The organism is Loktanella salsilacus (assembly GCF_024206795.1).
GTDB classification, from domain to species: domain Bacteria; phylum Pseudomonadota; class Alphaproteobacteria; order Rhodobacterales; family Rhodobacteraceae; genus Loktanella; species Loktanella salsilacus.
In genome coordinates this window covers 3,092,064-3,205,212 of record NZ_CP072994.1, presented here as the reverse complement: position 1 = coordinate 3,205,212, position 113,149 = coordinate 3,092,064, and the positions used below count along the sequence as shown (strand labels likewise).

The following is a 113,149-nucleotide window of genomic DNA, read 5'->3' as shown; positions in this document are numbered from 1 at the left end:
TGGCAGCTATAAGCGGGCGCGCTTTGGTGTTGATTGGCTAAACTGGTTGCAGCGAAAATATGCGGATGGTCATTGGACTCTGGTTGTCGATCCAGACGAGCTGCTGGTCTATCCGTTCTGCGACACGCGGCCTCTGCGGGCATTGACTGACTGGCTTGATGCGTCCTCGATTAAATCATTTGGCGCGATGCTGCTGGATATGTATCCCAAGGGACGCATTAACGATGTGCCCTATCGCCGGGGTGCCGACCCGCTTCAGGTCGTCGAATGGTTCGATAGTGGCAATTATAACATCAAACGCAATCCTAAATTTGGCAATTTGTGGATCCAAGGCGGCCCGCGCGCGCGCACCTTTTTCCCAGCAGAGCCAACCCGCGCACCTGCGTTGAACAAGATCCCATTGGTCAAATGGGACAAGAAATACGCTTATGTCAGCAGCACGCACATGCTGCTGCCGCGCGGCCTGAACCTTGTCTATGATGAATGGGGCGGGGAAAAAGCCAGTGGCGTGTTGCTGCACACCAAATTCCTGCCCAACTTTACCGAAAAGGCAAAGGAAGAGATGGAGCGTGGTCAGCACTATGCCAACAGCCACGAATATCGCGCTTATGCCGCGTCTGGCGACGCAAACCCGGACCTGTGGTGCAAGTGGAGCGAGCGCTATATCAACTGGCGCCAGTTAGAGATTTTGGGGATTATGTCCAAGGGGAACTGGGCATGACCGTTGGCGTCGTCATGCTGGTGCACACCGCCTTTGACCGGGCTGAACAGATCGCCCGGCACTGGGTCGAGGGTGGCTGCCCTGTTGTGATCCACGTCGATAAAACTGTGCCGGACGACAAGTTTGAAACCTTTAAAACGGCGCTTGGCGATTTGGAGAAGGTTAAATTCAGCCGTCGCCATCGCTGCGAATGGGGCACTTGGGGGATCGTCGCGGGCACGCAGTCCGCGTCAGAGCTTATGCTGCGGTCCTTTCCGAATGTGCGCCATGTTTTCCTGGCATCTGGGTCTTGCATGCCGCTGCGCCCGGTGCGCGAATTGCGCAGGTATCTGGACAGCCGTCCGCGTACTGATTTTATCGAAAGCGCGACGACCTCTGACGTGCCTTGGACGGTGGGTGGGCTTGACCGCGAACGCTTTACGCTGCGGTTTCCGTTTTCATGGCGCAAGAACCGCTATTTGTTCGACCGCTACGTCGCCTTGCAACGCCGTTTCCGGTTTCGGCGCAAGATCCCCGAAGGCATCGTGCCACATATGGGATCGCAGTGGTGGTGCCTGACCCGGCAGACCCTATCGGCGATCCTGCAGGACCCGGATCGGCCGCTTTATGATAAGTATTTCGCCAAGGTCTGGATCCCGGACGAAAGCTATTTTCAGACCCTTGCGCGCCTGTATGCGGTTAATATCGAAAGCCGGTCTTTGACGCTGTCAAAGTTCGATTTTCAGGGCAAGCCGCACATCTTTTACGACGACCACCTACAGCTACTGCGGCGGTCTGACTGCTTTGTTGCGCGCAAAATCTGGCCGCGCGCTGATCTGCTATATCAGGCATTTTTGGTTGAAGACGCCGCTACCATGAAAGGGGCAGAGCCAAGCCCCGGCAAGATTGACCGCATCTTTTCAAAGGCCGTTGATCGCCGCACAAAGGGGCGTCCGGGGCTTTATATGCAAAGCCGTTGGCCGAATCAGGATTGGGAGAACGGCATCACGTCGTCGCCCTATTCTGTGTTTAGCGGCTTTGGTGAGCTGTTTGAAAACTTTGAACCTTGGCTGGCTCGTATCACGGGGTCGCGGGTGCACGGGCACCTTTATGCGCGCGATCGCGTGCAGTTTGATGGTCGGCAAAAGTTTTTTAACGGTGCGTTGTCCGATGCGCCGGCCTTGCGGGATCACAATCCGCAGATGTTCCTAACCAATCTGATTTGGAACACGCGGGGCGAACGGCAGGCGTTTCAGTTTGGACCGTCCGATGCGCAAAAGATTAGCTGGACGCTGGCCAAAGATCCGAACGCACAAATCAGCGTTATTTCAGGCAGCTGGGCTGTACCGCTGTTTCAGTCTAACCGCGATTTTGCCGATCTGCGGCACGAGGCTGCGTTGCTACAGCGCGTCGAAAACGAACATCTGGCCGCCTTGCGCTCGACCTGGGCCAAGGCCCGCATTCGCATCTGGACGATGGCCGATTTCATCGAGTCCCCAATGGAGGCGATTCAGCTTGTGATCGACGAAATGACGGGGGAAAAGACGCGCCGCATTGCCGAAGCGCCGCGGATGCATGACCTGACCGGTTTTGGCCAGTTTCTGCAAAACCTGAAAAATCAGGGGATGCACCCGTATTTGATGGGCGATTTCCCAGTCGCTTCCGCCCCGCTTAATCAAGCGCCCACGGCGCGCAAACCTTATTTGGTCAAATAACGTGTCAAAATTCGATTACTTCGTAGTTTTTGCTGAAATGCGCACGGGCTCTAACTTTTTAGAAGCCAACCTGAACATGTTTGACGGCGTCGCCTGTTTGGGCGAAGCATTTAACCCGCATTTTATCGGTTTTCCAAATACCCCCGACCTTCTTGGGATGACCCAAGCTGACAGAGAGTCCGACCCGCAGGCGCTGATTGATCGGGTGAAACAGGCCGAGGGACTTAACGGTTTCCGGTTCTTCAATGATCACGATTCGCGCGTTTTGGACATCGCGCTGACTGACCCACGCTGCGCTAAGATTGTGCTGACGCGCAATCCTGTCGACAGCTTTGTCAGTTGGAAAATCGCCAGCGCGACGGGGCAGTGGAAGCTGACGAATGTCACCCACGCCAAAACGCAGCAGGTTAATTTCGACGGGGTAGAGTTTGAAACCCATCTTGCCGCGCTGCAAGCGTTTCAAACGCGCATCTTGAATACCCTGCAGCGCAGCGGGCAGACGGCGTTCTACGTCGCTTACGAGGATTTACAGGACGTTGAGGTCATGAATGGCTTGGTGCGCTGGCTTGGGGTCGACAGCCACATCACATCCTTGAACAAAACGCTGAAAAAGCAAAATCCCGATCCGATGGCGGATAAGGTTGCGAACTTTGCCCAGATGGAAACCGCGCTTGCGCGCATGGACCGGTTTAATCTGACACGGACGCCAAATTTTGAACCCCGCCGTGGGCCGATGATTCCGACGTATATCGCCGCGCCGCACAGCCCGCTGCTTTATATGCCGCTAAAATCCGGGCCGAATGCCGTCGTACAAGACTGGCTGGCTGCGGTGGACGAAGCGACAGTGCAGGATTTGAAAACCGGCTTTAGCCAGAAAAGCCTGCGGGACTGGCTGCGGGCCCATCCCGGTCATCGCAAATTCTCTGTCGTGCGCCATCCGGTCATTTGGGCGCATACTGCGTTTTGCGAACGGATCGTGGCAAACGGGCCGGGTAGCTTTGCCGAAATTCGGGCGACCCTGCGCAAAGTCCACGGGGTAGACGTGCCAGATGGCGGCGCGGTGCCAGAAACGGACGTGGTCTATAACATGCAGGCCCATCGCAAGGCGTTTCTGGCATTCCTAAAATTCCTCCGCAACAACCTGTCGGCTCAAACGGCAATACGAACCGATGCAGCGTGGGCGTCGCAGCAGTCACTGTTGCAGGGCATGGCCGACTTCGGCGTCGCGGACCTTATCGCCCGCGAGGATAGTCTGCGGGCCGACATGGCGCGGCTGGCTGGGCAGATTGGCCGCACCAGCATGCCAGACCTGCCAGAGCAGACCGACCCCTATGCCGCGCGGTTGGCTGCGATCTATGATGATGTGGTGGAGGCAGCAGCGCGCGATGCCTATGGCCGCGATTACGAGGCGTTCGGCTTCGGCGCTTTACGTTAGGCGGCCTGCGTCGCCTGATTTTCGGTCAGAATAGTGTAAAGCGTAGCAGGGTCGCTATTCGCCCGCAGCTTGGCGCAGATATCTGGGTTACGCATGGTGCGCGACACCAACGCTAGCGCGCGTAGGTGTTCTACGCCGGCTTCCTCTGGTGCCAGCAAGGCAAAGACCAGATCAACGGGCTGGCGATCAACGGAATCAAAATTAAGCGGCTTTTCCAAACGCAGGAACAGCCCGCGCACGCGGTCGACATCGGCCAGGCGCGCGTGTGGCAGGGCAATACCATGCCCCACCCCGGTCGGGCCAAGGCCTTCGCGTTCGATCAAAGCGTCGATCACGTCGGCGGACGGCATATGGTAGGATTGTTCTGCCATCGCGCCGAGATCGTGAAAGAGACGTTTTTTGCTGGTGCAACCGCCCAACATTTTGACGGCACCTTGTTGCAGGATGTCGGCCAGTTGCATCAATTCGTCCCTTGGTGCGGATCCGGCCGTTCAGCCCGCGTTGTGCGGATCGATCCAGCCGATGTTCCCATCTTCGCGCTTGTAGACCACATTGATGCGGCCCTGCTTTTCGTTTCGAAAGACCATCACGTTCGCATGGGACAGTTCCATCTGCATCACAGCTTCACCAACAGAGATTGAGGGGATCTTCGCCTCTGTTTCTGCCACGATAACCGGTGCGTCGCTGGACTGCTCATCCTCGTCGCTATCATCACTCGTTGCGGCGAGGATATACGACCCGCCGCCCGAAACTTCAACAGGGTCGGGGCGATCGCGGTGATGATCCTTGAGCCGGCGCTTATACCTGCGCAACTGTTTGTCCATTTTTTCCGCGCAGGCATCAAAAGCAGAATAGATTTCCGAATCCTTGCCAGACGCCTGAACTGTTAGGCCGGTGGACAAATGAACCACGGCTTCTGCCACATATTCGTGTCCGGTCTTGGAGAAGACGACATAAGCTTCGGTCGGGCGACCGGCATATTTCGCCAGCGTTTCGCCCAGTTCAGTTTCAACGTGGGTCTGCAGGGCCGCGCCAATGTCGATCTGTTTTCCGCTGATCTGATACCGCATGATCTCTCCTGTTCTGCTGGTATTAACGCACAAAGGACCAAGGCCGCAGGCGGCCCAAAGTTCCATTCATATGCGCTTGATAGGATGATGCAGTAGGTGTTTCCAAAGGCTTAAAGGATCCACCCAGCGCAGGCGCTACGGCGGAAAGGCGATGGAAAATCTCTTGCATCATCCCAGACATTCAGCGCCACAACAGGCCGTGTGTCAATGGCAGCTCAATTTACGCGGAAACCGGAGCCCAAATAAACGCGCTGCACGTTCTCGTCGCGCACGACCTCTTCGGTCGTTCCGCTCATCAGAACTTTGCCGTCGTGCAGGATATAGGCGCGGTCCACAATTTGCAGCGTTTCCTGCACGTTATGGTCGGTAATCAGTACACCGATGCCGCGATTTTTCAGGTCTGCGACAAGGCCACGAATTTCGGCAACTGCAATCGGATCGACCCCGGCAAAGGGTTCATCCAGCAGGACATACTTTGGCCCCGCTGCTAGACAGCGCGCGATTTCAGCGCGTCGCCGCTCACCGCCAGATAAGGCAACGGCGGGGGCTCGCCGCAGGTGTTCGATGGAAAATTCGGACAATAGCTTTTCCAGCTTTTCGCGGCGGCGCTTCTTGTCAGGCTCAGCGATTTCCAGAACGGCCTTGATGTTGTCTTCGACCGTCAGGCCGCGGAAAATGGACATTTCCTGCGGCAGATAACCGATGCCAACGTTCGCGCGGCGATACATTGGCAGGGTGGTCACGTCCTCGCCGTCGACGCTGACTTGCCCGCCCTCAAGCGTGATAAGACCTGCAATGAGGTAAAAACAGGTGGTCTTGCCCGACCCGTTTGGCCCAAGCAGCGCGACGACTTCGCCCTTGCCAAGATGCAAGCTGACGTCGCGGATAACAGGGCGCTTGCGGTAGCTTTTGCGCAGGTTGGTGACGCGTAGGCCGTCGCCAGCAGGGGGGGGCACGTCGCGGGGCATCAGTTGTTGCCGTCTTGCTGAAACACGGTCCGCACGCGGCCATTCATTTGCGCGGTGCCAGCGTTCAGGTCCAGCACCATGCTGTCTGCGGACAGGGCGCTTTGGCCTTGGGTCAGCAGCACATCGCCGTTCAAGGTCAGCAAGCCGCTGGCGAGATTATAGTCGGCGCTTTGCGCCTCTGCCGCTTCGGTCGCGGTGGCAAAAGTGACCCCGCCTGTGGCCTGCAGCCGTGTGATATCGCCCGAATCAGCCGCATAAGTGACCTGAACAGACGGCGCTGACAGGCGCAGATCGCCCTGACCAATCACGACATTCCCGCTAAACACGGCAGAGCCGGTGTCTTGATCAACGTTCAAATTATCGGCTGTGACTTCAACCGGCGCAGATGGATCGGCGGCAATCCCGCCAAGGTTGATATTCGTCTGGGCCGTTGCGGGTACAGCAAACACCAAAGCAATCAGGGCGGCAAAAAATCGGTTCACGTCAATCGTCCTTTGGTGCGGCGGTTGGCGGTGTATACACCAGCTTTACGCCTTTGGTAAAATTCATCTGCTGGCCGGTCCCTTCGCTGCCGGTTTGGATCGTCACCTGACCCGCGTTCAATTGGCCAAAGGGGGCTTGGACCTCTAGCGCGCCATCGGACGTCACGGTGCCAGTGGTCAGATCAGCCTGTAGGCCAGCGGTTTCCATGACATAGCCCGACGATGTCTCTAGCCGGGCAAGGCCACCCAAGTGCGCAGTCTTTGCGGCGGTATCGACGAGGCCGGTGCCTGCGCTGATCCGCAAGGTTGTGCCATCCGTCGCGTCCAGCGAAAGGCGCGGCTTGTCGATTGTCACCTCTGTCCCGCCGTTGGCATCGGGGCGTGCGGCCTCTGCGCTGATCGCAAGGGTGTCGCCCGTGTTCGTGAGTCCGGAAAAACGCGGCGCTGCGATGCGCTGTTCGGCAGCGGCAGCGTCGATTTCGGCAAAAGGAATCTCAGTCGGGGTGCCAGTATTGCGGGCGAACAGGAACAGCGTCGACAACAGCATCAGCGCGGCCAGCGGCAGCAGGATCTTTAGCCAGCCAACCAGTTGGGAATGAAAGTTTGTGGCCGCCGCCATGGCCTAGACCACGCCAGCGCGCAGGCAGTCGTGGATATGCAAGATGCCAGCAACTTTGCCTGCGTCATCGACGGCAAAAAGGCAGGTAATCTTGCGCTCGTTCATGATCGCGACAGCGCGTTCCGCAAGCGCACCGCTTTTCACGGTGGTGGGGTTGCGGGTCATGACTTCGCCAGCGGTATGGTCCAGCAAGCCCTGCATGTGGCGCCGAAGGTCGCCGTCAGTGATCACACCCGTCAGCGTGCCGTCATCCGCCACGATGCCTGCCACGCCAAAGCCGCGCTGGGAAATCGCGAGCAGCACATCACCCATGGGTGTGTCGGCGGCAACAATCGGCAATTCAGCGCCGGTGTGCATCAGGTTTGCAACGGTGGATAGGCGCGCGCCCAGCTTGCCACCGGGATGCACGTCGCGAAAGTTTTCAGGCGTGAACTTGCGGTGTTCCATCAGCGCGATGGCCAGCGCGTCACCCAAAGCCAACGTCATCGTGGTTGATATCGTCGGCACAACGCCGGTGCCGCACGCCTCGCCCAGTTGGGGCAGGACAAGGGCGATATCGGACTGGGTCAAAAGCGTACTGTTCGGCCGGCTGGCGACGCCGATCAGCGAGATGCCAAAGCGGCGGGTATAGGCGACAAGGTCCGCCAGCTCAGGCGTTTCGCCGGAATTGGACAGAACGATCACCACGTCGCCGGGCGTCAGCATGCCAAGATCGCCGTGGCTTGCCTCGGCGGGGTGGACGAAGTGCGCGGGGGTGCCGGTGCTGGCAAAGGTGGCAGCGATCTTGCGCGCGATATGGCCAGACTTGCCCATGCCCGACAGGATCACCCGGCCGCGCACGTCCAGAAGCATTTGCACGGCGGCGGCAAAGCTATCGTCAAGGGACTGGCCAAGTGCCACAAGTGCGGCGGCTTCAGCCTCGATCACGCGGCGACCAGCGTCGCAAAAGATTTTATTCTGTTCCATCAGTGTGCAAACACGTCTGGGTCGGCCCATCCGGCCAGATCAAGCTGGGCGCGGGTGGGAAGGAAATCAAAGCAGGATTGCGCGAGCGCGGTGCGCCCTTCGCGGGCAAGGCGGCCTTCAAGTTCTGCTTTTAACTTATGTAGATATAGAACGTCGGAAGCGGCATAATCCAGTTGTGCGGCGGTTAGGGTCGGTGCGCCCCAATCGCTTTGCTGCTGGTGCTTAGAGATGTCAGTGCCAACCATTTCGCGCAAAAGCTCCTTTAAGCCGTGACGTTCCGTAAAGGTGCGCACCAGTTTGGATGCGATTTTCGTGCACCAGACAGGCTGGCACAGCACGCCGTAAGCATTGAACAATGCGGCAATGTCGAAGCGGCCATAGTGAAACAGCTTGGTCACATTGGGATCGGCCAGCATGCGGCACAGATTTGGCGCGGGTGCGATATCAAGGGACACCTGCACCAGATGGCAGTCGCCGTCGCCGCTGGACATCTGGATCAGGCACAGCCGATCGCGGCGCGGGATCAGACCCATGGTTTCGCAGTCGATCGCGACAACTGGACCAAGGTCCAGCCCATCGGGCAGATCGCCGTGATAAAGATGATTGGCCATGTGTGGTCCGCCTGTCCGAGGTTGCCATCAGATAGGGTCCTAGGGCCACCCGCTCAAGCCCTAACCGGGATTTAGCCAGTCCCCGCACGGGCCTCAAGGGTCGCTATGGCGCGCGGCGCACTGCGATCTTGGCGCTAAGCGGTAAATGGTCTGACGCCATGCGGCTTAGGTTCGTGTCGATCATGTCCAGATCATCCATTTCAAAATGGTCCGACATGCCGATCCGGTCCAGCGGGGCCAGACGCCAGCGGGCGTGATACGAGTGTCCGGGAGAGCGTAGACCAAACTTGCGCGTTAATGGCCCCAATCCGCGCCGCGCGGACCATTCGTTCAGATCACCGGCGATGATCGTAGGGTGGTCGTCTTGATCCGCCATCCAGTCCAACACCGCATGCTGTTGGCCGAGCCGGGACCTGCGCAATAGGCCCAGATGCAAACCGACAATCCGCAAGGGGCCAAAGGGCGAATCGACGACCGCGGCGACGGCACCGCGCGGCTCTAGCCCCGGTAGAACGATCCGGTCGATCGACATCACCGGCCAATCAGGCCGGATCAGGATCGCATTGCCATGCCACCCTAGACTGACGGTATTTTCCGCCAGCGCAGCAGGAACGAACCCGGCGTCTTCGATGGCGTCGCGGGGCAGGGCCGCCGGGCGTTGACCAAGGCGCAGGTCAGCCTCTTGCAGGATTGCAATGTCAGGGGCGGCTTCGCGCAGGATCGTCAGGATGCGATGCGGATCGCGGCGGCGGTCGGTCCCCATCGCCTTGCGAATATTATAGCTGACGACGTGCAGCAGATCGGCGTGATTGCTCATAGAATAGGCGCTCCGACGCGGAACAAGCCTTCGCCGATGCGGCGCAGCGTGCTGGCTTGCGCGATCCCAACGTCGCAATCGGGCGCGAGGTTTAGAAACCAGTCTGCCAAAGCCTGCACACTGTCCGCGTCGTGCACAAAAAGTGCGTCTTCAAAGTTCAGCAACATGCTGCGCACATCCAAGTTGTTTGACCCGACAAATGCAGAGTCATCAATGATTCCAGCCTTTGCGTGCATCATGCTGGGATTAAACAAAAGGACTTGGCAGCCCGCCGCCTGCAAATCGCGCAGATATGCACCGCGTGCGAAATCGGCGATCTTTTGGTTCGACGTGCGCGGGATCAGAATGCGGATATCGACACCGCGTCGTCCGGCAACGCAAAGCGCTTCGCTTAGGCTGTCAGTGGGCAGAAAATAAGGGGTCGCGATCCAAACGCGGGTATTGGCGCGGTGAATGGCGTTTAGCAGCGCATCGTGCAGCGCGTCATGGCGCAGGTCCGGGCCAGAGGGGACCAGCTGCACAACGGCATCGCCGCTGACTTGCGGCGTGGGGCTAGTAATCGCCTCCTCCGTGCCGCCTGCGGCGCGCCAATCCGACGCGAAAAGCTGGGTAAAGGACGCAACGGCAGGCCCGCGCAGGGTAAAGGCTAGGTCGGCCCAAGTCTGATCGCCGCTGGTCAGGTATTCTTTACCAATATTCATGCCACCACCAAAGGCAGCCTTTTGATCGACGACCATCAGCTTGCGGTGATTGCGCAAATTCAGATGCCCCCGCATCAACCCCTGCGTCAGCGGAGAGAAGAACCGGACTTGGCCGCCCGCAGCTTTCAGCTTTTTCAATGCGGCAGTGGGGGCATTCAGGGTGCCAAGCCGGTCAATGACCAGTCGCACACGCACGCCTTGCTGCGCTTTTGCGGTCAGCGCAGCCAGAAAATCATGACCGATGTGATCGTTCGCAACGATATAGAACAGGGCGTCGATCTGCTCCTGTGCCTCATTGATCAGGTCAAACAATGCCTCTCGGGCTGCATCGGGTTGGTTCAGCAGCCTAAAGTCGTGCCCGCCTGACGCGCCCGGCAGATGATAGCTGCGCAGCATCGTATCGACGGCAGACGCGGGCAGCACCTGTTGACCAATTTGTTCTAGATGCAGGGCATCCGTCCCCGGCGGCCGCTTTCGCACCCCAAGCGCCACGAAAATCGGCACGGCGATGTAGGGGGCGAAAATCAGGAACAACAGCCAAGCGGCTGTCGACTGCGGTGATCTGCGCTGTTGCAGCAAAAAGGCCGCAGCGAACAGGACGAGCGCGCTGAGTAGGACAATTTCGGCATGGGTGATCAACCAGTTGAACGGCACGGTGTCCTCCTGCGATCAGGGCTAAGTTATGCCTGTCTGCAGGTCAATCTGTGTTGGGGATGGTAGTGAAAGTCGGTGGCTGATTTGCTTTACAAATCAATGCCATCCGACTGGTGCCCAGGAGAGGACTCGAACCTCCACGTCCTTGCGAACACTAGCACCTGAAGCTAGCGCGTCTACCATTCCGCCACCTGGGCAGGTGTCGTGAGGGGGATTTAGAAGGAGGGCGGGGGAGTGTCAACGCGAATTTCACACCAAATCGATAATTCCTCATAAGCAGCCAAGCGGCGTTTCGGCTTGTCTGATGAAGGGTGCGGGTTTAAACCGCGTTTAGCAGCGAAAGAGGCTTTAAATGACCAAGCTTGTCACCATTTTCGGCGGTTCCGGTTTCGTCGGACGATATATCGCCCGCCGTCTGGCCAAGGACGGCTGGCGCATCCGCGTCGCATGTCGCACCCCGAACGAGGCTATGTTCGTGCGCACCTATGGTGCCGTCGGTCAGGTAGAGCCTGTCTTTTGCAATATTCGCGACGACGATAGTGTGCGCGCGGTCACTAAAGGGGCCAATGCTGTTGTGAACTGCGTTGGCGTTCTGGCTGAAAGCGGCAAAAACACCTTCAAGGCCGTTCAGGCCGAGGCGCCGGGCCGTATCGCACGGATCGCCAGCGAAGAGGGTGTTGCGCAGATGCTCCATATCTCTGCCATTGGCGCGGATGCGGAAGCAGACAGCGACTACGCCCGCACCAAGGCGACGGGCGAAGCAGCAGTGCTAGAGTATATGCCAAACGCTGTGATCCTGCGTCCGTCGATCGTGTTCGGGCCAGAGGATGACTTTTTCAACCGCTTTGCTGGCATGTCCCGCATGGGGCCAGTGCTGCCGGTCGTTGGTGCGGATACGAAATTCCAGCCGGTGTTCGTCGATGATGTCGCTGCGGCTGTCGTCACCTCGCTGGGCGATTCGTCCGCGCGCGGTGTGTATGAGCTGGGCGGGCCCGATGTCGCCACCTTCCGCGAGTTAATGCAGACGATGCTGACTGTTGTGCAGCGCAACCGGATTGTCGCGAACATCCCGTTCTTTGTGGCGCGCGCCATGGCTGCAGGCTTCGGTCTGGCGAAGACTTTGTCGCTGGGCCTGTTCACTCCGCCGCTGACGACAGATCAAGTCCGCAACCTTGCGGTTGATAATGTCGTCGCGGACGATGCGCGCGGCTTTGCCGATCTGGGTCTGACGCCGCGGTCGATGGTGTCAGTGCTTCCGGACTATCTGTGGCGCTTTCGTCCCTCTGGCCAATACGCTGAGATTAAGAACAGCGCGAAAAACCTAAAGTAGTCATAAATCATGGAAACGCATACCGCCCTCATCGCCGCATTTTTAGGTTTGATTGAGGGGCTGACAGAGTTCATTCCCGTGTCGTCGACCGGGCATTTGCTACTGGCTGGGCACTTCTTGGGTTTTGAAAGCGCAGGAAAAACCTTTGAGGTCGTCATTCAGCTAGGTGCCGTTCTGGCCTTGCTGACGATCTACTTCGGAAAGCTGTGGCAAGTGTTCCGGGATGCGCCGCGCGATCCTGCGGCGCGGCGGTTTATTCTGTCAGTGCTGGTTGCGTTTCTGCCCGCTGTTTTCATTGGCGTGCTGGCGCATGACTTCATCAAAAACGTACTGTTTGAAACCCCGCGTCTGATTGCCGTGATGCTGGTGCTTGGCGGCGTTGTGTTGCTGTTTGTGGATAAGATCGCGCCAGAACCACGCCACGATGACGCCACTGCGTTCCCCGTCAAAATGTCGCTGATTATTGGCTTTGTGCAGTGTCTGGCGATGATCCCAGGCGTATCCCGGTCCGGCGCGTCCATCGTTGGCGCCTTGATGCTGGGTGCCAGTAAGCGGGCCGCCGCTGAATTCAGCTTCTTTCTGTCCCTGCCGACAATGGCTGGTGCCTTTGCCTATGACATCTACAAAAACCGCGACCTTCTAGACGCCGGAGCGGTGAATGAGATCGTGGTTGGTTTGATCTGCGCATTCATCAGTGCCGTTTTGGTCGTAAAGTGGCTGCTTGGGTTTGTCAGTCGCCACGGCTACGCCCTGTTCGGCTGGTGGCGAATCATCGTCGGGTCCGTTGCGTTTGTCGCGCTCTCTATGGGCTTCTAGGCCATTATGTAACTATTACTGACCTATATAGGCAAATAAAGTGCGTTGTTTGGGCGAAAGCCTGTCATTTTCTGCAATATAGGTCAGCAAGGCTGCCTTTTCTTTCTTTTGCGCGCGTCATAGAACGTCTTCAACGCGAGGATGGAGAAGACTATGGCCGGCCAAAAGATGCTCAAGTTCACGACCGTCAGCCGGGATATGCCGGAAAAGCGGTCTGCTGATGACCGCACCGAAGATTTCGGCGAGATCTATCGGGAGTATGCGGCCGCCAAAGCGGAAGAGCAGGCAAGTCGTTGCAGCCAATGCGGCGTGCCCTATTGCCAGTCCCACTGCCCACTGCAGAACAACATTCCCGATTGGCTGCGCCTGACAGCAGAAGGCCGCCTGCAGGAAGCCTATGAAATTAGCCAGGCGACGAACACATTCCCGGAAATCTGCGGTCGCATTTGCCCGCAGGACCGCCTGTGCGAAGGCAACTGTGTCATCGAACAATCCGGCCACGGTACCGTTACCATTGGCGCGGTCGAGAAATACATCACGGATACTGCTTTTGACGAAGGTTGGGTCAAGCCGATCCGCCCGCACTCAGAGCGGACCGAATCCGTTGGCATCATCGGCGCTGGCCCCGGCGGCCTTGCCGCGGCGGATATGCTGCGCCGTCAGGGGATTCAGGTCACGGTTTATGACCGTTACGACCGCGGGGGCGGCCTGCTGACCTACGGCATCCCCGGCTTTAAGTTGGAAAAAGACGTCGTGATGAAGCGTATGGCGCAGTTGGAAGACGGCGGCGTGGAATTCGTGCTGAACTGCAACGTGGGCGAAGACCTGTCGTTCGACGCAATCCGTGGCAAGCATGACGCTGTGCTGATCGCGACGGGTGTTTATAAAACCCGCGATCTGGACAACCCCGGTGCCGAGGCCGACGGCATCGTGCGCGCTATCGACTATTTGACGGCGTCCAACCGCGTCAGCTTTGGCGACGAAGTGCCTGAATACAACTCTGGCGAGCTGAACGCGAACGGCAAAAAGGTTGTCGTGATCGGCGGCGGTGACACGGCGATGGACTGTGTCCGCACCGCAATCCGTCAGGGGGCGACCTCTGTTAAGTGCCTGTATCGCCGCGACCGCAACAACATGCCTGGCTCTCAGCGGGAAGTGCAGAACGCCGAAGAAGAAGGCGTCGAGTTTGTCTGGCTGTCCGCGCCCAAGATGTTCGTGGACGATGCGGCAAACCTGAACGACGGCCGTGCCATCAGCGGCCCGTTACGCGGTGTTGTTGTCGACAAAATGCGCCTTGGCCAGCCGGACGCGACGGGCCGTCAAAGCCCGGAACTGATCGACGGCGCGCATTACGTCGAAGAGGCGGACCTTGTCGTCAAAGCGCTGGGCTTCGAGCCTGAAGACCTGCCTGCGCTATGGGGCGTCGACGGCTTGGAAGTCACACGCTGGGGTACGGTCAAAGCTGATTTTACCACCGGTAAAACGTCCCTTGATGGCGTTTATGCGGCCGGTGACATCGTGCGCGGCGCAAGCCTTGTGGTCTGGGCGATCAAGGATGGCCGCGACTGCGCCGCTGCGATCATGGACTACCTGTCGCAAGCCGGTGCGGTGGCTGCCGAATGATGCGCGGGGCGCTGTCCCCATCGGTCGCCCTTGCGATCCTGACCTGCGGCCCCGCCTTGGCCGCAGAAACATTTGCCCTGCCGCAGGGCTGCAATGCCTTTGTGACGATCCAAAGCCATAGCTGCGCGGTCGAGCACTACTTTACCTGCGAAAGTGATCCGGAGGGCATCAAGCGCCGCGTTAGCTTGGGCGAAGACGGCCTAAACTTTGTCGGTAGCACCGACCGCGATGCGCAATGGCTGACGAGTTTCTATCCCTTTACCGACCACCGTGAAGAGTTAGAGTCCTCTCCTGCTGACCCAGCGTCGCTGTCAGAGCTGCTAGCCAAGGGTGTCGATACCTACGATTTCCAGACAAACTCTGACGAAATCGGCCTGACCCGCTACGTGGGCGAGGATCGCCTGACCGGCCGGACCGTCGTCATCGACGACGTCGTCCTGCAGCAGACAGACTACAATATCACCGCTTATGGCCCCGACGGGACAGAGCTGTGGTCGTCCGCTGGCAATGAATTCGTCAACGCCGAATGGCGCAGTTTTATCGGCGGAACCACCACGGTGACCTCTCCGGACGATTCCTTCGACAAGGATGACCGCCCGGTGCAGTTCATCTTTCCGGGGGAACCCGGTTTTCTATCCGCCAACCCGAAATTCGATTGCGGCGCGGTCCTGTCGTCCGCCCCCGCCCTGACACCCAAGGAGATTTCCAATGACCACCTATGATGAAAATTGGGTTGCCGCGACCGAAGCCAAGCGCAAGTGGATGGCTGAAAACAGCCTCTACCGCGAAGAAGACGAGCATAGCTCTTGCGGCGTTGGTCTTGTCGTGTCGATCAAGGGCGAAGCATCCCGCGACGTCGTCGAAAAGGCAATTAACGCGCTGAAAGCGATCTGGCACCGCGGTGCTGTCGACGCAGATGGCAAAACTGGCGACGGCGCTGGTATCCACGTTCAAATCCCGCAGGCGTTCTTTCACGACCAGATCCGCCGCACCGGGCACGAACACGCCGAAGGCGAGCGGATTGCCGTTGGTCAGATCTTCTTGCCGCGCACCGATTTCGCTGCGCAGGAACGCTGCCGCACAATCGTAGAGGCCGAAGTGCTGCGGATGGGTCACTGGATCTATGGCTGGCGCCATGTGCCCGTGAACAACGAAGTGCTTGGCGAAAAGGCCAACGCGACGCGGCCAGAGATCGAGCAGATCCTGATCCGCTGCACGGGCGATATTGACGAAGAGCAGTTCGAGCGCGAGCTCTACATTATCCGTCGCCGCATCGAAAAAGCCGTGACCGCCGCTGGCGTTGCGGGCTTCTACATCTGTTCGCTGTCGACCCGTTCGATCATCTACAAGGGTATGATGCTGGCCGAACAGGTTGCTGTCTTCTACCCCGACCTGATGGATCAGCGGTTTGAATCCGCCTTTGCGATCTATCACCAGCGCTATTCCACCAACACCTTCCCGCAGTGGTCGCTGGCGCAGCCCTTCCGCATGCTGGCCCATAACGGCGAGATCAACACGCTTAAGGGCAACGTAAATTGGATGCGCAGCCACGAGATCCGCATGGCGTCCTCTGCCTTTGGCGAGGCGGCTGGCGATATCAAGCCGATCATCCCGTCGGGCGCGTCCGACTCTGCTGCGCTGGATTCCGTGTTCGAGGTGCTGGTGCGCGCTGGGCGAAACGCGCCGATGGCCAAGACGATGATGGTGCCAGAGGCATGGTCCAAGCAGCAGGCCGAAATGCCGCAAAGCTGGCAGGACATGTACGGCTATTGCAACGCTGTGATGGAGCCGTGGGACGGCCCCGCCGCGCTGGCGATGACCGATGGCCGCTGGGTCTGCGGCGGTCTTGACCGTAACGGCCTGCGCCCGATGCGCTATGTCGTGACGGGTGACGGCCTGCTGGTTGCAGGTTCCGAAGTCGGCATGGTCCCCGTGGACGAAGCAACGGTCGTCGAAAAAGGCGCGCTTGGCCCCGGCCAGATGATCGCCGTCGATATGGCCGAAGGCCGTTTGTACCACGACACAGAGCTGAAAAATAAGCTCGCCGTCGCCCAGCCGTTTGGGGCTTGGGTCGAAAAGGTCGTCGAACTGTCTGATCTGCTAAAGAACGTGCCTGAAAAGGCGATGTTTGACGGTGAAGTCCTGCGCCGTCGTCAGCGCGCCGCTGGCTACACGATTGAAGAGCTAGAGCAGGTTCTTGCGCCGATGGCCGAGGACGGCAAGGAAATGATCGCGTCTATGGGCGACGATACGCCTTCTGCCGTGCTGTCGACGACCTTCCGCCCGCTGTCGCATTTCTTCCGGCAGAACTTCTCTCAGGTCACGAACCCGCCGATCGACAGCTTGCGTGAAAGCCGCGTCATGTCGCTTAAGACGCGGTTTGGTAACCTGAAGAACGTGTTGGATGAAGACAGCAGCCAGACAGAGATTCTGGTGCTGGAAAGCCCATTTGTCGCCAACGCTGAATTCGACGAGATGATGAAGCATTTCGGCGAAACCGTTTCGATCATCGATTGTACCTTCGAGCCCGGCGATCATGCGCTGGCCCATGCGCTAGAGCGTATCCGGTCAGAGGCAGAGGATGCGGTCCGTTCCGGTGCCGGTCACTTGGTTCTGACGGATCAGCACCAGTCCGAAACCCGCGTTGCTATGCCGATGATCCTTGCGACCAGCGCCGTGCATTCGGGTCTGACGCGCAATGGTCTGCGGACATTCTGTTCCGTTAACGTGCGCTCTGCTGAATGTATCGACCCACATTACTTTGCTGTCCTGATCGGCTGCGGTGCGACAACAGTGAACGCTTACCTTGCGCAGGACAGCATTGCCGACCGTGTGAACCGCGGTTTGGTTGATGGCACCCTGACCGAAGCTGTTGGCCGCTACCGCGCTGCCATCGACGCCGGTCTGCTGAAGATCATGTCGAAAATGGGCATCTCGGTCCTGTCGTCCTATCGCGGCGGTCTGAACTTCGAGGCTGTGGGCCTGTCCCGCGCTATGGTCGCTGAGTATTTCCCCGGCATGCAGTCGCGCATTTCCGGCATCGGCATCAACGGTATTCAGTCCAAGCTAGAAGCCGTGCACGCCCATGGTTGGCGCCAGACTGACCAGGTTCTGCCCATCGGTGGTTTTTACAAGTCCCGCCGGTCCGGTGAAAAGCACGCTTGGGAAGCGCAGACCATGCACATGTTGCAGGCGGCTTGTGCCAAGTCGTCCTATGCGATGTGGCAGCAATTCAGCAAAGCGATGCAGTCGAACCCGCCGATCCACCTGCGCGATTTGCTGGCGATCAAGCCACTGGGCAAGGCGATCCCGATCGAGGAAGTCGAAAGCATCACCGCGATCCGCAAGCGGTTCGTGACGCCCGGCATGTCCCTTGGCGCGCTGTCGCCAGAGGCGCACAAGACTCTGAACGTTGCGATGAACCGCATCGGCGCAAAATCTGACTCCGGCGAGGGCGGCGAAGATCCCGCACACTTCTTGCCAGAGGCGAACGGCGACAACCCGTCCGCCAAGATCAAGCAGGTCGCCTCGGGCCGTTTCGGTGTGACTGCCGAATACCTGAACGCCTGTGAAGAGCTTGAGATCAAAGTCGCGCAGGGTGCGAAGCCCGGCGAGGGTGGCCAGCTGCCCGGTATGAAGGTCACGGACCTGATCGCCCGTCTGCGCCATTCGACCAAAGGCGTCACGCTGATTTCCCCGCCGCCGCACCACGACATCTATTCCATCGAAGACCTCGCGCAGCTGATCTACGACCTGAAGCAGATCAACCCGCGCGCCAAGGTGACGGTCAAGTTGGTGGCGTCGTCCGGCGTCGGCACGATTGCGGCTGGTGTGGCTAAGGCCAAGGCTGACGTGATCCTGATTTCGGGCCACAACGGCGGCACGGGCGCATCCCCTGCAACCAGTATCAAATACGCTGGTCTGCCGTGGGAAATGGGTCTGACCGAGGCGCATCAGGTGCTGGCGATGAACAACCTGCGCGAGCGGATCACGCTGCGCACGGATGGCGGCCTGCGCACAGGCCGTGACATCGTCATGGCTGCGATGATGGGGGCCGAGGAATATGGTATCGGCACCGCCGCCCTGATCGCGATGGGCTGCATCATGGTCCGCCAGTGTCAGTCGAACACCTGCCCGGTGGGCGTGTGTACCCAAGACCCGGCGCTGCGTGAAAAGTTTGTGGGCAATGCCGACAAGGTTGTGAACCTGATCACCTTCTATGCGACGGAAGTGCGGGAAATCCTCGCGTCCATCGGTGCACGCTCGATCCAAGAGGTGATTGGCCGGGCGGACCTGCTGACGCAGGTTTCGCGTGGCTCTGCCCACCTTGACGATCTGGACCTGAACCCGCTGCTGATTACCGTCGATGGCGCGTCCAAGATCAAGTACGACCGCGCGCAGCCGCGCAACGTTGTGCTGGATACGCTGGACGTCGACATCGTGAAGGATGCTGAACGCTTCCTGAAAGATGGTGAAAAGATGCAGCTGGAATATGCAGTGCAAAACACACTGCGGACGATCGGCACGCGCACGTCGAGCCATATCGTTCAGCGGTTCGGCATGAACAACGACCTGCAGGATGATCACCTGACAGTAAAACTGCGCGGAAGTGCAGGGCAGTCGCTGGGTGCTTTTGCGGTGCATGGCCTGAAGCTGGAAGTCAGCGGCGACGCCAATGACTACGTCGGTAAGGGTCTGTCGGGTGGTACCATCGTGGTGCGTCCGCAGATGCAAAGCCCGCTGGTCGCGTCCGAAAATACCATCATCGGCAACACGGTGCTGTACGGCGCAACCAAGGGCTATCTGTTCGCGGCAGGCCGCGCGGGTGAGCGCTTTGCCGTGCGAAATTCTGGCGCGCATGTCGTGATCGAGGGCTGCGGCACCAACGGCTGTGAATACATGACCGGCGGTGTGGCGGTGATCCTTGGGTCCATCGGTGCGAATTTTGGCGCCGGTATGACAGGCGGTATGGCTTATCTGTACGATCCCGAAGGCACCTCTGCCGAGTTGATTAACCCTGAAACGCTGGTGACCTGCTCGGTCACGGTGGATCACTGGGAATCGCAGCTTAAGTCGCTGATCGAACGGCATGCCGCCGAGACAGGCAGCCGCAAAGCCAGCGAGATCCTGCAGCACTGGGATAGCGAAAAAGGCAACTTCTTGCAGGTTTGCCCCAAGGAAATGCTGGTGCATCTGAAGGCACCGCTGAGCCATGAAGAGCAGGCGATCCCAGCTGAGTAAATCGGCCTTCGTTTGAAAAGACACCCCGCCACGCACATCGCGCGGCGGGGTGTTTTCGTTTTGGCAATCTTGACCCGGGGGCGGTCGCCGTGACTTATGGGCGTCATGGCAAAAACCCGTAAAACGCGAAAATCAAAAGACGCTCCTGCGCCCAAGCGGCGCTTGCACCTGCGCGTGCGGCGCTGGGTGTTTCGGATCTGCCTTGGGGTCATCGCAGCAGTGGTTTTATTGACTCTGCTGTACAAAGTCGTGAACCCGCCAACGACGCCTTACATGTTCGCAGAAGGCCGCAGGCTGGGCGGTGTGGCGCAGGTTTGGGCCCCGATCGGCGATATTGCGCCCGTTATGGTCCGGTCTGTCGTCGCGGCAGAGGACGCGAATTTTTGCCTGCACTGGGGGCTGGATGTGGCGGCCATTCGGGCAGCCTTGGCAGCGGGGAGCGACCGGGGCGCGTCAACGATTTCGCAGCAAGTCGTGAAGAATGTCTATCTATGGCAGGGCCGGAATTGGACCCGTAAGGCGCTAGAGGCTGTCTGGACGCCATTGACCGAGGCGCTGTGGAGCAAGCGGCGAATCCTTGAGCTGTATTTGAATGTGGCAGAGTTCGGCACAGGCGTCTTTGGCGTGCAGGCCGCAGCGCAGCATTATTTTGGCGTCGATGCCGCTGATTTGTCTGCTGTGCAGGCCGCACGGCTGGCGATGATCTTGCCTGATCCCAAGGGCCGGGATGCCGCAAATCCCACGTCTGCGCAGCGTAGGCGGTCGGCGAGTATCCTTGATGGCGCTGCAACGATCAGGGCCGACGGGCGGGCTGCCTGTTTCCAGAGTTGAATGCGCGGCCAAGGTGCGGCATTGAGGGGGCATTCCTGTCCCCGAGAGCACCATGAACCGTCTTTATCATTTCCCGCTATCGCCGTTTTCACGCAAGGTCCGACTGAGCCTGGCCGAGAAACGGATCGAGGTTGAATTGGTCGAGGAGCGTTACTGGGAGCAGGATAGTGATTTCCTGCGCCGGAACCCCGCGGGCAAGGTCCCTGTCTTGCGGCTGGGCAACAAGTTGCTGAGCGAGAGCGCCGCAATTTGCGAGTATCTGGAAGAGACGCACCCAAACCCGCCACTGATGCCCCGCGATGCCGATTCGCGGTTCGAGGTGCGACGTCTGGTCGGGTGGTTCGACGACAAGTTTTATACCGAGTGTACCCAGAAACTGCTGGGTGAACGGGTCTTTCGCAAGGTGATGGGTACGGGATACCCCGACAGCACCAACGTGAAAGCGGGCAGCCGGGCGATGCGGTTACATCTGGATTATATGACGCATCTGTTAGAGCACCGCCGCTGGCTGGCCGGGAATGAAATGAGCCTTGCTGATTTTGCAGCGGCGGCGCAGTTGTCCTGTCTGGATTATATCAGTGATGTTGATTGGAACCGGTCCGAGGTGTTGAAGGACTGGTACGCCAAGATCAAATCGCGGCCTGCGTTTCGGTCGCTGCTGGCTGATCAAGTGCCGGGCTTCTTGCCGCCGTCGCATTATGCGAACCTTGATTTTTAAGACCCGGGAGGGTGGGCCCGCCCACCCTCCCGTTTTTGGGGGGTCTGCCCCCGTCGCTGGCGCGACTCCCCCGACATATTTTCGTTCAGGTGAAAGATGGGGCTGAAGGCTGATCTATGCGCCTTTGCACTGGAGGCTGGGTTCGCCAAGGTAGGGGTATGCCGTCCGGGGGTGGTGCCTGAGACAGCTGAGCGGCTTGCCGCCTTTGTGGATGCGGGGCGTCATGGGCAGATGGGCTGGATGGCCGAGCGCATGGCCTGGCGCGGCGATCCAACGGCGCTATGGCCGCAGGCGCGATCCGTTATCATGCTGGCGGAAAACTATGCACCGGATGTCGATCCGCTGGCCGTGCTGGCGCACCGGGATCGCGCAGCGATCTCTGTTTATGCGCAGGGGCGGGATTACCATGATGTGGTTAAGAAGCGGCTGAAGGTCGTCGGTCGCTGGCTGATCGATCAGGTCCCTGGGGCGGAGATCAAGGTTTTCGTTGATACGGCACCTGTGATGGAGAAGCCCCTAGCGCAGGCTGCTGGTTTGGGATGGCAGGGGAAGCATACCAATCTTTTGGCGCGCGATCTGGGGAACTGGGTTTTTCTGGGCGCAATTTTTACGACTGTCGATCTAGAACCTGATGAGGCCGAAGTCGGCCATTGTGGCAGTTGCACGGCCTGCCTTGATGTTTGTCCAACGCAGGCATTTCCTGCGCCTTACCAGCTGGATGCGCGGCGGTGCATTTCCTATCTGACGATTGAGCATAGTGGTCCGGTGGACCCTAATCTGCGCGCGAAGATGGGGAACCGGATTTACGGGTGCGACGATTGTCTGGCGGTCTGTCCTTGGAACAAGTTCGCGGTGCAGGGGCGTGACGCGCGATTGGCGGCGCGGGATGATCTGCGGGCACCGCCCTTGGCGGAATTGGCGGCGCTGGATGATGCGGCTTTCCGGCTTCGGTTTTCGGGTAGCCCGATCAAGCGCATTGGTCGCAACCGATTTGTGCGAAATGTCTGCTACGCTATCGGGAATAGCGGGAACGCCGCCTTGGCACAGGTGTTGACCCCGCTGATGACCGACGCCGATGCCACTGTGGCTGATGCCGCATCCTGGGCCTTGGCACAGCTAGGACTGGAGCCACCATGCGACTTGCCGCCCTTATCGCCCTCATCCCAACAATAGCCGCTGCGCAGGTCGCGCAGGGTGACCGCAACGCCTCTTTCGAGCCTGCGTTCGAGAACCAGACGCGGGCACCGGCGTTTGATGTGACGCCTGTGACGGTTGAACCCTTTGCAGAGGGATTGGCGAACCCTTGGGGCATTGCAGAGTTGCCGGATGGGACGTTTCTGGTGACAGAACGGCCGGGTACGCTGCGCCGGGTTGCGGCCGATGGCACGCTGTCAGGTCCGATTGAGGGGGTGCCACAGGTCGATGCGCGGCAGCAGGGCGGGCTGCTTGATGTGGCGATCGCCCCGGATTTTGCGCAAAGCGGCGTGATCTTTCTGACGTATGCAAAGGATGTGCCAGGTGGCACTGTGACGGCGGCTGCGCGGGCTGTGTTGCAGGGCACGACGCTGACCGATGTGCGGGATATCTTTGTGCAAGGGCCGCCGTCGGATACCTCTGCGCACTATGGTAGCCGGATCGTACCGACGGCGGACGGCAAGGTATATATCACCACGGGTGAGCATTTTACCCAAGCGAACCGGCAGCTCGCGCAGGATCTGGACACGACCTATGGCAAAGTGATCCGGTTGAATGCGGACGGATCGGTGCCGCAGGATAATCCATTCGCAGGGCAGGACGCGGATGAGAGTATCTGGTCGTATGGCCATCGCAACGTGCAAGGCGCAACATTGGGGCCGGACGGTAATCTGTGGACCATGGAGCATGGCCCTGCCGGCGGTGACGAATTGAACCAGCCGCAACCGGGCGCGAACTATGGCTGGCCGGTTATTTCCTATGGTGTGAATTACAATGGCAGCCCGATTGGCTCTGGTCAGGCTGTGATGGAGGGGATGGAGCAGCCCGTCTATTATTGGGATCCGGTGATCGCGCCGGGCGGTATGGGTTTCTATGACGGCAGCTATGCGCCTTGGCAGGGTGATTTGCTGATCGCGGGGTTGAACCCCGGATCGCTGACGCGGCTGCGGCTGCAAAATGGCCGTGTGGTGGGCGAAGAACTTCTGTTGCAGGACGTCGGCCGTGTGCGCGACGTCGAGGTGCTGGATAATGGCGATCTGCTGGTATTGATCGATGCCGATCCGGGACAAATTTTGCGGGTGACGCCGGGACGCTAAGCGCGATCCGCGTGGCCCGATAAAATCTTTCCAAGGGCGATGTCGTGGGGTTTTATCCGCGCGCTGGCAGGCATAGGGTCGCGGCGAAAGGGGTCCTTTCTATGCAGCCCTTGCGCGGAATTAGCTACAAAATTGTCTCGGTCATGGTGTTCGTCGGGATGGCATCGCTGATCAAAGCGGCCTCGACTGATATTCCGCCTGGGCAGGCGGTGTTTTTCCGTAGCCTGTTTGCACTGCCGATTATTATCGGCTGGTTGGCGATGCGGCATGAATTGCGCCACGGTTGGAAGACAAAGCAGCCGATGGGCCATGTTTGGCGCGGATTGGTTGGTACGCTTGCGATGGGGTTCGGTTTTGCAGGTCTGGGTCTGCTGCCACTGCCAGAGGTGACGGCGATTGGCTATGCTGCGCCGCTTCTGGTGGTCATCTTTGCGGCAATGTTTCTGAACGAAGAAGTGCGCGCCTTTCGGCTATCAGCGGTTGCGCTGGGCCTGATTGGCGTCCTGATCGTGCTAAGCCCGCGGTTTTCCATGGGCGCGTCGGTCAATCACGCGCAGACATTGGGTGCGATGTTGGTGCTGATGGGCGCAGTTTGCGCCGCGCTCGCGCAGGTGTTTGTGCGCAAACTGGTGTTTACCGAAGATACCGCTGCTATCGTTTTCTGGTTTTCTGTGACAGCGACCTGCCTGTCGCTGCTGACATTGCCGTGGGGCTGGGCATGGCCAAGTGCATCCCAGTGGGTGATGTTGATCATGGCCGGGTTGCTGGGCGGGATTGGGCAGATTTTCCTGACTTCGTCCTATCGCTTTGCCGATGCGTCTTTGGTGGCCCCGTTCGATTATACCTCAATGCTACTCGCATTGATTGTGGGCTATTTCATCTTTGACGAAGTGCCGACCGTCACAATGATGATCGGCGCTGCAATCGTGATTTCGGCAGGCTTGATGATCATTCTACGCGAACGTCATTTGGGGCTAAAGCGGGCCCGGCAACGCAAGGTTACCGGGACCGTGGGGCATCATTAACGCGACTTGGTGCTATTATTGCTGGCATCGCGCACTTCTTCGCGGACTTGGCCCCAGGTGATCAGGCCAAAGACCAAGGTGCCCCCGACGACGTTGCCAAGAAAGACAGGGATAAAGAAGCCAAAGATACCGGCGAAAAGTCCCAACTCTCCGGTCAGGATCAAGAAACCCATTTCCACCGAGCCTGCGATGATATGGGTAAAGCCGCCTGCGGCGATCAGCCATGTCATCAGGATGATGATAAAGAAGTTTTCTTGCTCTCCTGCTGCCAGCATCCAGACAAGGGCGGCGATTAGCAGGCCAGCGGGCACTGCCTTGGCAAACCCTATCCATGCGCTGTTTTCGGTCGCGTGTTTGCTGATCTCGGTGATGCTGGCCAGCATTTCAGGCTCGAACGTGGGCATATAGGCGATAAAGGCGGCGGCGATAAAACAACCGATCACGTTTGCCCCGAGCACGATGCCCCACAGCCGCGCAACGCACCACAGATTGTAAAAGCTGGGACGCGCGAACAGCGGCAGCACTGTCGTCAATGTGTTTTCGGTGAATAGCTGCATGCGCCCGATGATCACGATCAAGAAGCCGAAGGTGTAACCAAGGCTTTCAAGCAGCGGCAGCCAGGTCGTTTCCGGCAGGTAGGTCTTGAACAGACCTTCGCCGATGACGGAAAAACTGATGCAGACACCGGCCGCGATGCCGGACCAGAAAAGCGAGGAATTGGGCCGGCGCAGCTCTTCGTCGCCTTCGCGGCGCACGACTTGATAGACCAGCTTGGCCGACAGGTGCGATGCTTCGCGGACGGCTTCCTCTTCGTCGGGCAGGTTTGCTTCCTGTTCGACGCGATCGGATACGGCCTTCTGGCGGTGGGCTTCGTTTTCGCTGACAGCGCGGCGAAGTTCCGGTTCAATCTCGTTATTCATGCGCATCCTCACTCTTGTCAGCAGGAAATGGCGCAGATCTGGAGTGCGTCAAGCAGCGCGATTTCGAGAATGGGGCGTTTTAGTGTATACAGGGGGCAGGAGGATACGATTATGGCACGACATCCACTGGATCACATCGAAACAAAGGACGGCAGCCAGCGGCTAGAACGGTTCCTGCGTCTGGCGCGCCGCGATCATCGCAATGCCGCGGCAGAGGCCCTGCTGCGGCGGCCAAGGTCCCGCAACCGGCCGGGTGGCCTGATTGCGGGATGGGTTAAGGCGCGCACGCCTGAACAGGTTTAGGCCCTTAAGCCCGCACCAGCTTTTCGTAGTCGGCAGCGATGTCTAGCGTCAGCTTGCCGACTTCGAAGTTGTAGTCGCCAATCTGGCCGACGGGGGTGACTTCGGCAGCCGTTCCGGTCAGCCAGCATTGCTGAAAGCTTTCCAGCTCTTCTGGCATGATGTGACGTTCGTGAACGGTGACGCCCTTGTTGCGCAGCATGCCAACGACGGTCTGACGGGTCAGGCCGTTGAGGAAGCAATCGGGCTTGGGCGTGTGCACTTCACCGTCTTTGACAAAGAAGATGTTCGCGCCCGTCGCCTCGGCCACGTAGCCGCGATAGTCGAACATCATGGCGTCGGAACAGCCCTTCGCTTCTGCGGCGTGCTTGGACATGGTGCAGATCATGTACAGACCGGCCGCTTTCGCCTGATGCGGGATCGTTTCGGGGCTGGGACGCTTCCATTTTGCGATGTCCAGTTTCGCACCTTTGGTTTTGGCATCGCCATAGTAATTACCCCATGACCACACCGCGATCGCCGTGCGCACCGGGTTGCGCGCGGATGCGACGCCCATGTCGGGGCCAGCGCCGCGCCATGCGAAGGCGCGCACATAGGCGTCCGTCAGGCCGTTCGCCTGCAGCGTTTCAGCCTTGGCAGCGATCAGCTCGTCGACGGTATATGGGATTTGAAAGTCGAGGCAGTTGGCCGAAAAGTGCAGACGCTCTGCATGTTCGCGGTCTTTAAAGATCTTTCCGTTGTAGCAGCGCTCGCCTTCGAAAACAGAGGACGCGTAGTGCAGGGCGTGGGTCAGAACGTGGACTTTTGCATCGCGCCAATCAAGCAGTTGGCCGTCCATCCAGATTTTACCGTCGCGGTCGTCATAGGCGCCATCCATGGCCAAACTCCTTCCTATTTTGCATTTGTATCGCGTTTATGTCCGTTTCGGACATAAAGTTGCGCAATTTGTGTCGCTTCGCTACCAGTTGAGTCTAGTCATGTCAACAAGGCTGACGTATTGTACTGCCGGAACTCACCGAGGGCGCGCATATGAACCAGACACCGCAAGGCACCTCGGGGCAGACATTGCTGTTCCTGACGGATGAACAGCTGCGCAAGGGGATCGAGGCGATGTTCTTTGCCTATCGCGGGTTCACTGCCGACCCAGACCGGATCCTGTCGGATTTGGCGTACGGGCGGGCGCATCACCGGGCGATCCATTTTATACATCGTAGCCCCGGAACCACGGTCAATAATTTATTGGCGATCCTTGGTGTTACGAAACAATCCCTTAATCGTGTGTTGCGTAGCCTTATCGCGGACGGTCTTGTATCGTCTACTGTAGGGAAAAGGGACAAGAGAGAACGGCATCTGCATCTGACGGACAAAGGCGCTGCGTTAGAGCGTAGCTTGTCGGATGCGCAGCGGGACCGGATGCGCAGCGCTTATCGCGCTGCGGGCCCGGCGGCTGTCGCCGGCTTTCGACAAGTCTTGGAGGCGATGATGGACGACGAAATGCGGCACCACTATCTGGCATTGGTGGATAAACCTGATGGGCGTTGATGAACCCCATCTGTTGATTGTTGACGACGATGAACGCATTCGCGGCTTGCTACGCAAGTTTCTGGTGCGGTCCGGGTTTTTAGTGACGGTAGCGCGCGACGCCGCCAATGCGCGGCGCATTCTGGGTGGGCTTGCCTTTGATCTGATCGTCCTGGACGTGATGATGCCCGGCGAGGACGGCATCAGCTTTTGCCGCGACCTGCGGCACCGTACCGGCACCCCCGTCATGCTGCTGACCGCGAGGGGAGAGACAGAGGACCGGATTGCTGGGCTAGAGGCCGGGGCTGACGATTACCTCGCCAAACCCTTTGAACCCAAAGAGCTGTTGTTGCGGATCAATGCGATCCTGCGCCGCGCCCCGCAGGCAGAGGCGCAGCCAATTGCCCAGACCGTCCTGCAGCTTGGGCCGGCGCGGTATGACATCACCAAGGGTGAAATGCGGCGCGATGACGGTTTGGTGCGGCTGACGGCAACGGAAAGCCAGCTGATGCGCATCTTCTCTGCCCGCCCGCACGAGCCTGTGACGCGGTTAGAGTTGGTGGAAGAGCTGAGCCGGTCTGGTGGACAAACGCAGGAACGCGCTGTCGACGTGCAGATTACGCGTCTGCGACGCAAGATTGAGACGGATCCAAAGCAACCTCGGTATCTGCAAACGGTGCGCGGGTCGGGGTATATGTTGGCACCTGATTAGCGACAATTCGGCCTTTAGGTTAGGCGGCGCGTGAAAATTGCAGACTTAGTAGGGTTGATGACCGAACATTTGGACACAAACATTTGATCGGAGAGAAACATGTTTAAGTCAATGATGACGGTGCTCACCCTTGCTTTGCTATCGGCGGGTGCAGCGCATGCCCAAGATTTAGAAAACTGGGGTACGGCCGGGGGCTGGGACGTGATGTGGGACCCATCGCTGGGCGATGGTTGTTTGATCCAGTCCGAATTCACTGACGGGTCCGTCGTCCGCATCGGCTTTGATAACAACGCTGGCATGGGCTATTTGACCGCCTTCAACATGGCATGGGGCGACATTGAAGAAGGCGCGACCTATCCCGTGACCTTCGCCTTGGATGGCGAACCATACGAGGGTGAAGCCACGGGCATGTACCTGAATGGTGTGCCGGGTGCTGATATCTATTTCGACAGCGAAGATTTCCTGTTCGACATTGCTGCCCGTCAGACGATGGATCTCGCGAATAGCTCCGGTTCGGTCATGACAATCGACCTGACCGGCACGATGGCCGCGCTGGAAGAGGCGTTGATCTGTCAGGAAGCCGAATAAGCGGTCGAACGGCTCGCCGGAGGCGAGGCGCCTCCGGCGGGAGTTTGTTTGGCCAGATGAAGTGACTTGTCCTTGGGCTGTGGTTTCGCTTTGGTAGAGGTATGAAAACAGCACTGATTACCCACACCGATTGCCTTGATCACGTCACGCCGCCCGGCCACCCGGAACAGGTGGCCCGCATGGACGCTGTCCTTGGCGCGCTGCAAGGCATGGATCTGCACCGAGTGTCCGCGCCGATGGCCGCCGAAGATGACGTCTTGCGGGCACATCCGAAGTCACACCTTGCTTCAATCCGCCGCGCGGCACCTACCGAAGGTTGGGTGTCGCTGGATGCGGATACACATATGTCGCAGGGCACTTTGGCCGCTGTGTGGCGCAGCGCTGGCGGTGCTGTGCGGGCCGTTGATTTGGTGCTGGGCGGCGATGTCGCGAATGCCTTTGTCGCGATGCGCCCGCCGGGGCATCACGCAGAGCGCACGACCGCGATGGGGTTTTGCTTTTTCGGCAATGTGGCGATTGCGGCCACACATGCGCTGGATCACCACGGGTTGCGGCGGGTCGCGATTGTCGATTTCGACGTGCACCACGGCAACGGTACGCAGGATCTGGTCGAAGACGATCCGCGTATTTTGTTCTGTTCGACCCATCAAAGCCCACTTTATCCTGGCACGGGGGCGGCGGATGAGACTGGCGTTGATGACAACGTGGTCAACGTTCCGCTGGATGAGGGGACCAATGGTCGCGGATTTCGCGCCGCGATGGAGCGCCGTGTGCTGCCGCGGGTTGATGCATTCAAGCCTGATTTGATCATCATCTCGGCTGGGTTTGACGCGCATCGTGACGATCCGCTGGCGGGGCTTGCATTGGTCGAGGATGATTTTACGTGGATCACGCAAGCACTTTGTGATCTGGCGGACAAACACTGCGCCGGGCGGGTGGTGTCGTGCCTAGAGGGCGGTTATGACCTGACGGCGCTGGGGGCTTGTGCCGCCGCGCATGTCAACGTGTTGAGGGAGCGGAGCGATGGCAGAAACGCCGGTTGAAGAAATGACGTTCGAGGATGCGATCCGCGAGCTAGAGCAGGTCGTCGGTAAGCTAGAGCGCGGCGATGTCGCGCTGGATGACAGTATTGCGCTGTATGAACGCGGTGCCGCATTGAAAAAGCGTTGCGAGACGAAACTGAGCGAGGCCGAGGAAAAGGTCGCCAAGATTACTGTTGGTCCTGATGGTCAGGCGGCTGGCACGGCTCCGCTGGATCCGTGATGTTTACTAATCAGCTGGCGTTGGACGCCACGACGGCGCAGCGGCTGATTGAACTTGCGCTGACGCCAGTGCCTGACGTGCCGTTGCGCGATGCCATGCTGTATGCGGTGCGCGGCGGTAAGGGGCTGCGGGCGTTTTTGGTGCTGGAAAGCGCGCGCCTGTATGATGTTGGCGACCGCGCCGGTCATGCGGCCGCAGCGATCGAGGCGCTACATGCCTATTCGCTGGTGCACGACGACCTGCCCGCGATGGACGACGACGATCTGCGCCGCGGCCAGCCCACAGTGCACCGCAAATGGGACGAAGCGACAGCGATTCTTGTCGGCGATGCCCTGCAGGCGCTCGCCTTCGAGATGGTTTGCGCGCCGGGGGCTGGTGTGACGGGCGAAGCCCGGGCAGAGCTTGCCTTAACTTTGGCGCAGGCTGCAGGTGCTGGCGGTATGGTGCTGGGGCAGGCGCTGGATATTGCCGCCGAAACAGGCCCCGCTTTGACTTTGGACCAGATTACAACGCTGCAGGCGGGTAAAACCGGCGCGCTAATGACTTGGGCTTGCTGCGCCGGACCGCGGATCGCGCAGGCGGATATTACGCCACTTAAGGCTTACGGGGATGCGCTGGGCCTTGCGTTTCAGATCGCGGACGACATCTTGGATGAAACCGGGTCTGTGGATGCGGTCGGCAAGGCGGTGGGCAAAGATGCCGCTGCTGGCAAAGCAACCTTTGTCTCTTTGCTGGGACTGGACGGCGCAAAGCGGCGTGCGGTGGATTTAGTGGACACTGCCTGCGACGCACTAGGTTCTTTTGGGACACGTGCAGATGCGCTAAAGGATGCTGCCCGCTTTGTCATCGCGCGCGACAAGTAAGGACACGATCATGACCGACCGCCCAAAAACGCCGATCCTTGACCGTGTGCATGTGCCTGCGGATATGAAGGGGCTGTCTGACGCGCAATTGCGCCGCCTTGCGGACGAACTGCGGGCCGAGACGATTGCGACGGTTGCTGCCACGGGCGGCCACCTTGGGGCGGGTCTGGGCGTGGTGGAAATCACCGTGGCGCTGCATGCAGTGTTCGATACGCCGCGCGATAAGATCATCTGGGACGTGTCGCACCAGTGTTATCCGCACAAGATCCTGACCGGGCGGCGCGACCGCATCCGGACCCTGCGGATGAAGGATGGCTTGTCTGGCTTTACCAAGCGCAGCGAAAGCCCGTTTGACCCCTTTGGCGCGGCGCATTCCAGCACCTCGATCAGTGCGGCGCTGGGCTTTGCCGCCGCACGCGATCTGGGCGGCGATCCCGGCGATGCAATTGCGGTGATTGGCGACGGCGCGCTGTCTGCTGGCATGGCTTATGAAGCGATGAACAACGCGGGTCATTTGGGCAAGCGGTTGATCGTGATCCTGAACGATAACGAGATGTCGATCGCCCCGCCTGTCGGTGCGATGTCGTCCTATCTGTCGCGTCTATATGCGGAAGGCCCGTTTCAGGATTTGAAGGCCGCTGCCAAGGGGGCCGTATCCTTTCTGCCGCCGCCGTTCCGCGAAGGGGCCAAGCGCGCCAAGGATATGTTCAAGCATATGACCGTCGGCGGCACCCTGTTCGAAGAACTGGGATTTTCCTATGTCGGTCCCATCGACGGGCATGATATTGACCAGCTGTTGTCTGTTCTGCGCACCGTCAAGGACCGCGCAACCGGGCCGATCCTGATCCACGCTATCACGAAAAAAGGCAAAGGGTTTGCACCCGCCGAAGGTGCCGCAGACCGGGGCCATGCGCGCGGCAAGTTTGACGTCATCACCGGAGAGCAGCAAAAGGCGAAAAGCAATGCGCCGTCCTATACTTCGGTCTTTGCCGATACGCTGATTGATCTGGCGTCGAAGGATGACAAGATCGTTGCTGTCACCGCTGCGATGCCAGATGGCACGGGCCTAGATAAATTCATGAACCGCTACGCCAGCAGGTGCTTCGACGTAGGCATTGCTGAGCAGCACGCCGTCACGTTTTGCGCCGGTCTTGCCGCGGGCGGGATGAAGCCGTTTTGCGCGCTTTATTCCACTTTCTTGCAACGAGGCTACGATCAGATCGTCCACGACGTGGCGATTCAGCGTTTGCCGGTGCGTTTTGCCATCGACCGAGCGGGTCTGGTTGGGGCCGACGGCGCGACGCATGCGGGGTCCTTCGATGTAGCCTTCCTTGCGAACCTGCCAGGCATGGTCGTGATGGCGGCCGCGGACGAGGCTGAATTGGTGCGCATGGTTGTCACCGCAGCCGCGCATAACGACGGCCCCATCGCGTTCCGCTTTCCCCGCGGTGAAGGTGTCGGCGTTGAGATCCCCGTGGATGCCAAGCCGCTGGAAATCGGCAAAGGCCGCATGATCCGCGAAGGCAAACAGGTTGCGATCTTGTCCTTTGGCACCCGGCTGCAAGAGGTTGAACAAGCCTGCGAAGCCTTGGGCGCTAAGGGCATTACGCCGACCATCGCTGATGCCCGCTTTGCTAAGCCGCTGGACCGGGACATGATCCTGAAACTGGCAGCCGACCATGACGCGCTGATCACGATCGAAGAAGGTGCCGTTGGCGGCTTTGGCAGCCATGTCGCGCAGTTGCTGGCGGATGAGGCAGTGTTTGATACCGGGTTAAAGTTCCGGTCCATGGTGCTACCTGATACTTTTATCGACCAGTCCAGCCCTGCGGACATGTATGCCATGGCGGGCCTGAACGCGTCAGATATCGAGGCGAAGGTGCTAGAGGTGTTGGGCGTCGGTGTGATTGGGAAGCGGGCCTGATCAAGGCGGAAAAATCTGCGCCTGAAGCCAAAAAAGCGATGGGTAGGACGCGGCCCAAAACCAGACGAACCGGTTCAGCCCGAACAAGCAGGCGTTTGCCACGTGAAAAGCGAATGCGATCGCAAGGGTGATCTTCAGCAGCGCTGGGCGCACAAACCCCATGGGGAACGCGAGCTCGAACAGCATAACGGCCCATGCGCCGGTATGTAGCAGCCGGGGCCGATCTGCTAAAAGACGCAGGGATTCGGACACGGGGTAGGCCGAGAATGCGAAGACATCCTGCAAGGCTTGGCCGCTGCGCCAGTCAGGGTTCGTGATTTTGACCAGACCAGACATAAAATAGGACATCACGACCTGTATCGCGAGGTGTCCAAAGGCCATCTGCGCCGAAAAGCCCGCCGGCAGCCAATGCGCAAGCGTGAGGCAGTACAAAACGAGCAGCCCCATTCGGTCACTGCCGCCGTTATAGGGCCCCTGATAGTGATGCAGCACAATTGCCGAATGCAGGGACAGCAGCAGCAATGCTACGTCAGTTTGAAACCCCACCAGCACCAATAGGCTGCCAATCGCACGCGGTAGAAATAGCAGCCTGACGGTGCCAGAAGGGATGATATGCTCGGCTGACTGCTGAAAAAAAGCCAGCGCCAGTAGGATTTCCGTCGCTCTTATCGCGGCGTCGAAGGTCATACTTTGGCAGATCCGTCAGCCGGTATAGGCGTGGATTGAAACACGATATCTTCTGACCAGCCATTTATACTGCGGCTGACAAAAACGAGCCGAAACCGCAGCATCAGCTCCTTTGTTTCTATATTTCGATCCCTCAAGTCGTTGCAAATACGTGCGTTAATTGCGTCAATGCTATGTACTGTGTACCTCAGCGCGATACGTTCGGCGCAACTGACGACGAAGAGTGCCTCGTTGCGGGCGGGGTTCCAGAAAAGACGCGTCAGCATCTGCCCAAGGGTGACATGCGCTGGGCGCGGCCAGAATTCTTGCCAGACAGCCGTTTGAGTTGGCTTATCTAGCGCCCACTGTACCCTTGGCGACGGTTCTACGGATTGAAAAAACCGCCATGACGGGACGAGGACAGGCAAGATCAGGGACAAGATGTGCAGCATGCCCTGTAGCTAGGGCCGCAATGGTAAATATCCGTTTAAGCGTCTTTTGAATGCTTCCGCTCATCCAGCCGCTGTTCAATCGCATTTAGCTTTGCCATCACCTCGTCCCGGTAGGATTCGGTGGCGGCGTTGCCTTCTTCGGCGTGGGCGTCCTGCATTGAGTTTACGATCAGGCCGACCAGCAGGTTTACTACCGCGAAGGTGGTCACAAGGATGAAGGGGATGAAGAAGGCCCAAGCGTAGGGGAACACCTCCATCACGGGGCGGACGATGCCCATGGACCAGCTTTCCAGCGTCATGATTTGGAACAGGGAATAGGCCGAATGGCCAAGGCTGCCGAACCAGTCAGGGAAGGCTGCGCCGAACAGTTGCGTCGCCATGACGGCCGCGATGTAAAAGATGATACCCATCAGTACAAAGACCGACGCCATGCCGGGCAGGGCGCTGACAAAGCCTTCGACCACGCGGCGCAGCGTCGGCGCGACCGAAATGACGCGCAGCGCCCGCAGGACCCGCAAGGCGCGAAGCACGGCTAGGCCATGTCCGACCGGGACAAGGGCGATGCCAACGACGATAAAGTCAAAGATATTCCAGCCGTTCCGAAAGAAAGAGGCGCGTTGCACGAACAGCTTTGCCAAAATCTCTGCCACAAAGATCGCAAGGCAGATCACGTCGAGCAGCAAGATAAGCGGGCCAACCGTTGCCATAATGGTGGTCGACGTCTCAAGCCCCAGCAACACGGCGTTAAAGATGATGACCCCTGTGATAAAGCGGGTGACGGCGGGGCGATCAAGCAGTGTCGCGAGGCTTTGGCTCAGGGACATGGTGGCTTTCATTTTTGGTGCTTTGGACAGATGTGCTTTGGGCGGCCTGCGCGCAAGGCGTATTGGCCCGACAACGGTACCGCTGGTGAAATAGTGGCGGTTTGTCTTGGCCTGCGGCGTTACGTGTCGCCTTGATCCAAAAGCGACTGCAACCCGCTGCGATAGTCGGGAAACAGCAGCTTTACCCCAAGATCGTCCTTGATCCTGTCGTTCCGTACCTTTTTGCTTTCGGCGTAAAAGCTGCGGGCCATGGGGGTCAACTCGGCGTCCTCGAATGGCACGGCCTCTGGCACTGGCAGGCCTAGTAGCTGGGCGGCATAGGCGATGACGTCTTGTGGCGGGGCAGGGTCGTCGTCGCAGACGTTGTAAATCGCGCCGGGATTGGGCCGGGCGATGGACGCGGCCAGCACCTGCGCGATGTCGTCGACATGGGTGCGGCTAAAGACCTGACCGTCCTTGATAATCCGCCGCGCCGTGCCGTTGCGCACCTTGGCAAAGGGGCCGCGGCCGGGGCCATAGATGCCCGCAAGGCGAAAGATATGCAGCGGTAGGGCGGGGATAGCCTGCCATGCCGCCTCTGCCACAACACGGGCTTGGCCGCGCCGGGTGGCTGGGGTCAGGGGGGCGGTTTCATCCACCCAGTCGCCGCCATGATCGCCGTAAACGCCGGTAGTAGACAGGTAGCCGGCCCATTCAAACTGATCCGCGAGGGCGGTGATCTGATCTTGAAGCGCGGCCAAGACAGGGTCGCTTCCATCATCGGGGCTGGCGGACATCAGCAGATGAGAGGCAGCAGTCAGCGCGTCGGTGACGTCTGCGCCGGGCCAGATCAGCGCCTCAATACCGCGCGTGCGCATGGCTTCGGCCTTTGCCTCTGACCTTGTGGTGCCGATGATACGCCAACCCTGCGGCAGCAGCAGACGCTCAAGGGCCTGCGCGGAATAGCCGTGGCCAAAAGAAAGTAATGTGCGGGTCACAGGCGTTTATCCGAACAGATCGTCAGCCGGGGGCGCGCGCAGAATGCGCTGTGATTTCGTGCAGCGCTGACCGCCGAACATCTCGTCCAGAACAGCGGCAAAGATGGGGGTGGTTGGGGCGGCTGCCTCGAATAAGGTCGCGCAGGCACGCAGTTTATAGGCGTCGGTGTCGCCCATGATGGCGACGGGATCGGTGCCCTTATGCTCTCGGATCAGGCGCATACATTCCAGCAGCCGTTCACCCAGCAGGGGATGCGCCAGATAGGCCTGCGCCTCTGCTGTGTCGCGCAGCGAATAAAACATGGCCATGGGGGATTCCCCGATGCCGGTCAGCACAGGAAAGATGAACCACATCCAGTGGGTTTGCTTTTTACCTGCGGTCAGCTCTGCGACGACGGTGTCGTAAACCGTGTCTTGCGCCGCAACGAAGTGATCGAATTCATCTTCGTCGTCTTCAAAATCATCATCGTCAAAATCTGCGGAGTCATTCATGAGGCGTAATCCGACCCTTCACGGTCAAGCAGAGCTTTCAGCTCTGACAGGTGGCGCAGGTCTTGCTCTGGATAGGCTTCGATCTGCTGAGCGGTTTTTTCGGCAATGTCGTGGGGCAACACGCGCAAAGGCTGGCCCGTTTGCAGGGCGCGGATGTAAGTCTCTGCGGCGCGTTCAAAGTAGTACATGCGGTTAAAGGTCTCGGCGATGGTGTCGCCGATGACCAGCACGCCGTGATTGCCCATCACCATGACCTTTTTCTTGGGGTCGGTGAACAGGGCGGCGCAGCGGGCGCCTTCATCCTCGAACGCCAGACCGCCATAGCCGTCGTCGATGACGACGCGGTCGTAGAAAGTGCAGCAGTTTTGATCAATGGGCGGCAGTGTGCTGTCGGCAAGGGACGCTAGCACCGTCGCGTGGATCGAATGGACGTGCATGGCGCAACGGGCATGCGGCACCAGACGGTGCAGCCCGCCATGCAGGCCCCAAGCCGTTGGGTCCGGCGCGTTCGGCCCTTCCATCGTTTTGGGATCGTTTGCGTCGATCAGCAGCATGTCACTGGCGCGGATGCGGGCAAAGTGCATCTGGTTCGGGTTCATCAGGAATTGGCTGCCGTCATCATTCACAGCAAGGCTGAAGTGATTCGAAACCGCCTCGTGCATGTTCAGGCGGGCGGTCCAGCGAAAGGCGGCGGCAAGGTCGACCCGCTCCGCCCAATGAGAGATGTTGTGGTGTATGGTCATATCGGCCCCCGTCACAATTCCCGGTCTTTGCCTGATGTTGCAGGAAGCTAGGCGATAAGGCCACCGCAAAAGCACTTGGCCCGGGCTACCTTAAAAGAGTTTGGATTTTCATTGCTATTTAACTGGCGCAGGACTAGATCCTGCGGCGGGACACCCTTCCCCAACGAAGGGCGATTATCTGTGAGGATACCAGAAATGGTCACGACGACTCCGGCCACGCGGCCGGCAAATCCGCGTTTTTCTTCCGGCCCTTGTGCCAAGCCCCCCGTATGGACACTCGACGCGCTCGCTGACGCCCCTTTGGGTCGGTCGCACCGCGCTGCCGTTGGTAAGTCCAAACTGGCCGAGGCAATTGACCTTACCCGCGAAATTCTTGGCGTGCCTGCCGACTATCGCATTGGCATCGTGCCTGCGTCCGACACCGGCGCGTTTGAAATGGCTATGTGGACCATGCTGGGCGAACGCCCTGCTGAAATGGTCGCATGGGAATCTTTCGGCGCTGGCTGGGTCACCGATGTGGTCAAGCAGCTGAAAATCGAAGCCACTGTGCACGAGGCTGGCTACGGCGAGATCGTCGATATGGCGGCCCTGAACTATGACAACGACGTATGTTTCACATGGAACGGCACGACATCCGGCGTGCGGATGCCGCACGGCGACATGATCCCAGCAGATCGCGCTGGCTTGACGTTATGCGATGCGACCTCTGCCGCGTTTGCGCAGGACCTGCCGTGGGACAAGCTGGATGTGACGACGTTCAGCTGGCAAAAAGTCATGGGCGGCGAGGCTGCACATGGCATGCTGATCCTGTCCCCCCGCGCTGTAGAGCGTCTGGAAAACTACACCCCCGCATGGCCGCTGCCAAAGATCTTTCGCCTGACATCCAAGGGCAAGCTGATCGAGGGCATCTTTAAGGGCGAGACGATCAACACGCCCTCCATGCTGTGTGTCGAGGATTACCTTGTCGCGCTGAAGTGGGGCCAGTCGATTGGCGGTCAGCCGGGCCTGAAGGCGCGCGCTGATGCGAATGCTCAGGTCATTTGGGACTTCTGCGAGCAGAACGACTGGATCGCAAACCTGGCCGTCGATCCGGCGACCCGGTCCAACACCAGCGTCTGCGTGAAGTTCACCGATGATCGCATCACCGATGGCGCAGCTTTCGCCAAAGCTGTCGCCAAGCGGCTCGAAGCCGAAGGCGTGGCGCTGGACGTGGGTGCGTATCGTGATGCCCCCGCTGGTCTGCGGATCTGGTGCGGCGCGACGGTCGAAACTTCGGACGTCGAAGCGCTGATGCCGTGGATCGCTTACGCCTTCGAGGCTGAGATCAACGCCTGATTTTTCGGTGGGCCGCTGATGGCCCACCCCATTCCCCCATTTCGCTTAAGGAGTGCCAAACATGGCCCCCAAGGTTCTAATTTCCGATGCACTGTCGGACGCTGCTGTTCAAATCTTCAAGGATCGCGGTATCGAAGTCGATTTCCAGCCCAAACTGGGCAAGGACAAGGACGCGCTGGCCGCGATCATTGGCAACTATGATGGTCTGGCGATCCGGTCCGCGACAAAGGCGACTGAAAAGCTGATCCAAGCTGCGACCAACCTCAAGGTCATCGGCCGCGCTGGTATCGGTGTCGATAACGTCGACATCCCCGCCGCGTCGAAAAAGGGCATCATCGTGATGAACACGCCCTTCGGCAACTCGATCACCACGGCAGAGCACGCGATTTCGCTGATGATGGCAGTCGCACGCCAGATCCCAGAAGCGAACGCATCCACCCACGCTGGCAAGTGGGAAAAGTCCCGCTTTATGGGCGTTGAACTGACCGCCAAGACGCTGGGCGTCATCGGTGCAGGCAACATCGGTTCGATCGTGATCGACCGCGCCAAGGGCCTGCGGATGAAGGTCGTCGCCTATGACCCCTTCCTGTCCGAAGACCGCGCTGTTGAGCTGGGTGTCGAAAAGGTCGAGCTGGACGAACTGCTGGGCCGCGCTGATTTCATCACCTTCCACGTGCCCCTGACTGACCAGACCCGCAACATCCTGTCCCGCGAAGCGATTGCAAAGCTGAAGCCCGGCGTGCGCATCATCAACTGCGCCCGTGGCGGTTTGGTCGACGAAGAAGCACTGGCCGAGGCGATCAAGGATGGCCGCGTTGCCGGTGCCGCCTTTGACGTCTTCGCCGAAGAGCCAGCCACCAACAGCCCGCTGTTCAACCTGCCCAACGTCGTCGTCACGCCGCACCTTGGCGCAGCCACGACCGAAGCACAGGAAAACGTGGCCTTGCAAGTTGCAGAGCAAATGTCCGACTTCCTGTTGACCGGCGCTGTGACCAACGCGATCAACATGCCGTCGATCACCGCTGACGAATCCAAGATCATGGGCCCGTGGATCACGCTGTCCGGCCACCTTGGCAACTTCATCGGTCAGATGACCGACGAACCGATCAAGGCGATCAACATCCTGTTCGACGGCGAAGCCGCCGAGATGAACCTGAAGGCGCTGACCGCATCCACGATCGCGGGCATTATGCGTCGCCGGAACCCAGACGTGAACATGGTGTCGGCACCTGTTATTGCTAAGGACAACGGCGTGCAGGTTAGCACGACCAAGCAGGACCAGTCCGGTGCCTTTGAAGGTTACATCAAGGTCACAGTCGTCACCGACACGCGCGAACGTTCGGTTGCGGGCACGGTATTTAGCGACGGCAAGCCACGCTTTATCCAGATCAAGGGCATCAATGTGGACGCTGAAGTTGGCGAAAACATGCTTTATACCACGAACAAGGACATCCCCGGCATCATCGGCAAGCTGGGCAGCATCCTTGGCGATCACGGTGTAAACATCGCAAACTTCACGCTTGGCCGTTCTGCTGCCAAGGGCGAGGCGATCGCTTTGCTGTACATCGACGAACCTGTCCCGGCTGACGCTGTGAAGGCGCTGGAAGCATCCGGCAACTTCCAGCAGGTTAAGCCGCTGACATTCGTCGCAATCTAAAAACTAATCCCGGCGCAGAACATCTGCGCCGGGATTACGCCATCCGGCGATTAAAACTCTCGCCAAAGGCGAGGGCCCTGTCATTCCGCGAGGCGTCTGCTAAGTCAGGTCGCAAATAGTGACGGAGTGACAAGTGATTTACGCCATCGGTGATGTTCATGGTCAAAAGGCCATGCTGGACCACGCGCTCGTGCTGATTGCCGCTGACGGCGGCGCGGCTGCGCCCCTTGTCTTTCTGGGTGATTATACAGATCGCGGCCCCGACAGTCGCGGCGTGATTGATGCGCTGATCGCCGGACGCGATGCTGGCTTTGATTGGCATTTTATCAAAGGCAACCACGACCGCATGTTCCAGCGCTTTATGGAATCTGGCGACTGCCACGATGTTGCGATCAAATCTGGCCTGTCATGGCTGAATTCACGCCTTGGCGGTGACACGACGCTGGCGTCCTATGGCATCATCCCCACCGGTCCGGCGAATTTCGACAAGGACGATTTGGGGCGCGAGGTTCTAACGACCTATCCGACGACCGAAGGCGACCTGAATTTGGCAGAGCTTGTCGCCTTGGCACAGGCGCGCGTACCGCAGGCGCATCTGGATTTCCTATCCTCGAACCCTCTGATGCATCAGGCCGACGGGCAGCTGTTTGTTCACGCCGGTATTCGCCCCGGCATGCCATTGGATGCGCAGATCGAGGATGACTTGATCTGGATCCGCGACGGCTGGCTGGATAATACAGACGACCACAGGATGATGGTCGTACATGGACATACGGCGCTTGATACGCCGGAACACCTGGGAAACCGCATCGATCTGGATGGCGGCGCAGGTTACGGGCGCCCACTGGTGCCCGCTGTGTTTGACGGCGGCGCATGGTTCACGCTGACGGATGACGGGCGAAAACCTTTGCGTCCGGCCCGCTAAGATATGCCGCAAAGCTTTGAAAACTTGGCCGATTTGATGGCCCACGGGTTTGACGCGGTGATCGACGTGCGTAGTCCCGCCGAATTTGCCGAAGACCACATCCCCGGCGCGATTAACCTGCCCGCGCTGTCGAATGACCAACGGGCAGAAGTCGGCACGATCTACAAGCAGGTCAGCGCCTTTAACGCGCGCAAGATCGGCGCCGCGCTTGTTGCCCGCAATGTCGCCGACCACGTCGAAGGCCCGCTTGCCGCGTATGACGGGTCTTGGCAGCCGCTAGTCTATTGTTGGCGCGGCGGTCAGCGGTCGGGTTCTTTTGCATCGATCCTGCAGCAGATTGGCTGGCGTGCGGACACGATCAAAGGCGGCTATCAAACCTATCGCAAGCTGGTGCACGACGCGATGTATATCGACCCGCTGCCGCACCGTTTGATCCTATTGGACGGCTACACCGGCACGGCCAAGACCGCCTTGCTGCATTTGCTTGCAGAACGCGGTGTGCAGGTCATCGATCTGGAAGGGCTGGCCGCCCATCGGGGTTCGCTGCTTGGCGGTGTCGCTGGCGGACAACCGGCGCAGAAAGGCTTTGAATCGCAGCTGGCGCAGGCGCTGGCAAAGTTGGACCCGAACAAGTTGACCGTGGTCGAGGCGGAAAGCAGCAAGGTTGGCCAGATTGTTCTGCCAAAGCAAATCTGGGCGCGGATGTCTGCCGCCCCCCGGATCGAGGTAAGCGCGCCACTTGCCGCGCGTGCCGCGTTCCTGCGCGAAGCCTACGCCGATATCATCGCCGACCCGGCGCTTTTGCGCGAACGGATGCAGCCGCTGCGCAATCTACGGGGGCATGCGATCGTTGACGGGTGGGAGGCTTTGCTGAACGCAGGCGACTTTACCGCGCTGGCGACGGCCCTGATGGATCAGCACTACGATGCGGCCTATGCGCGGTCGCGCAAGGCCAGCGACCGCACGTGGCTGGGCGAGGTTCACGCCGAGACCCTGGACGCTGCCGGCCGCGCCCGCGCCGCGGACGATTTGGCAAAGCTGATCGCCACGCTTTAGCGCAGCGTAATGCCGGGCGTGTCCGTAACATATCCGATGATCGCGGCGCTGGTGTAGCCTGCATCCTGCAACTTGTGCACCAGGTCGTCCGCTTGATCTACGTCCACGGCGGCGAGCAATCCGCCTGCAGTCTGCGGGTCATAGATCAGGTCTGTGCGCGGCCCCATCGGGCCGGTGACAGGGCCGGAACCTGCGATATTATCCTTAAATAGGCTCGAATGCTGCCCTGCCTCGGCCAAGGCCAGCGCGCCGTCCATCAGCGGTATCTGCGCCAGTTCCAGCAGCGCGCCAGTGCCTGACGCATCCCCAATCCCCGACAGATGCCCGGCCAAACCAAAGCCCGTGACATCGGTCATCGCATGAGCGTCCGCCAGAATACCGCTGGCTATCGCTTGCGGCTGACACATCAGATCAAGGGCGCTGGCAACGACCCCGCCCGGCGCAGCGCCAGCCATTTCCGCCGCCATGATGACACCGCTGCCAAGCGGCTTCGTCAGGATCAAAGCATCCCCCGGCTTCGCGCCGCGCAGGGTAACCGGGTCCCGGTCGCAGAGCCCGGTCACGGTAAAGCCGATCGTCAGCTCTGCCCCGAGTGACGTATGCCCGCCAACGATTTCGGCACCGGCATCGGACAGCGCCTCATGTGCCGCACCCATGATTTCGGACAATGTGCGGGCCTGCAAATCAGCAGAGAGTTTTGGCAGGATCAAGTTCACTGTCGCCGCTTGCGGCGCAGCCCCCATCGCCCAAATGTCACCAAGCGCGTGGTTCACCGCGATGCGGGTCATCGTGACGGGATCATCGGTAAAGGCACGCAGATGATCGGTGCTGATGACCTGCCGTGCGCCGCCCATGGTCAGCAGCCCAGCGTCATCGCCCGGTACCAGTTGCACGTCGTCACGGTCCGGCGGCGGCAAGGATTGCAAGGCGGCGCGTAGCGCGCCGCGGCCGACTTTGGCCCCGCAACCGCCGCACATCGGCTTATCGCCAAGCGCCTCTTGCAGCCCCACGGCGCGGGTCAAAGGTAGCGGGGGCAGTCCCATCGGTTTGAGTTCATCGAACTGGCGCATGAATGTGCGGTCGATGTGATCCTTCCACCGCCACAGCAGCGGGCCGGAAAACGCAGTGCCCATCCGTTCGGCCAAAGCGGATTTGCCACCCAGCGAGATCAGCTTGAGGTAGTCCTTTTGCGGGTCGTAGGGGCGCAATTCGCGCCCCGACAGCACCGCGCGCAGGTTGTCGAACAGCACAGGTGCCTGCCGCACGGCATAAACGCCAGCCTTGGGCCGCGGCGCGTGGGAAAGGTGGGCGCAGTCGCCGACGGCAAACAGGGATGGATCGGATGACTGAAGCATCTCGTTCACGGTGATGAAGCCGCCCTGCACATCAACGCCGATGTCCGCCTGCCAGTCGTGCGGCTTGGCGCCAGCCGCACCGGTTGTGAAATCTGACGCGATCTCGGTCCCGTTATCCAGCACAACGGCGGTGGCCGTGACGCGGGCGACGCTGGCATCCTCATTCAGGGTTACGCCTTGGTCTGCAAGGGCGGCCAGCATCTTGCGCCGTGCGGTATCGCCCAGCGTATCGACGATTTTACCCCGGTCGATCAGGTGGGCGATGGGGGACAAGCCGCGGGCGCGCAGGTTGTGCATCATTGCCATGGCCAGCTCTGCCCCGGCAACACCGCCGCCGATAATCGCGATGCGCGGCTTGGTCGTGCTGGCGCGGAAGGCGTCCCAACGGCCGGCAAAAGTGCCAAGCGGTTTTGCCGGGATCGCATGATCGGTAAAGCCGGGCAGGTCGGGCATGACCGAGGTGATCCCGACATCGACACTTACGATATCATAGGCAATTGGTGGGCGTCCCGGCACGGTGATCAGTTTGGCAGCCGTATCGATCCCGGTGACCGCCCCGTTTACCAACCGCGCCCCAGCAAACCGCGCAAGTTTCACAAGATCGATGTCCAGCTCTGCCCGGCTATAGTGGCCAGCAACAAACCCGGGAAGCATGCCCGAATAGGGGGCGGTTGGGCCGGGATTGATGACAGTGACCCGCACGCCGGCCAGCGCCTTCATCCCCCATTTGCGCAGCACAAGCGCATGGGTGTGGCCGCCGCCAATCAGCACAAGATCTTTGACCAGTGGAAAGTCGGGGTTCATGGCGACACCCACTTGCCCGTCCAGCCGTCTGTGGCGGCAAAGCTGGCGCGCCGGTGATCTGTGCCCAAATGCACGACGTCGATATGACTTAGCATCAGTTGCAACACACAAAAGTGGCTCTGATCGGGGGTTTTGATATAGTCTAGCGCGTGCGGTAGTGTCGTGCCGGGCGGCGGTGTGGTGCCGTATGATAGCAAGGCCCCATCAGGTAGTTCCTGCCAGCGATCTGCAACCGTTGGACCAGAAATGACCTCGACCGTTGCCTGAAGGCGTACCTGAAGGGCCAGTGCAGGCTCCCAAAAATGCAGCGCCGCGCGGGGGTGGGCAGCGATGCTGGCGATCTTGTCTGACTGGGTGTCTGTATAAACCTCTAACATTGCTGGATCAGCAACCGCGCGGCGCAAAACCACGGTGCGTGCCTCTGGCCAGCCATCTGGGCTGATGGTGGCAAGGGTTGGCTGCCGGGCTGCGACGTCCCTGCGTGCGGCGCCATGTGTCAGCTGTTGCCAGACCTGATCATGAAGTCCCGGCAGTGTTTCGAACCATTCACTCATAGCCTGTCATCTCCAGATAGCCGGTGCCGGACTGCGTGCCGTCGATTGTGACCGGGCCTTCCCAATAGGGGACGCTGGTTGTCATCCATGCTTGTGTGTTGATCGCTTGCACGGTGACGTCAACACCCTGCGCCGGTAATTCCAAACGCCAACGTGTCGGCATATCGCGGCCCGCGACCTGCGACACCTCAAGCGGCGTGGCCCGCAAGCTGCCGTCCTCATAGGGTGTCGGTGTCCCGTCTGGCGCGATCCAAGTGGCAGAGGTGTAGTCTGCCCCATCGGTTTGACGCAATCTGAACCCCATCATCCGCGCGCCATCGTCGAAGGAGAGTGAGAACCAATCCCAACCTGTTTGATCGCCCGACAACGGCTGGCTGGACCATTCGCGATCCAGCCAAGCTGTACCGGTCACGGCGATTTCGCCCTGCGGCAGGTGCAGCGTTCCGGCGATGTCGTAAAACGGCTGGGAATAATAATAGCTGGCTTGCCCGCTCGCGGATTTGACAGAGTATCCGTCTTTGCCTTGCCGGACGAATGGCCCATTGGCGGTCAGCTGCATGTCATAGCCGAAATCCGGCCCGGTGGCCGACAAGGTGCCCACGTCGATCCCATCAAAACGCCAATCGTCGATCCATGCGGCGAAGGGTTCGGCCACGACCCCCGCCTGCCCAATGCCGCCCCGCGCAAGGCGTTCCGTGACGAAGTGATCGTCCGGTGTCGTGACGGCAGCGTGGCCCAACCAGAGTTGCGGGTCATCCCAGCCCTCTTGCGTTTGGGGGGCCATGGCAGAGCGGAACAGAGTCCATTGCAGGCCATAGTCGGTCCCGTCCGCGTCTTTTAAGTTCGCGGTCAAATACCACCATTCGATACGGAAATCCGGGTGTGCACCGTGATCAGCAGGAAAGCTGAATTGCGGGTCTGGCTGGGGAATGGCAAAGCCGTCGGCTCCGCTGCCTAGCCCCGCGAAACCCTGTGCCTGTGCAAAAACAGGCACTAAACATAGTAATAGTGCCTTAACGTTCATTCGAAAACACCTTTAGCAAGTCGCTGGGCGGGGTGCGAGATAGCCGCCATGCGGGCCATAACGCGGCAAATGTGGCTGCAATCAGGGCGAATCCGCCAAGCTTTAGGTAATCTAGCGGGAAGACGTACATCGGCAGCCGCCACCCAAAGGCCGCGACATTGACGATGGCCAGCAGCGCCCAAGCAAGCGCGAGCCCGAGCGGAAGCGCGATCGCGGCAGTTAATGTGGCGAGCAGAACCGCCCGGATCAGTTCCAATCGGCCTAATTCGCGGCGGGTGAACCCCATGGCCCAGGCCGGGGCAAGTTGTGGCACACGCAAGGCGGCCAAAGTGAGTAGGCTCATCAAAATGGCAAAGCCCGCAACTGCGAGCGTCAGGATGTTGAGGGCGGTCGTCACCGTGAATGTCCGATCAAAGATGTCGAGCGAGAATTGCTTGATCCCGGCCTGATTGATCGTCGCGCTAGGCGGTAAATTTAGGTCGCGTTCCATGTCCGTCACGAGGGCTGGGACGTCGGTGGCGGGCAGGCGCAGCCCAAAGCGCAAAGGCTCTATTTCAGGGAAAAGCGTGGCAAAAGCAGGCTCTGCGATGATGGCCTGCCCGATGGGATTGCCGTAGTCCCCATAAATACCCGCCACGTGAAAATCGCGGCCATCCAGCGGCACCGTATCGCCCAGCGTCAGGCCAGAGCGCCGGGAAAGCTGTTCATTTATCAACAGCGCATCACTGTCAAAGACCGCATCCCACGCCCCCTCTGCCGTCTGTAGAAAGCGCCAGTTGTCACGATAGGTTGCGTCGTCACGTGTGCCAAACACCTCGGCCGGAAGGCCCGCGATTTGTACTGGGGCCGACGCGATGGGCAGAACGGCGCGGCTGCGGGGGGTGACGTAGGCGACGATCTGTGCCGCTTGCGCGGGATCTTCGGCGGTGACGTAAAGCTCTGACGCTAACCGCTGATCCAGAAATCCGGTAAAGGTCAGACGGAAGCTGCTGACCATCGTGGACACACCGACATTCGCAGCCATCGCAAGCAACAGCGCAGCAAGAGCAAGCGACAATCCAGGCAATTGCTGGCGTGTGTCGGCCCAAAACCATTGCGCCCGAACACCTGTGGCGAGGCGTTCAGCGAGCGCAAGGACGCGGTCTAAAATCAAGGGCAGGGCCAGTGCGGCACCGATCAACATAGTGCCTAACAGGGCGAATCCAGCGATAAGGCCCTGCGCGGTAATCCCCAGCATCGCTGCTAGCCCCAAAAGCGCCAAGGCGATCAATCCTTGCACCTGCGCCGATCGTCCGGCAGCCATGCTAAGCGCGCGTGGCGATCCCCCGGCGAGCAGCGGCAATCGTGCGAGCCGCCAAAATGCAGCCGCTGCGGCCATGGCCGTGCCGCCCAGTGCGATGCCTAGGCCCGACAGCCACCATGATGGACGCAGTTGTAGGGTGCCTGCGACTGTGGCGCCGTACAGGCCTTGCAGCGTCGCGGCGACATCAGGAAGGAGGAGTGACGCAATGACGTAGCCAAGCGCCACACCGATGCCCCCGGCAACCAGAGCCATGATTGCAAGCTCTGCTGCCATCAGCGCCATCAACCGCCGCAGCGGTACGCCAAGCGCACGCAGGGTTCGGACAACAGGGCGGCGCTGTTCAAAGGCGAGGCCGATGGCACCGTTGACGATAAAGATGCCGACGGCAAAGGACAGCAGACCAAAAGCGGTCAGGTTGAGGTGAAAGCTGTCAGTCAATCGCCCAATATCAGAGCCTGATTGGGCGATTTGACGCGAGAGGAGAGGTGCGATGGCGTCAAGCGGTGCCTGCCTTATGGGCTGCGCCGGACCTACGATCAGCCGGTCAATCTGGCCTTGTCGATCCAGCAGGCGCTGGGCTGCGCCGATGTCCATGATGACGGTGCCGGGGGCGACATCGGGGGCGGCAACTTTGGCGATCCCCGGCGGCAAAGCATCCAGCGCATCTTGTTGCCCAAAAGCCTGTCCTGGGGCGGTCAGGAAACCTGTAATATCCGCGCCCTCGGCCACCTGCACCGGACCTAAACCGCCGAATGACGTCAGAGGATCAAGGCCAACAATGCGGACCCCGTCCAATCGCCCTTCGATCACCGGGGATACCAGCCAGCCTGCGCGCCGCAGCGCGACGTATGTGTCTTGCGCCATCGGTTGCCCGTCGCGGCGTGTTAGTTGGTCAAATGTGCCCTCGCCCAAGGTGGCTGCGGCCGCATCGTAGCTGGCCTTTGCTTCGGAATTGATCGCTTGCACGCCTGACCAAAGCGCCGTCGCCAGCGCGAGCCCGGCGAGCAGCGTAAAAAGCTGCAATGGGTTGCGCTTCCAATGGGACAGCAGCGCGGCAAAAACAGCGCGTGTCATGCGATCTGGCCCTGTGCCAAGTGCAGACGCCGCATCATCTGTCCGGCAAGCCGGTCCGAGTGTGTGACCATCAAGAGCCCTGCACCGGTATCAGCCACGAGGTCTAGCATGAGGGTCAAAACTTGCGCTGCTGTCGCCTCGTCCAGATTGCCTGTCGGTTCGTCCGCCAGCACAAGTTTGGGGCGCGGCGCGAGTGTGCGGGCGATGGCGACGCGCTGCTGCTGCCCGCCGGAGAGTTGTTCGGGATATTTGCGCAGCTGCGGTGTCAGGCCCATGCGGTCGGCCAACGTGGCGCACCATGCAGGGTCGTGCCGTCCGGCAAGTCGTGCCTGAAAGGCGATGTTGTCAGCGATGCGCAGGCTAGGGATAAGGTTGAACTGTTGAAAAACCACGCCGACGGTATCGCGCCGCATGCGCGCACGGCCATTGTCGTCCATGGCGGTCAGATCCTCGCCATCAAGCAGAATTCGCCCACCGTCAGGCGCATCCAACCCGCCAATCAGATGCAGCAAAGTGCTTTTGCCAGACCCGCTTTCCCCGGTTAGGGCCAGCGTTTCGCCGCGATCTAGGGTCATATCGATCCCGCGCAGCACGTCGAACGGGCCATCTGCTGTGGCATAGGTTTTGCGCAGGTCAGTCACGGTCAGCAGCATTGGGCCCTCTTTTGTTGCGACGTAGGTATGGCGCAGAACGGCTACGAACAGACCGGGCGGTCCCTTTGCCGCAGATGACGGCACGTTTTGCTGGTGTCTGCCGCCTTGGCTTGTCATCCTGCGGCAAACCGGAGGGAGTTACCATGTCTGACATCGTCATCTTGGGCGGCGCACGCACCGCCGTCGGATCATTCGGAGGGGCGCTTGCAGGCACGCCGCCGATCACGCTGGGCGCGACAGTGGCAGAGGCCGCGATGGCCCGCGCTGGCGTCGATCCTGCGCAGATCGGCCACGTCGTCTTTGGCCATGTGATCAATACAGAGCCGCGCGATATGTACCTGTCGCGCGTTGCCGCGATGGATGCGGGTGTACCTGATACGACGCCTGCGATGAACGTGAACCGTCTGTGCGGGTCCGGCGTGCAGGCAATTATCTCGGTCGTGCAGGCGCTGCAGCTGGGCGATGCTGACTTCGGTCTGGCGGGCGGGGCAGAAAACATGTCCCGGTCCCCGTTCATCGTCAGTGACCAGCGCTGGGGCGCTAAGATGGGCGACATTCAGACCCGCGATATGATGCTGGGCGCGCTGAACTGCCCCTTTGGCACCGGCCACATGGGCATCACGGCAGAGAACGTCAGCGCAGAGCATGATATTAGCCGTGAAGCGCAAGACGCCTTTGCACTGGAAAGCCAGAACCGCGCCGCCAAGGCGATGGCAGAGGGCCGCTTTGACAGCCAGATCGTGCCAGTCATGCTGAAAACCCGGCGCGAGACCTATGAATTCAAAACCGACGAGCATCCAAAGGCGACAACCCTAGAGGCGCTTGCTGGTCTGCGCCCCGCCTTCCGCAAGGATGGTAGCGTGACAGCGGGCAACGCCTCTGGCCTGAATGACGGGGCTGCCGCGATCACGCTGGCGACGATGGATGCGGCGGAAAAGGCTGGCCTGACGCCGCGATTCCGCGTGCTGGGCTATGCCCACGCCGGTGTGCGACCAGAGGTGATGGGGATTGGTCCCGTGCCTGCTGTGCGCAAGCTGTTGGAACGGACCGGCCTAAAAGCAGACGATTTTGACGTGATCGAAAGCAACGAAGCCTTTGCCGCGCAGGCGTTGGCCGTCAGCAAGGAACTGGGTTTTGATCCCGCTAAGGTGAACCCAAATGGCGGCGCGGTTGCTTTGGGGCATCCGGTGGGCGCAACAGGCGCGATCATCACGGTTAAGGCGATGTACGAGCTGGACCGGATCGGCGGCAAGCGGGCGCTGATCACCATGTGCATCGGTGGAGGTCAGGGGATCGCACTGGCGATCGAACGCCTAAGCTAAGGCGAGCTGGCGGGGCTTAGATGTGCCATAGGCAATCTGAGCCCCGCCAGATCAAATTAATAGAACAGCGCTGCGTTGTTGATCAGCAGGATACGAATAATTTCGATCCCGACCAGCGCCACGATGGGCGACAGGTCGATCCCGCCAAGGTTTGGCAGCACGCGGCGCAGCGGGGCATAGATCGGCTCTAGGATGCGCTGCAGGGTGTACCAGATTTGGCCAACGATGGGCTGGCGCACATTCAGAACGTCAAAGCTGATCAGCCAGCTCATGATGAAATGGGCGAAGATAAAGAACCGCGCGATACCAAGCAGCAGCAGCAGGATTTGGAACAGGGATGTCATCGGCGGCATTCTCCGTATTTTAAGCTGTGCCGCAGGTAAGCGGTCCTAGGGATTCAAACAACCCCTTAGTCCGCACGGCTTGCATCAAGTGCTTGCGAGTGCGCGCTGACCCGGTGTCTAGTCGCGGCAAACAGGGGGCCCAAAATGGCAGTATCGAAAAAGCGGATTTGGGGCTGGATGGCCTTTGATTGGGCGTCTCAACCATTTTACACGCTGGGCCTGACGTTCGTCTTTGGTCCCTATTTCGCACTTGTCGCAACGCAGGCCTTTGTCAGCGATGGCTTGATCGAAGAAGCGGCGAAAGCGCAGGCGCAGTCCATCTGGTCGATTGGGCAAACCATTGCTGGCCTGCTGATTGCAATCACAGCCCCGTTTCTGGGGGCTTACGCCGATAACTCTGGCCGAAAGATTCCGTGGATTGCGGGCTTTTCGATCGTTTTCGTCGTGGCCTCTTGGTCGCTATGGGGGCTGACCCCGGATGGGGCTGGGCTGTATTTGATCTTGCTGCTCTTCTACGTCGCGTTTTTCGCCAGCGAGTCTGCGCTGAACTTTGTGAACGCGATCCTGCCCAGTCTTGGCACCGACAAGGAAATCGGCCGCATATCTGGCTCTGGCGCGGCCTTTGGCTATTGGGGCGGCGTGACGTCGCTGTTCATCCTGTTGCTGCTTTTTGTCGAAAGCCCCGATACGGGCCTGACCCTGCTTGGTATCCCGCCAATGCTAGGCCTTGATGCCGCGCAGATGGAGGGGACGCGCAGCGTCGGGCCGTTTATCGCGCTGTGGTATATCGTTTTCATGATCCCGTTTTTTGCCTATGTGCGCGACACACCCGCGCCAAAGGTCAAGCGCACGTCGCTTCGGGCGGTCTGGGGCGATCTGATGGCGACCCTGCGCGGCGTGATGCACCGCCGCAGCCTGAAGTACTTTCTGCTGTCATCGATGTTCTACCGCGATGCCCTGAACGCGCTTTATGCTTTTGGCGGCATCTATGCGCAGCTTGTGCTGGGTTGGAGCGTGATGAAGATCGGTATCTTCGGAATTCTTGCCGCTATCGCCGCTGCCATCTTTACGTGGCTCGGCGGGCTGGCAGATCAGCGGTTCGGGCCTAAACCGGTCATTCGGGTCTGTGTTTGGTTGCTGATCGTAGTCGGCTGTCTGATCGTCGGCATGTCGAGAGAGAACCTTTTCATATTCCCGCTGGCCCCCGGATCGCAAATTCCTGATCTGGTGTTCTATGGGTGCGGCATGGTGATCGGTGGGGCAGGCGGTGCGATCTATGCCGCGAGCCGTACAATGATGGTCCGTCACACCCACCCCGACCGCCCGGCAGAGGCGTTTGGCCTGTTTGCCTTAACCGGTAAAGCGACGGCCTTTATCGCCCCGGCCAGCATCGCGCTCTTCACGTTTATGACAGGCAACGTGCAACTGGGGTTTCTGCCCGTCATCTTTCTGTTCCTCCTTGGGCTCTTCCTGTTAAGGTGGGTCAACACAGACGGGGACCGGGCAGCATGATCCGCATTACAGCAATGATCGCACTTATCGCGGGCCTCGCAGCCTGCCAGCAAGAGGCGAAGGTCGCGACTGCGACGCAGCCGGTGTTTTCGACGCAGAACACCAACGACACACGGATCGCCAAGCAGGTGTTCGGTAATCTGTCTAATGGATCCAATCAGCCATCCGCGCCCGTCGGGTTCTATTCCAAGGGCTGTCAGGCCGGTGCCGAGGAATTGGCCGAGACTGGTCCGACCTGGCAAGCGATGCGCCTGTCGCGTAATCGCAACTGGGGTCAGCCGCAGCTGGTCGATTTCGTACAAGACCTGTCCCGCGTTGCCGCACAGCAGCCCGGTTGGAACGGCCTGTATCTGGGCGATATGAGCCAGCCGCGCGGCGGCCCGATGCTCAGCGGGCATGCCAGCCACCAGATTGGCCTTGATGCCGATATCTGGCTTAAGCCTGCCAACAACCTGTCCCTATCCCGGACAGAGCGCGAGAATATCTCTTCTGATCGGATGGACCGCAATGGCGGTGCCTATGTGAACAGCAACTGGGGCCCCGCCCAAGAGGCGATCATCCGCGCTGCGGCCTCTGATCCGCGCGTTGCACGGATTTTCATTTTTCCGGGTGCCAAGGTCGAAATGTGCAAAAACGCAACGGGTGACCGCAGTTGGCTGAACAAGGTGCGGCCTTGGTACGGGCATAACTACCATTTCCATGTTCGCTTGAACTGCCCCGCCGGCTCCGGTCTGTGCGCGCCGCAAGACCCGCCGCCGCCCGGTGATGGCTGCGCCGATGCCGCCGCTTGGGTCGACAATATCGTCAACCCCAAGCCCGCGCCGCCCGCCGATCCAAATGCCCCAAAACCGGCCCCCAAGCGTGAGCTGACGATGGCCAGCTTGCCGGGTCAGTGCGCCGCCGTCGCCGCCAACTGATCATGCGCCGCTTGCTGCTTTTGATTGCCCTGCTTGCAGGGTGCAGTCAGGCGTTTGGCCAGACGATGGCCAGCGGTGTCACGCAAGTTGGTCGGTTCATCTGGCTGAACGATGACCCCGCTTTCGGCGGTATGTCCGGAATCGAAATCAGCGATGACGGATCGCGCTTCATCGCGCTTAGTGACCGTAGCACCTTGTGGGAGGGGTCGGTCACGCGCAAAGGCGGGGTGATCACCGCCCTCACCCCTGAACTTATCACGCCGCTGCATATCTCTGACGGCAGCCCAACCGATCACCACACGGGCGATTCCGAAGGGCTGGCGCTGGGCGCTGATGGCACGGTCTATATCTCTTTCGAGGGGTTGGCCCGTGTCGCGGCCTATACCGAGGTGACCGGCCCTGCCATCCGAATACCGCGCATGCCTGCCTTTGACGCGATGCAGCCCAATGCCGCGCTTGAAGCGTTGGCGATTGACGCAGAGGGCGCGATTTATACCCTGCCAGAGCGGTCGGGCAGCGCGATGCAACCTTACCCAGTCTATCGCTATAAAGACGGCACCTGGGCCACTGCCTTTAAGATTACGCGCGAGGGGCCGTTCCTGCCTGTCGGTGCAGATATCGGCCCCGACGGCCTGTTTTATCTGCTAGAGCGTGACTTTACCGGCATCGGCTTTCGCAGTCGGGTCAGGCGGTTTGACATGACCGGCGGGGGGGCTGAAACCTTGCTGGAAACGCGGACTGGGGCTCATGATAACCTCGAAGGTATCTCGGTCTGGCGTGATCAAGGCGGTGCGATCCGGATGACGCTGATCGCGGATGATAACTTCAAGTTCTTTCAAACGACCGAAGTCGTAGAGTACCGCGTCGCTGATTGACGTGCAGGGCAAGGCCAGCTAAGCCACGCCGTCCCTGAATGGTTCGGGGGCCAAGTGCCGCACCCTTGCCAAAACGGATCAAATCTCATGCGTATTCTACCCGGCGTACTCGCCATGGCCGCCATTGTTGTGGCCTCCAACATCCTTGTTCAATTCCTGATACTCGACGGCCTGCTGACTTGGGGCGCGTTCACCTATCCGCTGGCGTTTCTGGTCACCGACCTGATGAACCGCATCTATGGCGTCTCTGCCGCCCGCCGCGTCGTGCTGGTGGGCCTTGTCGCCGGCATCGTCTGCTCTCTGATCGGCAGCCAGATCCAGCTAGAGTTCGGCCCTGCCGTGCCCGTCCGCGTCGCCATCGCTTCGGCGACCGCCTTTGGCGTCGCGCAGCTGCTGGATATCGCCGTGTTCAACCGCTTGCGCATGGGCGTATGGTGGTTGGCCCCGCTGGGATCGACGCTGGTGTCGTCCGTCGTGGACACGGTGATCTTCTTCTCGATCGCCTTTGCGGCCACCTTCAACAGCTTTAGCGCGGGCGCTGCGGATCAGATCATCTGGGCGCAGGATGCGGTGCCATTCCTGAACGCAGGGCCGCTTGTGCCGCTGTGGGTGTCGCTGGCTGTTGCCGACTGGTCGGTCAAGATTTTGGTCGCCCTGATCGCCCTTGTTCCGTTCCGCCTGATTGTTGGGCGCGTCACACAGCCGCGCCCTTAACCGCGATCCTTGGTACATTTTAATTTGACATACACGATATGTGTGCCAAATTTGGACTTAGGCGAAACATATTGAAAGGAGGTGATCCAGTGCATCATGAAGTTCTGGAGAAGTGTGTCGGGACAGCTTGGGGGGTTCTGATCTAAGGCAGCCCTTAGGTCTGTTACCCTTCAGGTGGGTGGCCGCTTGCGGTCCCTAACCGACCCACCTCCGATATTCAGGAAAGGGCTATCCCATCGCCGGGGTAGCCCTTTTTTACGTCAATTGCATCGCAAGTGACGGGTGGGGGTAAACGTTTGGCGTAGCCAAATGTGACCCCGCAGCGGGCATGGGGGCGCGCGCCACTGGCAAAACCCGGCAAACCCGTTACATCATCCCCATGGCAGAAGATTTACGCATCACCGACACGATCACCCTGCAAGGGTGGGAGCTGACAGAGCAGTTCACCCGCGCGTCCGGCCCCGGCGGGCAGAACGTGAACAAGGTATCTACCGCCGTTGAACTGCGGTTCGAGGCGGAGCGCTCTCCGTCGATCCCCGACCCGGTCAAGGCACGGCTAAAGCGGCTGGCAGGCCGCCGCTGGACGCTGGACGGCGCGCTGGTGATCTTTGTGCAAGACACCCGTTCCCAAGCCCGCAACCGCGACCTTGCGAGAGAGCGGCTGGCCGAGTTGATCGTCAAAGCGACCGAGCGGCCCAAACGCCGCGTGGCGACAAAGCCGACCTATGGATCAGTGAAGCGCCGGTTGAAGGCGAAGAAGGTCAGGGGCGAGGTGAAGGCGCTGAGGGGTGATGTGGGGGAGGAGTAGGTTTGTAGTTTAGGTGGCTGCTTCCACGATGCCCGAAATCTCTTTGTATGATTTGTTCATCAACCTCACTGTACTGTCATATATATTTTTGATGCTTGCATCGTTTGATAGATTTAGCCGCGTAAGAACGCTATTCAGAAGCTCACCCTTTTTATCTGCGCTCGTTAGGTGTTGGAACGCTATTCGTAAATCATATATTGTGAAGAAAGGGAGCATGATAGAATTTGCAGTGTCTTGGTTCGAAAGATTAGCGATAATAGCCGACAGCTGTCGCATAGGTCCGCCCTGAGCGGACGGTATGCCCATAGACTGTTGGATTTTTCCAAGGTTCGGGTTCGATAGTGATTCTACATGAATTCTATTCAGTGTGTTTGATGTGCACTCCCATTCGACAAAAGAATTTGTCGACGGCCCAAAGAAATGTATAGCTAAGTCTAAAACTTCTTCATCAAGATGGGCGATACTAATCTGATATTTTTTGATAAAGGAATCAATTGCTAAAGTTCTTGAGTGAAGGAGATCGTCTTCGATCGACTGATCTGAAATTTTGCAAGAAATCTGTCCATCAAAAAACTCCGATCCGACTGAAAATTCGGGCGGGCGACTTTCAGACATTAAATAATATTGCTCCGAATCTGGGAATTTTGCTACGTCACCTAACCACATGAAAACTGTTCCATGTTTATCAATGCCAAAACAGGCTTCAAAATTTCCCCGGTCTCGGATGCTTCCATAGGTCCGGGAATATAATTTGAGGAAATATTCATCCTCTCGGTCGTAACGGGACAGAACCCGTCAGAGGTGGCTCGGGAAAACTGAACAGTAGGGATAAGTGGATTTTCCGCGCAACAGCAGCATGATGCTGCAAGCGAGGAGATGACCATGACAAGACGACCGCGCCGGAATCACAGTCCGGCCTTCAAGGCCAAAGTAGCTGTAGCCGCTATCAAGGGTGAACGAACTCTGATCGAGCTGGCGCAGGACTTTGACGTCCATCCAAACCAAATCAAGCAGTGGCGTGACCAATTGCTGGAAGGCGCGACCGGGGTATTCGGCGATGCCTCGAAGGCTGATCTGGTGCCGGTGATCGACGTGAAGACGCTGCATGCCAAGATCGGAGAGCTAGCGCTGGAGAATGATTTTTTGTCCGGCGCGCTCGGCAAGGCGGGCCTGCTGCCGCGCGTAAAAAGATGATCGATCCTTCAGCAAAGCTCAGCGTCAGCCGGCAGGCTATCGTGCTAGGGATCAGCCGGGGCAGTGTCTATTACCAGCCGCGCCCGGTGTCAGTTCCTAATCTGAAACTGATGCACCGGATCGACAAGTTGCACATGGAGTTCCCCTTCGTGGGCAGCCGAATGCTGCAAGGTCTGCTGGTGCAGGAGGGGTTCAAAGTGGGCCGGTTGCACGTCGGCACGCTGATGAAGCGCATGGGGATCGAGGCACTGTATCGCAAACCGAACACCTCCAAGCCGGCACCGGGGCACAAGATCTACCCCTACCTGCTTAGGAACCTGCCTGTGACCCGGCCGAACCAAGTCTGGGCGATGGACATCACATAGATACCCATGGCGCGGGGCTTCATCTATCTGGCTGCCGTTCTGGACTGGTTCACCCGCCGCGTGCTGTCCTGGCGTGTGTCGATCACGCTGGAGGCAGACTTCTGCATTGAGGCCGTAGAGGAGGCGCTGGCCCGATACGGCAAGCCCGAGATATTTAACACGGATCAGGGCAGCCAATTTACCTCAACCGAATTTATCAAAGTTCTGGCGAGCCGGGAGATCAAGATCAGCATGGATGGCAAAGGGGCGTGGCGCGACAACGTCTTCGTCGAGCGCCTGTGGCGGACCATCAAATACGAAGAGGTATATCTGCACGCCTACGACAGCGTCCCGGAAGCCCGCGCTTCCATCGGGCGCTATCTCGGCTTCTACAACACCCGACGACCTCACTCATCGCTTGACGGCAAAACGCCCGATCAGGCCTACTTCAATCAGCAACTGCCAGATGCGGTAGCGGCGTAACCAAGGCGGAAAACCACTTAAGAAACGCCCAGAAACTGTTCAGACAAACCGAACCACCTCTGTCTATTGAATTAGATGGGCGTTAGGAAGCCAGTTTCCCAAGGCCGCACGAGGCCGGGAGTGAAGAAATATTCATCCGCACTATATGGGAATGGAATTTTCGTGAAACCAAATCGGCGGCGATCAATAGATTTTGAGATCTCTATTGAGCTTTCATTATTTTGGAAGCATTTTTTGTGGCATTCAATAATTTTTGCCTTACATCGATCTGGAATAAATCTAAGATTGCAGAGGTCACACTTAAGGACCGGGAGGTTTCCGATCCGAATTCTCACATCAGAAACTTTTTCATCAAATTCCTCGAAGCGTAAGTCTAAATACCCTCCGCATGCGTCGCAGTAGAGGTCCCTGATTTCGCCATCTTGTGGAAAATAATCGGCTATACTTTTCGTCAAACCACAACCACAACCCGCTCCTGCGTCCCTACCCCGAACACGCGCTTGTACCGGGCGATCTCTTCCGCTGGTCCCATCGCTTTGTTCGGGTTGTCGGACAGCTTGACGGTGGCCCGTCCGTCAGCCTCGACTGCTTTGCAGACCAGCGAAAACGGGGCCAGCGCGTCGTCGGGCACCAACCCGATAAAATCATTAGTCAGCATCGTGCCCCAGCCAAAGCTGACGCGGACGCGGCCCTGAAATTGGGCGTGCAGTTCTAGGATTTTCTCGACGTTCAACCCGTCGGAAAAGATGATCAGCTTGGCCCGCGGGTCTTCGCCGCGGGACGTCCACCAGGCGATCGCCTCTTCCGCGCCAGTCGCGGGGTCGCCGCTGTCGATGCGGATACCGGTCCAGCCGGCCAGCCAGTCGGGCGCGCGGTCAAGGAAGCCCGGCGTGCCAAAGGTGTCGGGCAAAATGATGCGCAGGTTGCCGTCGTGTTCGGCCTGCCAGTCGGCCAGCACGTCATAGGGCGACTGGCGCAGGGCATCGTCGCCGTCCGCCAGCGCGGCATAGACCATGGGCAATTCGTGGGCGTTGGTGCCGATGGCTTCCATATCGCGGTTCTTGGCGATCAAGCAGTTGGATGTACCGGTAAAGGCGTCGCCCAGCCCTTCTTGCAGCGCTTGCACGCACCAGTCCTGCCACAGAAAGCTGTGCCTGCGCCGCGTGCCAAAGTCGGCGATCCGCAGCCCTTCGACGCCGCGCAGCAGTTCGACCTTTTCCCAGACTTTCGTCATGGCGCGGGCATAGAGCACCTGCAGTTCAAACCGCCCCATATCCCGCAGCACATCCCGAGAGCGCAGTTCCATCAAGATCGCCAGCGCCGGGATTTCCCACAGCATTACCTCGGGCCAAGAGCCTTCAAACGTCAGCTCGTATTGGCCGTCACGCTTTTCCAAGTGGTAGGGCGGCAGGCGCAGGTTTTCGAACCAGTCCATAAAGTCTGGCGTGAACATCTGGCGTTTGCCGTAAAAGGTGTTGCCGCGCATCCACGTGGACTCGCCGCGCGTCAGGGACAGGGACCGGACGTGATCGAGCTGCTCGCGCAGCTCTGCCTCGTCCACCAGATCGGCAAGGCGGATGGTTTTCGTGCGGTTGATCAGGGAAAACTTGACCTGCACATCCCGTTTGTTGCGAAACACCGATTGGCACATCAGCAGTTTGTAAAAGTCGGTGTCGATCAGGGACCGGACGATCGGATCGATCTTCCATTTGTGGTTCCAGACACGGGTAGCGATGTCGACCATGGGGTCCTCCGGGCGTTTCACGCGGTTAGACCAAGGCTGGGCGCGACTGGCAAGGGCTGTGCAGGTTTACAGGTGCTGCGCCTGCGCCACGGCCGCGTCGTGCAGTTCCAGCGCGCGTTCGGGGGAAACGCCGAGCGTCGCTTCGATCCGGTGCAGCAGGTCGTCTTCCTCTGGCCGCTCCATTCCGTCGGCCAGCACGACGGACCACAACGATTGCACGGCGGTTTCGCGTTCCAGCATGGGAATGGCGTCATGCAGCACGCGGGCCAGCGTGTCGGTGTCGGGCATTGCGACTTCTAGCTTTTCGCAGCGCGCGCGCATCTTGGCGGCCTCGACCGGGTTCAGCGCATACATATGCGACAGGACGTGGTCGATTTCCTCGACCTCTTCGAACAGATAGGCGCGGTCGACTTTGGCTGCGCGCACCAGAAGGGCACCCAAGGCGTGGCGGGCGTCGACCTCTGGCAAGGTGGTGGTCGTTTTGTCGGCGTGAAACAGTGACAACAGACGTTCAAGCATGGCAGGCCCCGCAATTCATTCTGCCGCTAGGTAGCGCCGCTGGTGCAGTTGCGCAAAGGTATCGTGAAGACCTGTGCCGCAGCGCGTCATTGGCGCAACAGGGTCAGTCGCGGCGCAGCAGCCAGCGAAACACTGTGGGGGCGATGGCAATGATTAGCGTGATGCGAATGATATGGGTGACAGAGACATAGGCGAAGTCCTGTCCCAGCGTGAGCGACAGCAGCGACATCTCTGTCAGGCCACCGGGGGAATAGGCAAGAAAGGCTTGCGATAGCGGCATGCCCATAAAGTGCGCGATGCCTTCTGCGAACAGCACGGCGATGGCGAGCATGCCAGCGGTGGCAACGGCCGCGATACCAAGATCGCGCAGGATTTCCCTGACGGTCGATCCGACAAATCGCGCCCCGATAATTGTGCCGATAACGATCTGTGCTGCGATAATGATGACAGAGGGGGGCGCGGTATGAACCATGCCTGCGACATGGACGATGCCCGACAGGATCATCGGACCAAAGACGGGGGCGGCGGGCAAGTTAAGCCATTTCCCACCGATGGATCCGAGCGCGGCGCACCCTGCAAGGATCACATAATCAAGGGCAGACAGCGCCGAAAGCGGAACGAACCCGCGTCCACCCGCACCAGACCGGACGCCCAGAAAGATACCAAAATAGGCGACAACCAGCACGACCACCAAAAAGACGCGGGCGGCATGGGCCAGCGCGATCTTTTTTTCGTTGCCGCCAGCGGCAGCGCCTAGTAGCAACATCTCATTCAAACCGCCGGGCATGGCGGCGTAAAAGGCCGTCACCGGGTCATAGCCACCTAGCTTGCGGTAGACGACATACGACACCCCCGCGGCCGCGCATAGGAACAGCGGCAGCAAGATCAGCGTCGCGGCCCAGCTGCTAAGCTGGCCGAAGAGCTCTGCCGTGATGCCAGAGCCAAGCAGGACGCCGATGATTGGAATGACAAAGGGGCGCAGTTTGCCTGGGCCGCGCACGTGCAGGCGCGCCATTGCGGCGATCGTAGTGCCGATCATCGGCCCCAGCATCCAGGGCAGCGGCATGCCGATAAAATACCCGATCAGCCCCGACAGCACACCAATCGTTAACGCAAGGCCGGTGTCCTGATTTCGGCGGAGTGCTTTCACAGGCTGCCGATGTGCCGTTCGCCCCGCGCCTTTGCCAGAACGATCTGGCGTTGGCGTTCGCGAAAGCGGTTCTTGTCATCGTCAGACGTTTGATCGGCGCAGTGGTGACAGGCGACGCCGTCTTCATACTGCGGATGATTGCGATCCTCGGGCAGCAAGGGGCGCCGGCAGGCGTGGCACAGGATATGCGGGCCTTCGGTCAGGCCATGCCCAACGCTGACGCGCCCATCAAAGACAAAGCATTCGCCCTGCCATGTGCTGTCATCCTGCGGGACTTCTTCAAGGTATTTCAGGATGCCGCCCTGCAGGTGATACACCTCTTCCACGCCCTGACCGCGCAAGTAGTTCGTAGACTTCTCGCAACGGATGCCGCCGGTGCAGAACATCGCGATCCGCTTATTGTGAAAACGGTCTTTGTTCGCCTCCCACCAGGCGGGAAATTCGCCAAAGCTTTTGGTCTGCGGATCAACGGCACCGTCAAAGGTGCCAATCGCGACCTCATAGTCGTTGCGGGTATCGATCACGGCGACATCGGGCGCGGTAATCAGCGCGTTCCAGTCGGCGGGCGCGACGTAGTGTCCCGTGCCTTGCAGCGGATCGACGTCAGGCTGGCCCATCGTCACGATCTCGCGCTTCAGGCGCACCTTCATCCGGTTAAAGGGCTGCTCGCTTGCTGTGCTTTCCTTGTGGACCAGACCTGCGCAACCGGGCAGGGCGCGCAGATGGGCAAGCACGGCGTCAATGCCGGTGCGCGATCCGGCGATGGTGCCGTTGACGCCTTCGCCCGCCAGCAGCAGCGTGCCGCTGATGCCGTGCTGTTGGCACAGATCAAGCAAAGGCTGCCGCAGGGATGCGGGGTCCGGGAAGCGGGCGAAATGATAGAGCGCTGCGACAGTAAACATGGCTTTGCCATACGCCTGCCGCGCGCTGGCTTCAAGTCAGGCGCGCGGCTGCCATGGCCAAACCGTCTGACACCGCCGTGAACGCCTGCGCCCGCATTTGCTGCGCCTGCGGGAACAAATCAGTCATCGCCTGCGTCACCGTCCCCATCAGACTGGACCCGCCGACAAAGACGACAGCTGCGACATCACGCGGGGCGGTATCGCCCAGCGTTTCCCATGCGGCCTCTTTAATCGCGGTGGTCAGGTCGGACAGCGTGTCGCCCAACTGATCCGCAGACAGTGGGACCGATAGCCCCTTTTCCAGCGCTTTCAGGTCAATGACGCCCTGAGGATGGTCATTCGCTGTGATCTTGCCCGCCTCAACAGCAAAGGCGACGTCGTGGCCAAGCTCCATCGCGATGACCTCTTCTAGGCGGCCAAAGGCGGTCTGATCGACGCCCATCTTGACCAAATCCGCCACAAGGCGCCGCGTTTCTGCGGTATAAAGGAACGCAATCTTTTCCCAAGTCGCAAGGTCGTTAAATATCGCATTTGGCGCCGTCGTCGTACCGTTGCCGAATGCATTGCGCACATCACCGCCGCGTCCCAGCAAAGGCATCACATGCGCCAATGACAGCAGACGGTCAAAGTCGGTGCCGCCAATCCGCACGCCGTGGCTGTTGAGCACGTCAATCTGCCCAGCGCTTTGACGATACAGCGTAAAGTCTGATGTGCCGCCGCCAATATCGACAATCAGGCCAAGCTGGCCATCGCCCAGCGGCCCGGCGGTCAAGGCTGCGGCCTCTGGCTCTGGCAGGAATTTGACGGTTTTGAAGCCGGCAATCTGATAGGCTTCGGCCAGATCAATCTGCGCCTGCGCGTGGCGGGCAGGGTCTGGGTGGAAATGTACGGGGCGGCCCGACAGCACGGTGTCGAAATCCAGCCGCGTCGCATCATAGGCGCGGGTGCGCACGGTCGACACAAAGCGCGCGACAGCGTCCAGCAATGTCATCTTTTCATAGCCGATCTGCCGCTGTTCGCGCATCAACGGCGTGCCCAGAACGGACTTTAGGGCGCGCATAAAGCGCCCCTCGCGCCCTTCGATCAAGGCCATATTCGCGGCGCTGCCGATCAGCGTGCGCTTGCGGTCCATGTCAAAGAACAGCGAGGTTGGCAGCGTTTCCCGGCCCGGCTCGACCGGAATGCGGAACACATTATCCCCTGCCATGACGGCGGCGGCGGTGTTCGATGTGCCAAAGTCGATCCCAAGCGTGGCCATGACTGCTTCCTCTATATGCGAAACGCCGCTGCTAGACCAAAGCGCTGGCGGCATCAACCGTCTGAGCGATTGACCAAGGACAGGCGGGGTTTTACCCATTGGGGACCCGTTTGAAAGGCACCATTATGCAGCCCCTGACACATGCTTTGATCGTAATCGACATGCAGAACGACTTCTGCCCCGGCGGCGCACTGGCCGTCACGGGCGGCGATGACATCGTTGACGGAATCAATGCGTTGATGGCGGACTTTCAAACCGTGATCCTGACGCAGGATTGGCACCCAGCCGGGCATTCTTCCTTTGCCAGCAGTCATCCCGGTGCTGCGCCGATGCAGGTCGTCGATATGCCGTATGGGCCGCAGGTGCTTTGGCCCGACCACTGTATCCAAGGCACGCCCGGCGCTGCGTTTCATCAAGGTCTGCGCACGGACGGCGATCTGATCATCCGCAAAGGGTATAACCCCGCGATCGACAGCTATTCGGCGTTTTTTGAAAACGACCACACCACCCCAACGGGGCTAGAGGGGTATTTGCGCACACGCGGTATTACAACGCTGACCATGGTCGGCCTCGCGCTTGATTTTTGCGTAAATTATTCGGCGGTTGATGCTGCAAAGCTAGGGTTTGACGTGACCGTTCGCACGCTGCTTTCTCGGGGTATTGATGTGGGTGGATCGCTGGACGCTGCCTTGGACGGGATGAAGGCTGCGGGTGTGACGCTGACAGCATAGTCATGCGTCCGTGTGGCACCTGTGGCGCGCAGGTGCCACTGCCACGTTGAATCGCCAGTGCTGCAAAACGTGGAGGGACCGAATCGACTCGGTTTGGTAACAATCAGGTAATGGCTCGAAAAATCGGGCAGCAGCAGTCAGGCAAATCAGATGATGAACCGTCGTACTTTCGCGGCCAGCGCCGCTATTTGCGTTGCAGGAACCACTGTCAGCGCCAACCCGCTTGCCCGTATCTTTGGCAGACCCACAAACCGGGCAGAGCAGTTTTTGCCGCAAGAGGTCGACGTTAGTCCCGACCTGCCCGCTGGACAGATTCACGTCATCAAAAAAGATTTCTTCTTGTATTGGACGCTCGGAAACGGCCGCGCGCGGCGCTATGGGATCGCGCTGGGTGCTGACGGGCGCAACTATACCGGGGTTCTGAAGATCAAGCGCAAGCGCGAATGGCCCAGCTGGGTGCCGACACCGGAAATGGTGCGGCTAGAGCCGGAGATTTACGGCCCCTATCGCAAAGGCCTGCCCGGCGGGCATCCGCAGAACGCATTGGGAGCGCGGGCGCTGTATTTGTATGATGGCAACGTCGACACCTACTACCGCATCCATGGTACCCCCCAGCCAGAGACGATTGGCACCGCCTTTTCGTCTGGCTGCGTGCGGCTGACGAATGAATATGTGTCAGAGCTGTATGACTTGGTCCCAATCGGCACAGAGGTTTTCCTGTTCTAAACAACGAGCCATTAACCTGATTGGCGCAAATTGTCCCCGAATCCATGATGGAAGGTTGGGGCATGAAGCGAAGACAGTTTTTGGCTGGGGCGGGTGCAGCGTTGCTTGCCAGCCCAGCAATCGCATCAAACGTCTGGCAGCGGCATCTGATTACGATGGCGCAGCCGATGTCTGCCGGTCAGATCCACGTCGATACGCGCAGCCGGTTTCTGTATCTGACCCTTGGGGGGCAACAGGCCCTGCGTTATGGCGTGTCCGTCGGTGCGGCAGGCCGACAATTTACCGGCAAGGCGGTCATTGCGCGTAAAGCGGTCAAGCCGTCGTGGGTGCCGACCCGTAACATGATCCGGATGGAACCTGCGGTTTATGGCCCCTTTGCCAGCGGCCTGCCGGGCGGACACCCTAGCAATCCCCTTGGGGCCGCGGCGCTGTATTTGCATCGGGGCGGACGCGACACGCTGTACCGCATTCACGGCACGCAGCAGCCTGACCGTATCGGGCAGGCATTTTCGTCAGGCTGCATCCGGTTGGCAAATGCGGACATGCTCGATCTATATGCGCGGGTGTCTGTGGGGACGGTCGTGCGCGCAGCGTAAAGGTCGGGGCAGACGCGCCGCCCCGACCAATGGCTTATTTCAGTTTCGTCATCCGCAGATAAGGCAGGACGGTTTTGAAATCGCCGAACTTTTCTTTGGCATCCGCATCGGACACTGACGTCGGGATGACGACATCATCGCCGACGTTCCAGTTCGCGGGTGTTGCCACACCGCGCCCTGCTGCGGTCTGAAGACCGTCCAGTGCGCGCAGCACCTCTGCAAAGTTGCGGCCGACGTTCATTGGATAAACCATCGACAGCTTTAGCTTTTTGTCCGGGCCGATGATGAACACTGCGCGTACGGTGGCGGTGTCATTGGGCGTGCGGCCATCGGGCAAATACGCCTCTGCTGGCAGCATGTCGAAGGCTTTGGAGATCGCAAGATCCTGGTCCGCCGCAATCGGAAAGCCGGGCTTAGCACCGCCAGCTGTCTCAATATCGACCTTCCACTTCTTGTGCTCTTCGACGCCGTCAACGGACACACCCAGCACCTTGGTGCCACGCTTGTCCCATTCGTCGGCCAATTGGGCCACTGCACCGAATTCAGTGGTGCAGACGGGGGTGAAATCCTTGGGGTGCGAAAAGATGATCGCCCAAGAATCGCCGATCCAGTCGTGTAGCTTGATCTCTCCCTGATCGGTCAAGATCGTCAGGTTGGGAACTTCGTCGTTGATGCGCAGTGCCATTGGGATGCTCCTTTTGATTGGATAGCACTTACATAGTCATTCGGCGGGGTGATGCCACTGCTTGTGCAAGACCTGCGGCGCTGTCACTCTGCCGGAAATTACGCACAAGGACCGTATCATGATCGAGAAACGCGACTTTTATATCAATGGCACGTGGGTCGCCCCTTCGCAGCCCCGTGACTGCCAAGTCATCGACCCAGCCACGGAAGAGGCGGTCGCAGTGATTTCCCTAGGCGGTCAGGCAGATACCGACGCAGCCGTCGCCGCCGCTAAGGCTGCGTTTCCCGCATGGGCGGCGCTCACACCGCAGGAACGCGCGGGCTATTGCGCCGGGATTTTGGACCAGTACCGCAAGCGCGAAGACGAGATGGCCGAGGCGATCCGCGCCGAAATGGGCGCGCCGATCAAGCTGGCCCGCGAAAGCCAAGCGCCGTGTCTGCCGTGGCACCTAGAGAACTTTCTGACCGCCGTTGATCAGATCGAATGGATCAAACCGCTTGGCGATCACGCGCCCAATGACCGAATCGCGCTAGAGCCGATTGGTGTGGTGGGCCTGATCACGCCGTGGAATTGGCCAATGAACCAAGTCACGCTGAAGGTCATTCCAGCACTGCTGGCAGGCTGCACAATCGTGATGAAACCCAGCGAAGAGGCACCGCTATCGTCCCTGCTGTTCGCTGAATTTGTCCATGACGCCGGCGTGCCAGCTGGCGTGTTCAACCTTGTGAATGGCGACGGGCTTGGTGTCGGCTCTCAACTCTCGGCGCACCCCGATGTGGCGATGATTTCCTTCACCGGTTCGACCCGCGCTGGCATTGCCATTTCCAAGACCGCCGCTGATACGCTCAAGCGTGTTACGCTGGAATTGGGCGGCAAAGGTGCCAACGTGATCTTTGCCGATGCTGACGAAAAGGCGGTCAAGCGCGGTGTGCTGAACTGCATGCAGAACACTGGCCAGTCCTGCAACGCGCCGACGCGGATGCTTGTGGAACGCTCTGTCTACGACCGTGTCGTCACCGAGGCGGCAGAAGTTGCCTCTGCCATTGCAGTTGGCCCCACAACGCAAGAGGGGCGGCACATCGGTCCGGTGGTCAACAAAAGCCAGTGGACGCAGATCCAAAAGATGATCGAAACGGGCATCAACGAGGGCGCGCGCCTTGTTGCTGGCGGGCTTGGTCTGCCAGAGGGCGTGAACCGTGGTTATTACGTGCGGCCCACGGTCTTTGCTGACGTCAGCAACGACATGGCGATCGCGCAGCAGGAAATCTTTGGCCCTGTGCTGTCGATCATTCCGTTCGAGGATGAAGCTGACGCCGTTCGCATCGCCAATGATACGCCCTACGGCCTGACGAACTATGTCCAGACGCAAGACGGCGCAAAGCGCAACCGTATGGCGCTGGCGCTGAAGTCCGGCATGGTCGAGATGAACGGCCAAAGCCGCGGGGCAGGCAGCCCTTTCGGCGGGATGAAGATGTCCGGCCGCGCCCGTGAAGGCGGCGTTTGGGGGATCGAAGAGTTCCTTGAAAGCAAAGCCATCAGCGGCTGGTCGAACGACTAAACCAAGCGGGGTAAAACTTTTCGGATGAAGAGTTTTACCCCAACTCACTCTCAGTCAAAAACCGAAGTGTCACCAACCGCCCCGTATTAGAATGGGGCTTTGCAGGTGATTTTGGTCGGTGCACCGCCGTCGGGGTGTCTGAATTGCAGCAATTCGGAATGCAGCATCATGCGGGGAAAATCGCGCGCTGGGCCTGTCGCATAGAATGGATCGCCCAAGATGGGGTGTCCCAAGGCCAGCATGTGAACGCGCAACTGATGTGATCTGCCAGTTTGCGGCATCAGGCGCATACGGGTTTCCGTTTCTGACCGCTTCAACCTGCGCCAGTCCGTCACCGCCGCGCGGCCGTTTTCATGATCGACCATTTGTAACGGACGATTAGGCCAATCAACGATCAGCGGCAGATCAATGGTGCCTTTGGCCTCTTCAACCTTGCCCCAGACCCGCGCGATGTAAGTCTTCTTAGTATACCGCTTTTCGAACTGCAGACCCAAATGGCGCTGGGCGTGCGGCGTCAGGGCAAAGATCATGACGCCGGACGTGTCGCGGTCCAGCCTGTGCACCAGCAGCGCCGTTGGGAAAACAGCCTGCACCCGCGTGATGAGACAGTCCGCCAGATGCTCGCCTTTGCCCGGCACCGACAGCAGGCCTGCGGGTTTGTCGACCAAAATGACCTGATGGTCGTCGTGCAAGACCACGAGCGGGTCCATTGGTGGGTTATAGTTATCACTCATGACAATAGTCATACCGGGGTCCGATCGCCGAAAATGGCAGAGCCAACGCGGATATGTGTCGCCCCATGGGCAATGGCCGTCTCAAAATCGCCGCTCATCCCCATCGATAAGCCCAGCAGTCCGTTGCGGACAGCAATCTCGCGCAGCATGTCAAAGTGCGGGGCTGGGTCCAGATCGGCAGGCGGGATGCACATCAGACCCATCACCGGTAGGTCGCCGTCCTGCGCGGTGCGGATCAGGGCATCGGCATCTTGCGGTAAGACGCCTGCCTTTTGCGGCTCTGCGCCGGTATTGATCTGGATGAACAGCTTTGGGCAGGTCCCCATCTCTTGCGTGAGCCGGATCAGAGTGTTGACCAGTTTGGGCCGATCTACAGTGTGGATCGCATTGAACAGTTCCATCGCGCTGCGCGTCTTGTTCGTTTGCAATGGCCCGATCAAATGCAAATCGACCTCGCCAAACGTTGCGCGAAATTCCGGCCACTTACCTTGCGCCTCTTGAACCTTGTTCTCTCCAAAGATTCGTTGCCCTTGGGTCAAGACAGAGTGGATTCGGTCCAAAGGTTGTACTTTTGACACCGCAATAAGCGTCACGTCGCCGGGATCGCGTCCGGCAGATTGTGCAGCCTGCGCCGTGCGGGCTCTGATCGTATCAAGTGTCATTGCCGTTTCCCCAAGTCCTTCAGATCGCTTGTCTGTTGGGGCATAAGGCGAAAATCATCCGAAGTCATGACAACTTGTTGCCGAAATCGTGTGTGTCCCTGTTGCATCATTTTCCTGCGACTGGGGCTTGCCAAGGCCAAATCTCTTGAGTGAGCAGCCGATCAGGCGCAATTACTGCCCCAATGCCGGAGCAACTGGCATATCTTGGAATGCAAAACACGAGGGAATTATCCATGAAAAGCATCCTTCTTACCTCGACCGCGCTGGTTGCCTTTGCTGGTGCCGCTGCTGCTGAGAGCCACGCCTCCGCTGACATGATGGGCCCACAGGGCGTTGTCTGGGGCGCTGATGGCGAGTTCGGTTACAACAAAGAAGTCGAAGATGGCTTCTACTTCGACGGTGGCCTGGCAGTTTCGACATCTGCTGGCATGAACATGGGCCTGACCGCTGGTCTGACTCTTGACGTCGATCTGACCTTCAACGACGCAGAAGGCGACGCTGTAGATCCTTCCGGTGACGGCGCGTTCAGCAACATCGGCATCAGCGGTTCCGACTTTGTCGTGTTCGTTGAAGGTCAAGGCGCAGCTGTCTACGCTGGTGACACCGCAACCGCGTCCGAAAAGACCTGGTCCGGCACAACCAACATGGAAAACGACGGCTTCCTGGAAGTCGACGACGTCAATGACGGCGCTGACGACGGCGATTTCGTCGATGGCGTGATCCGTGGCGATCTGGCCTACGGTCCTGTAACGGCTTCGCTGTCGTTCCTGATGGCTGACGGCGCAGACACAAATGGCGACCTTGATGGCCTTGACGGTCTGCAGTTCGGCGCAGTGTCCACCTTTGGTGCGTTCACCGTGGGTATGACGTACCAGCAAGGCGTTAGTGGCGCTCTGGTTGACGCAGACGATACCGCAACTGCAGGCAGTGACGGCATCCTCGGCAACTCTGACGATGGTGTAGAGAACCCCGGTACCGTTGACGAAGTCATCGGCGTGTTCGCTTCGACCACGTTCTCTGGCGCAAACGTCAAAGTTGCTTACGCTACGAACCTGGACACCGAAGAGGACTCCGTTGGCTTCCAGCTGGATTACCCGTTCGGTCCGGTCACCGCGACTGTGTTCTACTCCATCGAATCTGCAGTTGATGACAACTACGGTGTGGCTGTTGCCTACGCTAACGGTCCTGTCGCAGCGACTGCTTACTACCACGATGGTAACGACCAGGAAATCGGCCTGGAAGGTTCCTATGACTTTGGCATGGGCCTGACCATGTACGCTGGTTACATCCAGAACGACGGCGACAGCGATGCGACTGAAGCATACGCAGCTGCTGAGTACGACCTGGGTGGCGGTGCTAGCCTGATCGCAGCTTACGGCGACGCTGGCGACACATACACCGGTGCAAACGACGAAATCGGTAACTCTTACGAAGTTAACGAAGGCACAACAATTGCCGTATCCTTCACGTTCTAATCGAACCTGAAGACTTCAAGATTGGGGCGGTCCTTCGGGGCCGCCCTTTTTCGTTTGCGCAGGGCTCTGGCGCATGTCGCGGTCTATCGGACTTGTGACGGCCCTCTTGCTTCGCTACATCTTTTGGCGAAACAACCGTCGGTGCGGCGGCGCGCGATTTTGCGAATGAACTGGACACTTGGCCCATTGGGCTACAGTTGACCGGCTATTCCGGGCCGCATCCCCCGCCCCGTTTGCCGCCATTGCCGTTATCGATCCGGCCTGCCCGAAGAAAGCCTTCACCAGATGACCACCTATTCCCCCGCTGAAATCGAAGCCCGCTGGCAGGCCGCATGGTCCGCCGCCGATGTGTTCAAGGCGGTGCGCAGCGACGACAAGCCAAAGTATTACGTGTTGGAAATGTTCCCTTACCCGTCGGGGCGCATCCACATCGGGCACGTGCGCAACTATACGATGGGCGACGTGATCGCGCGCTATAAGATGTCCACCGGGCATAATGTGCTGCACCCGATGGGTTGGGATGCATTCGGCATGCCGGCCGAAAACGCGGCAATGGCCAGTGGCGGCCACCCCAAGGATTGGACCTATCAGAACATCGCCGACATGCGCGATCAGATGAAGCCGCTTGGCCTGTCGATTGATTGGTCGCGCGAATTGGCCACCTGTGATCCGGAATACTACGGTCAGCAGCAGGCGCTGTTCCTCGATTTTCTGGAAAAGGGCCTGATTTATCGCAAAAAGGCGATCGTGAACTGGGATCCGGTCGATATGACCGTTCTGGCGAACGAGCAGGTCGAAGACGGCAAGGGCTGGCGTTCTGGCGCAGAGGTTGAGCGCCGCGAGCTGACGCAGTGGTTCTTTAAGATCTCTGACTATTCCGAAGAACTGCTCGAAGGCCTTGATGGGCTGGATGACTGGCCTGCGAAGGTCAAGCTGATGCAGTCCAACTGGATCGGCAAATCCCGTGGCTTGCAGTTTAGCTTTGGCCTGACCGACGCCCCCGACGGACACGACCGGGTAGAGGTTTACACGACCCGCCCCGACACCCTGATGGGCGCGTCTTTTGTCGGCATCTCGCCCGATCATCCTTTGGCGAAATCGCTGGAACGTCACGACCCCGCGGTCGCAGCATTTTGCGCCGACGTGCGCAAAGGCGGCACGACAGAAGAGGCGTTGGAGAAGGCGGAAAAGCGCGGCTATGATACCGGGCTGAAAGTCCGCCACCCCTTTGACACCGCGTGGGAATTGCCGGTTTATATCGCGAACTTCGTCTTGATGGACTACGGCACTGGTGCGATCTTTGGTTGCCCCGCACATGATCAACGCGACTTTGAATTTGCGACGAAATACGACCTGCCCATCACCGCGACCTTCCTTCCGTCAGTAGATGCCGAAGCGGCGCTGACAGAGGCGTATACGCCAGCGAAAACCGAAAAGGTGTTTTACGTCAAAGGTTTTGCAGGCGAAGACTGGCAGACTGGCGCTGATGCCGTCGATGCCGCCATCGCGTTCTGCGAGGCGAATGGCGTCGGCCATGGCGTCACCAAGTTCCGTCTGCGTGATTGGGGCCTGTCCCGACAGCGCTATTGGGGTTGCCCGATTCCGATCATCCACTGCGACACCTGCGGTGTGGTGCCAGAGGCGAAGGAAAACCTGCCCGTCGAACTGCCCTATGACGTCACCTTTGACGTCCCCGGCAACCCGCTGGACCGCCACCCGACATGGCGCAACTGCGCTTGCCCGAAATGCGGCGCGGATGCGCGGCGCGAGACGGATACGATGGACACCTTCGTCGACTCGTCATGGTATTATGCGCGCTTTACCGCGCCGCGTGCTGATACGCCGACGGTCCATGACGACGCCGCCTATTGGATGAACGTCGACCAATACATCGGCGGCATCGAACACGCGATTTTGCACCTGCTGTATTCCCGCTTCTTCGCCCGCGCGATGCACATGACCGGGCACCTGCCCAGCACGGCGGCCGAGCCGTTTAACGCCTTGTTCACCCAAGGTATGGTCACCCACGCGATCTATCAGACCAAGCGTCCCGACGGCCGCCCCAACTATCATTACCCCGAAGAGGTCACGCTGCGCGACGGCGGTGCCTTCCTAGAGGACGGCACACAGGTCGAGGTGATCCCTTCTGCCAAGATGTCGAAGTCCAAGAATAACGTGGTCGATCCGGTCAACATCGTACGTCAATATGGGGCCGACACCGCCCGCTGGTTCGTGCTGTCAGACAGCCCGCCGGAACGGGACGTCGAATGGACAGCCTCTGGTGCCGAAGCGACCTACAAGCATCTGGGCCGCGTCTGGCGCACCGCCAATGACATCGCGCAAAGCACGGACGAAGGCGCAACCGACGGCGATCAGGCGCTGCTAAAAGAGATGCACCGCGCCGTGCGCGATGTGACGCTGGGAGTCGAATCCTTTGGCTTTAACGCGGCGATTGCCCGGCTTTATGCATTCACAAATGCGCTGTCGAAATCCAAAGCCAGCACATCGGCCCGCCGCCAGGCCGCGATGACGCTGGCCCAGTTGATGGCCCCGATGACGCCGCACTTGGCCGAGGACGTCTGGTCGATGCTGGGCGGCGAAGGGCTAATCCTGCACGCCCCCTGGCCGCAGCCGGACGAGGCCATGTTGGTCGACGCCGAGGTCACGCTGCCGATTCAAATCAACGGCAAGCGTAAATCGGAAATCACCGTGGCCGCCGATGCGGATGCGGCGACAGTCGAGAAATTGGTGCTGGCGCAGGATGCCGTGCAGCGGAACCTGGATGGCGCAACGCCGAAAAAGATCATCGTTGTCCCCGGCCGGATCGTGAACATTGTTGTATAAACTCGCCTCTCGCCGCGCAGTGCTGCTGGCCTTGCTGGCGGTCGGAGCCTGCGGGTTCACGCCCGCGCTGGCTCCGGGCGGCGATATGCTTAAGTTGCACAATACGGTCGCGGTCAGCGCGCCGGACACCATCGCGGGATTTGCAATCCGCAGCCGGTTGATTGACCGGCTGGGGCGGGCGACGGCACCGATCGCGACGCTTAGCGTGAACGTCGAAGAGGCGCTGGACGTTGCGGCGCAATCGCAAAGCGGCGCGACCCTACGGTATAACGTGGTTGGGGCTGCGGGCTGGCAGCTGACCGCGGCTGACGGAACCGTCTGGGGCAGCGGTCAGGTTGACGGCTTTACCAGCTACGCCGCGACGGGCTCGACTGTGGCAACGCAATCCGCTGCGACGGATGCGGTGGGGCGGCTGATGATCATTTTGGGTGACAAGGTCGTCGCGCAACTGATGCTGCTGGACCTGCCACAGTGAAGCTGACCGGGCGCAATGCAGCGGACTTTATTCGTAAGCCGCAGACGACCCGTGCCGGGATCCTGATCTTTGGCGCTGATCCGATGCGCGTGGCCACCGCACGGGCGCAAATTGTGAACACATTGGTCGGACCGCAAGGCGAATCCGAAATGCGTCTGACGCGCATTGCCGCCAGCGATCTGCGCAAAGACCCCGCGCTTGTGAATGACGCGGTCAAGGCGCAAGGCTTCTTTCCCGGTCCTCGCGTCGCACTGGTTGAGGATGCGACGGACGGTTTGTCGAAACTGATGACCACCGTGCTGGAGGATTGGCGCGAAGGGGATGCGCAGTTGGTTGTGACGGCTGGTCAGCTGACTGCGAAATCGGCGCTGCGCAAGGTGTTCGAGGGGCATAGCAACAGCGTTGGGATCGCGCTTTATGACGACCCGCCCAATGCTGAGGACGTGCAGATTTTGCTAGATGCCGCCAAACTGGCGATTCCGAATCGCGACGTGATGGATGCCATTATGGCGATGGCACACAGTCTGACCCCCGGCGATTTTCGCCAAACGATCGAAAAACTGGGCCTGTATAAGCTGGGCGATCCAGAGCCGCTCAGTGTCGCCGATGTCGCGCTGCTGGCCCCGCAGTCGGCTGACGTGGATGTCGATGATATTCTGGTTGTCGTGGCCGAGGGCAATTCCCAGATGATCGGCCCAGTGCTGCGCGACCTTTATGCGCAAGGCGTGTTGCCGATTACGCTGTGCATTGGTGCGATGCGCCATTTCAGGCAGTTGCATGTCGTCGCCTCTGATCCCGGCGGCCCCGGTCAGGGTATCGGCCGTCTGCGGCCTCCTGTCTTCGGCCCGCGCCGGGACCGACTGGTGCAGCAAGCATCGCAATGGGGGCGGGATCGTTTGGAGCGCGCGATTGCGGCGCTCACGGACACTGACCTGACCATGCGGTCAGCAAGCCATGCACCGCAGCATGCGCTGATGGAACGGACGCTGATCCGGCTTGCAATGATGGCCCGCCACTGATCCGCGTCCGCTGCGCCGCTTAGTTAGCCGCCGCCAGCGCAAGTGCGGCAAGCAGGCCGACGATCACCAGATCACCTTTTGGCATAGGTGCCACCGGCTGTGTGGTAACCTGATTTTTGGTTGCGGTTGCGGTTGTAAGACTGTCAGCCAAGGCAGCAGGCGCTGTAAGCGCTGTCATCACTGCAAGGGCCACGATACGGGACTTTTGATGTTTCAAAGGTCTCTCCTGTTTTGTGGTTGCGTGTGATGGACGGCTAACAAAGGTCCTGTTCAGATGTCAAATCAGTGTGAAAATACGTATAAGCAAAGAAAAAGGGCTGGCGAAACGCCAGCCCTTTCAAATCTTGTTCTAATCCGATGAGGGATTAGTAGGAGCCGGAAGCTGCGACCAGAGCGGCCAGCAGGCCCAGAACGATGTAGCCGGAGTTCACGGAACCGGTAGGTGCCATCGGTGTGTCGACGACGACAACCGGAGCTTCCATGACTTCAGGAGCCAGGCCGCCAGCGGAAGCTGCGGCACCGGTCACTGCGATTGCGGCAGCGGCTGCGAGGGTAGTGGTGATGCGCATTGTGGGTACTCCAATTAGATGCACGTTGTGGACGATCACAAGTTGTCTATCCACGTTTTATGCCCAAAACAAGATACTTGTGAAAATCGGACAACACTGTTGCCACATCTGCACGCATCTCGCTCGGCGGAGTTCTGCTCGCAACCAGTTTACGCTCTGAGGACTTGGGTGCAATGACTTTTATTGAAACGGCAACTTATTGAATTTTAATGACTTAATCCAATTCTATGCATTGGGGGTGCTTTGGGTCGCTTAGCTTGTGCTGGCAGCGCATCCCTAATCTGGCAGCCAAGGCGATGCGGCATTGCAACAGTTCCATGCAATAAGAGTGATTAATCTCTGGGCTGTCACATGGCTGGTTATCTGTTGAAATGGATTGCGCCGACGGTTTCCAAGCCAGCGTGCGGCGTTCAAAAGCCTGTGTAGCAAGGCCATCGGGCCGCTTTAATAGCACGAGGAACGGCCTCTAAGCCGTTCTGATCGCAATCGAATCATTCGAATCGCGTCACGCGGCGATTTGATGCAAAGCGGCGACGGCGGCGGCGCGCCCGGTCGCAAGGCAAGCGGTAATTAAGTAGCCGCCTGTGGGTGCCTCCCAATCCAGCATTTCCCCGGCGGCAAAGGTGCCGGGCTTGCTGGGCAGCATCAGGCCATCAAGCTGCGAAAAGCGCAGCCCGCCAGCGGTCGAAATCGCCTGATCAAGCGGGGCAGGGCCGCTGTGCGTAATGGGTAATGCCTTTAACAACGCCGCTGTGTGGGTGGCAGGTTCAGCGCGGCGGGACATCTCGTTGAACAACGCGATTTTGACGGGCGGTAGGCGCAGCGTGGATTTCAGAATTTTGCCTAGGCTCGATTTTTGGCGTGCTGCGTCCATCTTTTGCTGCAAGGCCGAAAGCTCGTGATCTGGCATCAAGTCCACAAAAAGGGGCGCACCATCGCGGACCGCTGCGGATACGGCATAAATACCGCCACCCTCAATCCCGTTCTGCGTAATCACCCATTCACCCCGAGAGGTCGCCTTTCCGGCATGCAAGGTCGTCGCCTTGATCGGCTGGCCAAAATAGGGGGCCATGTGGTCAGACCAATCCACGCGAAAGCCGCAGTTTGCGGGTTTGAATGGCGCGACGTCGCTGAAATGATCGGCCCATTGCCCATCTGACCCTAGCCTGCGCCAGCTTGCGCCGCCGCAGGCCAAAATGGTGATGTCGGCGCTGCGCGTGACAGGCCCCTCAGGCGTGTCAAAGCGCAAGGCATTGCCGTCCCAGCCCGTCCATGTCCAGCGCGTCAAAAGGGTGACGCCTTGTTGCGTCAGCCTATTCAACCACGCCCGCAAGAGTGGAGAGGCCTTCATCGCGACGGGGAACACCCGCCCTGTCGAGCCTGTAAAGACGGGTTGTCCCAACCCTTCCGCCCAAGCCGTCACCTGTGCTGGGCCGAATTGCGCCAATGCATCGCGCAGGGCTGGGGGCGCATCGCCAAAGGCTGCATCGAACTGAGCTGGATCTTCAATCTTGGTCAGGTTCAGGCCCGATTTTCCGGCCATCAGAAATTTGCGCCCAACGGACGGCATCTGGTCCATCACCGTGACGGCAATGCCTGCGGCGGATAGAACGTCAGCTGCCATAAGCCCGGCTGGTCCTGCACCCACGATGATTGCCGTCTTTTGGTCTGTGCCTGTCACTGCAACATTGCCTTGATCGCGCTGACATGGGTCAGATCAGCTGCCAGCGCGTCACCGCACAAGGCTGTCGCGGCCGCCACCGGATCATCGGCAATCTGGTCTAATAATCCGCAAGCGAAAGCGTCCTGCGCTGTCAGTTTGGCACCTGCCAAAAGGATTAGCTTTGCCCGTGACAGGCCTGCCAGTGCGATCAGCCGTGCGGGATCACTGGGTTGGGGCAATACGCCAAGTTTCATGACAGGGTAGAACACCTTGGCCCCCGGCGCGGCGACGCGCAGATCGCAAGCTAGCGCCATACCGCAGGCACCGCCGGCCAGCGTGCCATTCAAGGCCGCGATGGTCAGGCCGGGCAGGGCGGCGATTGCAGCTGACAATTCCTCCCATAAGGGAGACGTTTTCAGCTCTGCCACGTCGGCCAAATCGGCCCCGGCGCTAAACACGCGCCCGGTGCCGGTCAGGATCATCGCCTTAGCAGATCTGGCCGCGCGCACAGCGACGATCAGATCGCGCAGCATGTCGGCGGTCAGGGCGTTCGCCTTGTCCGGACGATTCAGCGTGATGATCGCCAGATCGCCATCGCGGGCGGTCTTTATCACGCGACGCCAACCTTTTTGCGGATGTCGTCGTCCCGCAGGGATACGTCTTTGCCAAGCCAAGGATCGGCCTCGGCGGTGCACATCCAGACCAGCGCCTGCGCGGCCCATTCGGGCGGGATATGCGCGGACCAGTCTAGCTGGGCAACAGGGCCGACGCCGGACTGCTTGATTTCGCGCTGCATGTCGGTGGCAACGGTGCCGGGCGACAGGCCAAGGATGCGCAGGCCTTTGCCGCGGTTTTCGCGGTCGGCAACTTGCGTCAGCATATACGCGCCCGCCTTGCTGGCGCAGTAGGCGGACCAGCCCTCTAGCGGGTTATGGGCGGCACCCGACGATACGGTGATGATGGTGCCCGATCCCTGCGCAATCATCGGACCCATTGCTGCGCGCATACCGTGCATGACGCCCTTGAGGTTGATGTCGATGGCCTTGCCCCATGCCTCTGGGTCAACATGGCTAAGCGCGCCGATCGGGTCGATGACGCCAGCGTTGTTGATGACGACGTCGATCTTGCCGAAAGTTTGGATCGCGGCGTTCACGGCCTGCTCTGCCTCCCAGTAGCGGGACACGTCGCAGGGGATCGCCAGCGCTTGTTTGCCGATCTTCCCCGCAAGTTCGGTAATCTGCTCGCGGGATCGCGCAACCAAGGCGACATTGGCCCCAGCGGCAGCAAAAGCCTGCGCGGCGGCGGCCCCGATGCCGCGGCTTGCGCCTGTGATCAGAACGGTTTTACCGGTCATGTCAAAGTTTTTCATCGCACTCCCTTTCGGTCCCCGGCGGGACACTTTAGCGTTGCGCCAGAATTCCCCACTTGGACCGGAACGGCAAGAGCGCCGCGCCAAAGTTCAGTCCCACAAGGATTAGTCCCATGATGACATCTAAAGCACTACGCGCAAGCGCTTGCCTGACGGCAGTGATGCTTGCCCCTGCGGCACACGCCGATGTAACCGCCCAGCAGGTCTGGGACGCGTGGCAGGACAGCATGACCGAATACGCCGCATCCGCGCAGATCACGACCGGTGCGGTTGATGCATCCGGTGACACAGTGACGGTCACCGATTTTGCCCTGAACAACGACATCGACGGCGACACGGTCAGCATGACGATCCCGCAGATCGTCTTTACTGGCGCGGGTGATGGCACTGTTGATATCACGCTGTCCGACACAGTTCCGGTTGAATTCACCACCGGTGCTGACGTCGATGTAAAGATGAGCATCAAGCAGACTGGGACTGTGATTAAAGCCAGCGGCACGCCAGAGGCGTTGAGCTATGATGTCGCAGCGGATCAATATGTCATCTCTGTCGACAAGCTAACGGGCACCGACGGCACCATCGACGGCGATATGCGTGTGGCGCTGAATGCGGTCAAAGGCACATCGACGATGGTGACCGGCGATCTGCGCGAAAGCAGCTATGATCTGACGGCAGGCAAGGTCGATCTGCTGGTCGACGTTACCGCACCGGATGCGACCTCTGTCATGATCTCGGGCAAGATTGACGGCGTTGCCAGCGCTGGCACCAGTAGCGCGCCGATGGATCTGGACTTTACCGACCCGGCCGCGATGTTCGGCGGCGCGTATGTTGCCAAGGGTAGCTATACCAGCGGGCCTTCGGCCTACATCATCGCCGTGGATGGTACGACGACGGTGAATGGCACCGCAACCAACGGGCCGGGCACGATGTCCTATTCCGTCGGGCCAGAAGGGCTGTCCTATGATATCACAGCCACCGACGTGAATGCCGACTTGACCAGCAGCGAAATGCCGTTCCCGTTTAAGCTGTCTGCAGCGTCCTATGGCTTTGCCATGACGACGCCGTTGGCACCAACAGATGCGCCTGTGCCATTCAAACTGGCGCTGGACCTGTCCGGCGTCACCGTGAACGAGGAAATCTGGGCGATGGTCGATCCGTCATCCGCCCTGCCGCATGACCCTGCGACGATCAAGCTGGACGTAACCGGCGCGGCGCAATTGGATGTGCCGCTGATGGACGCTGAACAGGCGCAGGCGCTTGCGATGGAGCCTGGCTTCCCCGGCAAGATCGAAAGCCTGTCGCTGAACAATCTGACTGTGGATGCGGTCGGTCTGAACGTGAACGGAACCGGCGAATTCACCTTTGATAATAGCGACACGACGACTTTTCCGGGCATGCCGCGCCCTGATGGTACGGTCACGATCGACGTGGCCGGGGCCAACGCGCTGATCGACAACCTGATCACCATGGGTCTGATCCCGGCAGAGCAGGCGATGATGCCGCGCATGATGCTGGGCATGTTCGCAAAACCCGTCGGCGAAGACGCGGTGCAATCGGTGATCGAGGTGAAAGACGGTCAAGTCATGGCCAATGGTCAGCGCATTCGCTGACCCCTGCGCGCAGTCCGTCACCTTGCGGTGCGCGGCTGCGCGGACTACCTGAATGGGCGACATAAAGGAAACCGTCCCCATGACCGACCTCGCTGCGCTGACCCAACAGATCCTTGACGCCGCCCGCCGGGCCGGTGCCGATGATGCCGACGCCATTGCGGTGCAGGGCACGTCGATCGCGATTGATGTGCGCCAAGGCGCGCTGGAAAAGGCAGAGCGGTCAGAAGGCGTAGATATCGGCCTGCGCGTTTTGCTGGGGCAAAGGCAGGCTTGCGTGTCCACCTCTGACAGTCGCCCTGCTGCGATTGCTGCGATGGCAGAACGCGCCGTCGCCATGGCGAAAGAAGCGCCAGAGGACCCGACCGTTGGCCTAGCTGATCCAAGCCAGCTGACCGCGCAGACGGATAGCGGCTATCTGGAACTTTGCGACGAATCGCCCGAACCCGACCCGCAAACCCTGGAGGACTACGCCTTGCGCGCAGAGGCGGCGGCGCAGGAAAATGCCGGGATCTCTCAGGTTTCGGAAACCAGCGCTGGATATTCGCGCCGCCAGATTCACGCAGCAGCCACCAATGGCTTTTCCGGCGGCTACGCGCGGTCCGACATTGGCCTGTCTTGCGTCGCGATCAGCGGCACCGGCACGGGGATGGAACGTGACTATGACTACGACACCCGCATCTTTCAGTCCGATATGCGTGAGCCGGAGGATATTGGCCGCACCGCAGCGGCGCGCGCGGTAGAGCGTGCAGGTTCGCGCCGGCCCAAGACAGGTGCCTATCCGGTTCTGTTCGACGAACGGGTCGCATCGTCACTGATTGGTCATCTTGTGCAGGCAATCAACGGCAGCGCCATCGCGCGCGGCGCGTCGTTCTTGCGCGATGCACTGGGCGAGCAAATCCTGCCAGAAGGCATGAGCCTGATCGAAGACCCCCACCGCCCGCGCGCCTTTGCATCCAAGATTTTCGATGCCGAAGGTTTGGCGACGCAGCGCCGCGCGTTGATCGACAATGGCACGCTGACGGGCTGGACGCTGGATCTTGCCACTGGGCGCAAGCTGGGTCTGCCATCCACTGCTAACGCCGGCCGTGGCACATCTGCGCCGCCGTCGCCGGGTGTGACCAATCTGGCGCTGACGCAGGGCGATGTCAGCCGGGACGACCTGATTGCACAGATGGGGACGGGGTTGCTTGTCACCTCTATGATCGGGTCGACGATCAATCCGAACACTGGCGATTATTCCCGCGGGGCGGCAGGTTTCTGGGTACAGAATGGCGAAATCACGCATCCCGTTAATGAATGCACGATTGCAGGCAACCTGCGTGATATGTGGCGCACGATGATCGCTGCCAATGATGCCCGCGCGCATCTTAGCCGGGTTGTGCCATCGCTTCTGGTATCGGGGCTTACCCTTGCCGGCGACTGACCTACCCCTTTTGCTGGACGCCGCCGCTGCTGCGGGCGACATCGCGTTGCGCTACTTCAAGTCCGACCCGCAGGTTTGGGACAAAGCCGGCGATCAGGGCCCGGTGACAGAGGCTGATTTGGCGGTCAACGACATGCTGACCGCCCGTTTGCGCAGCGCCCAGCCCGATTATGGCTGGCTATCAGAGGAAACGCCTGATGATACCGCCCGCCTGACGACGCATCGCCAGTTCGTCATCGACCCGATCGACGGCACGCGCGCTTTCATCAACCATAGTCTTGATTGGGCACATGCGCTTGCTGTGGTCGAGGATGGGCGCGTGACCGCTGGCGTCGTGACGCTGCCGGCGCGCGGGCTGACCTTTGCCGCGACGCTGGGCGGCGGGGCAACGCTGAACGGCAAGCCGCTGCATGTGACGCAGGTGACTGACCTTGCCGCGGCGAACGTGCTGACGACCAAGCCGAACCTTGCGCCGCATTTCTGGCTGGGCGGCGCGGTACCGCCGTTTTCCAAAGGCTTCCGCTCGTCCTTGGCTTACCGGTTGTGCCTTGTTGCGCAGGGCAAGTTCGACGCCATGTTAACGCTGCGCCCATCATGGGAATGGGACATCGCCGCCGGCAGTCTGATCGTGTCAGAGGCGCAGGGCACCGCGACGGATCGGTGGGGCGCGCCGCTGGTATTCAACAATCCTTATCCGCAGGTTGACGGCGTGCTTGCCGCAGGCGCGGTTCACGGTGCATTGCGCGCGGCTTTGATTTGAACGGCTATTTAACCCATCATCACAGATAAGCGGGCATGGCCCCCTGTTGTAACACCGACCCGCCCTGCGTAAGTTGCGCGGCAACACCATCTTGATCAAAGGACACCCTCATGACCCAGCGCCTGCACCTTGTCTTTGGCGGCGAACTGATCGACCCGACCAAGAATGCGTTCAAGGATGTCGAAAACATCCACATCGTCGGCATGTTCCCCGATTATGCCAGCGCCTATAACGCGTGGAAGGCCAACGCCCAGCGCACGGTCGACGACGCGCATACGCGCTATTTCATCGCACACATCCACCGTCTGCGGGACGAAGAGGTCGCGGCCTCTCCGACCGAAGAACTCGGCCTGTAATTCAGGGCCGCGGGGGTGGAGGCCGTCGTCTGGGCGCGTTGCGCCACCCCTGCGGATGCCGCTGTCATTGCGGCCCTTGATGCACGCTTGCGGGCCACGGGCGAAGACGTTGGCTTTGCCGTCACCACGCAAGTTCACCCCGAAGGCCGCCGCGCTATTCGGGCGCATTTAACCAAATTAGAGCCGATGCTGCTGCTGTGGATCGGCGGCCCTCTAGATACCGTGACTCTGGCCGAGGCGAGAGAGGCGAACGTGCCTGTCGTTGTAATCGACTTGGACGAAACAGCGCTGGACGGCATCGTCAGCCGCTGGTTCCCATCGCGCAGCCGGGCCATCCTGTCGCAACTGAACGCTGTCTATACACGCGATCAATCCTGCGCAGATGCGTTCGTTGCAGCAGGCGCGCCTGCAGAGCGAACCTATGCGGTCGGCTTGCTTGAAGACCCGCCCGCCGTGCTGCCGTTTATCGAATCCGACCGCCGTGATCTGGCAGAGGCTTTGCGCAATCGTCCGGTCTGGCTCGCGACGCAAACAGAGGCAGCCGATGTCACAGGCCTTGCCGCTGCGCAGCGCCATGCTGCGCGCCGTTCCCATCGGTTGTTACTGGTCGCAGTAGCCGCCCGCGCCGAAGACGGCCCCGCCTTGGTCAGTCAATTCGAAGCAGAGGGCCTGCATGCGAGTTTGCGGTCCCTGACCAGCGGGCCAGAGGAATCGATGCAGGTGCATGTCGTCGACACCCCGGCAGAATTGGGCCTTTGGCTGCGCCTTGCGACCGTAACCTTTGCGGGTGGCACCCTGACGCAGCGCGCGGCGCAAGATCCGTTCGAGGCGGCGGCGCTTGGCTCTGTCCTGATCCATGGCCCACGCACTGCGCCTTACACCGCGCGCTATGACCGCCTTGCGCGGGCCGGGGCCACGCTGCAAGTCGACGGCCAAGTCGGCCTTGGCCGCGCGGTCGAGGCGCTGTTAGCTGCCGACCGCGTGGCGGCGATGGCGATGGCGGGCTGGGATGTAACGTCGCGCGGGGCAGAGGCGACGGACCGCATCGTCACGCTGATCCGCAACCGCCTGGACGAGGCGGGTCTATAGATGGGTGCACCGAAGTTCTGGTTTACGCCGCCTGATACGCCGGACCTGCGCGCGCGCCTTCTGGCACCTTTGGGCTGGATCTATGGCACAGCTACGGTGCGGCGCCTGCGTCAACCCGGTTACAAGGCGGCAATCCCGGTGATCTGCATCGGCAACATCAACGTCGGCGGTACGGGCAAGACACCCACCGCGATGGCGCTGGCGCAAATCCTGACGGATCGCGGGCAAACCCCGCATATCGTGACCCGCGGCTTTGGCGGCACACTCACCGGCCCCATTCGCGTCGACGAGCGCAGCCATTCTGCAGCGCAAACCGGGGACGAACCGTTGCTGTTGTCGTCTTTCGCACCAACTTGGGTCGCGCGCGATCGCGCCGCAGGCGTTCAGGCGGCTCAGGCGGCGGGTGCTACGGTTATTTTGCTGGACGATGGTTTTCAAAACCCATCGGTGAAAAAAGACCTGTCGATCGTCGTGGTCGACGCCCAACGCGGGTTTGGTAATGGCCGCGTCCTGCCCGCTGGTCCCTTGCGCGAACCCGTGGCCACGGGCCTTGCCCGCGCTGATTTACTGCTGTCTATCGGCAGCCCTGCGGCCCAAGCCGGGTTCGCTGCCGGCCCACATATCCCCGATTTGACCGGTGAGCTGATCCCCTTGATCACCGGCATGCCGTGGCAAAGCCTGCGCCTGTTGGCCTTTGCCGGGATCGGTCATCCAGAGAAATTCTTTGCCACGCTGCGTGCCATGGGGGCCGATGTGATCCGCGCTGAACCGCTTGAAGACCACCAACCCCTGACAGAGGCCTTGATGACAAGGCTAGAGCTGGAAGCAAAGACGCGCAGCGCCCAGTTGGTGACGACTGAAAAGGACGCCGTCCGCCTGCCGGATAGTTTTCGCGCCAAGGTGCTGACCCTGCCTGTGCGCCTCAAGTTCGACGACACTACGCCGCTCCACAAAGCCCTTGCCGCGCTGGGCCTTTGACCTTCTTCTCGTCCCAAATATCCCGGTGGAGTCCCGCAGGGACGGGGGCTGGCCCCCATCACCCCGTCGCTTTAATCAGACGCCTCGTCCTGCATCCGCGGCGCTGGGCCGCGCGGACTGGTATCGCCGCCTGACATGCGGATCGGTGTCCGCATCCCTGGTACGCCGTCCAAATCAACCTGCATTTCGCGGTGAACGATCTGTGGGTCGACAAACACCTCTGCCATATCCTTGATCGGCCCGGCAGGTACGCCCTGCGCCTCGCACATCGTCAAAAGCGCCTCTCGCGCATGTTGCTGGGTCGCATCGTTCAGCACAGTGGCAAGCTGGTCGCGATTTGCCAGACGGTCTGCATTGGTCGCAAAGCGCGGGTCTTGCGCCAGTTCTGGCATCTTCAACAGATCGCACAACCGCCGATATTGCGCATCATTGCCTGTTGCGATGATGATATGACCATCCGCGCAGTCGAATACCTGATAGGGCATCAAATTCGGATGGGTGTTTCCCGTCCGCGCCGGGGGGGTGCCGGTCGTCAGATAATTCATCGCCTGATTGGCCATCACCGCAACAGCGACATCGTAAAGCGCCAGATCAATGTGCTGACCTACGCCTGTGGTCTGCCGTTGGTGAACAGCCGCTAGAATAGCTGTGCTTGCATACATCCCGGTAAACAGATCGACGACAGCCACGCCGGCGCGCTGCGGCTGGCCGTCGGCCTCTCCGGTGACGGACATCAGACCGGACATGCCTTGGATGATGTAGTCATAGCCTGCACGGTGGGCGTAGGGGCCGGTTTGGCCAAACCCCGTGATTGAACAGTAGATCAGCCGTGGATTGATAGCGGCAAGGCTTGCGTAATCCAGACCGTATTTAGCCAATCCGCCGACCTTGAAATTCTCGATCACGATATCGGCGTCCGCGATCAGGGCTTTGACGTGTGCCTGCCCCTCTGGCGTGCGGAAATCTACAGTGACCGAGGTTTTCCCCCGGTTCGTGCTGTGGAAATAAGCGGCGGCGCGTTCGCCCCCGTGATCAACCCAAGGCGGCCCCCAACGGCGCGTATCATCGCCGTCGGGGGATTCGACCTTAATCACGTCTGCCCCTAGATCGGCCAAGGTCTGACCCGCCCAAGGGCCAGCCAGAATGCGCGCCAATTCAATGACCCGCAGGCCGTCCAGCGGGCGCATCAACCGGCGATCGCGTCGTCGATGATCTTGGACATATCTTCGAAGGACATGTTGGAATACTTTTCACCATCAATCATGAACGACGGGGTAGAGCTGATGTCGTCGGCCTTTGCGTTCGCCTCGTACCACGCCACCAAGTTCTGTGCGTTTTCCGCGTCGTTCATGCAGGCATCCAACATCTCGTCGGTCAGGCCGGCGGTCTTGCCCAAGTTGCGCAGGTCTTGCGCGATTGTTGCCGGATCACCGCTGGCAGTCCAAGCGCGCTGTTTGTCATAAAGCATCTCGGCGATGCCGAAAAAGCGCATCTCTCCGCCGCAGCGGGCCATCATCGATGCCCACAGACCGAAGCGGTCAAAATAGACTTCGCGGTAGGTGAACTGCACTTTGCCGGTGTCGATATATTCCGCCTTCAGCTTGGGCCAGACCGTCGCATGGAAGTTGGCGCAATGCGGGCAGGTAAAGCTGGCGTATTCGGTGATTTTCACGGGCGCATCAGCAGAGCCGACAATCATGTCAGCGATCGCGTTTGGATCAGGCGTTGCGCCTTCGGTTTGGGCATTGGCCATGCCAACAAGCAGGCTGCTTTGCGGGCTGTTCAGGTTCAGGGCGAAAGCGCCGCCAACAAGGACGGCCGCGCCGCCAGTGGTCAACAGGGTTCTGCGTTTCATGGTCTACCTCAGGTTCTGTTTTTCGGTTTCGACAGGACGTTGGCGGCCAATGCCTCCAGTGCTGTCCTTAGGTCGTCATTTGCGACCCCTTTTGCAACCGCGCGGGCGCGGTCTTGCATGACGGGGTCGGGTGCTGCGGGGGCTTTAGGGGCGGGCGCAAAGGCCACGCGCCCTTCGGCAAAGCCTGTAGGGGCGGTCTGTGTGATGCGCACCCGCGCGATGGCGCGGTAGCCATAGCAGGCGTTCACTTTTTCGAGGATCTGCACCTTTTGCATTTCCAGCATGGGCGCATTGGCACCAGTCGTCAGTACCGTCAGGGTAGCACCCAGCGCGCCGCGGCCATAGCTGACGTTCACAGGCGTCGCCACGCTGGCCACCTGTTCGCCCACAAATTCAGCCCAATGGGTCAGCAGCCGCGTTTCCGCAAAGCCACGCCCTTCACTGCCCGCGCGGATGCGCGACTGCATCAGCGTGACGGCGCGGGAAAAACCGCGAGTAGAGGACGTGCGGTGAGGCTGTTTCATCATCACCGTTTAGTCTATGTCACCCCGCACGCCAAGTCAGTGCGAGGAGGCATGAACAATGCGTGAGCGATCGTTGCAACTGCTCGAATGGTACGACGTCCACGCCCGGTCCATGCCGTGGCGTGTGCCCCCTGCGGACCGCAAAGCGGGTGCACTGCCAGACCCTTATGGCATCTGGTTGTCAGAGGTGATGCTGCAGCAAACTACAGTCGCTGCAGTGCGCGATTATTGGCGCAAGTTCATGGGGTTATGGCCCACCGTCACCGATCTGGCCGCGGCGCAGGATGCGGATGTGATGGCCGCTTGGGCGGGGCTTGGATACTATGCGCGCGCCCGCAATTTGCTGAAATGCGCGCGGGCTGTCGTGGCCGATCATGGCGGCGTCTTTCCGCCTGATCATGACATGCTGCTGACCCTGCCCGGCATTGGCCCGTACACTGCCGCCGCTGTCGCTGCGATTGCCTTTGATCAGCCGGAAACCGTGCTGGACGGCAATGTCGAACGGGTCATGGCGCGGCTATACGACGTGCACACGCCGCTGCCTGCTGCCAAGCCAGAGCTGATGGCGTTGGCTAAGGCGCTAACACCGCAGGAACGCCCCGGCGACTATGCGCAGGCGGTCATGGATTTAGGGGCGACAATCTGCACGCCAAAATCGCCAGCTTGCGGTATTTGTCCGCTGCGCGATGATTGCATGGCCCGCATTGCGGGGACGGCCCCTGTGCTGCCAAAGAAGACTCCGAAAAAGCCTGTGCCCGTGCGGCGCGGCATTGCTTACGTCGTGCGCCGCGATGACGGCGCTTGGTTGCTGGAAACGCGCGATCCCAAGGGGTTGCTGGGCGGGATGCTTGGGTTTGCTGGATCAGACTGGTCGGATGATCCACAACCTGCGCCCCCTTTGAATGCGGAATGGCAGCAGTTGGATGCGACGGCGCGGCATACCTTTACGCATTTTCATTTAGAGTTGACGATTCTTTGGACGCGCGTTCCGGGCAATGCACAGCCCGCGCGGGGGCATTTTGTGCCGCATAACGACTTTTCCCCAACGGCACTTCCCACTGTGATGCGAAAGGTCTTTGATCTGGTCGCGGATTCTTTACCATTTGACTGATATATCGCCGCAATTTTGGGGTAAAAGGCCGTGAAAGAGGATTCCTTGACCGCAACTGCAGCCACGCCCCCGATTGCTCGCCTATCCGCTGCGCTGCCGTTCTGGCTGTCGCTGCTGCTGATCCCAATTGCGTGGATCAGTGCGGTCTGGGGTGGCTGGGCCGTTTTCCTGTTGCCGCTGTGCACGTGGTATCTGTTTGGCATCATTGATATTTTCGCAGGCCTAAACGAGGCGAACGCCGATACGTCTACGCCCGATGATCAACTTTGGTGGTATCGCCTGATCACGATCATCTGGGCCCCGCTGCAGGCAGCGACGTTGTTTGGTGTCATGTACTACGCGACCCGCGCCGATCATCTGGGCGGGTGGGAACTGGTCGGTCTATTCTTTGGCATGGGCGTGATCACGGGCACGATTGGCATCAACTATAGTCACGAGCTGATGCACCAAAAGCCCAAGATTGAGCGCAACATGGCCGATATCCTGCTGGCGATGGCACTGTATTCGCATTTCCGGTCAGAACATTTGCTGGTCCATCACCGCTACGTCGCCACCCCGCGCGACCCGGTGACCGCCCGCTATAACGAAGGGTTTCACCGCTTTTTCCCGCGCGTGCTGCGGCAATGCTATACTTCTGCCTTCAAGGCGGAACGGGCGATGCTGGCGCGCAAGAATCTGCCTTGGACGGATCTTAGCAATCCGTTTTGGCGCTACTGGGCGCTGCAGGCCGGGTTTCTGGCGCTCTCACTGATCATTGGTGGCTGGCTAGGGCTTGCGCTGTTCTTGTGGCAAGCCTTTGTCGCGGCATGGCATTTGGAACTGGTGAATTACATCGAACACTACGGTCTGACGCGCGAACATCTGGGCGACGGCAAATATGAATACGTCAAACCGCACCATTCGTGGAATTCCGCACAGAAGGTGTCGAACTGGTTGCTGATCAATTTGCAGCGCCATTCTGACCACCACTACAAGCCCGACCGCCGGTTTCCGTTGCTGCAAACATATGACGCCAGCGATGCGCCGCAGCTGCCCTATGGGTATTCGGTGATGGGGTTTGTTGCGATGGTGCCGCCGCTGTGGCGGCGCGCCATGAACCCTAGGGTCCGTGCCTGGCGCCGCCAGTACTATCCGCATATCACGGATTGGTCCGCCTATAAGGCCGCAACCAATCCGTGGCCGCGTTAGGGTTTAGGCCGGATCGGCACCGACGCGGACCATTTGTTTACCAAAGTTGCCACCACCCAGCATATCTAGGAACGCTTGCGGTGCGTTTTCTAGACCTTCGGCGATGTCTTCTTTGAAGGTGATACGCCCGTCGCCAACCAGTGGGCCGACTTGGGCCATGAAGTCCGGAAACTTTTCGAAGTGATCAAAGATGATGAAGCCTTCGACCAGCAGGCGGCGCGTCAGGATGTTGCGCCAGACGGCGGGCAGGGGCTGCGCCTCTGCAACGCCTTGGCCCGAATACCAAGAGATCATGCCGCAGACTGCGATGCGGCCAAAGGTGTTCATGTTTGGCAGCACGGCCTCTAGCGTCTTGCCGCCAACGCTTTCGAAATAGACGTCGACGCCGTTCGGCGCGGCGTCTGCGATGGCTTGGGTTAGCGCCTTGGCGTCCAAAGCACGGTGGTCAAGGCAGACGTCATAGCCGAGCTCTTTGACCGCGTAATCGCATTTGTCCGCGCCGCCTGCGACGCCGATGACGCGCATGTTTTTGGTCTTGGCCAGCTGCCCAACCATGCCGCCCACGGCACCTGTCGCGGCAGACACCACGATGGTTTCGCCGTCCTTGGCGCGGCCGATGTCATTCAAGCCAACCCAAGCGGTGATACCCGGCATGCCCAGAACGCCCTGCGCGGTCGAAATCGGGGCGATGCCCGGATCAACGATTCGCACGCCTTCGCCGTTGCTGATGGCGTGGCTGGTCCAACCAAAGGCACCGGCGACAATCTTGCCGACGGGAAAGCCTTCGTGTTTGCTTTCCATCACCTCGGCCACGGTGCCGCCTTCCATAACGCCGCCGATTTCGACCGCTTTGGCATAGGATTTAGCGTCGTCCATCCGGCCGCGCATGTAGGGGTCTAGCGATAGCCAGATGACGCGAACAAGGAACTCGCCGTCCTTGATTGCGGGCAGGGTCACAGTTTCGGTGCGGAAGTTTTCAAGCGTCGGCGACCCTTTGGGGCGGCTGGCCAGAACGATCTGCGTGGCGGTGGTCATTGGGGTATTCCTTTAGTCTGTGTCACGCATAAAGTAGCCTGCGCTGCGGGCTTGGAAAGGCTTTCGTCAGGACAAGGCGCGACGATACAGGTGCCAACTGGCGTGCCCAAGCACAGGCAGCACTGCAAGTAGACCAAGCAGCAATGGGATGAGCGCCGCAAGTGTCAGGACCGCGATGATCGTGGCCCAGACCCACATCACTAGCAGATTTTCGCGGGTGACCTTGAGGCTGATCAGCATTGCGGTGACGAAGTCTAGCTCTTGGTCCAGCAACAGGGGCAGGCTGATCGCGGTGAGGCTGAACAGCAAAAACGCGGCTATCGCACCGACGGCCAGTTCGACTGCAATCATCGTCAGGCCAGTGCCATTCAGATAACTTTGCAGATCGTCCGGCGGGCCCAGCAGCACGGATGGCCCCATGAACAGGGCGAACAACATATGGGCCAGAAACGTCCAGAACAGAAAGAACGTCACAATGATGACGCCTGCCCAAGGGACTTGGCGGGTACGCTCTTGCCAGATGATCGGCAAGACTTGCGAAAAGCGGGGTACTTCGCCGCGCTCTAACCGGCGGCTGACGTCATACAGGCCAACGGCAAGGATCGGTGCGATCAGCGGAAAGCCAAGCGACAGGATGAGCGTCCATGTGAAAAACCCTGCGCCCATCTGGAACAAGGCGTTGCCGATCACGACGTAAATTGCGCTGAAGAAAAGCCCGAACAGCGGTGCCGCGCGGTAATCGGCCCAGCCGGCACGCAGGCAATCCCGCAAATCAGTCAGATGCAGGCGCATCACCTGCGGCATGGGGGCAGACTGCGGCGCTGGGGCGGTCATGGGCAGGTTCCATTCGGTTGTGGATGCGCAAAGCGTAGGGGTGTGATCCAGCGCGGGCTTTGATCTGTATCATGCTCGTAACCCAGATCGAGAACGAAAAAAAACCCCGTCCTTCCAAAGAAGAGACGGGGCAAAGGTAGTGCCCGCGTGAAAGCCCATGTGGGGCTATCACGTCAAAGGCACCGGCGGTAACTGTTGAAATCTATGCGTGTTTTGCCATTTCGGCACGGACCTGCTGGCGCAGAAGATCGATAGGCACACGTTGCCCTTCGCGCTTGAACTGCCAATAGGTCCAGCCGTTGCAGCTGGGTGCGCCTTCCAGATGGGCGCCGACCTGATGGATCGATCCCTTCATGTCGTCGCTGCTCAGCGTGCCGTCAGCGCGGACTTTCACGGTGTGACGCCCGTTGAGCGAGTAAAGCTCTTCGCCCGGACGCAGCATGCCGCGTTCGACCAGCACGCCAAAGGCGACGCGCGGCTCTGCCCGCTTAGAAGTGCTGACCTGCAACGCCTCGTTGTCGAACTTGCGCACCTTGGCGATGCGCTTGGTCGCGACCTTGCGGTAGGCCTCTTCACGCTCGATGCCGATGAAATCACGGCCCAGCATCTTGGCGACAGCACCGGTGGTGCCTGTGCCAAAGAAGGGGTCAAGGATCACGTCGCCGGGGTTCGTGGTGCCCAGCAGGACGCGGTGCAGCAGGCTTTCAGGCTTTTGCGTCGGATGCGCCTTGTCGCCGTTTTCGTCCTTGATCCGCTCGTGACCGGTGCAGATCGGCAGCATCCAATCGCTGCGCATCTGAATGCCTTCGTTCAGCGCTTTCAGCGCTTCGTAGTTGAAGGTGTATTTGCTGTGCTCGGACTTGCCGGCCCAGATCAGCGTCTCGTGGGCGTTGGTCAGCCGCTTGCCGCGGAAGTTCGGCATCGGGTTCGACTTGCGCCAGACGACGTCGTTCAGGATCCAGAAGCCCTGGTTCTGCAGCTCTGCGCCCATACGGAACACGTTGTGGTAGCTGCCAATGACCCAGATCGCGCCATTCGGCTTGAGCAGGCGGCGTGCCGCCTTCAGCCAATCACGGGTGAATTTGTCATAAACAGCAAAGCTTTCGAACTGGTCCCAATGGTCATCGACGGCGTCGACTTTGGAATTGTCCGGGCGATGAAGATCGCCACGCAGTTGCAGGTTATAGGGTGGGTCTGCGAAGATCAGATCGACTGACTCTTCTGGCAAACTGTTCATAAGCTCGATGCAATCGCCATCCAAAATTTGGTTAAGCGGTAGCGTTAGGCCCTTTTGGGCCTTTGTTTTTATTGTCATGCTCTGCCTCTATCCCGGTGGATTTTTCCACTCGTTGATTGAGGTTAAGATGACCTTTTGCGGCTTTCAGAGGCAATGGATAAATTGCTTTATTCATCGCGAATTTTATCTTGCCACAACATCTTGTGTACCGGACCGAATGTGCGGCGATGATGTAGAGTGACACCGTGACATTTCAGTCCCTCTAGGTGCTCGGCGGTCGGATATCCGGCGTTTCGTGCCCAGCCATAGCCCGGATGCTGTTGCGCCAATCCCACCATCAGACGGTCTCGCCACACTTTGGCCATAATTGAGGCCGCAGCGATCGATAAAGATTTGGCATCACCCTTTACGATGGTTTGGCCGGGGCAGGGCATGTTTGGAGGCATGCGGTTGCCATCTATCAGTGCAAAATCCGCAGGTTGCGCCAAATCCGCCAGCGCGCGGGTCATGGCCAGTTGGCTTGCCGCAAGGATGTTCAATATCTCGATCTCTTCCACCGAGGCGCTGCCGTACCCAACAATTGCCACGTTTGGGATCAGGTCAAACAGGGCATCGCGCCGCTTTGCGCTGATCGCTTTGCTATCGCCAAGGCCGGGGGGAATCTGCGCGTGGTCTAGAATCACGGCGCAAGCCATGACGGGGCCAGCTAGCGGGCCGCGCCCGACCTCGTCTACGCCCGCAATATGGGCGTATCCGGCGGCGCGGGCGGTGTCTTCGAAATGCAGGTCGGGGGGGATGCGTGTCATGCCCCTATGATGCCGCAGCGGCGGGGCAGGGGGAAGTCCTGCCCGCGCCAAATGGACATCAGCGGCGACGATAGCCTGCATCAACCAGACATTGCGCGTCATAGCCGCGGCGCATGCCGCCCCATGTCGTCAGTTGCACATTGCAGATTCGCGGCAGTGCGCGGGTGTCGGTGCCCCAATCGGCAAGGCAGTCGCGGTCGTAAATGCGCCGCCACCCGTCCCGTGTTTCGATATCATCAATGCATGTGGCGGGTAGTGACTGACGTGTGCGGCTATTGCCGAACGACGGCGCGACCACGACAGGCGGTGCAACCCGCGGTGGTCCTGTTTTGCCGCGCCCGTGGCCGGGTAAATACCCCTGCTCGGTCACAAGCTCGCGCCAGCTTTTGCCATTCCGGCCTTGGTCCGCGGCGGCGGGAAATGCTACGGCAACCATGGCAAGTGCCAATATCAATATCCTAAACATCGTGTTCCCTTTTGCGATGGGCACTGATCGCGCCATATATGGAAACAGGATGGTCATATTGACCGCTGACAGGCGATATCATCCGCTGGCAATGTCGGTCTGCGCGCGATACCATCGGACGATATTGCATAACACGACGGATCCACGTCAGATCGCACCATGATGAAAAAGCTTATTCCCCTAATCCTTGCTGGTCTTTTGGGCGCGACTGCAGCCCAGGCCGATTGCTATGCCGATTATAAGGCAAAGCAAGATAACCCGCTGCGCCTGCACTACGGCGTCGCGCAGGTGTCCGGGGAATGCACAAAGCCTAACGCGCAAGCGGCCATTGCGCCGCGGTTGGCGGCGGATGGCTGGGCTCTGCTGACGATCGTAGGCGTGTTTGATGCAAACGGTCTGGACAGCAGAAAGGGCACCGCTGGTGAGTATTTCCTCCGCTACTGAGGCGCGCGAGATCGGCAATCGGATTGTCGTCGGCGGGATCATCGGTATCGTTCTGATCCTCGCGGCTGCTGCCGTGCTTTTGTTCGTCAACCTGCCAGATGCTAACGCATTCAACGCCCGGGTCGAACAGCTGTTCATCGCGAACGACAACCTGACCACTGGGGCAGAGATTAAGCTGCTGGAAATCCTCGCAGGTTCCGGCACCGCGTTTTCCGATACGCTGTCATCCTATCGCTTTGTGATTTTCGTGCTGCTTGTGTTCTCGACGGCGCTTCTGGTCGCTGCGATCGCGTTTTTGGTCATGCTGATCGGGCTGACGCGGCGCATGGGCCAAATTGAGCGCAAGGGGATCGAGGTAAACTCGCTTTTGATCAGCCGCGATCAGGGATCGGTTTACCTGAACAACTTCGAATTCAAGCTGACCGCCGCGGCGATTGAAACGCTGTCCGTGCTGGCAGAGGCGCGGATGGACGACGAGGTGTTATCTGGCGCTGAAATCGAAGGCGTCATCTCTGGCCGTGACGCGTCCGACTGCGACGAAGCAGCCGGTGCAACGCGTATTAAGCGCCTGCGCGATACCTTGGGCAATCAAATGGTCAGCGAACTTCTCGTGAAAAACATCGCGCGCAAAGGCTATATGCTGGCAATCGACAAGGACGTCATCCGCATGGTCTGACGCCAGTTGGTGTCATTTTTGCGATGCGATCTGAAGGTGGTGATCCCGACTGGGTTCGAACCAGTAACCTGCCCCTTAGGAGGGAACCGTTCATAGCGCTATTCCTTCTTTGATTTCTGTTGTTTGATTGTTTGTACAGGGTCCGTCTGTACATGGTTTGTACGAAAACGGGCCCTGACATCGGCCTCATCTGTCTCTGCGTGGGCATAGATGCGCATGGGCAAATTGGGGTCTGACCAGCGTCCAGCCTTGGCCGCTGTGACTGGGTCGACGCCTTGCCGCACAACCAATTCAGTGAAAAACCCATGCCGTCCTGCTGGGTGCGCTGACAGGTACTGAATGCCCGCTTGCTTGCAGATGGTCTTCCATCGCGTGTTGTAGCCTGTCGAGCTGCCATAGCCGAACACACGCGGCTTCATGAATTTGCCGGTCTTGCGGTTCTTTGGGCGTTTCGGTGGCAAGGCCAGCAACTCGTCCATCATTTCGGGCGAAACGGTTATCCAGCTTTCTGGATGCCCTTTCTGAGCCATCACCCTCACCTTGTTCTCTGCAGGCCGCAGATCATCAGATTCCAGCGAGACCGCCTGATCGATCCGCGCTGCTGTCTCGAACATGAACCGCACCAACGCGGCGTTGTACGGATCAGCGGCACTACAAAACGCCTCGATCCATTCCTTATCCGCCGGTTTGCGCTCAACTCGGCTTGGCTTCCCTCGGCGCTTGTCCTGCGCGATCCGTTCGAACTTGTCATAGGGCTTCACTCTGATCAGAGGCGTTCCTATCAACTCGTGCGCGTTGTTGATCACCGCACTCGCAGGTGTGACAATCTCCCGCCACCACGTATCCGTCGAAGCCATCGGTTTCCATTTTGGGCCGAGCCCTTTCAACAATGCACCCGAGATGGTGTTTAGCGGCATGTCGCCGATTTCTTGCACAATCGGAATGAGCCTCTTCGCATCATCTTTGGATGCGTTGTAGAGCAGGATGGCGTCAGAGAATGTTTTACTGACTTCGTCGCCAACCACATGGCGGCGTATCTGAAATTCGGTCTCAAGTGTTATCCAGTCCCGCGCGCCTGCTTCTGTAGATGCCTTAGTGCTTCGCCGGTATGGGCCTGCGATACGCCTGCCATTGTACTCGATCCAACCCTTGGCCCAGTAGAAACGGCCCCTCTTGTAGATTTGGAGCGGCATGGCTGACCTCCTTCAAAAATCTTGTCGATCTGTGCGGGCGTGATCAGCATTGTCCGTCCGAGGCGGTAGAAAGCGCCCGTTTCGTTGGCACGCTCGCGAAGCGTTCGCTCCGAAATATCAATCCCCATACCGGCCATGACTTCGACCCATTGAGAGGGTGTCTTCCCTAACCCAAGGATTTGAGAACCGTCGACTGCATCTTGGCTAGACATGACTTAGCCTTTCCACCGCGAGTTCGCGGTTTTGGGTTCGGCTTTGACCGTGAACTGGGCCACGTACTTTTCCCAAGCCCCTTTGGGGATCTTGGGGTTGCGCCGCCCAGGTGCCGTGTAGATGTGATCCAGCATGTCTTCACGGATCAGATATCGTATGTTGGTCACGGGCAGACCGACTCGCTCGGCCAGCTCCTTTGGTGTTTCGAGAGGTTTGGTCACGGCTCACCTTTCCGTTGGATTTCAGTTGAAAACACTGCAAGAGTGAACAGGATCGCCCAAATCACTCCAAAAGTGTACATATGGGTGAATTAATAACTCATAGGTGCATCTTGTCAACGGACTTGAGCGGGATTGGTCTTCGTTTGCGAGAAATTCGCAAAATAAATGATATTACTCAGCCCGTTATGGCTGCGGCCATCGATGTGTCTGACCGTGCGTATAAAAACTATGAGCAGGAAAAACGGGAATTGCCCGCGCTTACGGCTCTCAACATCAGCGAAGCGTTCAGAGTGGATCTTGAATGGCTGCTGGCAGGGCGCGGCAAGATCCACAAGAACAACGACCCCGAATTGGCTGAGGCCAGCGCAATCGCCGTTTTGTCCGAAGCTGAAGATCGCGGAACAAACCTACCGATTGCCAAGCTCGGCAAGATCATCGGTTTTGTCGCCGCCCAGTCTGCACAGACTGGTGAAACGCCTGCGCAGATCGCCAGCAACTATTTTGACACACTCTAAGAAGGGAAAACTGACATGACTGATACATTTCACCAGCCCGAAGTCGCAAAACCCGACTTGGACGCCTGCGACCAAGAGATACTCACCTTCGCGCGGCAAGTCGGCATATCAGGCGCGTTCTTGTTTTTTGGCGGCGTGATTGCTCTGATCGCCACGTCAAGCCAAACAACTTGGGACATTGCACGCTCCCTTTACGTTGTCATGGTTGTTCTTGGCCCTATCGGCATTGTCATCGCGCAGAGGCTTTTGCGCATATTGATGAAGCATCGGCGCAAAGAACTTTCCATTTTTGATAGCCAGTAAGGCCGAAGCTCGAAACGCATTGTTTAGGTTGAATCGCTAACCTACAACACGCCTACAAAAATGAAGTTGGAACCAACATGGCGTCAGAAGGAAATTCTTTGAACCTCGGCTTAACCGCAGCGAAGACGGCAAAGAAAGACGAGTTTTACACTCAATATGTCGACATCCAGAAAGAAGTTGAGGCGTATCTTGAGTATGACCCTGATACGTTTCGCAACAAGACTGTTTACTGTAACTGCGACGACCCTTTTGAAAGCAATTTCTTCAAGTATTTCGCTGCAAATTTCAACCGGCTCGGCCTGCGCAAGCTTATCTCCACCAGCTACGACGGCTCATTGATTGCTGGTGGGCAGATCACGTTTGATGAATACACCGAAGGAAATGGCGAACGGGAAAAGCCAAAGGCCATCTGTGTTGAAATTGAAGAAGTGACTGACCTTGATGGGGATGGCGCGGTTGGCATCGAAGATGTGAAGCTATTTCTTGAACGCAATCCGCATTCACATAGGCCTCTTGAGGGTGGAGGTGATTTTCAAAGCGAAGAGTGCATTGAACTGCTCAAGCAAGCAGACATCGTGGTGACTAACCCCCCGTTTTCACTTTTCAAGGAGTTCCTTGCCTTGCTAACGAAACACAAGAAGAAGTTTCTTGTGATCGGGAACACAAACGCAATTACGTATTTGGAAGTGTTTCCGCTGATAAAGGCCAACTCGCTTTGGCTTGGGTGTACGAATTTCAATGTTGGAATGTTTTTTGAAGTTCCCGATGAATGGAAAAAATACCATCATATCAATGAAGAGACTGGAAAAAAAATGGCTCGCGTATCCACATCTTGCTGGTATACGAATCTGGATCATGGTCGTCGCCATGAACCACTTAGCCTAATGACACAGGCCGATAATCTGAAGTTTAGCAAGAGCTTAGCAAAAAAAGACAGTTACTCGAGATATATGAACTTTGACGCTCTTGAAGTCGGGACCTACAAAGAAATCCCAAGTGACTACGATGGCATAATGGGCGTACCCGTCACGTTTCTGAACAAATATAATCCGGATCAATTTGAAATAGTAGGCAACAGCGACGACGGGAAAATGATGCGTGAACTTGGGGTGAGCCAATTAGGCCGCGACTTCATCGATGCGTATCGTGCAAACGGAGGAACTGGACACTATAGCCCAGGAATGAGGATGCTTGGCCTTTTCGACCCAAGTCCTCGCGTAATTTACAAACGTATTTTGATACGGCACCGAAAATGAAAGCATTCTCTAAGTGAAAACCATCCTTAAAACCGACATCAGCGTTGCCGATATTTGCGACGGCTTTGTTTACAACCAGCTCGAAGGAAAAGGGCTGTTCGGGCTGGCCGGAAAGCTGACGATCCAGCCTGAGTATCAGCGCAATTACATCTACGCCGAAGACAATGGCAAACGTGAACAGGCCGTCATTGAGTCCCTGTTGAAGGGTTATCCGCTGGGTTTGATTTACTTCAACAAGGTAGCTGACGAAAAATTCGAGGTTCTGGACGGTCAACAACGCATTACCAGCATTGGGCGGTTTGTTACCAACAAGTTTGCCATCATGGATGGCGGCAATCCCAAGACTTTTGACAGCCTTCCCAAGGACCAACAGGCATTAATCCTTGAAGCAAAGATGCTGATCTACGTCTGCGAAGGTACAGAGACGGAAATCAAGCAGTGGTTTCAAACGATCAACATTGCGGGTGTCCCGCTTAAGCCTCAAGAGCTTCTGAATGCTATCTATTCTGGTCCGTTTGTAACACTCGCCAAGGCCGAGTTCAGCAACAGCCAAAATGCAAACATCCAAAAATGGAGCGCTTACATCAAGGGTAGTGCCAACCGGCAAGACTTCCTTGAACGCGCTTTGGATTGGGTGAGTAAGGGCGATATCGGCACCTACATGAGCGGCCATCGCACAGACAATATCATCACCGAGCTGAAAAACTATTTCGATAGCGTTATCGACTGGGTTTCGAGCGTCTTCACGGACGTTGAGAAGGAAATGCAAGGACTAGAATGGGGCCGGCTGTATGAAAGCCACCACAAGACATCCTATGACCCCGCCGCCGTTTCTGCCGAGGTCAAGCGTCTGTACGGGGACGCATTCGTCAAGAACAGGCGCGGTGTGTTTGAGTACGTTCTGGGAGGCTCTAAGGATTCCAAACTATTGGATATTCGGGTCTTTGAGGAGCCTACGAAAAGGTCTGTGTATGAAAAGCAGACCAAGACCGCAAAGGCCAAGACTACCTCAAACTGCTCGCTCTGCGCACTGGGCCATGATGCCAACAAAGCGAAGATATGGTTGATAAAAGAGATGGAAGCTGACCACGTTTCCGCCTGGAGCAAGGGTGGGGCGACCTCCGCAGCGAATTGCGAAATGCTCTGCAAGACGCACAACCGCGCCAAAGGCAATCGGTGATATAGACCGGATGTTGAGCCTTGGCATCTGTTGGATTAGATCAAAGATGAATCGTTCTAGCTCAGCGGCCAAGCTGCTTGAGGTCAACATATGACGCGGCATGTGTTGGGTCCGGACGGTACGCTGAGAGACACCAGCGGCGCAGAGGTGACGGCGCAGGTGATCGAAAGCACCCGCCTTCACGTTCCCCATCTTGCGCCGCATATTCTGACCGTCGATCTGCCCAAAGGCGACCGGGTGAACATTCTTGTCGAATATTCCTGCCATTGCTGGACCAGAACCTTTGATCCCGCCGCCCACGCTGGCCAGATGCAGGTCATGGATGGAACACGGCCTCGCGCCTTTTGTCCGCAAAGGTTCGCTGCCTCGGTTGATCTGGCGGGGCTGCTGGGAACGCTGCCTCAAAACCGGCTATACCTCACGCCATCGGACCGGAACTACGGCACCTATAACGCCTCGATGATGCTGGACGACGGAACGGCCTACACCGCCTTTTTCATCCTTAAGCCTCACAAGGGCAGATTCGATGGCATTCGCCACAAGCTGCGTCTTTTTGTCGAAAGCGCCCACCACCGCCCGCAGCCGGAAAACGGCCAAAAGGTCAAGATCGCTGTGGTCATCAGTCAGGCGCTCATGGGTAAAAAAGTCAAATATTTCAGACGCTAGAACGACCGAAGGAGCCACCTTTGCAGGCAACTCCTTGGTTATCTCGACGCTCTCTTCGGCCTAGGCCTTATCCACTATTCCAGTTGGACAACTTGCGTTGCGGAAGGAACCTCACAGTCGATCTGGTGTCCTTATGAAGATGTACATAGCCACAGAGGGGTTAAATGTCAATGAATACAAGCGCACTATCCACTCGTCGGAGCTTGACAGATGTTGCCGTAACGCCATTGACGCACCTTATCCTTCACCTCAAACAGGTCAGTCAAGACGACTCTCAGTACAGCACTCGATTCCATTTACCTTAAGAACTTCCGCATAGCCCTCCGCATATGCCAAATTCTTCTCGATTGATTGCGTTGGCAGCTTTGAACTGATTTGCACTCCGGGCCTCGATGCAAAGCCAATATTAGATTTAAGTGCCCAACGGGCGAAAGGTGCCCTAGCATTTGGAAGTAAAACCCAACCAAATCCACATTGCCCTTCCCAAATTGTTCCCCACTTTTCCAAAACCATTGGAGTAGGATTCTTTGCATTGCCTCTTTGAACTCCATTTTCATGGGCCAACTTGTGAATTTCTGCCCAACGTTCTGGATCTGGTGTGCTCAAGGAGGGCACTCTGCTTTTCACGGGTAAAAGTTCTGACGTCTTACCTTTATCTGTGGGATACGCCGTTACAAGTATTGCCGGGCCATCTTGTTCGAGTTTCCAACCAGTTTCAACAGTCGCGACGCGTCCATTTCTTCCTGTTACCAACACTACCGCACCGTGCATTACACCATATTGTTTGACATCTAACCGATAAAAATCTGAATTCTGCGCTGCTTGACAAAATTGATCTGCGAGGTAGCGCCAATCTTCTGGTAGAATCTCAAGAGTCTCTATGAAAAAGCGGGCTTTGGGGCCACCAACCGGATGATCTAGCTTAAGCAGGTATTTGGTTAACTTCTCTTCGGGTACGAAAAAATGGATACCATCCTCTGGCCTAGAAGTCGAAAAAGTTCGGAAATCCCCGACCGCCTCAAAATTGTCTTGCGAAAGTGCTTTCCCAATCTTTTTCCGGTGGTTGGGCAATTCACCTAAAATCCGTTTTACTGCCAGTTGCGCCCTATCACTGGGTTCACCCGCTTCAAGTAGTTTTGGAGCAGCTTTTTGAAATGTTAGATAGTCCAACAGTCTTGGCGTGGATCGCGATCCATACTCCGACAGCAACGCTTCCTCTTCATCTCTGTCTTCCGAGCCCAAGGGCCAATCACTAAGTTTGCAGAGACCATCTTTGTCGATGAACATGTCGTTGAATAGTGACCCACCGAACAAGTCCATATGTACTGGATTGTCCCAGTCAACCTTTATCCAACCAAGGTAGGGACCAAATTCGCTCAATGGCTTTTCGATAGCCGGGAGGCAGCTTTCGGGAAGAGCTTGTAATACAACTACCCAAATATTTTTTTTGGCCAAAGCGATTTGAAGCTCGTCCTCCGTCATACTCGAACCGCTAGAATGCATTGTTTCAGCAAGATCGCAGATGATAGTCAAGAAATGATCCATATCAGGCTTTAGCGTTTGTCCGGATGTACTCGCGCTAATCCCGTCAGTTACTTTTTCCTGGGTTCTTAGTGTTACCTCAGCGAGGTCGTAACAATATCTGCTGTGCAAAAGTGAACCACGCAATATCCGAAGCGGCGGCATATCACCCGAGTCTTCGATTGCATTGATTATTGGCGCCGCACATTGAGGTCCAAAAATCATTTCGAGGTCTGGATGATCTTCATCAAAGAGGAAAGCCGTCATTAGTCAGGTACTCCGCCAGTTTATTGGTAGTAAGGTTTTGAAAACATTGGCTACTGATCTTCAGCAAGTCTAGCCTGAATCAAGGGACAGGACTTCGAAAGTGCCATCGACGGCGCTTACCACTCACTTTTTTTAATTAGGGCAACTAGCCGTCATAACTGAAAAGTTTGCCCAGCTTTTATATCCTTTGCATCAAGCCCTAGTTCCTTGACGATATAACCTGCATCGCCCCACCGCCGAATGTTGCGTAAATACCGATTGCCGTCACCATCTTCAAACAAGCAACGGATATTGACGTTGTCTCCCCAAACGCCTGCAATGGCCGTTATCGCGATACCAGAAGGCAGACAGTCAACTTTCTGGTAGTCGCGATAGTCGATGCAGATATCGCGAGCCTGAGCAAAACTCATTGTGAAACTCTGGTGGTCCAAGCGCATATTTCCTCCTCTCAATTTATAACCCGTAACCGTGGCTGATGTCAGCTTCCCGCTCGCGGGCGTTATCTAAGTCTCGCTCAACCTCTCTTCGGCGGCTTTCACTAATTTCAAGCTGGTCTCGAGTTGCGTGCGCAGCCTCCCGTAGTTCGAGCCCTCGCTCAACAAACCGTGCAATGCAGCCACGGACGCTGTTTGCGATTGAATGAGCACCGACACGCAGGCGGCCAATCCATCTATCTGGCTCTGTATCCTGATCGTCGAACGTTCCTCTAACCCGCTCAATTCCTTTGCTGAGACTTCGCAGGCCGTCACCAACCGCTCGACGCAGGCGAGCAAGTCGCGTTCCAAGGCTGTCAGGGGTGTCGTCATCTAGTTCTCCTCGATCTTGATGCAGGTCACTGACCTGCCGCCTAGTGTGCAGGTCCTCAGGCGCGTCTTGGTCGGGTCCAGAACCAGCCATGTCCCGTCCTCTCTGTCGATCCGCGTCAGGCCCAAGTCCGTCAGTTCCGAGTTCGCCAGCATCAGCGTCCAGAGCAAGCTCGCGGCCATCATCGAGACGATCCCCGCCAAGAACGTCCCCGTGATCAGCCAAGGCGAGATCGTCAGCCATCTCTTGTTCTGTCGCAGAAAGGTGCGGGTATCGGTCTCGATTGTACGCTGCGCGTTGGTCGCAATGCTGTTCAAATCGGTCCTGAAGCTCTCCAATTGCGATGCCAGCGAGGCGGCGTAGTCCTGCCGGATCGTGTCCAGTTCCGCGTTCAGCTTCTCGCTCAGCCGGGTCGGCTTGCCAGTCTTCATGGAAGATTTCTCCTTTCAAACGCCAGCGTTCATCTGTGTCGGGGTCGCGGGCGGTTAGGTAGGCCTTGCCGACACGTGGCAGGTCAAAACCCGCATCTGTGAGGGCATCGATCATGGTTGCGCGGTCGGTGATCAGGCCGACGCTGATCTGATCTTGCAGCCACGCGTGCAGCTCGTCGCGGCCTTGGGCGCGGGTTGGGGTCTCGATGGTGTCGCGGACTTCTTGGGCCAGTTCCAGTTCCATCGGATCGGCCCAGCCGTGGCGCTGGTTCATGACGTCGCGCAGGCTGTCGAAGGCCTTCTCATAGCCGGGCGGCGCGATGTTCAGGCTCCGCCCTGAGGTCAGCTCCAAGCGCGGTGTGCAGAAGTGAAGTTCAACACGGTCTTCGTGGGTATGTCGGACCCAAAGCATCTCATATTGCGTCGGGTCCAGCCCCGCGAAGGCCAGACGTTCGAAGTGGTCCATGACCTCGGCCTGCTGTTGCTCGGTCGGCGCATCCTCGGCGGCAAAGCTGATCACCCCCGCGCGGTAAGTCCACTGGTGGCGGCTGGCGTCAATCAAGGCTTCGGTGCGATCGGGGTTGCCGCGCAGGACCTCGGGCAGTGGCTCGCGCGTGACCGTCATCGGCTGGCCGTCTGCGTCGCGGATCAAGTCGCGGTTGTCGTCATAGGCCAGCACCTTGTCCGCCACGAGGTAGCCAACTGGGCCAGCGCCCGCGCCTTTGCCGTTGCGGAAGAACTTGATCAGCATCGGCGCGCGGCCTCGACGATCTGGGCAAGCTGGCGTTCGATGGTCAGCAAGCGGCGGGCAACGGTGAGCGCGTCAAGATCAACGCGCCCCACCAGCATCGCGCGGTTCAGCCAGCGCGCGATCTGGTTGAGGTTGCCGCCGATGCTCCCAACGGCCAGCACCAGAGCGGGGTCGACGCGAGGGATGGGCTTGCGACGGCGGGCTTCCGTCAGGCCCAAGGCCTCGCGCAACAGGGTCGCGGCAGGCAAGCCAGCGGCTTCGGCCTTGGCGCGCAACTGGGCCTTCTCTGCCGCTGTGCACCGAAAGACGAAGGTCTCAGCCAGTGGCTCTTTGGCGGGGGCTTTTCCCGCGCCGGTGGGGTTCGAAGGGGAGGCTTGCCGCCCCTCGCAAGGTCCCGTGTCAGCAGCGTCAGCGTATGACATGGGTCGCCTTGCTGTTTGCTCTTCTGTCGGATCGGTTGCGGTCATGATCCGAGGCCTGCAGCGTGGATTTGAGCCTCTGTCACCAGATTTGAGGCCAGCAACGCCGTAACTTGGGTCGCCGTGATGTGTTTGCACATCGGGCTGCGATCACTGATCCAGCAGGCCAACCGCGCATGGTGGTCAGCCTGCAACGCTGCCGCCCTCTCCCGGTCTTCCGCCCGCTTCTCGACATAGGCCTGCCAACGCCTCGACTGAAACCAGTTGTCGGAAAAGCAGACCTTGGAGCGGGTGAAACCTGCGCTGTCGGTGGCGTAGGCTTGGACGGCCCGCAGCAAGTCCTCCGGCCTGATCCCTTCCTTCATGGCCTCTTCAATCTGGGCAAGGCAGGCCGCTCTGCTCCGCAATCGGTCAGGTGGATAGGCTACTAGAATCTTCTCAGCTTCTTCATCCACCGCCGCCTCGCGCTTGCGCGTAGGTGGTTTTAGGATGGTTTTAGGATGGTTTGGGGGCCGTGGTGGCCCCGGTACCCCGGCCACAATGGCCCCCGTACCGGGTCCAGTCTGGACGGGGGCCACTGTGGACCCCGTCTCAATCTCGGGCTCTGCGGTCGGTTCCAGCGCCTCGACCTTGGTCAGATCGATCCGGTAGACGACGGTAAATCCGTTCTTGCAGGAGCGTGCGCCGGTCTCGACGAGGATGCCTTCCTTAAGGAACGCTCGCACGGCTCGCTTGACTGTTGTCTCCCCCAGCTCGGTATGCCGTTGGATCGTGCCCTTGGAGCACCATATGCCCGAGCCATCGTCGCTCGCCTTGTCGGCCAGAAACATGATGATCTGCTTGCGCGTTGCGCTGCCGAACTTCCGTTCCGCGCATGTATTCGCAACCCGCCAGCTCATTGGATCGCCCCGAAGTGGGCAAAGACGTGCGAATTTTGTACAGGTTTTGTACGAGATTTCCGCCGTTTCAGCAGAATTCGGCGCGAAAGCTCACGGGACTTTCTGCAAGCTTCTGCACAATGCACTGTAAATAAGTCATATTTTAAAGGTGTTTTTGGTGACCCCGATTGGATTCGAACCAATAACCTGCCCCTTAGGAGGGGGCTGCTCTATCCAATTGAGCCACGGGACCACGACACGTCATTGCCTTGAAATGCGCGATTGGTCAACGTGGGTGGCGGCAGGCTTGGACAAGCCGTTGACTGCGGGATAATACTTATTTGAACGCAGTGACAGGATGATCCCGTGAACAAGCCTCCTCGCAGACCTATGACACTCCGCGACGTTTCAGAAGCATCCGGCGTCAGCGAGATGACAGTCAGCCGGGTGCTGCGCAACAAGGGTGACGTCAGTGCCGCGACCCGCGTCAAAGTACAAGAGGCGGCGAAACGTTTGGGCTATGTACCGAACCGTATCGCGGGATCGCTCGCATCGAGCCACGTCAATTTGGTTGCGGTTATTATCCCGTCGCTGAAAAACATGGTGTTTCCAGAGGTGTTGTCCGGTATTTCCGAATCGCTCGATGGCACAGCGCTGCAGCCGGTCTTTGGTGTGACGGAATACCGTCCCGAAAAAGAAGAGAAGGTCTTGTTCGAAATGCTGTCTTGGCGTCCAGCCGGGGTCATCATCGCCGGTTTGGAACACTCTGACCCATCGCGCGCCATGTTGGCGCAGGCTGGCATTCCCGTGGTCGAGATAATGGATACAGACGGAGAGGCCATCGACGCATGCGTCGGCATTTCGCACCGCCGGGCGGGGCGGGAAATGGCAGAAGCGATTCTTGCGGCCGGTTATCGCAAGATCGGCTTTATGGGGACGCAAATGCCGCTGGACCACCGCGCGCGCAAACGTTTCGAAGGGTTCACCCGGACTTTGGCAAAGTCAGGGGTCGAGATTACAGACCACGAATTCTACGCTGGCGGATCTGCTTTGACGAAGGGCCGGGAAATGACGCAAGCTATGCTGGCGCGTCATCCAGATCTTGATTTTCTGTATTATTCCAATGACATGATTGGCGCCGGCGGGCTTATGTACCTTTTGGACCAGAAGATTGATGTGCCGGGGCAGATCGGCCTAGCCGGATTTAACGGTGTAGAGCTGCTTGCCGGATTGCCGCGGCGATTGGCGACGATGGATGCCTGCCGGTTTGAAATCGGAGCATGCGCTGCAAATATCATCGCCAAACGCGTCGCCGGAGAAGACCCGGGGCCGAGCCTTGTTCAACTGACGCCGCGGATCGATTTTGGGGACACATTGGTGCGAAAATGAGTGGGCACCGGGTAGCGGGTCAGAAAATCCTTGATGTGTGACAGCGGCATGGCCTTGCTATAAAACCAGCCCTGCGCCAATCGGCACCCCATGTCGATCAACCTTGCCTGTTCTTCGTGTGTTTCCACGCCATCTGCCAGCACACTAATATCTAGGCTGTTTGCTAAGCCGATGATCGCGGCGGTCAGCTTTTGCAGATCTTCGTCGGTGTCGACGTGACGGACAAAACTGCGGTCGATCTTGATCTGCGATACGTGAAACTTTCGCAGTGCGGCGATGGCAGCGTGACCTGTGCCGAAATCATCAAGTTCTACCACAAATCCCGCGCTGACCATGGCATTAACGTTCGCGAGGAAATGGGTTGTTCGTTCGTCCAACAGCGTTGATTCCAATAGTTCGATTCGAAGCAGGTGCCGGGCCACGTCGAATTTTACCAGTGCGGTTTCCAGTCGGGACAGTAGGCGAGGGTCAGATAGTTGAGCGGTCGACATATTTATGCTGATGCTTGTGTGCGGCATCCCCTGGTCGGACAGCCAGCGCAGGGCGTGACACGCCGCATCCGTCATCAACGTATCTAGCGCGTCGGTAAGTCCAGCCCGCTGCGCAACGTCAAGAAACTGACCTGCGTTCATCACACCGCGTCGCGGATGGTTCCAGCGCAACAGCGTCTCGAACCCGACGCATTCGCCGGCGACTGCGTCGACCTGTGGTTGAAAGTATGCCTCGAACTCGTTGCGTTCCAAACCGATCTGCAATTCGCGCGCCAAGGCGTTTGCCGATAGCACCTGATCCCGCATCGTATTTTCAAAAAATAACGCGACGCCGCCAATTTTCTTTGCTTCGTATAAGGCAAGATCCGCGGCCGTCAGGACGGTGCCGCGCGCCGCCATGCCCGATTTCAGTTCTAGCAGGGCGATGCCGATCGAAACGCCGATGTGCATGAACTGGCCCGCATAGCCCAAGGGTTTCAGCAGGCGGTCAATGATCTGATCTGCAAAGGCTGTGATCGCGCCCCTGTCATTTGGCATACGACGTACGATGATGAATTCATCACCGCCAACACGGGCCGCAAATTCGCCAGGCGCGACCGCGCTTTCCAAAATCGCAGCGCAATGCTTGAGGACATGATCACCTGCTTCGTGGCCATAGACGTCATTGATCGCTTTGAAACGATCCAGATCAAGGTGATAGACGACGACCGTTTCGTGTGGGCCAAGCCCATCCGCCATCAGTGCGATATCTTCCAGCAGGTTCCGTCTGTTTCGCAATCCGGTAAGTTCATCCGTAATCGCAAGCCGGCGCAGCGCGTGCTGTTGTTCCTTTAGCTGGGTGACATCGACGCGCAGGCCAACGCGCCCGCCATCAGCGGTCGCGCGTTCCACGATTCGCAACCAGCGACCATTGGACAGTTTTTGTTCGATAACGCCTTGAGAGCTGCGATGTTGCTTTAACCGCGTGGCGAGCCATTCTTCCTCTCGCCCAATGCCATCGGCATATTGACCGTTTTGCAACCCAAGCCGCAGGATGTTTTCAAACGTATTGCCAGGTTCCATTGCAGCCGCGCTTTCGGGATAGAATGTGCGGTAGGTCTGGTTGCAGATGACCAAGCGGTCGTCTGCGTCATACAGAACAAAGCCATCGGATAAGGCGTTGATGGCCGTCGCCATTTTGCTTTCCGCTTCGTCCGCCATTTTCAGCGCGAGTACGGTCGCCGAGACATCCTGCGCAATGATAACAATCGACTTTTCCTGATCGGGCATCCGGATGATGTTTACGTCGTAGATCGTCGCTTTGTCTGTGTTCAGACCAACCCGTGCCCGCACACTGCGCCGCCTGACCCTGATGAACTGTCGCAAAAAACGCGCAACGTCGTCGGCTGGAAGGCTGGGAACGGCATCCATCAACGTCAGACGCTGCAACGCACGCATACCGTTTTTCAAAATCGTTCTGGCAAGTCTATTTGCTGCGACGATATGCAAATCGTCGCTGTTCAATACCATGATCGCTTGGCCGGAATTTTCGAACAGCGGCAACAGAATATTTCTGCCGATAACCTGCTGCATTGCCGATATTTCCGCGTTCTGATCGGGATCTACTTGCATCACACTCTCACTGAACATCCCCTCTAGGCTTAGGGGAAAGGCATGAAGCAAGTTTTAAAGATCAAGCAATGAAGCGACTTTTCTGCAGCGGATCAGACCCGTTTCTTGGGATTAGCCAGCGCTACCGCCGCGTGCCGAGGTTCAAGATCTTATGCGCCTGCACCAAATGCGGCTGGTCCAACATCTGGCCATCCAAGCTCGCGACGCCGCTTTGCGCCATGGCATCGATGACCCGCTGCGCATAATCCATCTGGTCGGCGCTTGGCGTAAAGGCTGCGTTAATAATTGGGACCTGCGCGGGGTGGATGGCCAGCTTTCCGTCGAATCCTTCGGCAAAGGCGGCACGCGATTCGCGCTCTAGCCCGCTCGCATCGCTGAGGGCCGTATAGGGGCCATCGATGGCTGCGACTCCGGCATCCTTTGCAGCCAAAAACGCGCAAGTCCGCGCCATCGCAAAGGGCGCGCGCCACGTGCCGTCATCGCAGCGGTTGGACATCGCGCCAAGATCGGCGGCCAGATCCTCGGCCCCCCAGGCCATGCCGCCAAGGGCCGGGTGAGCCCAGTCGCTGCGCATCAGTTGACGCACGGCGCGTACGGTTTCCGTGGCGATAATCAGGATCGGCGCCTGCGATCCAGCCTGCGCGATCAACGCTGCGGTTTCGGCGATGTCCGCTAGGCTTTCACACTTTGGCAGCACATATCCGTCAGGCTGTCCGGGGGCCGTGGCGGCAATATCATCGGCCGCGCGGCCGGTGGACAGTGCATTGATCCGTACGAAGCGGGCCATTTTGGCGGGGGCCTTAAGCCACTCCGCCGTAAGCTGCCGGGCTGCATCTTTTGATTCAGCAGCGACCGAATCTTCAAGGTCGAGAATGATCGCATCAGCCCCAGTGCCGTGGGATTTTTCCTGCTTGCGCGCACTGTCGCCGGGCACAAACAGATAAGATCGGTGGGGGAACATCATGCGGGCCGACCCTTCATCAGGGCGGCGCGATCACAAATAGCGCAAAGCGTATTGTCCTGATTGAAACACCGATGGCGGAATGTGACGATGCCTTGACCGGGCCGGGACGCGCTGGGCCGCAGGGCAACCACCTCTGTCGTGACATGGATCGTGTCACCTTCGAAAAGGGGGGCAGGAAAGTTGACGTCAGTCATGCCAAGATTGGCTACCGTCGTGCCCAGCGTTGTGTCGTTCACGGTCATGCCAACAAGGCATCCAAGCGTGAACAGCGAATTCACGATGGGCCGCCCGAATTCCGTCTGCGCGGCGGCATGCGCATCAATATGCAGCGGCTGCGGGTTCATCGTTAAGAGCGAAAACCAGCGGTTATCCGTCTCTGTAATTGTGCGGGTCCACGGGTGGTTAAAGGTCATGCCCACCGTGAATTCGTCAAACCATAAGCCTGCCATTTTCGCATCCTCCCCAAGATATGCGCAGATATTGCCCGCAACCTGCGCGATGTGCCAGCGCTGTGATTACAACGGAGTATCGGGGGGGACGTCCAGATGCTGTTGCGGCGGCGCTTCGGGGGTGCGGACCAGCGACATGGCGGCGCGTGCGAGGAAATCGCCAGCGGCAGCGACGTCTTCGTGGATAGCTAGAATGCGCGGACGCACCCGGCGCAGGAATGTAATCGCCTCTTTTGTAAAGACGTCCGCATCGTCCCCGAGCACACGGCCACAAGATTCGACCGCAGCGACCGCCGCCAATGCCGAGTTGGTCGAGCCGCCAATGATGCCATCAGTTTTATCGCCGTCGCGCAGCATTGCGGCCAGTTGGGCTTCGATCGCATCGACGGGCGAATCGCTGCTTAGACCGGGCATGACGGCCAATGACACTCCAGCGTGTTGGGCCGCGGCAGTCGCTCCTGCGATCATGGCCGCACCATAGGATTGGTCGATTGGCGGCGCGATCATCAGGATGTGTTTGCGCCCGCGTGCAGCAAGCGATCGCACGCCGAGCGCGCCATATGATCCATTATCAAAGTCGAACCAAGCGTGCTGATCCGACCAGTCGCTGCGCCCATGAGTCGCAAAGGGAAACTTGCGATCAAGCAGGTATCTTACGCGCGGATCTTGCCCTTTAATCTGGTTGAAAATGACCGCGTCGGCAGATCCGGATTCAACGATGTAGCGGATCGGCTTCATCGGATCTTCGTCCGCGAAATAGGGCGTAATGTTCAAGTGAAACGGAGTGTTACGCAGCCCGCCGGCAACAGAGGAAATCAACTTTGCCGTGTGGTTCATCACGTCATGTTCCGTCGACATGACCAGCGAAATGACGTTTGTGCGCCCTGTGCGCAAACGGACCCCGGCGCGGTTGGGGACATAGCCAATTTCGTCGGCAACGGCGCGCACGCGGGCGCGGGTGTCGATATTGATATCCTCTGCGCCTGACAGCGCGCGCGAAACGGTTGGCACGGCCAGACCCGTCAGCTTGGCAATCGTTTTCAGCGTCGGTTTAGGTGTGTTGCCGCGTGCTGCATTATCCAACCGAAACGTCCTTTATATCCTGTATCAATTGATACTTTCCGCTGCCTTATTTTCCAGCGGCTCTAACTGCAAACTGTAATTTTTAAATGGCGTAAAAAACAGTCTTGTTTGCGCAAACAACTTCAGAGTAGCCTTCCTATAACGATTTAGATCAGGGAGGTTAGAATCGTGAAGTTAAGCAAAATACTACTTTCGGGGGCGGCAATCTGCGCGGCAACAAGCGTAGGGGCTGTCGACCTAGAGGTGATGCACTGGTGGACTTCTGGGGGGGAGGCCAACGCCGTTTCAAAGCTTGCAGAGGCTTGGGATGCGACCGGAAATACATGGGTCGACGGGGCCATCGCAGGCGGCGGTGATACCGCGCGCCCGATCATGGTGTCGCGTATCATTGGTGGTGATCCACCCGCCGCGTTCCAGTTCAACCATGGCCGTCAGGCCGAAGAATTAATCGACGCTGGTCTGCTGCTTGACCTGACCGAAGTGGCCGAGGCGAACAACTGGAAAGAGATCATCAATCCACCCAGCCTGCTGGATGCTTGCACCATCGACGGCAAGATTTACTGCGCGCCAGTGAACATCCACTCTTGGCAGTGGATGTGGTTATCGAGCGCTGCCTATGAAAAGGCTGGCGTTCCTGTTCCGACAAACTGGTCAGAGTTCATGGAGACCGCACCCAAGCTGCAAGAGGCGGGAATCACGCCGCTGGCGATGGGTGGTCAGTCGTGGCAACAGAACGGCGCTTTCGGCGTGATGGCTGTCGCCCTTGGCGGCGTCGACGCGTGGACCAAAGTCAACGAAGGCAAGGATGCCGAGGCCGTAATGGGCCCAGAGTACACCAAAGTCTTTGAGGCTTACGGCGCGGCGCGCGAGATGGCCAAAGGTCTGAACGTGCAAGACTGGAACCAAGCGACCTCTGCCGTGATCGAGGGTACCGCCGGTGCGCAGATCATGGGCGACTGGGCGCAGGGCGAATTTGCGCTGGCTGGCAAAGTTGCTGGCACAGACTACGAATGTCTGCCGGGTCTGGGCGAAACGGGCGTTCTGTCCACGGGGGGCGATGCCTTCTATTTCCCGGTGAACAGCGATGTTGACATCACTGCCGGTCAAAAAGAACTGGCCGCACTTCTGGTTTCGCCAGAGGTTCAGGTGTCCTTTAACTCTGCCAAGGGATCGTTGCCGATCCGGGGCGACGTTGACCTGACCACGGTGAACGAATGCACGCAAAAGGGGCTGGATCTGCTGAAAGACGGCAAGACCATCCCAGACGCTGCATCCTTGCTGTCACCAGATACCACGACGCAGTTGAACGATCTGCTGACGGAATTCTGGAACACCCCAGCAATGACACCCGCCGAGGTGCAGCAGCAGTACGCCGATATCATCGCATCTGCTGACTAAGCGATCCGGTATGGCAACGAATGGGCCCCCGCGGGGGCCCGTTCTGTCCGCTGCGCGCAACGCCCGCGCGGCTGGCATTTTTTGCGGGGGGGAGCCCATGACGACCACTGATATCGGCCCGAACACCGGGTCGCGCGAAACTGTGCGCCGCCCTTCGCGGTTCTTGCGCAACCTGTCGCCCAAGATTGCGATGTTGCCGCTCATTTTTACGGCCTGCGTGGTCTTCCTTGGCGGCACGCTATGGACCGTGCTGTATTCCTTTACGAAATCGGGCCTTTTGCCGCGATTGTCGTGGGTGGGCCTTGATCAATACGAACGCCTCTGGTCGTCACGAAAGTGGATCGTCTCGATCGAAAATCTGGCGCTTTACGGTATCTGCAGCCTGATCGGCACGCTTGTGATCGGCTTTACGCTGGCCGCCTTGCTGGACCGCAAAATCCGGGGCGAGGCTGTGTTCCGCTCCATCTTCCTTTATCCCTTTGCGCTGTCCTTTATTGTCACTGGCCTTGTCTGGCAGTGGATTCTGAACCCAGAGCTGGGCTTGCAAAACGTTGTGCGCGAATGGGGCTGGACGTCGTTTACCTTTGACCCGCTCAACAACCCGGAAATCGTGATGTTCGGCCTGCTGATCGCAGGGCTGTGGCAGGGCACCGGGCTGATCATGTGCATCATGCTGGCTGGTCTGCGCGGCATTGACGAAGATATCTGGAAAGCCGCCCGCGTGGACGGCATCGGCACGGTGAAAACCTATATCCGCGTGATTATTCCCATGATGCGCCCGGTCTTTGTGACGTCGCTGGTGTTGATCGCAGCGGGCATTGTGAAGCTGTATGACCTTGTGGTCGCGCAGACATCGGGCGGGCCGGGCATCAGTTCTGAAGTGCCAGCGAAATACGTCATGACCGCGATGTTTGGCGGTCAGAACCTTGGCCAAGGTTTTGCGGCCTCGTCGATGATGCTGCTG

112 protein-coding genes, 2 tRNA genes and 1 pseudogene (2 of these 115 only partly in view) are annotated in these 113,149 nt (G+C 59.0%); 58 read left to right on the top strand and 57 right to left on the bottom strand.

What is annotated here, in order from left to right; all coding sequences use genetic code 11:
* The 3 genes in view from KBW81_RS15500 to KBW81_RS15490 are tightly spaced (at most 1 nt apart) and all read left to right on the top strand, a layout consistent with a single transcriptional unit that may run on beyond the window.
* Positions 1-721, top strand: the 3' portion of a protein-coding gene (locus KBW81_RS15500) for a glycosyltransferase family 2 protein (protein ID WP_090188733.1). 290 nt of this gene lie to the left of the window's left edge; 721 of the gene's 1,011 nt are visible here — the last part of the coding sequence; the start codon falls outside the window, past its left edge; its stop codon occupies positions 719-721.
* Positions 718-2,415, top strand: a complete 1,698-nt coding sequence (locus KBW81_RS15495; RefSeq protein WP_254247792.1) for a beta-1,6-N-acetylglucosaminyltransferase — start codon at positions 718-720, stop codon at positions 2,413-2,415. The genes KBW81_RS15500 and KBW81_RS15495 overlap by 4 nt, the downstream gene beginning before the upstream one ends.
* 1 nt (position 2,416) lies before the next feature.
* Positions 2,417-3,850: a nodulation protein NodH gene (locus tag KBW81_RS15490; RefSeq protein ID WP_254247791.1), complete on the top strand. Its 1,434-nt coding sequence runs from the start codon at positions 2,417-2,419 to the stop codon at positions 3,848-3,850.
* Here KBW81_RS15490 and KBW81_RS15485 read toward each other — a convergent pair.
* The 10 genes from KBW81_RS15485 to KBW81_RS15440 all read right to left on the bottom strand — a co-directional run bounded on the left by KBW81_RS15485 (position 3,847) and on the right by KBW81_RS15440 (position 10,935).
* Positions 3,847-4,311 carry a PTS sugar transporter subunit IIA gene (locus KBW81_RS15485; RefSeq protein ID WP_090188738.1) on the bottom strand — a complete coding sequence of 155 codons (465 nt, stop codon included), beginning with the start codon at positions 4,309-4,311 and terminating at the stop codon, positions 3,847-3,849. The genes KBW81_RS15490 and KBW81_RS15485 overlap by 4 nt on opposite strands.
* Positions 4,312-4,341: 30 nt before the next feature.
* Entirely contained in the window at positions 4,342-4,920 is a 579-nt protein-coding gene (hpf, locus tag KBW81_RS15480; protein WP_090188741.1) for a ribosome hibernation-promoting factor, HPF/YfiA family, read from the bottom strand.
* 215 nt (positions 4,921-5,135) lie between these two features.
* A complete protein-coding gene (gene lptB, locus KBW81_RS15475; protein WP_254247790.1) occupies positions 5,136-5,888 on the bottom strand; it encodes an LPS export ABC transporter ATP-binding protein in 753 nt (250 codons plus the stop codon).
* Entirely contained in the window at positions 5,888-6,370 is a 483-nt protein-coding gene (gene lptA / locus KBW81_RS15470) for a lipopolysaccharide transport periplasmic protein LptA (protein ID WP_254247789.1), read from the bottom strand. Before lptA ends, lptB begins: the two co-directional genes overlap by 1 nt.
* Position 6,371: 1 nt before the next feature.
* Positions 6,372-6,989, bottom strand: coding sequence for a hypothetical protein (locus KBW81_RS15465; protein ID WP_254247788.1), 618 nt, complete (start codon positions 6,987-6,989; stop codon positions 6,372-6,374).
* A gap of 3 nt (positions 6,990-6,992) precedes the next feature.
* Positions 6,993-7,955 carry a KpsF/GutQ family sugar-phosphate isomerase gene (locus KBW81_RS15460; RefSeq protein WP_254247787.1) on the bottom strand — a complete coding sequence of 321 codons (963 nt, stop codon included), beginning with the start codon at positions 7,953-7,955 and terminating at the stop codon, positions 6,993-6,995.
* Positions 7,955-8,566 carry a ribonuclease D gene (locus tag KBW81_RS15455; protein WP_090188753.1) on the bottom strand — a complete coding sequence of 204 codons (612 nt, stop codon included), beginning with the start codon at positions 8,564-8,566 and terminating at the stop codon, positions 7,955-7,957. The genes KBW81_RS15460 and KBW81_RS15455 overlap by 1 nt, the downstream gene beginning before the upstream one ends.
* Positions 8,567-8,669: 103 nt before the next feature.
* The gene (locus KBW81_RS15450; RefSeq protein WP_254247786.1) at positions 8,670-9,383 is read right to left on the bottom strand and encodes an endonuclease/exonuclease/phosphatase family protein; all 714 of its coding nucleotides are present in this window, start codon (positions 9,381-9,383) and stop codon (positions 8,670-8,672) included.
* Positions 9,380-10,738 (bottom strand): phospholipase D-like domain-containing protein, encoded by a 1,359-nt coding sequence (locus KBW81_RS15445; protein WP_254247785.1) that lies wholly within the window; start codon positions 10,736-10,738, stop codon positions 9,380-9,382. Before KBW81_RS15445 ends, KBW81_RS15450 begins: the two co-directional genes overlap by 4 nt.
* Positions 10,739-10,849: 111 nt before the next feature.
* Positions 10,850-10,935, bottom strand: a tRNA-Leu gene (locus tag KBW81_RS15440).
* A 155-nt stretch (positions 10,936-11,090) separates the two neighbouring features.
* Between KBW81_RS15440 and KBW81_RS15435 the strand changes: the two genes are divergently transcribed.
* From KBW81_RS15435 to KBW81_RS15390, 10 genes are all read left to right on the top strand, one after another.
* Positions 11,091-12,068, top strand: a complete 978-nt coding sequence (locus tag KBW81_RS15435; protein ID WP_254247784.1) for a complex I NDUFA9 subunit family protein — start codon at positions 11,091-11,093, stop codon at positions 12,066-12,068.
* A 9-nt stretch (positions 12,069-12,077) separates the two neighbouring features.
* On the top strand, positions 12,078-12,884 hold the full coding sequence (locus KBW81_RS15430) for an undecaprenyl-diphosphate phosphatase (protein ID WP_254247783.1): 807 nt from the start codon (positions 12,078-12,080) through the stop codon (positions 12,882-12,884).
* A 153-nt stretch (positions 12,885-13,037) separates the two neighbouring features.
* Positions 13,038-14,507: an NAD(P)-dependent oxidoreductase gene (locus KBW81_RS15425; protein WP_090188766.1), complete on the top strand. Its 1,470-nt coding sequence runs from the start codon at positions 13,038-13,040 to the stop codon at positions 14,505-14,507.
* On the top strand, positions 14,504-15,229 hold the full coding sequence (locus KBW81_RS15420; protein WP_254247782.1) for a hypothetical protein: 726 nt from the start codon (positions 14,504-14,506) through the stop codon (positions 15,227-15,229). The genes KBW81_RS15425 and KBW81_RS15420 overlap by 4 nt, the downstream gene beginning before the upstream one ends.
* Positions 15,216-19,748 carry a glutamate synthase large subunit gene (gene gltB, locus KBW81_RS15415; protein ID WP_254247781.1) on the top strand — a complete coding sequence of 1,511 codons (4,533 nt, stop codon included), beginning with the start codon at positions 15,216-15,218 and terminating at the stop codon, positions 19,746-19,748. The genes KBW81_RS15420 and gltB overlap by 14 nt, the downstream gene beginning before the upstream one ends.
* A 105-nt stretch (positions 19,749-19,853) precedes the next feature.
* Positions 19,854-20,579 (top strand): monofunctional biosynthetic peptidoglycan transglycosylase, encoded by a 726-nt coding sequence (gene mtgA, locus KBW81_RS15410; RefSeq protein ID WP_090188844.1) that lies wholly within the window; start codon positions 19,854-19,856, stop codon positions 20,577-20,579.
* Between the two features lie 52 nt (positions 20,580-20,631).
* Positions 20,632-21,297, top strand: coding sequence for an FtsZ-binding protein FzlA (gene fzlA / locus KBW81_RS15405; protein WP_090188772.1), 666 nt, complete (start codon positions 20,632-20,634; stop codon positions 21,295-21,297).
* 96 nt (positions 21,298-21,393) lie between these two features.
* On the top strand, positions 21,394-22,470 hold the full coding sequence (gene queG, locus KBW81_RS15400; RefSeq protein ID WP_254247780.1) for a tRNA epoxyqueuosine(34) reductase QueG: 1,077 nt from the start codon (positions 21,394-21,396) through the stop codon (positions 22,468-22,470).
* Positions 22,431-23,588, top strand: a complete 1,158-nt coding sequence (locus KBW81_RS15395) for a PQQ-dependent sugar dehydrogenase (RefSeq protein ID WP_254247779.1) — start codon at positions 22,431-22,433, stop codon at positions 23,586-23,588. The genes queG and KBW81_RS15395 overlap by 40 nt, the downstream gene beginning before the upstream one ends.
* 101 nt (positions 23,589-23,689) lie before the next feature.
* Positions 23,690-24,613 carry a DMT family transporter gene (locus tag KBW81_RS15390; RefSeq protein ID WP_090188781.1) on the top strand — a complete coding sequence of 308 codons (924 nt, stop codon included), beginning with the start codon at positions 23,690-23,692 and terminating at the stop codon, positions 24,611-24,613.
* On the opposite strand, the gene KBW81_RS15385 is transcribed toward KBW81_RS15390, so the two are convergent.
* Complete coding sequence (locus KBW81_RS15385) at positions 24,610-25,533, bottom strand: formate/nitrite transporter family protein (protein ID WP_254247778.1); 924 nt, start codon at positions 25,531-25,533, stop codon at positions 24,610-24,612. The two genes, KBW81_RS15390 and KBW81_RS15385, sit on opposite strands and share 4 nt — an antisense overlap.
* A gap of 111 nt (positions 25,534-25,644) precedes the next feature.
* Between KBW81_RS15385 and KBW81_RS15380 the strand changes: the two genes are divergently transcribed.
* Positions 25,645-25,836 (top strand): hypothetical protein, encoded by a 192-nt coding sequence (locus tag KBW81_RS15380; protein ID WP_090188783.1) that lies wholly within the window; start codon positions 25,645-25,647, stop codon positions 25,834-25,836.
* A 4-nt stretch (positions 25,837-25,840) separates the two neighbouring features.
* On the opposite strand, the gene KBW81_RS15375 is transcribed toward KBW81_RS15380, so the two are convergent.
* Complete coding sequence (locus KBW81_RS15375; protein ID WP_254247777.1) at positions 25,841-26,710, bottom strand: branched-chain amino acid aminotransferase; 870 nt, start codon at positions 26,708-26,710, stop codon at positions 25,841-25,843.
* A gap of 152 nt (positions 26,711-26,862) precedes the next feature.
* Here KBW81_RS15375 and KBW81_RS15370 point away from each other — a divergent pair, with 152 nt between their 5' ends.
* The 7 genes from KBW81_RS15370 to dxs all read left to right on the top strand — a co-directional run bounded on the left by KBW81_RS15370 (position 26,863) and on the right by dxs (position 32,704).
* Entirely contained in the window at positions 26,863-27,375 is a 513-nt protein-coding gene (locus KBW81_RS15370; RefSeq protein WP_090188789.1) for a MarR family winged helix-turn-helix transcriptional regulator, read from the top strand.
* Positions 27,365-28,066, top strand: a complete 702-nt coding sequence (locus KBW81_RS15365) for a response regulator (RefSeq protein ID WP_254247776.1) — start codon at positions 27,365-27,367, stop codon at positions 28,064-28,066. The genes KBW81_RS15370 and KBW81_RS15365 overlap by 11 nt, the downstream gene beginning before the upstream one ends.
* A 99-nt stretch (positions 28,067-28,165) precedes the next feature.
* Entirely contained in the window at positions 28,166-28,654 is a 489-nt protein-coding gene (locus tag KBW81_RS15360) for a hypothetical protein (protein ID WP_254247775.1), read from the top strand.
* Positions 28,655-28,755: 101 nt separating this feature from the next.
* On the top strand, positions 28,756-29,697 hold the full coding sequence (locus tag KBW81_RS15355) for a histone deacetylase family protein (protein ID WP_254247774.1): 942 nt from the start codon (positions 28,756-28,758) through the stop codon (positions 29,695-29,697).
* Positions 29,678-29,917, top strand: a complete 240-nt coding sequence (locus tag KBW81_RS15350; protein WP_090188801.1) for an exodeoxyribonuclease VII small subunit — start codon at positions 29,678-29,680, stop codon at positions 29,915-29,917. Before KBW81_RS15355 ends, KBW81_RS15350 begins: the two co-directional genes overlap by 20 nt.
* Positions 29,917-30,780, top strand: coding sequence for a polyprenyl synthetase family protein (locus tag KBW81_RS15345; protein WP_254247773.1), 864 nt, complete (start codon positions 29,917-29,919; stop codon positions 30,778-30,780). The genes KBW81_RS15350 and KBW81_RS15345 overlap by 1 nt, the downstream gene beginning before the upstream one ends.
* Positions 30,781-30,790: 10 nt before the next feature.
* A complete protein-coding gene (gene dxs, locus KBW81_RS15340) occupies positions 30,791-32,704 on the top strand; it encodes a 1-deoxy-D-xylulose-5-phosphate synthase (protein WP_254247772.1) in 1,914 nt (637 codons plus the stop codon).
* On the opposite strand, the gene KBW81_RS15335 is transcribed toward dxs, so the two are convergent.
* The 5 genes from KBW81_RS15335 to KBW81_RS15315 all read right to left on the bottom strand — a co-directional run bounded on the left by KBW81_RS15335 (position 32,705) and on the right by KBW81_RS15315 (position 36,858).
* Positions 32,705-33,391 (bottom strand): HTTM domain-containing protein, encoded by a 687-nt coding sequence (locus KBW81_RS15335; RefSeq protein WP_254247771.1) that lies wholly within the window; start codon positions 33,389-33,391, stop codon positions 32,705-32,707.
* Between the two features lie 466 nt (positions 33,392-33,857).
* Positions 33,858-34,646: an ion transporter gene (locus KBW81_RS15330; RefSeq protein ID WP_254247770.1), complete on the bottom strand. Its 789-nt coding sequence runs from the start codon at positions 34,644-34,646 to the stop codon at positions 33,858-33,860.
* A 119-nt stretch (positions 34,647-34,765) separates the two neighbouring features.
* Positions 34,766-35,623: an SDR family oxidoreductase gene (locus tag KBW81_RS15325; protein ID WP_254247769.1), complete on the bottom strand. Its 858-nt coding sequence runs from the start codon at positions 35,621-35,623 to the stop codon at positions 34,766-34,768.
* 6 nt (positions 35,624-35,629) lie between these two features.
* The gene (locus tag KBW81_RS15320) at positions 35,630-36,115 is read right to left on the bottom strand and encodes a DUF1810 domain-containing protein (protein ID WP_254247768.1); all 486 of its coding nucleotides are present in this window, start codon (positions 36,113-36,115) and stop codon (positions 35,630-35,632) included.
* Positions 36,112-36,858: a class II aldolase and adducin N-terminal domain-containing protein gene (locus KBW81_RS15315; protein WP_090186041.1), complete on the bottom strand. Its 747-nt coding sequence runs from the start codon at positions 36,856-36,858 to the stop codon at positions 36,112-36,114. Before KBW81_RS15315 ends, KBW81_RS15320 begins: the two co-directional genes overlap by 4 nt.
* Before the next feature lie 195 nt (positions 36,859-37,053).
* Here KBW81_RS15315 and KBW81_RS15310 point away from each other — a divergent pair, with 195 nt between their 5' ends.
* From KBW81_RS15310 to mnmH, 4 genes are all read left to right on the top strand, one after another.
* On the top strand, positions 37,054-38,193 hold the full coding sequence (locus tag KBW81_RS15310; RefSeq protein ID WP_090186044.1) for a phosphoserine transaminase: 1,140 nt from the start codon (positions 37,054-37,056) through the stop codon (positions 38,191-38,193).
* A gap of 61 nt (positions 38,194-38,254) precedes the next feature.
* Positions 38,255-39,850: a phosphoglycerate dehydrogenase gene (serA, locus tag KBW81_RS15305; protein WP_090186048.1), complete on the top strand. Its 1,596-nt coding sequence runs from the start codon at positions 38,255-38,257 to the stop codon at positions 39,848-39,850.
* 133 nt (positions 39,851-39,983) lie between these two features.
* Entirely contained in the window at positions 39,984-40,775 is a 792-nt protein-coding gene (locus tag KBW81_RS15300) for a metallophosphoesterase (RefSeq protein ID WP_254247767.1), read from the top strand.
* Positions 40,776-40,778: 3 nt separating this feature from the next.
* Positions 40,779-41,831 carry a tRNA 2-selenouridine(34) synthase MnmH gene (gene mnmH, locus KBW81_RS15295; RefSeq protein ID WP_254247766.1) on the top strand — a complete coding sequence of 351 codons (1,053 nt, stop codon included), beginning with the start codon at positions 40,779-40,781 and terminating at the stop codon, positions 41,829-41,831.
* Here the strand turns inward: mnmH and selD are convergent.
* From selD to KBW81_RS15270, 5 genes are read right to left on the bottom strand one after another with little or no spacing between them, the layout of a single operon-like run.
* On the bottom strand, positions 41,828-43,990 hold the full coding sequence (gene selD / locus KBW81_RS15290) for a selenide, water dikinase SelD (RefSeq protein ID WP_254247765.1): 2,163 nt from the start codon (positions 43,988-43,990) through the stop codon (positions 41,828-41,830). The two genes, mnmH and selD, sit on opposite strands and share 4 nt — an antisense overlap.
* A complete protein-coding gene (locus tag KBW81_RS15285; protein ID WP_254247764.1) occupies positions 43,987-44,544 on the bottom strand; it encodes a pyridoxamine 5'-phosphate oxidase family protein in 558 nt (185 codons plus the stop codon). Before KBW81_RS15285 ends, selD begins: the two co-directional genes overlap by 4 nt.
* Complete coding sequence (locus KBW81_RS15280) at positions 44,537-45,568, bottom strand: lipocalin-like domain-containing protein (protein WP_254247763.1); 1,032 nt, start codon at positions 45,566-45,568, stop codon at positions 44,537-44,539. Before KBW81_RS15280 ends, KBW81_RS15285 begins: the two co-directional genes overlap by 8 nt.
* Positions 45,558-47,945 carry an ABC transporter permease gene (locus KBW81_RS15275; protein WP_254247762.1) on the bottom strand — a complete coding sequence of 796 codons (2,388 nt, stop codon included), beginning with the start codon at positions 47,943-47,945 and terminating at the stop codon, positions 45,558-45,560. The genes KBW81_RS15280 and KBW81_RS15275 overlap by 11 nt, the downstream gene beginning before the upstream one ends.
* Positions 47,942-48,598, bottom strand: a complete 657-nt coding sequence (locus KBW81_RS15270) for an ABC transporter ATP-binding protein (RefSeq protein WP_254247761.1) — start codon at positions 48,596-48,598, stop codon at positions 47,942-47,944. The genes KBW81_RS15275 and KBW81_RS15270 overlap by 4 nt, the downstream gene beginning before the upstream one ends.
* A gap of 143 nt (positions 48,599-48,741) precedes the next feature.
* Between KBW81_RS15270 and KBW81_RS15265 the strand changes: the two genes are divergently transcribed.
* Positions 48,742-49,920: an acetyl-CoA C-acyltransferase family protein gene (locus KBW81_RS15265; protein ID WP_254247760.1), complete on the top strand. Its 1,179-nt coding sequence runs from the start codon at positions 48,742-48,744 to the stop codon at positions 49,918-49,920.
* A 56-nt stretch (positions 49,921-49,976) separates the two neighbouring features.
* On the opposite strand, the gene KBW81_RS15260 is transcribed toward KBW81_RS15265, so the two are convergent.
* Entirely contained in the window at positions 49,977-50,264 is a 288-nt protein-coding gene (locus KBW81_RS15260) for a YggT family protein (protein WP_090186593.1), read from the bottom strand.
* Between the two features lie 144 nt (positions 50,265-50,408).
* Here KBW81_RS15260 and KBW81_RS15255 point away from each other — a divergent pair, with 144 nt between their 5' ends.
* From KBW81_RS15255 to arfB, 5 genes are all read left to right on the top strand, one after another.
* Positions 50,409-51,776 (top strand): MFS transporter, encoded by a 1,368-nt coding sequence (locus tag KBW81_RS15255; protein WP_090186069.1) that lies wholly within the window; start codon positions 50,409-50,411, stop codon positions 51,774-51,776.
* Positions 51,773-52,693: a penicillin-insensitive murein endopeptidase gene (mepA, locus tag KBW81_RS15250; protein WP_090186072.1), complete on the top strand. Its 921-nt coding sequence runs from the start codon at positions 51,773-51,775 to the stop codon at positions 52,691-52,693. The genes KBW81_RS15255 and mepA overlap by 4 nt, the downstream gene beginning before the upstream one ends.
* A 2-nt stretch (positions 52,694-52,695) precedes the next feature.
* The gene (locus KBW81_RS15245; RefSeq protein WP_254247759.1) at positions 52,696-53,568 is read left to right on the top strand and encodes an esterase-like activity of phytase family protein; all 873 of its coding nucleotides are present in this window, start codon (positions 52,696-52,698) and stop codon (positions 53,566-53,568) included.
* An 87-nt stretch (positions 53,569-53,655) separates the two neighbouring features.
* A complete protein-coding gene (locus KBW81_RS15240) occupies positions 53,656-54,282 on the top strand; it encodes a queuosine precursor transporter (protein WP_254247758.1) in 627 nt (208 codons plus the stop codon).
* A 379-nt stretch (positions 54,283-54,661) separates the two neighbouring features.
* Positions 54,662-55,090, top strand: a complete 429-nt coding sequence (arfB, locus tag KBW81_RS15235) for an alternative ribosome rescue aminoacyl-tRNA hydrolase ArfB (protein WP_090186600.1) — start codon at positions 54,662-54,664, stop codon at positions 55,088-55,090.
* Positions 55,091-55,099: 9 nt separating this feature from the next.
* On the opposite strand, the gene KBW81_RS15230 is transcribed toward arfB, so the two are convergent.
* Positions 55,100-55,756: a hypothetical protein gene (locus KBW81_RS15230; RefSeq protein ID WP_254247757.1), complete on the bottom strand. Its 657-nt coding sequence runs from the start codon at positions 55,754-55,756 to the stop codon at positions 55,100-55,102.
* A 216-nt stretch (positions 55,757-55,972) separates the two neighbouring features.
* Here KBW81_RS15230 and KBW81_RS15225 point away from each other — a divergent pair.
* Positions 55,973-57,111 (top strand): annotated as a pseudogene (locus KBW81_RS15225) (IS3 family transposase).
* A gap of 451 nt (positions 57,112-57,562) precedes the next feature.
* Here the strand turns inward: KBW81_RS15225 and pncB are convergent.
* The 5 genes from pncB to KBW81_RS15200 form a co-directional block, all read right to left on the bottom strand.
* Positions 57,563-58,855, bottom strand: coding sequence for a nicotinate phosphoribosyltransferase (gene pncB, locus KBW81_RS15220; protein WP_254247756.1), 1,293 nt, complete (start codon positions 58,853-58,855; stop codon positions 57,563-57,565).
* Positions 58,856-58,921: 66 nt separating this feature from the next.
* Positions 58,922-59,374, bottom strand: a complete 453-nt coding sequence (locus KBW81_RS15215; protein WP_090186085.1) for a tellurite resistance TerB family protein — start codon at positions 59,372-59,374, stop codon at positions 58,922-58,924.
* A gap of 103 nt (positions 59,375-59,477) precedes the next feature.
* Positions 59,478-60,524, bottom strand: a complete 1,047-nt coding sequence (locus tag KBW81_RS15210; protein WP_254247755.1) for an AbrB family transcriptional regulator — start codon at positions 60,522-60,524, stop codon at positions 59,478-59,480.
* The gene (trhO, locus tag KBW81_RS15205) at positions 60,521-61,426 is read right to left on the bottom strand and encodes an oxygen-dependent tRNA uridine(34) hydroxylase TrhO (RefSeq protein WP_090186087.1); all 906 of its coding nucleotides are present in this window, start codon (positions 61,424-61,426) and stop codon (positions 60,521-60,523) included. Before trhO ends, KBW81_RS15210 begins: the two co-directional genes overlap by 4 nt.
* A gap of 31 nt (positions 61,427-61,457) precedes the next feature.
* Complete coding sequence (locus tag KBW81_RS15200; RefSeq protein ID WP_254247754.1) at positions 61,458-62,684, bottom strand: Hsp70 family protein; 1,227 nt, start codon at positions 62,682-62,684, stop codon at positions 61,458-61,460.
* A gap of 134 nt (positions 62,685-62,818) precedes the next feature.
* Between KBW81_RS15200 and pncA the strand changes: the two genes are divergently transcribed.
* The 3 genes from pncA (at position 62,819) to KBW81_RS15185 (ending at position 64,737) form a co-directional block, all read left to right on the top strand.
* On the top strand, positions 62,819-63,415 hold the full coding sequence (gene pncA / locus KBW81_RS15195) for a bifunctional nicotinamidase/pyrazinamidase (RefSeq protein WP_254249079.1): 597 nt from the start codon (positions 62,819-62,821) through the stop codon (positions 63,413-63,415).
* Between the two features lie 150 nt (positions 63,416-63,565).
* The gene (locus KBW81_RS15190) at positions 63,566-64,141 is read left to right on the top strand and encodes a L,D-transpeptidase (RefSeq protein ID WP_254247753.1); all 576 of its coding nucleotides are present in this window, start codon (positions 63,566-63,568) and stop codon (positions 64,139-64,141) included.
* A gap of 62 nt (positions 64,142-64,203) precedes the next feature.
* Positions 64,204-64,737 (top strand): L,D-transpeptidase, encoded by a 534-nt coding sequence (locus KBW81_RS15185; protein ID WP_254247752.1) that lies wholly within the window; start codon positions 64,204-64,206, stop codon positions 64,735-64,737.
* A gap of 34 nt (positions 64,738-64,771) precedes the next feature.
* Here the strand turns inward: KBW81_RS15185 and KBW81_RS15180 are convergent, their stop codons facing one another.
* Entirely contained in the window at positions 64,772-65,422 is a 651-nt protein-coding gene (locus KBW81_RS15180) for a peroxiredoxin (RefSeq protein ID WP_090186095.1), read from the bottom strand.
* 118 nt (positions 65,423-65,540) lie between these two features.
* Between KBW81_RS15180 and KBW81_RS15175 the strand changes: the two genes are divergently transcribed.
* Entirely contained in the window at positions 65,541-66,980 is a 1,440-nt protein-coding gene (locus KBW81_RS15175) for an aldehyde dehydrogenase family protein (RefSeq protein ID WP_254247751.1), read from the top strand.
* Between the two features lie 86 nt (positions 66,981-67,066).
* Here the strand turns inward: KBW81_RS15175 and KBW81_RS15170 are convergent, their stop codons facing one another.
* Both KBW81_RS15170 and KBW81_RS15165 read right to left on the bottom strand, forming a co-directional pair.
* On the bottom strand, positions 67,067-67,714 hold the full coding sequence (locus tag KBW81_RS15170; RefSeq protein WP_254247750.1) for a pseudouridine synthase: 648 nt from the start codon (positions 67,712-67,714) through the stop codon (positions 67,067-67,069).
* Positions 67,715-67,722: 8 nt separating this feature from the next.
* Positions 67,723-68,376 (bottom strand): YggS family pyridoxal phosphate-dependent enzyme, encoded by a 654-nt coding sequence (locus tag KBW81_RS15165; RefSeq protein ID WP_254247749.1) that lies wholly within the window; start codon positions 68,374-68,376, stop codon positions 67,723-67,725.
* Positions 68,377-68,609: 233 nt separating this feature from the next.
* Here KBW81_RS15165 and KBW81_RS15160 point away from each other — a divergent pair, with 233 nt between their 5' ends.
* The 4 genes from KBW81_RS15160 (at position 68,610) to holA (ending at position 74,189) form a co-directional block, all read left to right on the top strand.
* Positions 68,610-69,851 carry a porin gene (locus KBW81_RS15160; RefSeq protein ID WP_254247748.1) on the top strand — a complete coding sequence of 414 codons (1,242 nt, stop codon included), beginning with the start codon at positions 68,610-68,612 and terminating at the stop codon, positions 69,849-69,851.
* A 285-nt stretch (positions 69,852-70,136) separates the two neighbouring features.
* A complete protein-coding gene (gene leuS / locus KBW81_RS15155) occupies positions 70,137-72,695 on the top strand; it encodes a leucine--tRNA ligase (protein WP_254247747.1) in 2,559 nt (852 codons plus the stop codon).
* Positions 72,685-73,170, top strand: a complete 486-nt coding sequence (lptE, locus tag KBW81_RS15150) for an LPS assembly lipoprotein LptE (RefSeq protein ID WP_254247746.1) — start codon at positions 72,685-72,687, stop codon at positions 73,168-73,170. The genes leuS and lptE overlap by 11 nt, the downstream gene beginning before the upstream one ends.
* Entirely contained in the window at positions 73,167-74,189 is a 1,023-nt protein-coding gene (holA, locus tag KBW81_RS15145; RefSeq protein WP_254247745.1) for a DNA polymerase III subunit delta, read from the top strand. Before lptE ends, holA begins: the two co-directional genes overlap by 4 nt.
* Positions 74,190-74,208: 19 nt before the next feature.
* Here the strand turns inward: holA and KBW81_RS15140 are convergent, their stop codons facing one another.
* From KBW81_RS15140 to KBW81_RS15120, 5 genes are all read right to left on the bottom strand, one after another.
* A complete protein-coding gene (locus KBW81_RS15140) occupies positions 74,209-74,406 on the bottom strand; it encodes a hypothetical protein (RefSeq protein WP_254247744.1) in 198 nt (65 codons plus the stop codon).
* A gap of 148 nt (positions 74,407-74,554) precedes the next feature.
* Entirely contained in the window at positions 74,555-74,758 is a 204-nt protein-coding gene (locus tag KBW81_RS15135; RefSeq protein ID WP_090186112.1) for a hypothetical protein, read from the bottom strand.
* Between the two features lie 505 nt (positions 74,759-75,263).
* Entirely contained in the window at positions 75,264-76,382 is a 1,119-nt protein-coding gene (locus KBW81_RS15130; RefSeq protein ID WP_254249078.1) for a TIGR03862 family flavoprotein, read from the bottom strand.
* A 53-nt stretch (positions 76,383-76,435) separates the two neighbouring features.
* Positions 76,436-77,035 carry an enoyl-CoA hydratase/isomerase family protein gene (locus KBW81_RS15125; RefSeq protein WP_254247743.1) on the bottom strand — a complete coding sequence of 200 codons (600 nt, stop codon included), beginning with the start codon at positions 77,033-77,035 and terminating at the stop codon, positions 76,436-76,438.
* Entirely contained in the window at positions 77,032-77,790 is a 759-nt protein-coding gene (locus KBW81_RS15120; RefSeq protein ID WP_254247742.1) for an SDR family oxidoreductase, read from the bottom strand. The genes KBW81_RS15125 and KBW81_RS15120 overlap by 4 nt, the downstream gene beginning before the upstream one ends.
* A gap of 113 nt (positions 77,791-77,903) precedes the next feature.
* Between KBW81_RS15120 and KBW81_RS15115 the strand changes: the two genes are divergently transcribed.
* From KBW81_RS15115 to lpxK, 6 genes are all read left to right on the top strand, one after another.
* Positions 77,904-79,400, top strand: a complete 1,497-nt coding sequence (locus KBW81_RS15115; protein ID WP_254247741.1) for a DUF2125 domain-containing protein — start codon at positions 77,904-77,906, stop codon at positions 79,398-79,400.
* Between the two features lie 79 nt (positions 79,401-79,479).
* Positions 79,480-80,823, top strand: a complete 1,344-nt coding sequence (locus KBW81_RS15110) for a TldD/PmbA family protein (protein ID WP_254247740.1) — start codon at positions 79,480-79,482, stop codon at positions 80,821-80,823.
* The gene (locus KBW81_RS15105; protein ID WP_254247739.1) at positions 80,810-81,583 is read left to right on the top strand and encodes an inositol monophosphatase family protein; all 774 of its coding nucleotides are present in this window, start codon (positions 80,810-80,812) and stop codon (positions 81,581-81,583) included. The genes KBW81_RS15110 and KBW81_RS15105 overlap by 14 nt, the downstream gene beginning before the upstream one ends.
* Before the next feature lie 110 nt (positions 81,584-81,693).
* Complete coding sequence (locus KBW81_RS15100) at positions 81,694-81,939, top strand: DUF4170 domain-containing protein (RefSeq protein ID WP_090186127.1); 246 nt, start codon at positions 81,694-81,696, stop codon at positions 81,937-81,939.
* Between the two features lie 15 nt (positions 81,940-81,954).
* Positions 81,955-83,028, top strand: coding sequence for a 3-deoxy-D-manno-octulosonic acid transferase (locus KBW81_RS15095; RefSeq protein ID WP_254247738.1), 1,074 nt, complete (start codon positions 81,955-81,957; stop codon positions 83,026-83,028).
* Positions 83,029-84,006, top strand: a complete 978-nt coding sequence (gene lpxK / locus KBW81_RS15090; RefSeq protein ID WP_254247737.1) for a tetraacyldisaccharide 4'-kinase — start codon at positions 83,029-83,031, stop codon at positions 84,004-84,006.
* Between the two features lie 71 nt (positions 84,007-84,077).
* Here lpxK and KBW81_RS15085 read toward each other — a convergent pair whose 3' ends face one another.
* From KBW81_RS15085 to KBW81_RS15075, 3 genes are read right to left on the bottom strand one after another with little or no spacing between them, the layout of a single operon-like run.
* Positions 84,078-85,196 (bottom strand): CaiB/BaiF CoA transferase family protein, encoded by a 1,119-nt coding sequence (locus KBW81_RS15085; RefSeq protein ID WP_254247736.1) that lies wholly within the window; start codon positions 85,194-85,196, stop codon positions 84,078-84,080.
* Positions 85,193-85,861 carry a DsbA family protein gene (locus KBW81_RS15080; protein ID WP_254247735.1) on the bottom strand — a complete coding sequence of 223 codons (669 nt, stop codon included), beginning with the start codon at positions 85,859-85,861 and terminating at the stop codon, positions 85,193-85,195. The genes KBW81_RS15085 and KBW81_RS15080 overlap by 4 nt, the downstream gene beginning before the upstream one ends.
* A gap of 8 nt (positions 85,862-85,869) precedes the next feature.
* On the bottom strand, positions 85,870-86,385 hold the full coding sequence (locus tag KBW81_RS15075; RefSeq protein WP_090186141.1) for a DUF721 domain-containing protein: 516 nt from the start codon (positions 86,383-86,385) through the stop codon (positions 85,870-85,872).
* Positions 86,386-86,443: 58 nt separating this feature from the next.
* Between KBW81_RS15075 and mutY the strand changes: the two genes are divergently transcribed.
* Entirely contained in the window at positions 86,444-87,496 is a 1,053-nt protein-coding gene (gene mutY, locus KBW81_RS15070; protein WP_254247734.1) for an A/G-specific adenine glycosylase, read from the top strand.
* 45 nt (positions 87,497-87,541) lie between these two features.
* Entirely contained in the window at positions 87,542-88,684 is a 1,143-nt protein-coding gene (locus tag KBW81_RS15065) for an alkane 1-monooxygenase (RefSeq protein ID WP_254247733.1), read from the top strand.
* A 3-nt stretch (positions 88,685-88,687) separates the two neighbouring features.
* On the opposite strand, the gene KBW81_RS15060 is transcribed toward KBW81_RS15065, so the two are convergent.
* From KBW81_RS15060 to KBW81_RS15040, 5 genes are all read right to left on the bottom strand, one after another.
* Entirely contained in the window at positions 88,688-89,719 is a 1,032-nt protein-coding gene (locus KBW81_RS15060; protein ID WP_254247732.1) for an NADP-dependent oxidoreductase, read from the bottom strand.
* A gap of 66 nt (positions 89,720-89,785) precedes the next feature.
* Positions 89,786-90,553 (bottom strand): DUF2189 domain-containing protein, encoded by a 768-nt coding sequence (locus KBW81_RS15055; protein ID WP_254247731.1) that lies wholly within the window; start codon positions 90,551-90,553, stop codon positions 89,786-89,788.
* A gap of 202 nt (positions 90,554-90,755) precedes the next feature.
* Positions 90,756-91,868: a site-specific DNA-methyltransferase gene (locus KBW81_RS15050; protein WP_090186155.1), complete on the bottom strand. Its 1,113-nt coding sequence runs from the start codon at positions 91,866-91,868 to the stop codon at positions 90,756-90,758.
* Positions 91,869-91,957: 89 nt separating this feature from the next.
* Positions 91,958-92,596, bottom strand: coding sequence for a ribonuclease HII (locus tag KBW81_RS15045; protein ID WP_254247730.1), 639 nt, complete (start codon positions 92,594-92,596; stop codon positions 91,958-91,960).
* A 58-nt stretch (positions 92,597-92,654) separates the two neighbouring features.
* On the bottom strand, positions 92,655-93,062 hold the full coding sequence (locus KBW81_RS15040) for a hypothetical protein (protein ID WP_254247729.1): 408 nt from the start codon (positions 93,060-93,062) through the stop codon (positions 92,655-92,657).
* 162 nt (positions 93,063-93,224) lie between these two features.
* On the opposite strand from KBW81_RS15040, the gene KBW81_RS15035 reads away from it, so the two are divergent.
* Entirely contained in the window at positions 93,225-93,506 is a 282-nt protein-coding gene (locus KBW81_RS15035; protein WP_372803682.1) for a hypothetical protein, read from the top strand.
* Complete coding sequence (locus tag KBW81_RS15030) at positions 93,448-94,182, top strand: winged helix-turn-helix domain-containing protein (protein WP_175499171.1); 735 nt, start codon at positions 93,448-93,450, stop codon at positions 94,180-94,182. The genes KBW81_RS15035 and KBW81_RS15030 overlap by 59 nt, the downstream gene beginning before the upstream one ends.
* A gap of 98 nt (positions 94,183-94,280) precedes the next feature.
* Here the strand turns inward: KBW81_RS15030 and KBW81_RS15025 are convergent, their stop codons facing one another.
* Together KBW81_RS15025 and KBW81_RS15020 are read right to left on the bottom strand one after the other, a co-directional pair.
* The gene (locus KBW81_RS15025; RefSeq protein ID WP_254247728.1) at positions 94,281-95,375 is read right to left on the bottom strand and encodes a tyrosine-type recombinase/integrase; all 1,095 of its coding nucleotides are present in this window, start codon (positions 95,373-95,375) and stop codon (positions 94,281-94,283) included.
* A 215-nt stretch (positions 95,376-95,590) separates the two neighbouring features.
* The gene (locus tag KBW81_RS15020; protein ID WP_254247727.1) at positions 95,591-95,809 is read right to left on the bottom strand and encodes a MerR family transcriptional regulator; all 219 of its coding nucleotides are present in this window, start codon (positions 95,807-95,809) and stop codon (positions 95,591-95,593) included.
* A 110-nt stretch (positions 95,810-95,919) separates the two neighbouring features.
* Here KBW81_RS15020 and KBW81_RS15015 point away from each other — a divergent pair, with 110 nt between their 5' ends.
* The 5 genes from KBW81_RS15015 (at position 95,920) to KBW81_RS14995 (ending at position 99,729) form a co-directional block, all read left to right on the top strand.
* A complete protein-coding gene (locus tag KBW81_RS15015) occupies positions 95,920-96,324 on the top strand; it encodes a helix-turn-helix domain-containing protein (RefSeq protein ID WP_254247726.1) in 405 nt (134 codons plus the stop codon).
* 15 nt (positions 96,325-96,339) lie between these two features.
* Positions 96,340-96,627, top strand: a complete 288-nt coding sequence (locus KBW81_RS15010; protein WP_254247725.1) for a hypothetical protein — start codon at positions 96,340-96,342, stop codon at positions 96,625-96,627.
* 98 nt (positions 96,628-96,725) lie between these two features.
* On the top strand, positions 96,726-97,883 hold the full coding sequence (locus KBW81_RS15005) for an adenine-specific methyltransferase EcoRI family protein (protein ID WP_367305303.1): 1,158 nt from the start codon (positions 96,726-96,728) through the stop codon (positions 97,881-97,883).
* A gap of 13 nt (positions 97,884-97,896) precedes the next feature.
* Positions 97,897-99,063: a GmrSD restriction endonuclease domain-containing protein gene (locus KBW81_RS15000; protein WP_254247723.1), complete on the top strand. Its 1,167-nt coding sequence runs from the start codon at positions 97,897-97,899 to the stop codon at positions 99,061-99,063.
* Between the two features lie 90 nt (positions 99,064-99,153).
* Positions 99,154-99,729, top strand: a complete 576-nt coding sequence (locus KBW81_RS14995; protein ID WP_254247722.1) for a hypothetical protein — start codon at positions 99,154-99,156, stop codon at positions 99,727-99,729.
* 258 nt (positions 99,730-99,987) lie between these two features.
* Here KBW81_RS14995 and KBW81_RS14990 read toward each other — a convergent pair whose 3' ends face one another.
* The 6 genes from KBW81_RS14990 to KBW81_RS14965 all read right to left on the bottom strand — a co-directional run bounded on the left by KBW81_RS14990 (position 99,988) and on the right by KBW81_RS14965 (position 105,053).
* Positions 99,988-101,517, bottom strand: coding sequence for a DUF6883 domain-containing protein (locus KBW81_RS14990; RefSeq protein WP_254247721.1), 1,530 nt, complete (start codon positions 101,515-101,517; stop codon positions 99,988-99,990).
* 152 nt (positions 101,518-101,669) lie between these two features.
* Positions 101,670-101,954, bottom strand: coding sequence for a hypothetical protein (locus KBW81_RS14985; protein ID WP_254247720.1), 285 nt, complete (start codon positions 101,952-101,954; stop codon positions 101,670-101,672).
* A 16-nt stretch (positions 101,955-101,970) separates the two neighbouring features.
* Complete coding sequence (locus KBW81_RS14980; protein WP_254247719.1) at positions 101,971-103,503, bottom strand: relaxase/mobilization nuclease domain-containing protein; 1,533 nt, start codon at positions 103,501-103,503, stop codon at positions 101,971-101,973.
* A complete protein-coding gene (locus tag KBW81_RS14975) occupies positions 103,497-103,925 on the bottom strand; it encodes a MobC family plasmid mobilization relaxosome protein (RefSeq protein ID WP_254247718.1) in 429 nt (142 codons plus the stop codon). The genes KBW81_RS14980 and KBW81_RS14975 overlap by 7 nt, the downstream gene beginning before the upstream one ends.
* A 41-nt stretch (positions 103,926-103,966) precedes the next feature.
* Complete coding sequence (locus tag KBW81_RS14970) at positions 103,967-104,821, bottom strand: hypothetical protein (RefSeq protein WP_254247717.1); 855 nt, start codon at positions 104,819-104,821, stop codon at positions 103,967-103,969.
* A gap of 155 nt (positions 104,822-104,976) precedes the next feature.
* Positions 104,977-105,053, bottom strand: a tRNA-Arg gene (locus tag KBW81_RS14965).
* A gap of 137 nt (positions 105,054-105,190) precedes the next feature.
* Between KBW81_RS14965 and KBW81_RS14960 the strand changes: the two genes are divergently transcribed.
* Positions 105,191-106,189, top strand: coding sequence for a LacI family DNA-binding transcriptional regulator (locus KBW81_RS14960; protein WP_090186166.1), 999 nt, complete (start codon positions 105,191-105,193; stop codon positions 106,187-106,189).
* Here the strand turns inward: KBW81_RS14960 and KBW81_RS14955 are convergent.
* From KBW81_RS14955 to KBW81_RS14940, 4 genes are all read right to left on the bottom strand, one after another.
* Positions 106,141-108,291 carry a putative bifunctional diguanylate cyclase/phosphodiesterase gene (locus KBW81_RS14955; RefSeq protein WP_254247716.1) on the bottom strand — a complete coding sequence of 717 codons (2,151 nt, stop codon included), beginning with the start codon at positions 108,289-108,291 and terminating at the stop codon, positions 106,141-106,143. The two genes, KBW81_RS14960 and KBW81_RS14955, sit on opposite strands and share 49 nt — an antisense overlap.
* Positions 108,292-108,412: 121 nt before the next feature.
* A complete protein-coding gene (locus KBW81_RS14950; RefSeq protein ID WP_254247715.1) occupies positions 108,413-109,255 on the bottom strand; it encodes an HpcH/HpaI aldolase/citrate lyase family protein in 843 nt (280 codons plus the stop codon).
* The gene (locus KBW81_RS14945) at positions 109,252-109,704 is read right to left on the bottom strand and encodes a MaoC family dehydratase (protein ID WP_254247714.1); all 453 of its coding nucleotides are present in this window, start codon (positions 109,702-109,704) and stop codon (positions 109,252-109,254) included. Before KBW81_RS14945 ends, KBW81_RS14950 begins: the two co-directional genes overlap by 4 nt.
* Positions 109,705-109,770: 66 nt before the next feature.
* The gene (locus KBW81_RS14940; RefSeq protein WP_254247713.1) at positions 109,771-110,787 is read right to left on the bottom strand and encodes a LacI family transcriptional regulator; all 1,017 of its coding nucleotides are present in this window, start codon (positions 110,785-110,787) and stop codon (positions 109,771-109,773) included.
* Positions 110,788-110,955: 168 nt separating this feature from the next.
* Between KBW81_RS14940 and KBW81_RS14935 the strand changes: the two genes are divergently transcribed.
* Positions 110,956-112,185 (top strand): ABC transporter substrate-binding protein, encoded by a 1,230-nt coding sequence (locus KBW81_RS14935; RefSeq protein WP_254247712.1) that lies wholly within the window; start codon positions 110,956-110,958, stop codon positions 112,183-112,185.
* Between the two features lie 97 nt (positions 112,186-112,282).
* A protein-coding gene (locus KBW81_RS14930) for a carbohydrate ABC transporter permease (protein WP_254247711.1) crosses the window boundary here: on the top strand, positions 112,283-113,149 show its 5' portion. It continues 63 nt past the right edge of the window; 867 of the gene's 930 nt are visible here — the first part of the coding sequence; the start codon lies at positions 112,283-112,285; its stop codon lies beyond the right edge, outside the window.

Bases quoted from the DNA above. Each gene is read 5' to 3' on its own strand.
- KBW81_RS15495 (WP_254247792.1), top strand. From the start codon at position 718: ATGACCGTTGGCGTCGTCATGCTGGTGCACACCGCCTTTGACCGGGCT.
- KBW81_RS15485 (WP_090188738.1), bottom strand. From the start codon at position 4,311: ATGCAACTGGCCGACATCCTGCAACAAGGTGCCGTCAAAATGTTGGGC.
- hpf (WP_090188741.1), bottom strand. From the start codon at position 4,920: ATGCGGTATCAGATCAGCGGAAAACAGATCGACATTGGCGCGGCCCTG.
- lptB (WP_254247790.1), bottom strand. From the start codon at position 5,888: ATGCCCCGCGACGTGCCCCCCCCTGCTGGCGACGGCCTACGCGTCACC.
- KBW81_RS15465 (WP_254247788.1), bottom strand. From the start codon at position 6,989: ATGGCGGCGGCCACAAACTTTCATTCCCAACTGGTTGGCTGGCTAAAG.
- KBW81_RS15460 (WP_254247787.1), bottom strand. From the start codon at position 7,955: ATGGAACAGAATAAAATCTTTTGCGACGCTGGTCGCCGCGTGATCGAG.
- KBW81_RS15455 (WP_090188753.1), bottom strand. From the start codon at position 8,566: ATGGCCAATCATCTTTATCACGGCGATCTGCCCGATGGGCTGGACCTT.
- KBW81_RS15450 (WP_254247786.1), bottom strand. From the start codon at position 9,383: ATGAGCAATCACGCCGATCTGCTGCACGTCGTCAGCTATAATATTCGC.
- KBW81_RS15435 (WP_254247784.1), top strand. From the start codon at position 11,091: ATGACCAAGCTTGTCACCATTTTCGGCGGTTCCGGTTTCGTCGGACGA.
- KBW81_RS15430 (WP_254247783.1), top strand. From the start codon at position 12,078: ATGGAAACGCATACCGCCCTCATCGCCGCATTTTTAGGTTTGATTGAG.
- KBW81_RS15425 (WP_090188766.1), top strand. From the start codon at position 13,038: ATGGCCGGCCAAAAGATGCTCAAGTTCACGACCGTCAGCCGGGATATG.
- KBW81_RS15420 (WP_254247782.1), top strand. From the start codon at position 14,504: ATGATGCGCGGGGCGCTGTCCCCATCGGTCGCCCTTGCGATCCTGACC.
- gltB (WP_254247781.1), top strand. From the start codon at position 15,216: ATGACCACCTATGATGAAAATTGGGTTGCCGCGACCGAAGCCAAGCGC.
- mtgA (WP_090188844.1), top strand. From the start codon at position 19,854: ATGGCAAAAACCCGTAAAACGCGAAAATCAAAAGACGCTCCTGCGCCC.
- fzlA (WP_090188772.1), top strand. From the start codon at position 20,632: ATGAACCGTCTTTATCATTTCCCGCTATCGCCGTTTTCACGCAAGGTC.
- queG (WP_254247780.1), top strand. From the start codon at position 21,394: ATGGGGCTGAAGGCTGATCTATGCGCCTTTGCACTGGAGGCTGGGTTC.
- KBW81_RS15395 (WP_254247779.1), top strand. From the start codon at position 22,431: ATGCGACTTGCCGCCCTTATCGCCCTCATCCCAACAATAGCCGCTGCG.
- KBW81_RS15390 (WP_090188781.1), top strand. From the start codon at position 23,690: ATGCAGCCCTTGCGCGGAATTAGCTACAAAATTGTCTCGGTCATGGTG.
- KBW81_RS15385 (WP_254247778.1), bottom strand. From the start codon at position 25,533: ATGAATAACGAGATTGAACCGGAACTTCGCCGCGCTGTCAGCGAAAAC.
- KBW81_RS15380 (WP_090188783.1), top strand. From the start codon at position 25,645: ATGGCACGACATCCACTGGATCACATCGAAACAAAGGACGGCAGCCAG.
- KBW81_RS15375 (WP_254247777.1), bottom strand. From the start codon at position 26,710: ATGGATGGCGCCTATGACGACCGCGACGGTAAAATCTGGATGGACGGC.
- KBW81_RS15370 (WP_090188789.1), top strand. From the start codon at position 26,863: ATGAACCAGACACCGCAAGGCACCTCGGGGCAGACATTGCTGTTCCTG.
- KBW81_RS15365 (WP_254247776.1), top strand. From the start codon at position 27,365: ATGGGCGTTGATGAACCCCATCTGTTGATTGTTGACGACGATGAACGC.
- KBW81_RS15360 (WP_254247775.1), top strand. From the start codon at position 28,166: ATGTTTAAGTCAATGATGACGGTGCTCACCCTTGCTTTGCTATCGGCG.
- KBW81_RS15355 (WP_254247774.1), top strand. From the start codon at position 28,756: ATGAAAACAGCACTGATTACCCACACCGATTGCCTTGATCACGTCACG.
- KBW81_RS15350 (WP_090188801.1), top strand. From the start codon at position 29,678: ATGGCAGAAACGCCGGTTGAAGAAATGACGTTCGAGGATGCGATCCGC.
- KBW81_RS15345 (WP_254247773.1), top strand. From the start codon at position 29,917: ATGTTTACTAATCAGCTGGCGTTGGACGCCACGACGGCGCAGCGGCTG.
- dxs (WP_254247772.1), top strand. From the start codon at position 30,791: ATGACCGACCGCCCAAAAACGCCGATCCTTGACCGTGTGCATGTGCCT.
- KBW81_RS15335 (WP_254247771.1), bottom strand. From the start codon at position 33,391: ATGACCTTCGACGCCGCGATAAGAGCGACGGAAATCCTACTGGCGCTG.
- KBW81_RS15330 (WP_254247770.1), bottom strand. From the start codon at position 34,646: ATGTCCCTGAGCCAAAGCCTCGCGACACTGCTTGATCGCCCCGCCGTC.
- KBW81_RS15320 (WP_254247768.1), bottom strand. From the start codon at position 36,115: ATGAATGACTCCGCAGATTTTGACGATGATGATTTTGAAGACGACGAA.
- KBW81_RS15315 (WP_090186041.1), bottom strand. From the start codon at position 36,858: ATGACCATACACCACAACATCTCTCATTGGGCGGAGCGGGTCGACCTT.
- KBW81_RS15310 (WP_090186044.1), top strand. From the start codon at position 37,054: ATGGTCACGACGACTCCGGCCACGCGGCCGGCAAATCCGCGTTTTTCT.
- serA (WP_090186048.1), top strand. From the start codon at position 38,255: ATGGCCCCCAAGGTTCTAATTTCCGATGCACTGTCGGACGCTGCTGTT.
- mnmH (WP_254247766.1), top strand. From the start codon at position 40,779: ATGCCGCAAAGCTTTGAAAACTTGGCCGATTTGATGGCCCACGGGTTT.
- selD (WP_254247765.1), bottom strand. From the start codon at position 43,990: ATGAACCCCGACTTTCCACTGGTCAAAGATCTTGTGCTGATTGGCGGC.
- KBW81_RS15285 (WP_254247764.1), bottom strand. From the start codon at position 44,544: ATGAGTGAATGGTTCGAAACACTGCCGGGACTTCATGATCAGGTCTGG.
- KBW81_RS15280 (WP_254247763.1), bottom strand. From the start codon at position 45,568: ATGAACGTTAAGGCACTATTACTATGTTTAGTGCCTGTTTTTGCACAG.
- KBW81_RS15275 (WP_254247762.1), bottom strand. From the start codon at position 47,945: ATGACACGCGCTGTTTTTGCCGCGCTGCTGTCCCATTGGAAGCGCAAC.
- KBW81_RS15270 (WP_254247761.1), bottom strand. From the start codon at position 48,598: ATGCTGCTGACCGTGACTGACCTGCGCAAAACCTATGCCACAGCAGAT.
- KBW81_RS15265 (WP_254247760.1), top strand. From the start codon at position 48,742: ATGTCTGACATCGTCATCTTGGGCGGCGCACGCACCGCCGTCGGATCA.
- KBW81_RS15260 (WP_090186593.1), bottom strand. From the start codon at position 50,264: ATGACATCCCTGTTCCAAATCCTGCTGCTGCTGCTTGGTATCGCGCGG.
- KBW81_RS15255 (WP_090186069.1), top strand. From the start codon at position 50,409: ATGGCAGTATCGAAAAAGCGGATTTGGGGCTGGATGGCCTTTGATTGG.
- mepA (WP_090186072.1), top strand. From the start codon at position 51,773: ATGATCCGCATTACAGCAATGATCGCACTTATCGCGGGCCTCGCAGCC.
- KBW81_RS15245 (WP_254247759.1), top strand. From the start codon at position 52,696: ATGCGCCGCTTGCTGCTTTTGATTGCCCTGCTTGCAGGGTGCAGTCAG.
- KBW81_RS15240 (WP_254247758.1), top strand. From the start codon at position 53,656: ATGCGTATTCTACCCGGCGTACTCGCCATGGCCGCCATTGTTGTGGCC.
- arfB (WP_090186600.1), top strand. From the start codon at position 54,662: ATGGCAGAAGATTTACGCATCACCGACACGATCACCCTGCAAGGGTGG.
- KBW81_RS15230 (WP_254247757.1), bottom strand. From the start codon at position 55,756: ATGTGGTTAGGTGACGTAGCAAAATTCCCAGATTCGGAGCAATATTAT.
- pncB (WP_254247756.1), bottom strand. From the start codon at position 58,855: ATGGTCGACATCGCTACCCGTGTCTGGAACCACAAATGGAAGATCGAT.
- KBW81_RS15215 (WP_090186085.1), bottom strand. From the start codon at position 59,374: ATGCTTGAACGTCTGTTGTCACTGTTTCACGCCGACAAAACGACCACC.
- trhO (WP_090186087.1), bottom strand. From the start codon at position 61,426: ATGTTTACTGTCGCAGCGCTCTATCATTTCGCCCGCTTCCCGGACCCC.
- KBW81_RS15200 (WP_254247754.1), bottom strand. From the start codon at position 62,684: ATGGCCACGCTTGGGATCGACTTTGGCACATCGAACACCGCCGCCGCC.
- KBW81_RS15190 (WP_254247753.1), top strand. From the start codon at position 63,566: ATGATGAACCGTCGTACTTTCGCGGCCAGCGCCGCTATTTGCGTTGCA.
- KBW81_RS15185 (WP_254247752.1), top strand. From the start codon at position 64,204: ATGAAGCGAAGACAGTTTTTGGCTGGGGCGGGTGCAGCGTTGCTTGCC.
- KBW81_RS15180 (WP_090186095.1), bottom strand. From the start codon at position 65,422: ATGGCACTGCGCATCAACGACGAAGTTCCCAACCTGACGATCTTGACC.
- KBW81_RS15175 (WP_254247751.1), top strand. From the start codon at position 65,541: ATGATCGAGAAACGCGACTTTTATATCAATGGCACGTGGGTCGCCCCT.
- KBW81_RS15170 (WP_254247750.1), bottom strand. From the start codon at position 67,714: ATGAGTGATAACTATAACCCACCAATGGACCCGCTCGTGGTCTTGCAC.
- KBW81_RS15165 (WP_254247749.1), bottom strand. From the start codon at position 68,376: ATGACACTTGATACGATCAGAGCCCGCACGGCGCAGGCTGCACAATCT.
- KBW81_RS15160 (WP_254247748.1), top strand. From the start codon at position 68,610: ATGAAAAGCATCCTTCTTACCTCGACCGCGCTGGTTGCCTTTGCTGGT.
- leuS (WP_254247747.1), top strand. From the start codon at position 70,137: ATGACCACCTATTCCCCCGCTGAAATCGAAGCCCGCTGGCAGGCCGCA.
- KBW81_RS15135 (WP_090186112.1), bottom strand. From the start codon at position 74,758: ATGCGCATCACCACTACCCTCGCAGCCGCTGCCGCAATCGCAGTGACC.
- KBW81_RS15130 (WP_254249078.1), bottom strand. From the start codon at position 76,382: ATGGCAGCTGACGTTCTATCCGCCGCAGGCATTGCCGTCACGGTGATG.
- KBW81_RS15120 (WP_254247742.1), bottom strand. From the start codon at position 77,790: ATGAAAAACTTTGACATGACCGGTAAAACCGTTCTGATCACAGGCGCA.
- KBW81_RS15115 (WP_254247741.1), top strand. From the start codon at position 77,904: ATGATGACATCTAAAGCACTACGCGCAAGCGCTTGCCTGACGGCAGTG.
- KBW81_RS15110 (WP_254247740.1), top strand. From the start codon at position 79,480: ATGACCGACCTCGCTGCGCTGACCCAACAGATCCTTGACGCCGCCCGC.
- KBW81_RS15100 (WP_090186127.1), top strand. From the start codon at position 81,694: ATGACCCAGCGCCTGCACCTTGTCTTTGGCGGCGAACTGATCGACCCG.
- lpxK (WP_254247737.1), top strand. From the start codon at position 83,029: ATGGGTGCACCGAAGTTCTGGTTTACGCCGCCTGATACGCCGGACCTG.
- KBW81_RS15080 (WP_254247735.1), bottom strand. From the start codon at position 85,861: ATGAAACGCAGAACCCTGTTGACCACTGGCGGCGCGGCCGTCCTTGTT.
- KBW81_RS15075 (WP_090186141.1), bottom strand. From the start codon at position 86,385: ATGAAACAGCCTCACCGCACGTCCTCTACTCGCGGTTTTTCCCGCGCC.
- mutY (WP_254247734.1), top strand. From the start codon at position 86,444: ATGCGTGAGCGATCGTTGCAACTGCTCGAATGGTACGACGTCCACGCC.
- KBW81_RS15060 (WP_254247732.1), bottom strand. From the start codon at position 89,719: ATGACCACCGCCACGCAGATCGTTCTGGCCAGCCGCCCCAAAGGGTCG.
- KBW81_RS15055 (WP_254247731.1), bottom strand. From the start codon at position 90,553: ATGACCGCCCCAGCGCCGCAGTCTGCCCCCATGCCGCAGGTGATGCGC.
- KBW81_RS15050 (WP_090186155.1), bottom strand. From the start codon at position 91,868: ATGACAATAAAAACAAAGGCCCAAAAGGGCCTAACGCTACCGCTTAAC.
- KBW81_RS15045 (WP_254247730.1), bottom strand. From the start codon at position 92,596: ATGACACGCATCCCCCCCGACCTGCATTTCGAAGACACCGCCCGCGCC.
- KBW81_RS15040 (WP_254247729.1), bottom strand. From the start codon at position 93,062: ATGTTTAGGATATTGATATTGGCACTTGCCATGGTTGCCGTAGCATTT.
- KBW81_RS15035 (WP_372803682.1), top strand. From the start codon at position 93,225: ATGAAAAAGCTTATTCCCCTAATCCTTGCTGGTCTTTTGGGCGCGACT.
- KBW81_RS15030 (WP_175499171.1), top strand. From the start codon at position 93,448: ATGCAAACGGTCTGGACAGCAGAAAGGGCACCGCTGGTGAGTATTTCC.
- KBW81_RS15025 (WP_254247728.1), bottom strand. From the start codon at position 95,375: ATGCCGCTCCAAATCTACAAGAGGGGCCGTTTCTACTGGGCCAAGGGT.
- KBW81_RS15010 (WP_254247725.1), top strand. From the start codon at position 96,340: ATGACTGATACATTTCACCAGCCCGAAGTCGCAAAACCCGACTTGGAC.
- KBW81_RS14995 (WP_254247722.1), top strand. From the start codon at position 99,154: ATGACGCGGCATGTGTTGGGTCCGGACGGTACGCTGAGAGACACCAGC.
- KBW81_RS14990 (WP_254247721.1), bottom strand. From the start codon at position 101,517: ATGACGGCTTTCCTCTTTGATGAAGATCATCCAGACCTCGAAATGATT.
- KBW81_RS14985 (WP_254247720.1), bottom strand. From the start codon at position 101,954: ATGCGCTTGGACCACCAGAGTTTCACAATGAGTTTTGCTCAGGCTCGC.
- KBW81_RS14980 (WP_254247719.1), bottom strand. From the start codon at position 103,503: ATGCTGATCAAGTTCTTCCGCAACGGCAAAGGCGCGGGCGCTGGCCCA.
- KBW81_RS14975 (WP_254247718.1), bottom strand. From the start codon at position 103,925: ATGTCATACGCTGACGCTGCTGACACGGGACCTTGCGAGGGGCGGCAA.
- KBW81_RS14970 (WP_254247717.1), bottom strand. From the start codon at position 104,821: ATGAGCTGGCGGGTTGCGAATACATGCGCGGAACGGAAGTTCGGCAGC.
- KBW81_RS14960 (WP_090186166.1), top strand. From the start codon at position 105,191: ATGACACTCCGCGACGTTTCAGAAGCATCCGGCGTCAGCGAGATGACA.
- KBW81_RS14955 (WP_254247716.1), bottom strand. From the start codon at position 108,291: ATGCAAGTAGATCCCGATCAGAACGCGGAAATATCGGCAATGCAGCAG.
- KBW81_RS14950 (WP_254247715.1), bottom strand. From the start codon at position 109,255: ATGATGTTCCCCCACCGATCTTATCTGTTTGTGCCCGGCGACAGTGCG.
- KBW81_RS14945 (WP_254247714.1), bottom strand. From the start codon at position 109,704: ATGGCAGGCTTATGGTTTGACGAATTCACGGTGGGCATGACCTTTAAC.